Here is a 115343-nt window from a genome sequence, read left to right as displayed (position 1 = left end):
CGGGACGTGCGCTTCATGCCGTCAGGCTAGGAGCGCCGTACGGACTTCGACAAGGGGTTGGAGAAAGGGCTTTCAAAAGCCCGGTCACGCGCTCCGGGGCAGCATCCCCCGCACGAACGCGTTGCTGAACTTCCCCGCCGGATCCAGCCGTTCGGCCAGCGCCACGAAGTCCGCCGCCCGCGGATACCGCTCGGCGACGCGCGCGGGGTCCGCCGTGAACACCTTCCCCCAGTGCGGTCGCGGCCCGAACTCCCGCAGCCGGTCCTCCACCAGCGAGACGACCGGAAGCACCCGGGATGCGTCCGCCACCCACGTGAAGTGGAACGCGACGGTGTCCCGGCCGTACGCGGGGCTCAGCCACTGCGTGTCCGCGGCGACCGTGCGCACCTCGCAGACCTGGACGACCGGGGCGATCCGCTCGCGCACCGCGTCCAGGGCATGCAGCGCGGCCATGGTGTGCTCGCGCGGCAGCAGATACTCCGACTGCAGCTCGTCGCCGCTGCTGGGCGTGAACCCGGCGCGGAAGTGCGGCAGCCGCTCGTGCCAGGGCCCCGGCACACCGAACTGCTCGGTGCAGTGCACGGCGGGCATCCCCGGTACCGGGTGCCGCGCCTCGACGGCGGCCTCGGCCCAAGGGAAGTCCAGCGCGTCCGGCATCCGCCGCTTGACCCACACCTGGTCGAAGCGCGGCCCGCGCCAGCCGGTGAACAGGCTCACGCTGTACGCGGCCGCCGACACGGCGTCGAAGTCGATCCCCAGGAAGGGAAGTTCACGGAACACGTACTGCGCGACATCGAAGGCCGGCTCCACGTCCAGCGTCAGCGACAGCACCACCCCGAGCGCGCCCAGTGAGACGACCGCCCCTCGAAACCGGCGTCCCCGCGCGCGAGCGTGACCACCTCCCCGTCCCCGGTCAGGATCTCCACGGCCCGTACCGCCTCGGCCAGTGACCGGTTGCCGTTGCCCGAGCCGTGCGTGCCGGTGGCCACCGAACCGGCGACGGAGATGTGCGGCAACGACGCCATGTTCGGCAGCGCGAGCCCGTGCGCGTGCAGGGCGGCGGCCAGGTCGGCGTAGCGCACACCACCGCCGACCCGCACGCTGCGCTCCGAGATGTCGACGTCGATCCGGCCCGGCAGCCCGGCGAGCGACACGAGCGCACCACCGCGCTCCGCGTCGACGTCGGCGATCCGATTGAACGAGTGCCCACTGCCGAGCACCCGCAGGTGCCCCCTCTTCGCGACGACCGCACGCAACTCGTCGACGGTGGCCGGACGGTGTATCCGGTCGGCGGAAAAGGTGATGTTGCGGGCCCAGTTGGTGATGACTGGCACGACACGCCTCTCTTCGGGAACGGATCGCCGAGAATTGGACCACGATCCGGGACCGAGCCCCATTTCAAGCCCCGCCGGCGTTTGAGGCGCAGGGCCCGGGGCGGAGCCCCGCGACCGCAACGTGACGCCCACCTGGTGAACTGCCGGTGACCCCACGGGAGTACCGTGCCTGCGCATGACGTACACCGACGACCACCGCACCACCCACCGGCCATTGCGGCAGCACCCCCGCGCCGACCTGGAGGCGATCCTCGACGCGGACTTCGTGTGCCATCTCGGTGTCATGGTCGACGGCGCGCCCGTCGTCGTTCCGACCGTCTACGGACGTCACGAGCGGCTGCTGTACGTGCACGGGTCGGTGGCCGGCCGCGGCCTCGCGGCCGATCCGGGCGCCGCGGTGTGCGTGACGGTGACCCACGTCGACGGCCTCGTCCTCGCCCGCTCCGTCTTCGAGCACGCGCTGAACTACCGCAGTGCCACGGTGCACGGTGTGCCGCGCACGATCACCGACGAGGCCGAGAAGCTGGAGGGCCTGCGCCGCCTCACCGAGCACGCGACCCCCGGCCAGTGGACGTACGCGCGGCAGCCGAACCGCGAGGAGCTCGCCGCCACCACGCTCCTCGCGCTCTCCCTCGAAGACGCCTCCGTGAAGATCAGGTCCGGCGCGCCCGACGACGGCGCGTCGGCCGACGCGGAGCTCGGCCTGTGGGCCGGGACCCTGCCGTTGAACGCCCGCTGGGGCGCCCCCACGGCCGATCCGCTGCTGCCCACCGGCATCACCGCGCCCGCCCACATCGTGGCCCGAGCGGGGACCCGGCACGGCTGACCGGCGACCGGGGCGTACCGTGAGGAGTCGAGAAACCGTAGAAAACGCTGCACAGCAGAGGGTCGAGGAGTAACGGGATGCAGAGCCGTACGGCGCTGGTAGAGGACCTGATGGAGCGCTTCCCGCACGTTCCGAAGGAAGCGGTCTTCAAGGAGGACCTGCTGCGCGGCGGCGTCGCCTTCGACGCGTCGGCACTGAGCGACAACGAGGACGGCGAGGTCAAGCCGAAGTCGTACTTCATCTTCTCGTTCGACCACGGCACGCTGCCCGAGCTGGGCGAGGCCGCGCTGCGCCGCCCGCCCGAGGAGATCGTCCTCACCGGCGGCCCCTACGACCTGCGCCGCACGGTCGTCTCGGTGCGCGTGAACCCGAAGTCGCCGTACCGCGTGGCGGCGAACGAGGACGGCATGCTCGGCCTGTACCTCGACGGCAAGCGGATCTCCGACGTCGGCGTGCCGCCCATGCCGGAGTACTACCGGCACAAGCTCTCCAACGGGAAGTCGGTCATGGAGGTGGCCCCCACGATCCAGTGGGGCTACCTGATCTACCTGACCGCGTTCCGGGTCTGCCAGTACTTCGGCGCCAAGGAGGAGTGCCAGTACTGCGACATCAACCACAACTGGCGCCAGCACAAGGCGGCCGGCCGTCCGTACACCGGTGTGAAGGATGTCGACGAGGTCCTCGAGGCCCTGGAGATCATCAACAAGTACGACACCGGGAAGACGTCGACCGCGTACACCCTCACCGGCGGCGCGATCACGTCGAAGGTCCAGGGCCTGGACGAGGCGGACTTCTACGGGCGGTACGCCAAGGCCATCGAGGAGTACTTCCCGGACCGCTGGATCGGCAAGGTCGTCGCCCAGGCGCTGCCCAAGGACGATGTGCAGCGCTTCAAGGACTACGGCGTGCAGATCTACCACCCCAACTTCGAGGTGTGGGACGAGTACCTGTTCAAGATGTACTGCCCCGGCAAGGAGCGCTACGTCGGCCGCGACGAGTGGCACCGCCGGATCCTCGACTCGCGTGACGTGTTCGGCGCGCGCAACGTCATCCCGAACTTCGTGGCGGGCGTCGAGATGGCCGAGCCCTTCGGCTTCAAGACGGTCGACGAGGCCATCGCCTCCACCACCGAGGGCCTGAACTTCTTCATGTCGAACGGCATCACGCCGCGCTTCACCACGTGGTGCCCCGAGCCGACGACGCCGCTCGGCAAGGAGAACCCGAACGGCGCGCCGCTGGAGTACCACATCCGGCTGCTCGACGCGTACCGCAACGCCATGGACGAGCACGGGCTCTCCTCGCCCCCCGGATACGGTCCGGCGGGCGCGGGTCGCGCCGTGTTCTCCGTCAGCTCGTTCATGGACAGCCTCGCGCCCAACGAAGAGGCCGTGGAGTTCTGATCCCGGTTACGCGGCGGCCTGCTCGCCGGTCGGCTCCTCGCCGGCCGGCAGCGGGCCCGGCGCGTCGATCAGACGGCTGAGCAGCTCCGGCCGCGCGGCGGGGGAGACGTCCGCGAGGAGCGCCGCCAGGACCGCGATCCGGGTCTGGCCCGCGCGCAGCGTGCCGCTGAGCACGGCGCCCGCGGCGACCAGGTCCACGGCGCCGCCGCCCGTGTAGATCTCGGCCAGCGGGCCCGCGGATACGCGCGTAGAAACGGCGACGAGGACTCCGCGGCGTACGGCTGCCGCCACCGCGTCGGCCAGCTCCGGCGTCGCGTTCCCCGCGCCCGTGGCGACGAGCACGATGCCGCGCGCGCCCGCGGCGACGGCCGCCTCGAAGAGCGTGGCGTCGGCGTCGCTGTGGTGCATGACGATGTCGACGCGCGGTATCGCCGTTCCGGCCTCCGGCGCCGGCGCCGGCAGCGGGGCCGGGCGGCTCGGCTTGTGGCGCAGGTCGACGCGGCCGAAGCCGAGGCGGCCGAGCGGTCCCGCGGACGGGTCGGCGAAGGCGTCGGCCGCAAGGGTCTGCGTCTTCACGGTGCCGCGGGCCGCGTGCACCTTCCCGTCGAAGGCGACGAGCACGCCCAGGTCCCGGACGTTCGCGGCGAGCTGGAGCGCGTCGTACATGTTCCCCGGGCCGTCGCCCTCGGCCTGGCCGAGCGGCTTCTGGGCGCCGGTGAAGACGACCGGGCGCGGGTCGTCGTGGTGCAGGTCGAGCAGGAACGCGGACTCCTCCAGGGTGTCCGTGCCGTGCGTGACGACGATGCCGTCGACGGCCGGGTCGGCGAACACCTCGCGCACCGTGCGCAGCAGCGTCAGCTGGAGCTCCGTCGTCATCCGCGAGCTGTTCACGTTGAACAGGTCGACGACGTCCACCTCGACACCCTCCGGCAGCGCGGCCGTCGCCAGCACCGTGTCCCCGCCTGCGTCGGCGGCGTAACCGGTGCCCTGCCAGCGGCTGGCGATGGTGCCTCCGGTGCTGATGAGGGTGATGCGTGCCATGTGACCTGCCTCGCCAGTGTCGGCGCTCCCGCGCGCGTGGGGGAGCGTATGTTCGATCTACAGCAAGGATAAATCGTGATCTGCGCAATCGGATTGCGAATCCTGGCCGATGATCGCGCGGGGCGTGGTGCATGATTGCGCCATGGACCGGATCGACCTGCACATCTTGCGCGAGCTCCAGGAGGACGGCCGCTTGAGCAACCAGGACCTCGCCGCCCGCGTCGGCCTCAGCCCCTCCCCATGCATGCGCCGCGTGCGCCAGCTGGAGAAGGACGGCGTCATCCAGGGTTATCGCGCGATCGTCGACCCGGAGGCCGTCGGCCGCGGCTTCGAGGTCCTCGTCTCCATCGAGGTGCGCCGCGACCGCGCCTCCGTCGAGGCCTTCGAGCGCGCGCTCCAGGACATCCCCGACGTCATCGAGGCGTACCGCCTCTTCGGCAGCCCCGGCTGCATGCTGCGCATCGCGGTCGCCGACCTCGCCGCGTACGAACGGCTGTGGATCGAGCGGCTCACCGCGCTCGACGGGGTCACCGAGGTGAACTCGCAGATCATCATGAAGCGCATCAAGGAGCCGAAGGGGCTGCCGGTCTGAGCGGCGGCAGCCCCTTCGGCCGGGGCCTACCGCTCCCGCAGGCTCAGCACCAGTTCGCGCGGCAGCCCGTGCGTGTCGTGCAGATAGTGCAGGTCCTCCTCGGTCAGCGAGCCCCGGAACCGCCGCCGTGACAGCAGCTTCCTGCCGCGCTCCAGGAGCCGGTCGAAGCTCTGCTCCTCGTCGAGCAGCACCCGGCGCACGGACGACGGGTCGACGTCCTGGCGGAAGTGGTCGAGGGTGTGCCGGATCAGCTCGACCGGCAGGTCCCCGAGCGTGCGGGTCGGATCCTCGCGGCGCAGCACGGTGAGCACCCGGCGGATCAGCCGGCGCAACACGTACCCGCGCCCGGTGTTCGACGGCCGCACACCGTCGCCGACAACCACGACGGACGAGCGCAGATGGTCGACGACCACCCGCAGCGACGGCTCGTCCAGCGGCCACAGTTCCGGAAGGAGCCGCCGCCACGGGTCGAAGACGTCGCACTCGAAGACCGACGTCCGGCCCTGGAGCAGCGTGGACAGCCGCTCCACGCCGAGCCCGGTGTCGACGTTGCGCTGGGGGAGCGGCACCAACGAGCCGTCGTCCAGGCGCCGGTAACGCATCGTCACGTGGTTCCACACCTCCACCCAGCGCTCGTCCTTGGTGGGGCTCGACTCCGGCGGGGTGTCACCGGTCCACAGGAAGATCTCCGAGTCGGGGCCGCACGGTCCGGTCGGCCCGTTGTCCCACCAGTTGTCCTCGACGGTCTCCTCGACCGGCACCCCGCGCCGCTCCCACACGTCCCGCGAACCGGTGTCGGGACCGACCTGCCCGTCGCCGCCGAACACGGTCACGTACAGCATCCGCGGATCGATGCCGAAGCCCTCGGTGAGCAGCTCGTACCCCCACTCCAGGCTCCGCGGTCCCTCGTAGTCGCCGAGCGACCAGGTGCCGAGCATCTCGAAGACCGTCAGATGCGTGGGGTCGCCGACCTCCTCCAGGTCCGTGGTCCGCAGACACCGCTGTACGTTGACGAGCCGTCGGCCCAGCGGATGGGGGCGGCCCTCCAGGTACCCGGTGAGCGGATGCATCCCGGAGGTGGTGAACAGCACCGGGTCGCCGGGCGGCGGCAGCAGGGTCGAGCCGGTGATTGGGCGGTGGCCCCGGTCCTCGTAGAACTCGGTGAACGTCCGGATGACGTCGTCGGTACGCATGGGGTGACTCCTTCGCGTGATGCGGGCGAAGGCGCCGGAAGCGGCCGGACGGAGCGTGCTGGGCAACGAAAAAACCGGCGGCCGTTTCCGGTCGCCGGTGGAAAGGGTGAAGACGTCAGGCGGCGGCAACCGGCGAGCTGGTCGCTCGCGCGGTCGCGGTGCTGAAACTGCGGCCCATGACGTTCATACGTCGACGATAACGCGGGCCGTCCGAACCGGGCCAGGGAATTTCAGTAGCGGCGCACCGCTCCCCTCGCCACCGAGGACAGCAGGGAACCGATGGCGATGCCGATCACGAGGTACACGCCCGCGGTGCCGAGCTTCGCCTGCCACGTCAGACCCGTCGTGAACGGCAGCAGCACCATGACCGCCGTCGCGAGACCGATGATCCAGGTGAAGAAGCGCTCGGGCCGCGGGGTCGCCACGATCAGCAGGTGGAGGAGGACGGTCGCGGCGAGCGCCGCCACCGCCGCGCCGCCCGCGAGCGCCCCGGTGGTCGCGTTGCCCATCAGCCCGTCGCCCTCCGGCGCGAACACCGGGACGTCGAGCACACCCCGCACGAGGAGGAGTGCGACCACCGCCGTGAGCGCGGCGATCACGGCGGTCATCAGCCCGCCCGCCCACAGCTTTCCGGCGTCGAGGCGGGGCTGCGGCTGTGGCTGCGGTTCGGGTGCGTGGCCGGGGTCGGCCTGGCCGTACGACTGGCCGTAGGACTGGCCGTAGGACTGGTGCCCGTAGGGCGAGTTCTGTGGATCCACGATGAGGCTTTCCGGTCGAGTTCCGGCAACGGCGCATGTCCGGTGCAGTATTACCCGCCCCATTCGCCCCCGCATTTCGGTCGGATCATCCGGGGCATCCGGTGGCCGCGCCGTTCACCCGCCTGGCGCCGTCCGCTCGCCCGGCGGCGGCGCAGCGGTTCCCCTTGCATTCAAAACAGCGCGCTCACCCGCGCCGACAAGGAGGCAACCGTGGCGGACGACACGACGCCCTTGGGCCCCGAAGGGCAGGCCGAACTCGCGCGGCTGCGGGGTCGGGTGGCCGAGCTGGAGGCCGAGCGCGGGGGCGGCCGGCGGCGCCACCGGGGGCGGTCGTTCCTCGCCGTCGTCCTCATCGTGATCGGCTGCGTCCTCGCGCCGCTCGGCATCGTCGCGTCCTGGGCGGCGGACCAGGTCGGCGACACCGACCGCTATGTCGACACCGTCGGCCCGCTCGCCTCCGACCCCGACATCCAGAAGGCCGTCGCCAACCGCGCCACGGACGCGATCATGCAGCGCATCGACCTTCAGGCGCTCCTCACCGAAGTGGACACGAGCGACCGGCCGCTCGTGGAGAAGTCCCTCGGCAAGCTGGGCGACTCCCTCGAAGGCGCCGTCCGCAGCTTCGTCCAGGACAAGGCGCAGGGAGTCGTCGCCTCCGACGCCTTCGAGAACATCTGGAAGCAGACCAACCGCAAGGCCCACAGCGCCCTCGACAAGGCGCTGACCGGCAGCGGCGGCGGGGCGGTCAAGCTGGAGGGCGGCGACACCGTCACCCTCGACCTCGGCCCGGTCGTCGAGCAGGTCAAGCAGCGCCTCGTCGACTCCGGCCTCACCGTCGCCGGGAAGATCCCCGAGGTCCACACCGACTTCACGCTCGTCACCAACGACAACATCGGCAAGACCAAGACGTACCTGCGGCTGCTGCAGGTGATGGGCAACTGGCTGCCCGTGCTCGCGCTCGTCCTCGTCGCCGCCGGTGTGCTGGTCTCCGTGCGCCGCCGCAGGTCGGTCGTGGCCGCCGCCCTCGCGGTCGCCGTGAGCTGCGGGCTGCTCGCGATCGGGCTGCGCGTCTTCCGCGTGATCTACCTCGACCGGCTGCCCGCGACCGTCTCGCAGGACGCGGCGGCAGCGGTCTACGACACCATGACGCACTTCCTGTTCACCATGGTCCGGATGGTGGTCGCACTGGGCGTCGTCGTCGCGCTCGGCGCGTGGCTCACCGGGCGCGGCAAGCGGGCGGGCCTGGTGCGCGGGCTGTGGATCTCCGGCATCGACGGCGCGCGGCTCACCGCGGACCGGGCCGGCTTCCGCACCGGGCCCGTCGGCCCGTTCGTGCGCCGCTACCGAACCTGGATCGTCTGGATCCTGATCGCGGGCGCGCTCCTCGTCTACCTGCTGTGGTCGTACCCGACCGGGTGGGTGGTCGTCGGCATCGCCCTGTGCCTGCTGTTCCTGCTGGCGGTGGTGGAGTTCCTCGCGGCGGAGGGCGGCGGGGGCGCGGCGGACGCGCCGAACGGGACCCCGCCCACGCCGACCGCGGTCTGAGACGGCGGCCGGGGACGGGTGACGGCGAGGTGAAGATGACGGCGATGGGAAAGGTCGACGCGGCCACGGTCGGCCGTATGACGGACACTCTCTTCATCGAGCGCTCGTGGAAGAGTCCGAGCTCGACCCGGTTCTGGGGTCTGCTCGTACTGGCGGCGGTGATCGCGAGCGCGGGCGTGGTGGGCGACTCCACGGCGACGGTCATCGGCGCGATGATCGTCGCCCCGCTGATGACGCCGATCCTCGGCAGCGCGCTCGCCCTGGTCCTCGCGGACCGCTCCCAGGTCGTCCGGTGCGTACTGCTCGTGCTCGGCGGGGCGCTCGCGGTGGTGGCGATCGGGATGCTGCTGGGGTGGATCGCGGCGCCGCCCGACGACTTCGCGTCGAACTCGCAGGTGTCCTCGCGGATCAGCCCGCGCCTCATCGACCTGCTGGCGGCGCTGGCCACGGGCACGGTGGGGGCGTTCGCGCTGGTCCGTGCGGACATCTCCGACACACTGCCGGGTGTGGCGATCGCCATCTCGCTCGTGCCGCCGCTGGCGGTCACTGGGCTGCTGATCACGGTCGGCCGCTTCCACGACGCGGGCGAGTCCGCGCTCCTCTTCGCGACGAACGTCGCCGCGATCGTGGCGACCGGGACCGTGGTCTTCCTCGTGTACGGGATCCGGGGCGCGGCCCAGGAGTCCGCGCAGTACGTGGGGGAGTTCCACGGGCGCACGCTGGTGGCGGTGGTCGGGGTCCTGGTGCTGATCGCGGTGCCGCTGACCACGGGCACGGTGTCGGTGTGGCGGGACCGGCTCCTCGTGGCGGACGCGCGGCCGGTCGCGGAGGAGTGGGCGGCGAGCGGGAAGTGGCAGATCGCGTCCGTGGAGGCACGGCAGGGTGTGGTGGTCATCGGCGTCCTGGGCCTGCCACCGCAGCCGGCCCCCACGGCGCTGCGCACCGCCCTGGACCGCAACGGCATGTCCGACGCGGACCTCGAACTCCACCTGGTGGGCGGCCGCACGCATTGGTGTGCGGCGGGCGGCGTGACCTGCGAGGTCCGGGGCACGGGCTCCGGTTGACCTCGGCCGGTGCCGGTATTTCAAGCCTCTGCGGCGATTGAGCAGCGGGGTCCGGGGCAGAGCCCCGTGGGCGGGACCACGGGGCCGCGGGTCAGGCGGGGAGCCGGGCCAGGATCGACCCGAAGTCCGCCGCAGGCGGCAACGTGCCGAAGGCCAGGCCCCGGTCCCCGGCCAGACGGGTCGCGCAGAACGCGTCGGCGACCGCGGCCGGCGCATGCCGTACCAGAAGCGACCCCTGAAGCACCAACGCCGCCCGCTCGATGAGGCGGCGAGCCCGAAGCTGCGCGTCCTCGGGCGAGGCCAACTCGCCCTGGAGCTCACGCCACGCGGCATCCAACCTCGCATCCGCCCCGGCCGCCGCCTCGACCTCCCCCCGGAACGCCTCCAAGGACTCCGGCTCGCGGCCCAACGCCCGCAACATGTCGAGGGCGTTGACGTTCCCCGACCCCTCCCAGATCCCGTTGAGCGGCGCCTCCCGATAGAGTCGCGGCATCCCTGACGCCTCGTCATAACCGTTGCCGCCCAGGCATTCCAGCGCCTCCGCGACCGCCACCGGCTGCCGCTTGCACACCCAGTACTTGCCGACCGCCGTGGCGAGCCGCAGGAACGCCCGCTCGCCCGTGTCCCCGCGCTGGGCGCGATCCGCCGCCCCCGCGAGCCGCAGCCCGAGCGTCGTCGCCGCCTCCGACTCCAGGGCCAGGTCCGCGAGGACGTTCCGCATCAACGGCTGGTCGATCAGCTTCGCGCCGAACACCGAACGGTGCCGCGCGTGGTGCGCCGCCTGCGCGAGCGACTCGCGCACGTGCGCTGCCGAACCCAGGACGCAGTCGAGCCGCGTCATCGTCACCATGTCGATGATCGTGCGCACGCCCTTGCCCTCGTCCCCGACGAGCCAGGCCACCGTGTCGTCGAACTCCGGCTCGCTGGACGCGTTCGACCGGTTGCCGAGCTTGTCCTTGAGGCGCTGGATCCGGAAGGTGTTGCGGCTGCCGTCAGGAAGCACACGCGGGACCAGGAAGCAGCTCAGGCCCCCCGGCGCCTGCGCAAGCACCAGGAACACATCGTTCATCGGCGCCGACGTGAACCACTTGTGGCCCCGCAGCCGCCACGTGCCGTCCGGCTGCTCGACCGCGGCCGTCGTGTTCGCGCGCACGTCCGTGCCGCCCTGCTTCTCCGTCATGCCCATCCCGGCGAGCAGCCCGCGCTTGTCGGCGGGGGCGCGGAGCCCGGGGGCGTAGACGGTGCTGGTGAGCAACGGCTCGTAGACCTTGGCGAGTTCGGGCGTGCGGCGCAGCGCGGGCACCACCGCGTACGTCATGGAGACCGGGCACATGTGGCCCTGCTCCAGCATCGTGGCGAGCATGAAGGTGCCGGCGCGGGCCACGTGTGCGCCGGGGCGTTCGTCGGCCCAGGCGGAACCCGCCGCGCCCGCGGCCACCGTCGCGCTCATCAGCGAGTGGTACGAGGGGTGGAAGTCGACCTCGTCGACGCGGTTGCCGTAGCGGTCGTGGGTGCGCAGCTCGGGCTCGTGCCGGTTGGCCTGGTCGGCCCAGACGCGGGCCTCCTCGCTGCCGACGTAGCGGCCGAAGCGGTGCAGTTCGTCGATGTGCCACTCGGCGCCCTCGCGGCGTACGCCGTCGAGGAGCACCGGGTCGTACGCGGCGTCGTGACCGGTCAACGGCGGTGCCTGGTTGGTCACTTCGTGCGTCACCGAGGGGTTCGAGGGCATGCGGGTCTCCTCCAGGGGGAGCGGGTCAGTCGGTCGGTGCGCCCGCGCAGCGCAGGGCCAGGGCGGTGAGTTCGGCGACCAGTTCGTCGGTCGCGGCCTCGGCGCGCGCGCCGAGCGGGTCGACGAGCACCTCGCCGATCGCGCCGGTGAGCGCGGCGGCGGTGATCTCGCCGTTCTGCTTCGGGAGCAGTCCCGCCGCCATGCCCTCGCGGAGCACCTCGGTGTAGAGGGCGTAGTAGCGGCGCCGGTAGTCGAGGCGCTCCGCCGCCACCTTGGGGTCGGCGGGGGCGGCCAGCAGGGCGTAGGCGAGGCCGCGGTTCTCCAGGGCGCGCCGGGTGAAGATCTCGACGCCGCGCCGCAGCCGGAGCACCGGGTCGCCGTCCGCCTGAAGCACCTCGCCGAGGACGGTCACCTCCCGCTCCGCCGCCCGCCGGAACACCTCGACCGCGAGCGCGGCCTTCGACGGAAAGTGCTGGTAGACCGAGCCTGCCGCGATCCCGGCGGCGTCCGCGACCGCGGTCACGGACGCCTGCGCCCAGCCCACCTCGGCGACGACGGAGGTGGCGCAGGCGACCAGATGCTCGCGCGCCGCTTCGAGGCGACGAATTTCGGCGGGGGTCTTGCGGTAGGCCATGCAAGCAGTGAACCATCATTCAGAGTTTCCCGCCATGGTCGGTTGCGCACCGCTTCCATGCGGGTTCCGTCGGCAAGGCTCGTCAGGAGAACGTGATGCACCTCAGTGCCCTGCTGGACAGCGCTGTTCGCTCGGGCAGTACCAAGGAAGCCGTCGTCTACCGCGAACAGCGGTGGAACTACCGGGAGTTCGGCGACGTCGCGCGACGGGCCGCCACCGTGCTGAGCGCGGCGGGCCTGGGCCCCGGCGACCGGCTGGCCGTGATGACGTGCAATACCCCGGCCTTCCTCTTCGCCGCCTTCGGCGCCTGGTCCCTGGGCGCCACGCTCGTGCCCGTCAACCACAAGCTCCAGACGGACGAGGTGGCGCGCCAGCTCAAGCACTGCGGCGCGCGCGTGGCCCTCGTCGACGCGGAGATCGGCGAGCGCGCCACCGCCGCGGACGCGGACGTGCGCTGGCTGGTCAGCCACCCCGACGCCCCGGCGGACGCGCTCCCGGCCGATGCCTTCGAGGCGCTGCTCGTCGCCGCCGCGCCATGGGCAGGCGAGGAGCGTCCGGACAGCGACGTGGCGGAGATCCTCTACACGTCCGGCACCTCGGGCACGCCCAAGGGCTGCGTCCACTCGCACCGCACCGCCGCCCTGACTGCCGCGTACTCCGCGGCGACGATGTCGATGCGCGGCGACGAGCGCTTCCTGATCTGCATGCCGATCTGGCACGCGGCGCCGCTCAACAACATGACGCTGGGCACCCTGTTCGCCGGTGGCACGGTCGTGCTCCAGCGCGAGTACGAGCCGCGCGGCATGCTGGAGACCATCCAGCGCGAGCGTGTCACGGCCCTCTTCGGCGCGCCCATCGCGCTCATCGCCCCGACCCAGGCGGTGCCCGACTTCGCCGACTACGACGTGTCGTCCGTCCGCGCCTGGCTCTACGGCGCGGGCCCGCTCGACGCGGACACCGTGCGCCGCCTGATGAAGGCGTACGGCACCGAGAACTTCCAGCAGGTGTACGGGATGAGCGAGACGGGCCCCGCGGGCGCCTCGCTCACCGCGGCCGAGCACGCGGACAAGGCGGGCGCGATCGGCCGCGGCGGCATGCCCGGCGTGGACCTGCGCGTCGTCCGCCCCGACGGGAGCGACGCGGAGGCCGGCGAGAGCGGCGAGATCTGGCTGCGCACCGACACCCGGATGCTCGGCTACCTGGACGACGAGGCGGCCACCGCCGAGGTGTTCGTGGGTGACTGGTACCGCAGCGGTGACCTGGGCCGGATCGACGAGGACGGCTATGTCACGCTCGTCGACCGGATGAAGGACGTGATCATCACCGGCGGCGAGAACGTCGCGTCGCAGGAGGTCGAGGGCGCGCTGCGGGGCCACCCCGACGTGCTCGACGTCGCCGTCGTCGGCCGTCCGCACCCGCAGTGGGGCGAGACGGTGGTGGCCTTCGTCGTGCCGCGCGAGGGCGCGGGGCTCGACCTGGCCGGGATGCGCGAGTGGCTGGAGGCCCGGATCGCCCGCTACAAGGTGCCGCGCGAGCTGATCCTGCGTCCCGCCCTGCCGCGGACACCCTCCGGGAAGATCACCAAGCACGTGCTGCGGGCCGAACTGGCCTGAGCTGCGCGGCTGTAGGGTCTCGGCATGGCCGATGAGCAGGTACAGCAAGCGCGCAGAGGGCCGGGCCGGCCGCGTCAGGAGCACGTCACCAGGGCCGTGCTCGAAGCCGTCGTGGAACTGGTGGCGGAGGAGGGCATGGGCGCCCTGACCATGGACGCCGTCGCGACCCGTGCGGGCGTGAGCAAACCGGCCATGTACCGGCGCTGGCCCACCAAGCAGGATCTGATCATCGCCGCTGCCGAGTCCCGCGTCGGGGCGCTGACGGTGCCCGACATGGGCGACTTCCGGGCCGAACTGCGCGCGGTCCTCATGGAGCGGGTGCGCGCCTACCGGCAGCCCGGCGTGGGCCGGCTGCTCGCCGGTGTCATCGCCGCGGCGGCGGAGGCCGGCGCGGGTCGCGAGGCGTTCCAGGCGTACGTGACGCGGGTGACGAGCGAGACGCGGCACCTGCTGGAGCGCGGCATCGAGCGCGGCGACGTGCGCCCCGACGTCCCGATCGTCGACGTCACGACCCTCATCGCGTCCTCGCTGGTCTTCCGGCTCGTCGCCGAGCAGCGGGCGCCTGAGAAGGAGCTGGTCGACTCGGTGGTGGACCTGATCGGCAGGGCGGTCGACGTCCGGCCGTGACGGGCGTGACGTGACCGGCCGCTGACTCTCGGCCATCTCTCGTACGCATCGGGCAAGTTGGGGCCGGGTGCGGCTTTTGTGCTGCCCGCGCGGCGACCCTCGACCCCCGCGAAACTTTCCTGAAATCCATCACCCCCGACCCCTTGCCCCGCCACGAATCAATATCGATACTGTCGGTTACGTAATAGCGTTCGCTGTTGGGAGGAACCCCCATGCACGACGTCGCGACGGCCCCCGTCGAGGACCCCAAGCCGATCCTGGACAAGCCCCTGATGCGCTACGGGCGCCGCGTCCTGGACCGGCTCGCGCCGGGCGCGGAGCAGGTGGCCTACAAGCTGTTCGAGGTCGACCCGCTCACCCCGCACTTCGGGGCCGTGCTCGGCGGCGTCGACCTGACGAAGCCGATCACCGAGGAGCTCGCCGACGAGCTGCGCGCGGCGCTCCTGGAGTGGAAGGTGATCTTCTTCCGGGGGCAGACCGGCTTCAGCCCCGAGAACCACCTGGCCCTCTCCGCCGTCTGGGGCGAGCCCGAGCCCAACCCGTTCTTCCCGAAGACCGAGACCGTGGGCCTGTCCCGGCTCGCCAAGGACGCCAAGGCGGCCGGCAACAAGAACATCTGGCACAGCGACCACTCGTTCATGGTCAACCCCTCGCTCGGCGCCGTGCTGCGCGCGATCGACGTGCCCGCCGCGGGCGGCGACACCATGTGGTGCGACATGGGCGCCGCGTACGACAACCTCCCCGACGACCTCAAGGAGCGCATCGAGAACCTCACCGCGGTCCACGACTGGGAGGCCAGCTGGGGCGCGCTCATGAACGACGAGCAGAAGGCCGCCTTCCGCGCCAACTGGCCGCAGGTCGAGCACCCCGTCGTGGTGCGCCACCCGCGCAGCGGACGCAAGACCCTGTACGTGAACGAGCCGTTCACCCGGCACATCAAGGGCCTGTCCGAGGAGGAGAACCGCGAACTCCTCGACATCCTCGTGCTCCAGGCGCGCATCCCCGAGTTCCAGATCCGCTTCAACTGGGCGCCGGACTCGATCGCGATCTGGGACAACATCGCCGTCCAGCACTACGCGGTCAACGACTACTTCCCCGCCAAGCGCGTCATGGAGCGCATCGCCATCGCCGGGGTACCGCTGTCGTGACCACCGCATCCGCCGTGCGCGACACGGGAGTCGACCCGGTCGCGCGCGGGAGCCGCCGCGCATGGACGGTGACCGCGCTCCTCGTCGTCTTCATGATGGTCAACTTCGCGGACAAGTCCGTGCTCGGCCTCGCCGCCGACGAGATCCGGGCCGATCTGCACCTGAGCGCCACCCAGTTCGGCGTCGCCAACAGTGCGTTCTTCCTGCTCTTCTCCGTCGCCGCGATCGTCGTCGGGATGGCGGCCGACCGGGTCTCGCCCAAGCTGCTGCTCCTGGTGATGGCCGTGCTCTGGTCCGTGGCGCAGGTGCCCGCGGCCGTCGGCGGGGGCCTCGCCGTGCTCATCGGCTCCCGGGTGTTCCTGGGCGCCGCGGAGGGGCCGGCCTTCCCCGTCGCCCAGCAGGCCACGCTCTCCTGGTTCCCCAACGACAAGCGGAACCTGCCCGGCGCGCTGATCACCATCGGCATCACGCTCGGCGTGATCATCTCCTCGCCGGGCCTGTCCTGGGTGATCCAGCACCACGGCTGGCGCTCGGCCCTGTGGGTGCTCGCCGGGATCGGCGTGGTGTGGGCCGTGCTGTGGACACTGTTCGGCGCGGACAGCCCGCGGGCCCGCGCGAGCACGACCACGAAGGCCGCCGACGACGGCGCGCCCACGGTTCCGTACCGGAGGATCTTCGCCAGCCGTACGTGGATCGGCACCACCCTCGCGTACTTCACGAGCTACTGGTCCGTGGCCCTGATGCTGGTGTGGATGCCCTCCTACCTGCGCAACGCGCTGGACTACTCGGCGGCCACCGCGGGCAAGCTGGTCGTCCTGCCCTGGGCCGTCGGCGCCGTCGTGCTGCTCGGGCAGGCCGCGCTCACCGGGCGGCTCATGCGGCGCGGCGTCGTCAGCAGGAAGGCCCGCGGCTGGGTCGGTGGCTGCATGCTCGCGATCGGCGCCGTCTGCTGCCTGCTGACGCCGTTCGTCGACTCGGTGCCCGCGCAGACCGTGCTCGTCGCCCTCGGCTTCGGCTTCAGCGGCTCGTACGCCACCGTGGCCGCGACCACCGTCGCCGAACTCGCCCCCGCGACCCGCAGCGGCGGCGCGCTCGGCCTCATGAACGCGCTCGTCACGGTGTCCGGACTGCTCGCGCCCGCCGTCGTCGGCGCCCTCGTCGACGCGCAGGGCGACGCGGGCTACCAGCACGCCGTGCTCGTCACCGGAATCCTCGTCGCGATCGGCGCCGTCCTCGCCTTCGCCCTGATCGACCCGGAGCGCGACCGCGCCCGGTTGACGGGCTGACCGGACGTCACGCAGCCTGCCCTTACCGGGGGTTACCCCCAGATGGCATGATCGTCCGACGAACACCCCCACCTCTCAGCCCACTTCACCCCCACCCGCGTTCCCCAAGGAGTTGACCGTGAGCGCCGCAGCAGCACTCGACACCTCACCGCTGGACCAGGCCGTCCGCGACCTGCGCGAGCACGCACCGTCCTGGACCGCGACCCCGCTGGACGAGCGGATCGCGCTCCTGGAGCGGACGCTCCCGCGGATCGCCGAGGGCGGCGCCGTGATGGTCGCCGACGCGTCCGCCGCCAAGGGCTACGCGGAGAACTCCGAGTGGGCCGCCGAGGACTGGATCACCGCGCCGTGGGCCCTCGCCCAGACGATCACGGCGTATCTGCACGTGCTGCGCCGCCTCGCCGCCGGCAAGGAGCCGCTCGACCCCAAGTCGGTGCGCGGCCACGAGGGCCGCACCGTCGTCGACGTCTTCCCGACCCTGACCTCCGACCGCCTGCTGCTCAACGGCTTCACCGCGCAGGTGTGGACGCTGCCCGGCACCACCCGCGAGCAGGTCCTGGCCCGCGCGGCGGGGGAGTACCGGGGCCGCCAGGCCGAGCCGGCCGTCTCCCTGGTGCTCGGCGCCGGCAACGTCGCGTCGATCACCCCGCTCGACATCCTCCAGAAGCTGTACGCGGAGGGCGAGGTCGTCATCGCCAAGATGAACCCCGTCAACGCCTATCTGCGCCCGCACTTCGAGAAGGTCTTCGCCGAGTACGTGGACCGCGGCTGGGTCCGCTTCGTCGACGGCGGCGCCGCCGAGGGCGCCTACCTCACCGGGCACGAGGACATCGACACCATCCACGTCACCGGCAGCGAGCGCACCCACGACGCGATCGTGTGGGGCACCGACGAGCAGGCCGAGCAGCGCCGCGAGCAGGACACCCCGCTCAACGAGAAGCCGTTCACCAGCGAGCTCGGCGGCGTCAGCCCCTGCATCGTGACGCCGGGACCGTGGAGCGACGCCGACTTCCGCTTCCAGGCCGAGCACATCGTCACCAGCAAGCTGAACAACTCGGGCCACAACTGCATCGCCACGCAGGTCCTGGTGGTTCCCCGCGAATGGGACGGCACGGAGAAGCTCCTGGCCGAGATCCGCAAGGTCCTGCGCGAGCTGCCGCCCCGCCCCGACTACTACCCGGGCGCCGCCGACCGCGTCGCCAAGGTCACCGACGCCCACCCGGCGGCCGAGAAGCTCGGCATCGACGACTCCTGCCGCGTCCTCGTCCCCGAGATCGAGGGCATGGACGACGTCCTGATCACGGACGAGGTGTTCGCGAGCGCGCTCGGCGTGATCCGCCTGCCCGGCGCCGACGCGGCGCACTTCCTCGCCGCCGCCACGGAGTTCGCCAACGACAAGCTCCCCGGCACCCTCGGCGCCACGCTGCTCGTCCACCCGAAGACGGAGCGCGCCCACTCCGGCGCGGTCGCCGACGCGATCGCCGCGCTGCGCTACGGCACGCTGGGCGTCAACGTCTGGTCGGCCTTCGGCTTCCTGCTCGGTTACACGCCGTGGGGCGCCTTCCCCGGCAACACTCGGAAGGACATCGGCAGCGGCATCGGCTTCGTGCACAACGCGTTCATGCTGGAGGACATCGAGAAGACGGTGGTGCGCGCCCCGTTCGCCCCGTCCCCGCGCGGCCTGTTCACCGGCTCGCCGTCCCTGTCCCCGCGCCCCCCGTTCTACGTCACGAACCGCACGGGCCTGACGACGATGAAGCGCCTCACGAACTACGCGACGGCACCTTCGGCCGCAAAACTCCCGGCCATCTTCGCGTCGGCACTGCGCGGCTGACCAAATCAAGCCCCTGCGGCGATTGAGCAGCGGGGCCCGGGGCAGAGCCCCGCGACGCAGGACCGGCCCGCCGCAACGAAACTCCGGCCGGCTCACCGTGTGGGGCGGTGGGCCGGCCGGTACCACTCACCCGTTGAGCACACGCGCCTTCTCGCGGGCGAATTCCTCATCCGTGAGCAACCCCTGCGCCTTCAACTCCGCAAGCGCCTGAAGCTGCGCCACCCGGTCCGTCCCACCGGCTACCGGCGCCGCCTGCGGCGTAGGCGGCATCGGCGGAGCCATCTGCGCCTGCATGTCCATGTCGCGACGCATGTCGCGCTCGGCCATCCTGCGGTTCACCCGCCCCGAGACCGCGGACGCGGTGCCGGAGATGACCGCCGTGCGGGCCATGGTGCCAAGGAGTCCGGGCCGTCCGAATCGTTGCGGCATGCTGACCGTCCTCTTCGTTGTCGTGCGTAGGTGTGTCGTCAGGCCGTGGCAAGGGCTTCGATGGCCTCGTCGACGGTCTCTCTCGGGATCCGCTCCAGCATCAGGACCTGCCCGTTCGAGTCGCGCACGGCCGTGCCGAGGCGGGCGGCCCAGGTGTTCTCCCAGGCCAGGACGAGCGCGGAGGACTCGGCCGGAAGGTTGTCGGAGACCGTCTTCAGGTCCTCGTCGCTGAGCAGGTCGAAGCGCACGTCGGCCACCTGCTGGAACAGCTCGGTGACCTCGGGGTCGCCGAGCTCCACGACATCGACGGAACCGTCGGCCGCCTTACGGATGAAGCACAGGTCGAGGATCCGTACGGTCCCGTCCTTCTGGAGGTCGCGCAACGCGGGCGCGACATCGCCGCTGAACCGGTTGCCGGCGAAGGCGAGCACGGCGACATCCACCGGGCCGACGGTGTCGGCGTTGAGGCCACTGGCCACGGGCGAGCACCTTCCCTAGGTTGCTTATCCGAACAAAACGGATGAAACAGATGAAACGGATACTAGGGCGAGCGTACAGCCGGGGCGAGCCCGGCGGCCCGGGCCGAAGGGCCCGGGCCGGCTCATCGACGGGACGCGTACGCGGGCTGCGGGGACTGCGTGTCCAGGAGTTCGGCGAGGCCCTGGCGGGTGGCGGCGAGGACGACCCGGTCGGTCGGCCGCAGCACATAGCCGGGGTCCGTCCGCCAGACGGGGCCGGGCTCCGGGGCCGCCGGCTCGTCCTCCTCCGGGACCGTCGCCGGGTCGGTACGCCGCGCGCCGGGCGCGGTGGTGTCGACGGCGAGCACCCGCCACGCACCGGCCCGGAACGACGCGGCGACCGTACGCCCCGCCAGATGCGGGTGGTCCGCCACGTCCAGCGCGGCGAACAGCAGCACACGGCGCTCGACCGGGATCGCGCCGAGTACCTGGCGGCCCATCATCGCCCCCGCGAAGGCGGGCGCCGCGAGGGTCGTGACGCTGCGGCTGCGGGTGAGGGCCAGCGGATGGGCGGCGCGCAGCGTTCGGTAGACGGCGGTGGCGAAGGCGTCGTCGTACAGGCGCAGGCTCACCTGGAGGTCGGGCTTGACCGAGCGGGCGTACAGGGCGGCCTCGAGGTTGGTGGTGTCGAGGCTGGTGAGGGCGAGGAAGGCACGCGAGCGGCTCACCTTGGCGGCCTCCAGGACGCCCTCGTCGCGTACGTCGCCGATGACCGTCGGCACGCGCAGCCGGCGGGCCAGGGGGATGCCGCGGGCCTCCGGGTTCTCCTCCACGCACACGACGGGGACGCCGAGTTCGTGCAGCCGCGCCAGGACGCGGGTGCCGATCTTGCCGAGGCCGAGCAGCACGATGTGCCCGGACAGGCCGCGCGGCGGGCGGCGCAGCGCGGAAGCCGTGCGGAAGGTGCCCATCGCCTCCAGGACGGCGGCCATGAGCACCGGCAGCAGCAGCAACCCGGCGAAGCCGGTGAGGAGTTGGATGATCTGCCGGGCGGTGGGCTCGCCGATCGCCGGGTCGTCGATGGCGAACAGATCGAGCATGGTGAGATAGCCGGCCCGCCATGGATTCGACTCGGTCGTCGCCCAGGTGGCGAGCGCGAGGCCGAGCACGCACACCACGAGCACCGCGAGCGACCAGCGCACCCGGCGTGAGAACAGCGAGCCGAGCGGCAGCGCCCGCGCGGCGAGGCGCCGCGGCGGCAGCGCGGGCTCCGACGGTGTGACCGTGTCGAGGACGACGCTGCCGCGGCCGACCGCCGCGGCGATCTCCCGGTCGTCCGGCAGCAGCACCGGCTCCTCCTGGCCCGAGGTGTCCGAACCCTCCGTGTCCGACGGGTCGTTGTTCGACGAGGACAGGATCGCGAGCGTGCACAGGCCGGGGGCCGCGGGTGCCCGGCCCCGGCCGCGCGGAGCGCGCTCCACCGCGCGCAGCAGGAGCCCGTCGGCCTGCACCACCTTGCCGCTGCCCGCCACGGCGGTCGCGGCGAGCGCGGGCGCGGCCGTGTCGGCGTCGGACAGGATGGTGGTGGACGTGTCGAGGCCCTCCCCGACGAGCTCCGGCTGGGCCAACGCGGCGGCCTGGTCCAGGAGTTGGGCCAGGTGCTGGCCGAGCTTGCGGTCGAAGAGCCGGATCACGAGGCGCAGGCGGGGATTGAGGCGGCGGGCCGCGAGCGCGGCGCGGATATTGGTCTCGTCGTCGTGCACCAGGGCCAGCGCGTCGGCCCGCGCCACGCCCGCCTCCGTCAGCGCGTCCTCGCTGAGCACCGCGGCCTCCATGACGCGCGGCGCCTGCCCGGCGAGCGAGTCGTCCTCGGACGGCGCGAGCCGGCCCATCGCGGCCTGCACCCGGCTCAGCAGCGCGGCGGCCCGGATCCGGCCGCCGCCCTGCGCGGGTTCGCCCGCGGTGCGCGTCGACGGTACGACGATGGTGACCTGGGCGCGGTACAGCTCGCGCAGTTCGGTGCCGAGCCGTTCGGCCAACGCGTCGTCGCCGCACACCACCATGTGGCGGGGCAGGGGCGTCTGTTGGGACTGCTCGGAGTCTTCGGGCTGCTGGGGCTGGTGGGGGAGTGACACCGTGTCATGGTGCGTGTTCGATGGGTGTGTCGTCCACCGACACCGGGGACGACCACGTGAAAAACCGGTGGCGGGGGGATGGGGGCCGTGGTTATCGTCACCGGAGTTGGGGCGGCCACGGCCGCCGTGGAGCGTGCGCCGAGTGCGTGATCGAGGAGGTGTCGACCGATGGCTGTCGTCGAGACGGGCGTTGCCCGCATCCGGAAGTTCATCGAGTCCACCTCCGTGGCCACCGGCTGACCTCAACCTTTCCGCGAGTTCTTCGCGTTTCGTGTGCCGGGGCCACCCTTTGAAGGGTCACCCCTTGTCCTCCTCCTCTCCTCGTTCTCTCGACGCGTACGGCTGGGACGCCGACTGGGCGGACGCGTTCGAGTCCTTTGCCGAGCGCGGCCTCGTGCCCGGCCGGGTGCTGCGCGTCGACCGCGGGCGGTGCGACCTCGTCACGCCGGGCGGGGTCGTGCAGGCCGACACCGAGTACGTCGTGCCCCGCGATCCTTCCCCAAGCTCTCAACTGCGTTCGAGCAGGGGAGACCCCATGTCGCTCATCTGCACCGGCGACTGGGCCGCCGTCGACCCGGTCGGCGCCGACCCCCGCTACGTGCAGGCGTATCTGCCGCGCCGGACCGCCTTCGTGCGCTCCACGTCCTCCAAGCGGTCCGAGGGGCAGATCCTCGCCGCGAACGTCGACCACGCGATCATCGCGGTGTCGCTCGCCGCCGAGCTCGACCTCGGGCGGATCGAACGGTTCCTCGCCCTGGCCTGGGAGTCGGGTGCGCAGCCCCTGGTCGTCCTCACCAAGGCCGACCTGGTGCCGGACCCGGTCGGCCTGTCGTATCTCGTCTCCGACGTCGAGACGACCGCGCCCGGCGTGCGGGTGCTGCCCGTCAGCGCGCTCGGCGGGGACGGTACGGAGGTGCTGCGGGCGGTCGTCGCCGACGGTACGTCCGTGCTGCTCGGTCAGTCGGGGGCCGGGAAGTCGACGCTGGCCAACGCGCTCATGGGCGCGGATGTGATGGATGTGCAGACCGTCCGTGACATGGACGGCAAGGGCCGCCACACCACGACCACCCGCAATCTGTTCGCCCTGCCGGGCGGCGGCGTGCTCATCGACACGCCGGGGCTGCGCGGGGTCGGTCTGTACGACGCCGAGAGCGGCGTCGGGCAGGTCTTCGCGGAGATCGCGGGGCTGGCGGAGGACTGCCGGTTCCACGACTGCGCGCACACCGTCGAGCCGGGGTGCGCGGTGCTGGCGGCGCTGGAGGACGGTTCGCTGCACGAGCGCCGTCTCGACAGCTACCGCAAGCTCCTGCGCGAGAACGAGCGGCTCGCCGCCCGGACGGATGCGAGGCTGCGGGCCGACATGCGGAAGGTGTGGAAGCAGCGGGGGGCGGAGGGCCGCGCCGCGATGGAGGCGAAACGGGGCCGTCTGCGGTAGCCGTTGGGCTGGGCAAATCAAGCCCCCGCGCCTCAATCGCCGGCGGGGCTTGATGACAGCGCCGCGTCCGATTCCCGCCAGCCCCGCGGCGAGCGGCACGGCACACTGAAAGCGTGATGACCGACGAAGACACGCGCTACGAAGCCGTCCGCAGCCGCGACGCGCGGTTCGACGGGGAGTTCTTCTTCGCCGTCGAGACGACCGGGATCTACTGCCGGCCGAGCTGCCCCGCGGTCACCCCCAAGCGGCACAACGTCCGCTACTACGCCACGGCCGCCGCGGCCCAGGGCTCGGGCTTCCGGGCCTGCCGCCGCTGCCGCCCCGACGCGGTGCCGGGCTCGGCCGACTGGAACGTGCGCGCCGACGTCGTGGGCCGCGCGATGCGGCTCATCGGCGACGGGATCGTCGACCGCGAGGGCGTCGGCGGGCTCGCCACCCGGCTCGGCTACAGCGCCCGCCAGGTGCAGCGCCAGCTCACCGCCGAGCTGGGCGCGGGCCCGGTCGCACTCGCCCGCGCCCAGCGCGCCCACACCGCGCGCGTCCTGCTCCAGACGACCCCGCTGCCGGTCACCGAGATCGCGTTCGCGGCCGGGTTCGCGAGCGTCCGCCAGTTCAACGACACGATCCGCGAGGTGTACGCCCGCACCCCCACGCAGCTGCGCGCCGACGCGCCGGAGGGCCGCCGCACCGCGGCTCCCGCCGCCGGCGTCCCGCTGCGCCTCGCCCACCGCGGCGGGTACCGGGCGGGCCCCGTCTTCGACCTGCTGGGCTCCGAACTCCTCGACGGGGTCGAGGAGTTGACCGGACGGCCCGGCGCGCGCACCTTCCGGCGCGCGCTGCGCCTCCCGTACGGCACTGGTGTCGTACGCGTCGACGAGACCACGCACGACCAGCCCGGCGCGCAGGCCGAGCACCGGGGCGGCTGGCTCGACGCCCGCCTGCAGCTGACCGATCTGCGCGATCTGACCACCGCCGTCGGCCGCCTGCGCCGCCTCTTCGACCTCGACGCCGATCCGTACGCGATCGACGAACGGCTCGCCCTCGACCCGCGGCTCGCCCCGCTGGTCGCCGCCCGCCCCGGAATGCGCTCGCCCGGCGCCGCCGACCCCGACGAACTGGCGCTGCGCCTGGTCGCCGGGCGCGCGGAGGCCGCGCGGCTCGTCGAGCGGTACGGCAAGCGGCTCGACGCGCCCAGCGGCACCGTCGACCGGCTGTTCCCCACCCCGGACGACCTGTCCGAAGAGCCCGGCCCACTCGGCGCGCTCGCCCGCGCCCTGCACACCGGCGCGCTCCGCCTCGACCCGGGCGCCGACCGCGACGACGCCGAAGCGGTGCTGCGCACGCTGCCCGGCATGAGCCCGCGCACCGCCGCCCTGATCCGGCTGCGTGCGCTGGGCGACCCGGACGTGGGCGTGCCCGACGACGACTTCCCGACCGACGACGCGTGGCGCCCCTGGCGCTCGTACGCGCGTCAACACCTCACCGTAGAAGGACAGTTGTGAACACCGAACGACACACCACGTACTGCACGACCGTGCCCAGCCCGCTCGGTGAGCTGCTGCTCACCGCCGATGCCTCCGGCGCCCTCACCTCCCTCTCCGTCCCCGGGCAGAAGGGCGGCCGGGTCGTCGGCGAGGACTGGGTGCGCGACCCCGCGCGCTTCACCGCGGCCGAGCGCCAGCTCGCCGCCTACTTCGCCGGTGAACTCAAGGAGTTCGAGCTGGAGATGAGGCCCGAGGGCACCGAGTTCCGGCGGCGGGTCTGGGACGCGCTCGACGACGTGCCCTATGGCGCCACCACCACGTACGGCGAAGTGGCCGCCCGCATCGGCGCCTCGCGCGCCGCCGTCCGGGCCGTCGGCGGCGCGATCGGCGCCAACCCGCTGCTGATCGTGCGGCCCTGCCACCGGGTGATCGGCGCGACCGGCGCGCTGACCGGATACGCGGGCGGCCTGGAGAAGAAGGTCGAGCTGCTGACCCTGGAGGGCTCCCTCTGAACGACAGGCCCTAGGTCCCCGGACCGAGCGCCACCGCCGCCGTGTATCCCTCCGGCACCGGCACGTCCCGCAGCGTCCAGCCCTCCGGCGCGCCGGGGGAGTCGGCCAGTGCGCCCACGTAGTCGCGGTCGGTGCCGCGGGAGAGGCCCGTGCCGAGGCCCTTCAGGTAGGCCTCCTTGCGGACCCAGGCGCGGGCCACCGCGAGCCGGCGTTCCTCAAGGTCCGCGAGGGCGGCCAGCTCCACGCGCTCGCGCGGGTGCAGCACCGCCGTGAGCTCTTCCGCGACCTTGGCCGACAGCAACTCCTCCACATCGGCGCCGACCGGCGCGGGCGCCAGCGCCACCAGGGCCAGGTCGCCGCTGTGGGAGAGGGAGAAGTGCAGATCGGGGGCGTCCGCGAGGGCCGGGCGGCCGTGCGGGCCGCCGCATCCGGGGCAGGGCAGACGCGTGAACCGTACGTCGCCGGGGGCGCGGCCCAGCCGCTCGCCCAGGACGGCGCGGAGCGCGAGGTGCGCGGCGACGTAGCGCACCCGGTGCCGGTCGAAGTGGAAGGCCTCGGCGCGCCGCCTCTCGTCGGCGTCGAGCACGTCGGCGACGGCGAGCGCGTCCGCCACGCCCCCGGCCGTCTCCACCAGCCACAGCCCGACCGCCCCCGCCGCGGGCAGTTCCCGCACACCGCCGTCCATGCCGTCCCCCTCACCCGTTCCTACGCGTCGCGCTTCGCGCGGCCTCGCACCCGCACGATCACATACGTCACGAGCGCGATCACCGCCGCCCCGAGCACCACCTTCGAGAGCACCCCGACGTACCGCTCCACGAGATCCCACTGATCGCCCAGCCAGTATCCGGCCAGGATCAGCGCCGCGTTCCAGACCAGCGAGCCGACCGCGGTCAGGGCGAGGAACACCGGCAGCCGCATCCGCTCCACGCCCGCCGGGATCGAGATGAGGCTGCGGAAGATCGGCACCATTCTGCCGAGCAGCACCGCCTTCGTGCCGTGCCGCTGGAACCACGCCTCCGTGCGCTCCAGGTCCGAGACCTTCACCAGCGGAATCCGGCCCCACAGCGCGTACATCCGCGCACGGCCGATGACCCGGCCGACCCAGTACAGGACCGCCGCGCCGACCACCGAGCCGAGCGTCGTCCACACGATCGCCGAGACGAGCGTGATCGAGCCCATGCTCGCGGCGAAGCCGGTCAGCGGCAGGATCACCTCGCTCGGCAGCGGCGGGAACAGGTTCTCCAGGGCGATCAGGAATCCGGCGCCGGGGCCGCCGAGCGTGCCGATGAGGTCGGCCGCCCATCCGGCCAGGCCGGAGGTGGGCTCGGCCGTGGCGGCCTGGGTCAGGGAATGCATACGAGGCGTGTCTCCAGCGTGGACGTTGCCCCGATGGTAATGGTTCGGCAAAGTCCGCCGCTCAGCCCCAGATCACAGCGCCCAGCCAGGCCCCGACGATCAGCAGGCACGCGAACAGCTCCACCAGCACGTTGGAGCCGCCCGCCCGCATCGCCGTGCGCGTCGACGCGAGCGCGTCCCCGTGGCTCCCGAGCCGCAGCCGCTCCGACACGTAGATCCCGCCCATGAACCCCGGCACCGCCCCGACCACCGGCAGCACGCAGAACCCGATGACCGCGCCCGCGCCCGCCCAGAACTCCAGGCTGCGGGTGGCGCCCGCCTGCCGCAGCCGGCGCGGCGGCAGCTGCCAGCGCAGGACCTGGGAGGCCAGCAGGACGACGGTGGCGCCGACGAGGATGGCCCAGGCCAAGCCGTTCGGCTCCCGCAGCGCCCACACGGCGACCGCGGCCCACACGAGCCACGACCCGGGCACCCCCGGCACCAGTACCCCGCACAGGCCCAGCGCCATCACGGCGCCGACCAGGAGGAGTTCCCACGCTCCCATGTGCACAGGGTCCCCCAAGCGCGGCGAATGCGCAGGTCAAAACAGTCCCCACGGGGGTCAGCGGGCCACCCAGCCCCGGTCGTACGCATGCCACCCGAGTTGCAGCCGCGTCGTCACGCCCGCCAGCTCCATCAGCCGTTTCACCCGCCGCTGCACCGTCCTGAGCCCGAGGTCCAGCTGCTTGGCCACACTCGCGTCGGTGAGCCCGGCGAGCAGCAGCGAAAGGATCTCCAGGTCCAGGCCGTCGGGCCCCTCCGCCGCGACCTCCTCCACGTCTCCCGCCGCCCCGAGCCGCAGTGGCAGCGCCTGCCGCCACACCGCCTCGAACAGCCCGTTCAGAGTCTCCAGCAGACCGCTCGCGTGCACCACCAGCGCGGCGGGCTCCGCGGCGTGCCGGGTCAGCGGCACCATCGCGAGCGCGCCGTCGGCGATCACCAGCTTCGTCGGCACCCGGTCCACGACCCGCACCTGTTCGGCCCGGCCCATCGCCGCCGACAACTCGGTCAGCCCGGCCGGCATCGAGAGCACCTCGCGTTCGATGACGACGCGGTAGCGGACGCCACGCTTCACGGCCTGCGGTTCCGCGTCGTTCTCCGTGGCGGGCACCGCGATCGGATTGCCGGTGACGAGGGCGCACACCTCATCGGCCGCGCCGAGCTGGATCTGAAGGAACCGCTGGGCCGCGGCCGCCGCCCCCGTCACCACCTCCACCAGGTCGTGCGCCGCGGGCTCGGTGGCCTGCGCCCGGAACTCCGCGGCGAGCCGGGCCGCCGCGAGCTCCGCCTCGTCCAGCTCGTGCCGCCGCTGGGTGAGCAGCGCGCCGAGCGCGACCCCGGGCGGCGCCGCGACCCAGCGGCCGGGCCGCGCCGAGGACTGGGCGGCGAGCCCGTGCTGCTCCAGGCGGCGCAGTGCGTGCTCGGTCTCGGGCTCGGCGCGGGTGAGCCGGCGCGCCAGATCGGGGACGTCGGCCGCGCCCACCGCGACGAGCGCCCGGTACGCCGCCTCGTGCCCCTCGTCCAGACCTATCGCATGCAGCATGCGGCGATCCCCTCCCCAGTGAACCGTTCCAACACCTCCCCCGTGGCGGGAAACAGCCACGGCACATTCCCGCCGCACCCATCTTCCCTGTACCGGCCATCACTCTGCCAATGTGGCGCCACCGCAGCACCAACACCCGCCGGGAATACGGCCTTTGGCGCGTATTCACCCGCGCTTCTACATGGGGAGAGCGATGCGCCCGATATCGCGTGCGGCTCTGGGCACGGCGACCGCCGTCGTCCTGGGCATGACCGCGGCCGTCCCGTCCGGGGCCGCGGAGGGGAGTGCCCCGGACGGCGGACGGCCGCTCGTCGGCAGCCCCGCCGCCGCTGCCAAGAGCTCCGCGGCGACGGTCACGCTGGTCACAGGCGACCGTGTCGTCGTCACCACCGACGCGAAGGGGCGCCCCACCGCGGCCGCCCTGCCCGCCGCCGACGGCAGCACCCCGCTGCTCCAGACCAGGCAGTCCGGCAAGGACCTGTACGTCTACCCGGACAGCGCCGCGAAGGCGCTCGCCGCCGGCCGCGTCGACGAGGAACTCTTCAACGTCACCGGCCTGATCAGGCAGGGCTACGACGACCAGCACAGCGCGACGCTTCCGCTCATCGCCACCTACGACACGTCCGTCGACGTCGCCCGCGGCGCGCCCGCCGTGCCGCGCGGCGCGAAGCGCGGACTCGTCCTCGACCCGGTCGACGGCGTCGCGCTGAAGGCCGACAAGAAGAAGGCCGCCGAGTTCTGGGACGACATCTCAAGTCCCCGCTCCCGCGCGGCCGGTGACCTGAGGAAGCTGTGGCTCGACGCCAAGGTCAAGTCGTTGCTCGCCGACTCCACCAAGCAGGTGCACGCCGACCAGGCGTGGGCCGCGGGCTACGAAGGCAAGGGCACCAAGGTCGCCGTCCTCGACACCGGCGTCGACACCGAACACCCCGACCTCAAGGGGCGCGTAGCCGAGTCGAAGAACTTCACCGACTCCGAGGACACCGACGACCACCAGGGCCACGGCACGCACACCACGTCCACCGTCGGCGGCTCCGGCGCGGCGAGCGACGGCAAGGAGAAGGGCGTCGCCCCGGGCGCCACCCTGCTCAACGGCAAGGTCCTCAACGACGGCGGCTCCGGCGCCACTTCGTGGATCATCGCCGGCATGCAGTGGGCCGTCGACCAGAAGGCCGACGTGGTGTCCATGTCCCTGGGCAACCCGTCCGAGCTGGACTGCTCCGACCCCATGTCGCAGGCCACGCAGGAACTCGCGCGCTCCTCGAAGGACACCCTCTTCGTCGTCGCGGCCGGCAACTCCGGCCCCGCCCTCAACACGGTCTCCTCACCGGGCTGCGTGCCCGAGGTGCTCACCGTCGGCGCGGTCGACGGCGACGACGGGACGGCGAGCTTTTCCAGCCGCAGCCCCGTCCAGCGCACCCACACCCTCAAGCCCGAGATCGCCGCGCCGGGCGTCGCCATCAAGGCGGCTGCCGCGGGCGGCCGGGGCGTGTACGCGTACCAGTCCATGAGCGGCACGTCGATGGCGACGCCGCACGTCGCGGGCGCCGCGGCCCTCGTCAAGCAGCGCCACCCCGACTGGGACGCGCAGCGGATCAAGCAGGCGCTCGTCGCGTCCGCCGACGCCGACATCCCCGGCGACGTACGGGAGACCGGCGGCGGGCGGCTCGACGTGAAGGCCGCCGTCGACCAGAAGGTCCTCGGCGCGGGCGCGGTGCAGGGCGGCACCTTCAACTGGCCCCAGGACAGCAGCGACCGCACCACCGTCCAGGTGCCGTACACCAACACCACCGACAAACCAGTGAAGTTGAGCCTCTCCGTCGACGGGGTCACCGGCAACGACGGCTCCGCCGTGAAGTCGTCCATCGCCGGGCTCGGCGCCCGTACGGTCACGGTCCCCGCGGGCGGCACCGCCCAGGTCCCGCTGGCCGTCGACCCGACCGCACACCTCAAGAAGGCCCAGTACGGCGACGTCACGGGCCGCGTCCTCGCCACCGGGCCGGGCGGCACGCACCTGAGCACCCCGTTCTCGCTGTACGTCGAGCCGGAGACGGTGACCCTGCGCGTCAAGGTCGTCGACCGGCAGGGCGATCCGGCCGGCGCCGGTTCCTCGCTCGACCTCGTCGGTACCGACGTGGCGTCCGGGGAGCGGCGCGTCAACGACGGCGCCAAGGAACAGACGTACCAGGTCAGACCCGGTGCGTACGCCCTGTCCGCGTTCGTCGCGACACCGGAGACCGAGGGCACGCTGATCGGGTCGGCGACGTTCCTCGGGCGCCCGGAGCTGAACCTCACCAAGGACACCACCGTCGTCCTCGACGCCCGCAATGCGCACAAGCTGAGCGTGCGGACGGAGCGGGAGAGCGAGATCCGCGGCGCCACCCTCGGGTTCGCCCGCACCTTCGGCGAGGACAACTGGCTGCACGCGGCGAGCATTCAGGGTTCGCGCACCGTGCGCGGCTACTACGCCGACGTGCTGGGCGAAGTCCGCGACGGCGACTTCGAGTTCGACAGCTTCTGGCGGGCCGCCGCCCCGCAGATCAGCGAGTTCGGCGTGGTCGGCGGGCCCGCGCTGCACCCGGTGACCGGCTCCACGAACTCCTCGAACCTGGATGGCACCGGGAAGTCCGAGGTCGTCTCCGCGGGATCGGGCACGGCCGACGAACTAGCCGCATCCAAGGGCAAGTTGGCGCTGGTGAAGCTGCCCGCGGACGGCTCCGCGGGCACGGTCGCGCAGGCCGCTGTCCAGGCGGGTGTGAAGGGCCTCGTCCTGTACCGGGAGGCCGCGGGCCGCTGGTACCCGTCCGTCGGCTTCGTCGGCGCGCCGATCCCGGTGCTCGCCCTGGAGGCGGCGGAGGGCGCGGCGCTCGCCGGGCGGATCGGGGCGGGCGCCACGACACTCCACTGGAAGGCGACGGCGAAGAGCCCGTACGTCTACACGCTGGCGTTCCCCGAGGGCGGGCAGATCCGCGGCGACCGGGCCTACCGGGTGTCGGACCGGAATCTCGCCGCGAACAAGGCCACCTACACGGCGATGGGCGCCGCCACGGACTACATCGACCTGCCGTCGGTGTCCCGCCCGAACGGCCTGGCCGCCGCGTTCGGCGACCTCGCGCTGGTCGCCGCGCCGTCCACCCGCACCGAGCTGTACTCGCCCGGCACGACCGGGTACGGGCACCAGGTGTCCAGCAGTTTCCCCTGGGGCGAGTTCATGATCGACCCGGTGCGGACGTACGAGAAGGGCGAGCGGCGGACCGAGCGGTGGTACGGCGGCGCGATGGCTCCCACCGCGCCGCTCGACGACTCCGGCAAGCAGGCGCTCGCCGCGGAACGCCAGGGCAATCTGATCGGTGTCGCGCCCGGGTTCTGGGGTGATGGCGAACACCTGGGCGTGCAGGGCTCGTTCGGGGACATCGGCAGCGTGGAGCTGAAGCGGAACGGGGAGAGCGTCGGCAGGAACGGCTGGCCGTTCGGCGTCTTCACGGTTCCGGCCGGGGACGCGGCGTACGACCTGACCCTCAGCACGATGAAGATCAACGGCGGCAAGACCTGGCTGCGTTCGCCGCAGACCACGACGACGTGGTCGTTCCGCTCGCACGAGGAGGCGGACACGTACTCGCAGGGCATCCCGCTGCTCTTCCCGCGGACGACGTTCCCGGAGGACGGCATGAAGACGCTCGCGGCGCGGGACGGTCAGCGGATCGGTCTGACGGCGACGGGTCACGCGGGCTACGAGCCGGGCGCCCTGACGAAGGCCGCGCTCTCGTACTCGTACGACGGCGGCGAGACCTGGGCCGAGGCGCCGACCTCGAAGCGGGGCGGTGAGTGGACCGCGACGGTCGACCACGCGGGCGCCTCCGGCAAGCAGGTCACCCTCAAGGTCCAACTGACCGACTCGAAGGGCAACTCGGTCACGCAGACGGTCAATCGGGCGTACGACGTTCGTTAGTTCGGACGCTCACTCGAACCGGTCCGCCGGGCGGTCCTCCCGTGGGGGTGGGGCCGTCCGGCGGGCCCATTTAGGTGGGCTTTTCCCGATGCCCCGTTTTCGTTCGGGCCGTGCCGTGGACAATGAGGGCATGAGCCAGCAGGGGGAGAGGCACACCGGTCACCCGGCCCAAGGGGACGACTGGTGGGGGAAGTTGTACGACAACGAGACCGCCGCCGAGGACACCGGACCCACCCCGTCCCCGGACACCCTGGACGACCGCTTCTCCTCGGCCGGAGCGGTTGCGGCTCCGCGCGGACCGGGAGACCCCGACGCCGCGTCGGGCCGGCCTCGGTCGGGGGACTCCGACGCCGCGTCGGGCCGGCCCCGGTCGGGGGACTCCGACGCCGCGTCGGGCCGGCCCCGGTCGGGAGACCTCGACGGCACCTCGGAGCCGTCGGAGGGGCGCCATGCCGTGTACCCGGAGACGCACCACGTCTGGGACGCGCCGGGCCCGCCTTCCGGCGCCGCCCTCCCTCCGGAGCCCCCGCACCCGCCCGCCGGGGACGCCCCCGGCCCAGCGGAGCCGAGCGCGCCACGGCCGCCGGCCGTCGGGGACGCCCCCGACGCATCGCAACCGGGCGCGCCACCGCCGCCGGCCGCCGCGCGTCCGGCGGGGGATGCACCCCGACGCGAGGCGCCCCCGGCGAATGCCGTACCGCCACCGCCAGGCCCACCGCCCATCGACTTCGGCGTGCCTCCGGCGGAAGCACGCCACCGCGAGGCCGCCCCGCCACCACCGAGGACGCCCCCACCTCCTCGGGAGGCGCCGCGCGCCGAGCCCGTCCCGCCTGCACCCGAAGCGCCTCCCGCCCCGCCGGAAGCGCCCTCCACCGGGCCCGTCCCGCTTCCACCGGAAGCGCCCTACGCCGAGGCCCCTCCCACCCCGCCGGGAGCGCCCCACGCCGACGCCGCACCGTCCCCGCCGGAGTCGGCCCTTTCGGGAGCCGGCCCCGCGCCCTCCCAGGCACCGCCCGTCGTCTACGTGGGCGACGGGCCCCCCACCTATGAGGCGGAGCCCACCGCCTTGCCGCTCGCCGACCCCGAGGATTTGGGGGAGCTCGTCGCGGACACCGTGCTCGACGGGGCGCGGTGCGGGGTGTCGACGCTGCGGGCCGCGTCCGTGCGGGGGGATTCCGCGCGGTACCGGGGGGAGCCGCGGCGCGACAGCCTGCTCACCGCGCGGTTCGGGAGCGGGGCGACGGCGCTGATCCTCGTGGCGATGGCCACCGGCGCCCGCGCCACGCCCGGCGCGCACCGGGCCGCCGCCGAGGTCTGCGACTGGATCGGGCGGGCCGTGGGGCTCAGCCACGCGCGGCTCGCGGAGGACATCAGGGCCGGCCGCCGCGGCGATCTGAAGTCCGGCCTCCACCGGCTCACCGACCGCAGCCTCGGCAAGGTCCGGGCCGGCGCCACCGAACAGGGCCTCGACCCGGAGGAGTACGCGGCGACGCTGCGCTGCCTGCTGCTGCCCGCCGACCCGGCCTGCCGCACCCGTGTGTTCTTCGGCGTCGGCGGGGGCGGCCTGTTCCGCCTGCGGGACGGCGAGTGGCGGGACATAGAGCCGAGCGTCGCCGAGCAGAGCGGCGCCCCCGTCGTCGGCTTCGGCTCGTCGCCGCCCGCCGAGACCCCGGACGGCGACCGCCTCACGATGGACCTCAGCATCACGACACCCCCGAGCCCCTACGAGCCCGCGCCCCCGCCACCCCGCGACGCCTTCCGGTTCCGCGCCTCGGTCGCCCGACCGGGGGACACGCTGCTGCTCTGCTCCCCGGGCCTCGCCGAACCCCTCCGCGGCGAACCCGATCTCGCCCGCCACCTGGCGAACAGGTGGGCGGAGACCGACCCTCCGGGCCTCGCCGCGTTCCTCGCGGACACCCAGGTCCGGGTGAAGGGATACGCGGACGACCGAACGGCCGCGGCCGTCTGGGAGGCGTGAGCACGCCCCGTATGAATTCATGGAACCCGGAAGAGTTGTGAAGCAACGCGGAGACCGGGTTCCGAAAGGGCGCGTGAGTCATGGCCAAGCAGAACGTCGCCGAGCAGTTCGTCGACATCCTCGTCCGCGCGGGCGTCGAGCGCATGTACGGAGTCGTGGGCGACAGCCTCAACCCGGTCGTCGACGCGATCCGGCGCAACGACGCGATCGACTGGGTTCATGTGCGACATGAGGAGACCGCCGCCTTCGCCGCCGGGGCGGAGGCGCAGATCACCGGCAAGCTGACGGCCTGCGCCGGCTCCTGCGGGCCCGGCAACCTGCACCTCATCAACGGCCTCTACGACGCCCACCGCTCGATGGCCCCGGTCCTCGCCCTCGCCTCGCACATCCCGTCCAGCGAGATCGGCCTCGGCTTCTTCCAGGAGACCCACCCCGACCGGCTCTTCTCGGAGTGCTCGCACTACAGCGAGATGATCTCCAGCCCGAAGCAGATGCCGCGCGTCCTGCAGACCGCGATCCAGAACGCCGTCGGCCAGTCGGGCGTCAGCGTCGTGACGCTCCCGGGCGATGTCGCCGACGAGGCCGCGCCCGAGAAGTCCATCGAGACCGCGATCGTCACCTCCCGGCCCAGCATCCGGCCCGGCGACACCGAGATCGACAAGCTCGTCGAGCTGATCGACGACGCCCAGAAGGTCACCCTGTTCTGCGGCAGCGGCACCGCCGGCGCGCACGCGGAGGTCATGGAGTTCGCCGAGAAGATCAAGTCACCGGTCGGGCACGCGCTGCGCGGCAAGGAATGGATTCAGTACGACAACCCCTATGACGTGGGGATGAGTGGACTCCTCGGGTACGGCGCCGCCTACGAGGCCACCCACGAGTGCGATCTTCTCATCCTGCTCGGCACCGACTTCCCGTACAACGCGTTCCTGCCGCAGAAGGACGTCAAGATCGTCCAGGTCGACGTGCGGCCCGAGCACCTCGGCAGGCGCTCGAAGCTGGACCTCGCCGTGTGGGGCGACGTGCGCGAGACGCTGCGCTGCCTCACGCCCCGCGTGAAGCCGAAGTCGAACCGCAAGTTCCTCGACCGGATGCTGAAGAAGCACGCCGACGCGCTCGAAGGCGTCGTGAAGGCGTACACGCGCAAGGTCGAGAAGCACACCCCCATCCACCCCGAGTACGTCGCCTCCGTCGTCGACGAACTCGCCGCCGAGGACGCCGTGTTCACCGTGGACACCGGCATGTGCAACGTCTGGGCGGCCCGCTACATCTCGCCCAACGGGCGCCGCCGCGTCATCGGTTCGTTCTCCCACGGCTCGATGGCGAACGCGCTGCCGATGGCGATCGGCGCCCAGTTCACCGACCGGAACCGGCAGGTGATCTCGATGTCGGGCGACGGCGGATTCTCGATGCTGATGGGCGACTTCCTCACCCTCGTCCAGTACGACCTGCCGGTGAAGGTCGTCCTCTTCAACAACTCCTCTCTGGGCATGGTCGAGTTGGAGATGCTGGTGGCCGGTCTGCCCTCCTACGGGACCACCAACAAGAACCCCGACTTCGCCTCCATCGCCCGCGCCGCGGGTGCCTACGGCGTCCGCGTCGAGAAGCCGAAGCAGCTCGCGGGCGCGCTCAAAGATGCCTTCAAGCACAAGGGCCCCGCGCTCGTCGACGTCGTCACCGACCCCAACGCCCTGTCCATCCCGCCGAAGATCAGCGCCGAGATGGTCACGGGCTTCGCCCTCTCCGCCTCGAAGATCGTCCTCGACGGCGGAGTGGGCCGGATGGTGCAGATGGCCCGCTCCAACCTCCGCAACATGCCGCGTCCGTAGCGGCCCTCAAGTCCGGATCACACCGGCCGCAGCCGCAGCGTCAGGATCTGGAAGGGCCGCAGCGACAGGGCGAGCCCGGCGTCGGACGTGTCGGCCGGGCGCAGCGGGCGCTCCAGGAGGTCCGTCTCCTCGGCGCCCGCCACCGGGAACGCCGCCGTGAGCGTCGCGTCCGCGCGCCCGCCCCGCGACTCGTACAGCCGCACCACGACATCGCCGCTGCGGTCCTCGGCCAGCTTCACCGATTCCACCGTCACCGCCGCGTTGTCGACCGTGACCAGCGGTGCCACGGGGGGCGCGGGTGCGATGCGCAACGGCAGATTCAGCGCGAGACCCTCAGCCACCGCCTCGCCGGTCGTCGCGCCCGGATGCAGCGCATACGTGAAGTGGTGGTTTCCGAGGTCGGTCTCCGGGTCGGGGGAGTGCGGGGCGCGCAGCAGCGTGAGGCGTACCGTGGTGCCGATCCCCTCCTCGTGTGCGGCACGCGTCACGTCGTGCCCGTACGTGGAGTCGTTGAGCAGCGCGACTCCGTAGCCCTCCTCGGCCACCCGCAGCCAGCGGTGCGCGCAGATCTCGTAACGGGCCGCGTCCCAACCGGTGTTGGCGTGTGTCGGCCGGTTGACGTGGCCGAACTGGATTTCGGCCGAGGACCGCTCGGCGTGCACGTCCAGCGGGAACGCCGCCTTGAGGACCTTCTCGGACTCCTGCCAGTCGATGTCCGTGACGACGTCGAGGCGCCGGCTGTCGGCCGCGAGCCGGTACTCCTGAGTGATCCGGGACTTCCCGAAGGTGCGGGTGACACGCACGGAGACCCGCAGCGGCCCGTCCTCGACCAGCTCCACCGAACCGGCCTCCGTGAGGTCGGTGCGGGTGTGCCGGTAGTGGGCGTCCAGGTCCCAGGCGTCGTACTGGGTCGGGTGGTCCGGGTGCAGTTGCAGGAGGTTGCCGCGGCTGCCGGGGGCGAGCGCCTCGCGCCCGCCGTTGCGCAGGTCCCGGACGGACGTGAGGAGTCCGTCGGCGTCGATGGTGACGGTGAGGTGCTCGTTCGCGAGGACGATCGAGCCGGTCTCCCGCGTCGCCGCCGCGTGCGCGCCGGGCCCGGGGGCCAGCCCGGCGGACTCCGTGAGGGAGCGGACGCCGAGGCCGTCGACGTTCACATGCACCAACTGCCCCTCGTGGGAGACGATCTCGCTGCGTGCGTACGGGGAGGTGTTGAGGGCCGACGGTGCGGACCCGCCCAGCCGGCGCACGGCGTCCGACGTGATGTCGTCCAGCTCCGCGAGCACCTGCGCGTAGGTCTCGCGGGCCTCCCGGTGGACCCAGGCGATCGACGAGCCCGGCAGGATGTCGTGGAACTGGTGCAGCAGCACCGTCTTCCAGATCCGGTCGAGGGCGTCGTACGGGTACGCGTACGACGGGTCGTGCAGCGCGGCGGCCGTGCACCACAGCTCGGCCTCGCGCAGGGCGTGTTCGGAGCGCCGGTTGCCCTGCTTCGTCTTGGCCTGCGTGGTGTACGTGGCGCGGTGCATCTCCAGGTACAGCTCGCCGGACCAGACCGGGGCCTTCTCCCCGTACTCCTCGTGCGCGGCCTCGAAGAACGCCGCGGGCCGCTCGATGTCGACGCGCGGCGAGCCCTCCAGGGAGCGCAGCCTGCGCGCCTTCTCCAGCATCTCGCGGGTCGGGCCGCCCCCGCCGTCGCCCCAGCCGAACGGGACGAGGGAGCGGGACGCGCCGCCCTTCTCCGCGAAGTTCCGCTCCGCGCGCGCCAGTTCACTCGCGTGGAACTGCGCGTTGTAGGTGTCCACGGGCGGGAAGTGGGTGAACACGCGTGTGCCGTCGATGCCCTCCCACCAGAACGTGTGGTGCGGCATCTTGTTCGTCTGGTTCCAGCTCAGCTTCTGCGTCAGGAACCACTTGGCGCCCGCCAGTTTCGCCAACTGCGGGAAGGCCGCGGTGTAGCCGAAGGAGTCCGGCAGCCAGATCTCCTCCGTCTCCACGCCCAGCTCGTCCTGGAAGAACCGCTTGCCGTGCACCAGTTGGCGCGCGAGGGCCTCGCCGCCGGGCATGTTGGCGTCCGACTCCACCCACATCGAGCCGACCGGCGACCAGTTGCCGTCCGCGACCGCCTTCTTGATGCGCTCCCAGATGTGCGGCTGGTGCTCCTTCACCCACGCGTACTGCTGCGCCTGCGAGCAGGCGAAGACCAGCTCCGGATAGTCGCGGGCGAGCGCCGTCACGTTCGCGAAGGTGCGCGAGGCCTTGCGGACCGTCTCGCGCAGGGGCCACAGCCACGCCGAGTCGATGTGCGCGTGCCCGGCGGCCGAGACCCGGTGCGCGCTCGCGTGCGCGGGCCGGGAGAGGACCTCGGTCAACTCGGCGCGGGCCGCGGACGCCGTACCCGACACGTCGTGCAGGTCGAGGGCGTCCAGCATCCGCTCCAGGGCGCGGAGGATGTCATGGCGCCTGGCCCGGTCCGCGTCCAGCTCGTGCATCAGCTCCGAGAGCACCTCGACGTCCAGCACGAGATGCCAGACCTCCTCGTCGAGTACGGCCAAGTCGGCAGACCGGAATCGGTAGTTGGGGCGATCTCCTGCGGTCAGTACGTCGCCGAGGAAGGTGGGCTCGTAGTCCCGCAGGACCGTCGGATTGGCCGCCGCCTCGAGCAGTAGGCTCACCGGTTCCCCGCCGGCCGCGCGCGCGGCGACGGTCAGATGCCGGTTGCGCGGATGGATGCCCTTGAGGGGCACGCCCGAGGCGTCGTACAGCAGCCCCTCCGCCTGGAAACCGGGTCCCTGCCCGGAGAAGCCGGGGTCGACGACCGCCTCGACGTGCCGCCCCTCCCACTCCTCGGGCACCCGCCCCTCCAGGCGGAACCAACTGGTGGACCACGGCTTTCCCCAGGCGGTGCCGGTCTCGAAGGGCTCGTACGCGCCCGCGAGGGCCTCGGACACCGGTACCGGTTCCCCCGGCGCGTGCCAGACGCTGATGCTGAGCGGCACCCGCGCCCCGTACTGCGCGGGCCGCACGAACTGGCGCATCGCCCGCTCCAGTCGGCCTTCCACGAGGTGTCGGTCGTCGTGCACGGCGGCTCCTTCGGTGCTCCTGCGGTGCGTGTCGGTGCTCGTACTGTGCCGGTCCCGGCGGCGTTCCCACGCTTCCTTACCCGGCGCGGCGCGGGACACCCCCGCAAGTGGTGGACCAATCAACAAGCGTGCCGATCAGGCAGCGGGGCATTCATCCCCGTGTACGCGTTCGAAGAGCAGGCCGAGCAGGAAAACTCCAGCCGGAAAGGCAGCGGATCGGCGTGTGGGCGGGGGCCATGAAACGGCAGTCACGAGGGGGCGCCCCAATGGGCGACACGGGCTCAATGACGTACGAGAAAGGGGGCGCGGCGGCACGCGCGGATCCGGAGGACGAGCCGCCGCGGCAGCTCAAACGCAAGCTGGGAAAGGCGGACCTGCGAGCCGTTCCGGAGACGAGGCGCGCGCTGCGCGAACTCCTGAGTCACTGGGGCAGGCCCGGAAGATCTGAGGTCGCGGAGCTGCTCACCAGTGAGATCGTGACGAACGCCCTGGTGCACACGGACTGCGAGGCGGAACTCACGGCCACGGTGGGCCCCCGGTCCCTGCGGGTCGAGGTCCGTGACTTCGTGTCGCGCCAGCCCAAGCCACGCGTACCGCACGCCGACGACGGTACGCACGGCACCAGCGGGCGCGGTCTCGTCCTGGTGCAGGCCCTCGCGGACGCCTGGGGCGTCGCGGCGCTCGGCCCGGGGGCCACGGGCAAGGTGGTCTGGTTCGAACTGGACGGCGGCGTCATGTGATTCCACGACGCCGCCGTACCACGGACGGGCTCAACCGAGCTGCTGCTCAAGGTCCTTGAGTTTCTGCTCCAGAGAGTCGAGCCGGGGCAGCGCCTGCGTGTCGTCCTCCGCCGTCAGGTCGACGGTGACGGGCGCCTTCTGGTCACGGGACTTGCGGATGCCCTTGACGGCCTGGAGCGAGGGCCGGGTGCGCACCGGAAGCTGTTCCGGTGCCGGCGAGGTCCCAGGCAGTTCGGACGGCGAGGAGGTAGCCGATATGGCGGACTCCGGGCCGCTCTGCCCGGAGGCGCCGGCCTCCACCTGCCGGGGATCGCGAGGGGCGAACCCCCGGCTCAGCGCCTTGAGTTGTGCACGCTCCAGCTTCTGGTGCTCGCGCTGGCGCATCCGGTTCTCGGTCTTCTCCCGCTTGTCCTCGCGCACCTCGTCCACGGCCTCGTCGAGGGTGCGCACGTTCTCCAGGAGCATCAACGACCAGGCGCTGTACGTCTCCAGGGGTGCGCGCAGCCAGCGCACGATCCGGATCTGCGGCAACGGCCGTGGCACCAGGCCCTGTTCGCGCAGCGCGGCGCGGCGCGTCTGCTTCAGGGCGCGGTCGAAGAGGACGGCGGCCGAGAGGGACATCCCCGCGAAGAAGTGCGGGGCGCCCGCGTGGCCCAGGCCCCTCGGCGCGTGCACCCAGTTGAACCAGGCCGCGGCGCCCGCGAAGGTCCACACGAGTATCCGGGAGCCGAGTGCGGCGTCGCCGTGGCTGGCCTCGCGCACCGCGAGCACCGAGCAGAACATCGCGGCGCCGTCGAGCCCGAAGGGGACGAGGTACTCCCAGCCCCCCGACAGGTTCAGGTTCTGCTTGCCGAAGCCCACAAGGCCGTGGAAGGAGAGGGCGGCGGCGACGGCCGCGCAGCAGAACAGCAGCACGTACGAGGCGGTGCCGTAGACGGCCTCCTTGCGCCTGCGGCGCTCCTCGCTGCGTTCCCACGAATCGTCGGAGAACATGCCCGTGTCCTTCTTGGCGCCCCCGGCGCGCCTGCCGCGCGCGAGCACTGCGACCGCCGCCAGCATGCCCAGGAGCAGTACGGCGCCCGGCAGCAGCCAGTCCAGCGATATGTCGGTCAGTCTCATCTGGGGTCCCTTGCATCGCGAAAAACAGAGGTACAGCGCGGAGTGCTTCGTTGGAAGGGTGGTGGTGGGAGACGGGTGGGAGGAACGGCGCCATATTGGCCCAGCCGTCCGAGCCCGCAGGGGGGTTTCGGGGCAAGAGAACGCCATTGGTGTGCAAGGGGGCGCGTAAAGCGGCCGTACGCTCGAACTCCCGCCGGAGTAAGGGAAGTCGAGTTCGAATTACGTCACTCGTGCGGGTGGTTCAGGCCGCGGCGGTTGCGGTGAGCCTGCTGACTCGGTCCGCATCGCACGTGCGCGGGCAGGTCACGCAGGCCTCCTCCGGGCGCAGCGTGTAGAACATGCAGCAGCTCGCGCGGTCCCGCGTGGGCAGCAACTCCCCGTCCGGACCCGTCAGTTCGCGGAACGCGGCCTTCCCGACGTACGGCTTGGTGGCGCCGGGCAGCAGCGCCTCCAGGTCGGTCATGGCGCGCCGCTCCTCGCCGAGGAGGTGACCCACGTACCAGAGGGACTCGACGATCTCGTCCGTCGCCATGCCCCACAGGGCGCGTGGGCCGCGTCGCATCCGCGGCCCGAAGCCGGCGAGGACGGGCTGGAGGTGTTCGGCGACGGTCGCGCGGACCTCGGCGTGCAGGGCGTCCTCGTTCGGGACGACGCGGGCGCCGGGCAGGGTCGCCGCCGGGTCGCCGGGGAGGCAGGTGAACTCGGTGACGTGCACGGCGAGCCGGCCGAGCGTGCGCTGGTAGGAGACCTCGGAGGCCGGAAAGCGGGGCACGCGGCGGTGCAGGAACCAGGGGATCGTGATGAGCAGACAGGCGGGCCAGGCGTAGCGGTGCAGGCCGAAGCTGGCGATCACGTCGGGACGGGCGGGGGTGCCGTAGTCCTTGAGTACCTGTGCGTTGTCCCACGCGAGGAAGGCGTCGAGCGCGGCGCCGCCCTCGGCGAGCCGCTCCGCGCGCACCCAGCCGGCACCCTCGGGCAGCGCCTCACCGGCGGGCACCTCGGTGACGCGCAGGCCCGGGAACACCTCGGTGAGGCGGGCGTACGCGGCCGAGACCGCGCTGGGAGGCGCGCCGAGCGCCGACGTGGTGAGGGGCATGCGGGGGCCACCGATTCACGATCGTTTACAGGTAAGCCTTACCTTACCCGAGCGGGGTGGGGTTTGAACTGTCGGCCCGGCCCTCTATCGTTCGTCGTTGAGCTTCGGACAAACGGCAAGGAACGGCGGCGAAGGGGATGACCGGGGTGGAGCGGACGAGGCCACGCGAGGCACGCGACTCCGCCATTGGGGTGCCGGAGCAGCGGTCCACGTCGGCATGGGCGCCGCGGCCCGCCGTTCCCGAGCAGAGCCGTGGTGAGCACACCCACAGCGAGCCGCCCGCGCCGGGAGTCGTCGCGCGCGGGGTGGTCGAGCGGACGTCCGTGCGCGGCCAGGTGCTCGACGCGCTGCGGGCCGCGCTGGTCTCCGGCGACCTCAGGCCCGGCGAGGTGTACTCCGGGCCGGCCCTGGGGGAGCGCTTCGGGGTCTCCGCGACGCCCGTGCGCGAGGCGATGCAGCAGTTGGCCCGGGAAGGTGCGGTCGAGGTCGTGCCCAACCGGGGGTTCCGGGTGACCCGGCGCTCCGACCGGGAGCTGGCCGAGCTCGCTGAGGTGCGGGCGCTCGTCGAGGTGCCGGTGGTGGCGCGGCTCGCCCGTACGGTGGCGCCCGCGCGGTGGGCGGAGTTGCGGCCGCTGGTCCGGGCGACGGTGGCCGCCGCCGCGGTGGGGGATCGGGCGGGTTACGCCGAGGCGGACCGGGCGTTCCATCGGGCGGTGCTCGCGTTCGCGGGGAACGGTCAGGTGGTGCGGGTCGCCGACGAGTTGCATCGGCAGGTGGGGTGGTCGACGTGTGACCTCGTGGTCGATGCGGGGCAGCATGGTGCGTTGCTGGATGCGTTGGAGGCGCAGGACGGTGCGGCGGTGCGTGTGCTGGTGGAGCGGCACATCGCCGGTTGACCGTTCCTCCGCCCCGTTCCTCCGCCCCGGGGCTCCGCCCCGGACCCCGCTCCTCAATCGCCGGAGGGGCTTGATTTGCTCACCCTGCGCCGCCGGCTTCAGGCCGCCGCGGGCAGCACCCCCGCCAACCACGTAGGCACCCCGTCCAGCAAACGGAACAGCCGCGCCGCCTCCGCGCGCAAGCGCGCCTTCGTGTCCGGTTCGGGTTCGGCCTCCGCCAGGGAGGCAAGCGCCGGGGCCGTGCCCACCAGGTAGCCGAGTTCCTCGCGGATGCGCAGGGACTCGGTGAAGCCGTGCCGCGCCTCCTTCAACTCGCCCTCCCGCAGGGCGAGTCCGGCGAGGTGGCGCCAGGTGAAGGAGAGCAGCAGCGCGTCACCGTGCGCCGTGGCGCCCGCGTGGGCCCTGCGGTAGGCGGCGCGGGCGGCCTGCGGGGAGTCCGCCAGGTTCTCCGACATCAAGCCGCGCCGGAAGTCGAGCAGTGCGCGCCGGGGCGTACCCGGAGCGATCAGCGCCGCCGCCCTGCCGAACGCCGAGCGCGCCTCGTCGGACCGGTCCCGCGTCTTCAACAGTGTGGCCTCGTACGCGAGTTGGCCTCGCTCGCACGCCGCGGCACCCCGCTCCTCGTCCGTGTGGGCCAGCGCCTCCGCCGCGCGCAACGCGTCCTCCGCGTCCGCCCACCCCTGCTCCGTATAGAGGCACCGCTCCACCAGGAGTCCCGCCCGCTGCAGGGCCGCACCCGCGTCCGCCTCCGCGTGATGGTCGAGGAGTGCCGCCGCGTCGGCCCAGCAGCCGCGCGAACGCAACCGCCATACCGCGGTCTGGAGTGGATCGTCCGCTGTGTTCGTTCCGGTACCAGACATGGCGGTATGCGCCACATTGCCCTCCCGAGCACGCCATCGAGCCGAGTTGCCGTGGGGCATCTCAGCACGGATCAAGGCGCCCGGCCAAGGGGGTGGGTGAAAGATTTCACAAAGGGATGGGCTTCCCAAGCGCCCCCAAGATCGCTAAGGGGGTGCCCAGGGGGTTGATGTGGCGTCAGCTCATCCGCAGGGCCAGGAAGAAGTCCAACTTGTCCTCCAGGCGCGACAGATCACGACCCGTCAGCTGCTCGATGCGGCCCACGCGGTACCGCAACGTGTTCACGTGCAGGTGCAGCCGGGACGCGCAGCGGGTCCACGAGCCGTCGCAGTCGAGGAACGCCTCAAGCGTCGCGATCAGCTCGGCGCGGTGCTTGTGGTCGTAGTCACGAAGCGGGTCGAGGAGGCGGGCGGTGAACGCCCGGCGCACGTCGTCGGGGACGAAGGGCAGCAGCAGGACGTGGGACGCCAGCTCCTGGTGGCCCGCCGCGCAGACCACGCCCGTGCGGGCGGCCGCCACGCGCCGTGCGTGCCGCGCCTCCTCCAGGGCGCCGCGCAGCCCCTCCGCGGAGTGCACCGCGGCGCTCACGCCGATCGCCAGGCGCCCGTCGTCGGCGAGCCCGGCCGCGAGGGGTTCGCGCACGGCGGTCAGCAGGGTGTCCGCGAGCAGGCCCTGCTCCGAGCCGTCGTGCTCCGCCGCCACGGCGGGCAGCGGCACCAGGGCGATCGCCTCGTCCCCGCTGTGCGCCACGGCGATCCGGTCGGCCGGCTCGGCGGCGTCGGGTCCCGCCGCCGCGTCCGGGGCCAGCAGGATCTCCTCCAGGAGCGACTGGGCCACGGCCCCGCTCTCGGCCTTCTCGCCCTGCGGGTCCGTCCACTCCACGCGGGCCACGACGACCTGCCAGTGCGGGGCCGCGCCGAGCCCCGGCAGCAGCACGGGCGCCGCGACGCGCAGGCGTGCCGCGATCTCCGCGGGGGCCGCGCCCGCCTGCACCAGCTCCAGGACCTCCTGCGCGAGCCTGCGCCGCACCGTGCGCGCCGCGTCCCGCCGCTCGCGCTCCACCGAGATCAGCTGCGTGACGCCCTGGAGCAGGTCGAGCCGCTCCTCCGGCCAGTCGCCCGCGTCCGCCTCGACGGCGAGCAGCCAGTCCGCGAGAACGCTCGCGCGCTGGTCGACGGGGGCGGCGGCCGGTGTGTCCTTCGGCGCCGAGCGGATCGGGAACAGCGAGTACGTGACCCCTTCGACCGTCACCCGGTGCGGGCTGCGCCGCCCCGTGCGCAGGGCCGACAGGTGCTCGGCCGCGAGCCGGGTGCGGATCTGCGGGGGCAGCTCGGGCCCCGCCGCGGCCGAACCGGCGATCGCGCGGCCGGTCGGGGACAGCACCCAGGCCCGCAGGTCCAGGTCGCTGCCGAGCAGGTCGAGGACCACGTCGGGGCCGCCGCCCGCGGGCCCCGAGGTCATCAGGCGCCGGTGCCGGTCGACGACCGCCGCGAGGTCCCCTGCGCGCTCGCCGGAGACCTGCCGTACGACGTGCTCGGTGATCGTCCCGAACGCCACTTGTTGGGCCACCGAGAACAGCGGCACGCGGTGCCGGGCGCAGGCCTCGACGAAGTCCTCGGGGACGTAGCCGAACTCGGCGGTGCCCGCGGCGACGGCGGCGACGCCCGCCGCGGCCATCAGCCGGGCGAAGGGCTCCGAGTCGGCCGGCTCCCGGTGCCAGGCCAGACCCGTGAGGACCAGCTCGCCGCCGGACAGATAGCGGCTGGGGTCCCGCAGGTCCGTCGTCATCACGCCGCGGACGGTGCGGTCGAGCTCCTCCTCGCCGCCGAGGAGCCTGAGGCCCAGCGCGTCCGTGTCCAGCAATGCGCGCAGCCGCATGTCGTCGTCGCCGCCGATCTGTCTCGAAGTCGTACGTGAAGGGAGCCCCGCGGACCTGTGGCCGGGGTTTCCTGGGGAAAACGGTGAGGTTACTGATGTCGCCCGTTCATACGAATCTACAAGACACCCCGGCGGGCCAGCCAACGCGTTCATGTTTTCCGTGACTGACACTGCCGGAGCACAGGCGATGTACTGGGCTCACTCCGCGTGAACAGCACATGAACGAGCCCTCGTGATCCGCACATCCCGTGGCTCGAACGCATCGCATCGACCCGCACGACACGACGCACGAACCACGCACGATCCCTGCCCGATCCACGAACCTCACGGAGAAGAGAGCCGTTATGGACTTCCTTCGCCCCGGCAGCTGGGAGGAGGCGCTCGCCGCGAAGGCCGAGCACCCCACAGCCGTGCCGATCGCAGGCGGCACCGATGTCATGGTCGAGGTCAACTTCGACCACCGCCGCCCCGAGTACCTGCTCGACCTCAACCGCATCGGTGAGCTGAGCGAGTGGGAGGTGGGCGAGGGGGAGAACGACACCGTCCGGCTCGGCGCCTCCGTCCCGTACACCAAGATCATGGAGCACCTGCGCACGGAGCTGCCGGGTCTCGCCCTCGCCTCGCACACCGTGGCCTCGCCGCAGATCCGCAACCGCGGCGGCGTCGGCGGCAACCTCGGCACCGCATCGCCGGCCGGCGACGCCCACCCGGCGCTGCTCGCCTCCGGCGCCGAGGTCGAGGTGGAGTCGGTGCGCGGTTCGCGGCGCATTCCGATCGACGAGTTCTACACGGGGGTCAAGCGCAACGCCCTCGCCGAGGACGAGCTGATCCGCGCCGTGCACATCAAGAAGGCCGGGGGACCGCAGCAGTTCTCCAAGGTCGGCACGCGCAACGCGATGGTGATCGCGGTGTGCGCCTTCGGCCTCGCCCTGCACCCCGAGACCCGGACCGTGCGCACCGGCATCGGCTCGGCGGCGCCCACCCCGGTCCGCGCCAAGGAGGCCGAGGAATTCCTCGCCGCCGCGCTCGAAGAGGGCGGCTTCTGGGACAACGGCAAGATCATCACCCCGTCGGTCGCCAAGCAGTTCGCCGCGCTGTGTTCCGGCGCCTGCAACCCGATCGACGACGTGCGGGGCACCGCCTCGTACCGCCGTCACGCGGTCGGCGTCATGGCGCGCCGCACGCTGACCTGGGCCTGGGAGTCGTACCGCGGCTCGGGCGTTCGCACGGAGGGAGCCGCGTAATGCGCGTCAATTTCACGGTCAACGGCCGCAAGCAGGAAGCCGACGACGTCTGGGAGGGCGAGTCCCTTCTCTACGTCCTGCGCGAGCGGATGGGGCTTCCGGGCTCGAAGAACGCGTGCGAGCAGGGCGAGTGCGGATCGTGCACCGTCCGGCTCGACGGGGTGCCGGTGTGTTCGTGTCTGGTGGCCGCCGGACAGGTCGAGGGCCGCGAGGTCGTCACCGTCGAGGGGCTCGCCGACCACGCCAAGGCCCGCTCCTGCGGCTCCCACGGGGGCGGTACGACGCTCCAGGACGCGCAGGGCTGGTCCGCCAAGGGCACCGACTCGCAGACCGGTGAGGGCGGCGAACTCGCCCCGATCCAGCAGGCGTTCATCGACGCGGGCGCCGTCCAGTGCGGCTTCTGCACGCCGGGTCTGCTCGTCGCCGCCGACGAGATGCTGGAGCAGAACCCGAACCCGTCCGACGCGGACATCCGCGAGGCGCTGTCGGGGAACCTCTGCCGCTGCACCGGCTACGAGAAGATCATGGACGCGGTCCGGCTCGCCGCGGCGCGCCAGACCCAGCCCGAGGGAGTCTGAGCAGCATGGGTACGACAGGAATCCCCGGCAAGGTCACGCAGGGATCGCAGACCAAGGGCGGCATCGGCGAGTCCACGCTCCGCCCTGACGGCACCCTCAAGGTCACCGGCGAGTTCGCGTACTCGTCCGACATGTGGCACGAGGACATGTTGTGGGGCCACATCCTGCGCTCCACCGTCGCGCACGCCGAGATCGTCTCCATCGACACGGCCGAGGCGCTGGCGACTCCCGGCGTCTACGCGGTCCTCACGTACGACGACCTCCCGACCGAGGTGAAGAACTACGGTCTGGAGATCAAGGACACCCCGGTCCTCGCGCACGGCAAGGTCCGCCACCACGGTGAGCCGGTCGCCTGCATCGCGGCCGACCACCCGGAGACCGCGCGGCGCGCCGCCGCCAAGATCAAGGTGGAGTACCGCGAGCTGCCCGTCATCACCGACGAGGCCTCCGCGACCGCCCCGGACGCGGTGCTCGTGCACGAGAACCGCGACGACCACCACATCGGCCACGTCCCGCACCCCAACATCGTGCACCGCCAGCCGATCGTCCGCGGCAACGCCGAAGAGGCCGCCAAGAAGGCCGACTTCACGGTCTCCGGCGAATACACCTTCGGCATGCAGGACCAGGCCTTCCTCGGCCCCGAGTCCGGCCTCGCCGTGCCGGCCGAGGACGGCGGCGTCGACCTCTACGTCGCCACCCAGTGGCTGCACTCCGACCTCGGGCAGATCGCCCCCGTCCTCGGCCTGCCCGAGGACAAGGTGCGGATGACGCTCTCCGGCGTCGGCGGCGCGTTCGGCGGCCGCGAGGACCTGTCGATGCAGATCCACGCGTGCCTGCTCGCGCTGCGCACCGGCAAGCCCGTCAAGATCGTCTACAACCGCTTCGAGTCCTTCTTCGGGCACGTTCACCGCCACCCCGCGAAGCTCTACTACGAGCACGGGGCGACGAAGGACGGCAAGCTCACGCACATGAAGTGCCGCATCGTCCTGGACGGCGGCGCCTACGCCTCGGCCTCCCCGGCCGTCGTCGGCAACGCCTCGTCCCTGGCCGTCGGCCCGTACGTGCTCGACGACGTCGACATCGAGGCCATCGCGCTGTACTCCAACAACCCGCCCTGCGGCGCCATGCGCGGCTTCGGCGCGGTCCAGGCGTGCTTCGCGTACGAGGCGCAGATGGACAAGCTCGCCGACAAGGTGGGCATCGACCGGGTCGAGTTCCGGCAGCTCAACGCCATGGAGCAGGGCACGATCATGCCGACGGGCCAGCCCGTCGACTCGCCCGCCCCGGTCGCCGAACTGCTGCGCCGCGTCAAGGCGATGCCGCTGCCGATGGAGCGCCAGTGGGAGTCCAGCGAGGGCGCCGACGTGCGCCAGCTGCCCGGCGGCCTGTCCAACACCTCGCACGGCGAGGGCGTCGTACGCGGCATCGGCTACGCCGTCGGCATCAAGAACGTCGGCTTCAGCGAAGGCTTTGACGACTACTCGACCGCCCGTGTGCGTATGGAGGTTGTGGGCGGCGAGCCCGTGGCCACCGTGCACACCGCGATGGCCGAGGTCGGCCAGGGCGGCGTCACAGTCCACGCGCAGATCGCGCGCACCGAGCTGGGCGTCGCGCAGGTGACCATTCACCCCGCCAACACCCAGGTGGGCTCGGCCGGTTCGACCTCCGCGTCCCGCCAGACCTACGTCACCGGCGGCGCCGTCAAGAACGCCTGCGAGCTGGTGCGCGAGAAGGTCCTGGACCTCGGCCGCCGCAAGCTGGGCACCTACCACCCGGCGTGGGCCACCGCCGAACTCCTCCTGGAGGGCGGCAAGGTCGTCACCGACGGCGGCGAGGTCCTCGCCGACCTCGTCGAGGTCCTGGAGGGCGAGTCCGTCGAGGTCGAGGAGGAGTGGCGGCACCGCCCCACCGAGGCCTTCGACCTGCGCACCGGGCAGGGCAACGGGCACGTGCAGTACTCCTTCGCCGCCCACCGCGCCGTCGTCGAGGTCGACACCGAGCTCGGCCTCGTCAAGGTCGTCGAGCTGGCCTGCGCCCAGGACGTCGGCAAGGCGCTCAACCCGCTGTCCGTGATCGGCCAGATCCAGGGCGGCACCACGCAGGGCCTCGGCGTCGCGGTGATGGAGGAGATCGTCGTCGACCCGAAGACCGCCAAGGTCAGGAACCCGTCCTTCACGGACTACCTGATCCCCACGATTCTCGACACGCCGACCATCCCGGTCGACGTGCTCGAACTCGCCGACGACCACGCCCCGTACGGGCTGCGCGGCATCGGCGAGGCACCGACCCTGTCGTCGACCCCGGCCGTCCTCGCGGCGATCCGGAACGCGACGGGCCTGGAGCTCGACCGGACCCCGGTCCGGCCCGAGCACCTGACGGGAACGGGCCCCCAGGCCTAGCCCCGCCTCCCCGCGCGGGGTGACGGCCGCTTCGTCGAGGCACCGTCACCCCGCCGCACTCCTCTGCGTCTCGGGCCGTCCCCCGGGTCGTGCAGCCATCCCAAAACCCGTGCTCCGTGAGGCAGTTCACGGGTGCCCCTATGAACCTTGGGAAACGAGGCACCATGACCCAGCAGTCCGTGGAGCCGAAGACCACCGCAGACGACGCGGGCGCGGGCTCGCGTCAGCCCGCCGGCAGGTCTTGGCTCGACCGTTACTTCCACATATCCGACAGAGGGTCGACGTTCGCGCGCGAGGTGCGCGGCGGCATCACCACCTTCATGGCGATGTGTTACATCCTCCTGCTCAACCCGCTGCTGCTCGGCGGCCCCGACGCGGCGGGCAACAAGCTCAGCCACGCCGGACTCATCACCGCGACCGCGCTCGCCGCGGCGGTCTGCACCCTCCTGATGGGCTTCCTCGGCAAGGTGCCGCTGGCGCTCGCCGCAGGCCTGTCCGTCTCCGGCGTGCTCGCCACCCAGGTGGCGCCCAACATGACGTGGCCGCAGGCCATGGGCATGTGCGTGATGTACGGCGTCGTGATCGTGCTGCTCGTCGTCACCGGGCTTCGCGAGATCATCATGAACGCGATCCCGCTCGCCCTGAAGCACGGCATCACCATCGGCATCGGCATGTTCATCGCCCTGATCGGCCTGGTCAACGCCGGGTTCGTGGGCAAGGGCGCCCCGGTGACCCTGGGGACCGGCGGACAGCTCAAGGGCTGGCCGGTGCTGCTCTTCGCGGTGACCCTGCTCCTGATCTTCATGCTCCAGGCCCGCAACATCCCCGGCGCGATCCTCATCGGCATCGTCGTCGGCACGATCCTCGCCGTCATCGTCAACGCGGTCTTCGACCTCAGCCCGAAGGTCTGGGGCGGCAGCCCGCCCGAGCTGACCGGCAGCGCCGTCTCCATGCCCGACTTCTCGCTCTTCGGACACGTCGAGTTCGGCGGCTGGGACTCCATCGGCGGCATGACCGTCGGCATGATCGTGTTCACGCTCGTGCTCGCCGGCTTCTTCGACGCGATGGCCACCATCATCGGCGTCGGCACCGAGGCCAAGCTCGCCGACGACAAGGGCCGGATGCCCGGCCTGTCCAAGGCGCTGTTCATCGACGGCGCGGGCGGCGCGATCGGCGGTGTGGCGGGCGCCTCCGGGCAGACCGTCTTCATCGAGTCCGCCACGGGCGTCGGCGAGGGCGCGCGCACCGGCCTGTCGTCCGTCGTCACCGGCTTCCTCTTCGCGCTCGGCCTGTTCTTCACGCCGCTCGCGCAGATCGTGCCCGGCCAGGTCGCCGCCGCCGCGCTCGTCGTCATCGGCGCGATGATGATGCAGAACGCGCGGCACGTGGACTGGTCCGACCGGGCCGTGGCCGTGCCGGTGTTCCTGACCGTGGCGCTGATGCCGTTCACGTACTCCATCACCGCGGGGGTCGGCGCCGGAGTGATCGCCTACACGGCGATCAAGGCGGCGCAGGGGAAGTTCCGCGAGATCGGCGCCTTCATGTGGGTGCTGACGCTCGTCTTCCTCGTGTACTTCGGCCTGCACCCGATCGAGAGCTGGATGGGCGTCAAGTAGCCCTTCCGGCCGGACCGTTCCCTGAACCGTTAAGGAGACCGAGACATGCTGGACATCGCCGATGAGCTGTACCGGTGGGTCGAGCAGGGACGCGACTTCGCCGTGGCCACCGTGGTGGCCGTCGGCGGCAGCGCGCCCCGGCAACCGGGCGCGGCCCTCGCCGTCGACGGCGAGGGCACCGCGATCGGATCGGTCTCCGGCGGGTGCGTGGAGGGCGCGGTGTACGAGCTGTGCGCCCAGGCCCTGGAGGACGGGGAAACGGTCCTCGAACGGTTCGGCTACAGCGACGACGACGCCTTCGCCGTGGGGCTCACCTGCGGTGGCGTCATCGACATCCTCGTCACCCCGGTACGGGCGTCCGACACGGCCGTACGAGAGGTGCTCGCGCGGGCGCTCGGCGCCGCCGCCACGGGGGAGGCGGCGGCGCTCGCGCGCATCGTGTCGGGCCCCGCGGAGCTGCGGGGGCGGGCGCTGCTGGTCCGCCCCGACGGCTCGCACGAGGGCGGGTTCGGGGCCCATCCCGAGCTCGACCGCACCGTGGCGGGGGAGGCGGCGGCCTTCCTCGACGCGGGGCGCACGGGCACCCTTGAGATCGGTGAGCAGGGCTCGCGGTGCGGGTCCCCGCTCACCGTCCTGGTCGAGTCGTCGGTGCCGGCCCCGCGGATGATCGTGTTCGGCGCGATCGACTTCGCGTCCGCGCTGGTGCGGATGGGCAAGTTCCTCGGCTACCGCGTCACCGTGTGCGACGCGCGTCCGGTGTTCGCGACGGCCGCGCGGTTCCCCGACGCCGACGAGATCGTCGTCGAGTGGCCGCACGAGTACCTGGAGCGGACCGAGGTCGACGGCCGGACCGTGCTGTGCGTCCTCACCCACGACGCCAAGTTCGACGTGCCGCTGCTGCGGCTCGCGCTGCGGCTCCCGGTGGCGTACGTGGGCGCGATGGGCTCGCGCCGCACGCACCTCGACCGCAACGAGCGGCTGCGTGAAGTCGGGGTCACCGAGCTTGAGTTGGCGCGCCTGCGGTCCCCGATCGGGCTCGACCTGGGGGCCCGTACGCCGGAGGAGGTGGCGGTGTCCATCGCCTCCCAGATCGTGGCGGACCGCCGGGGCGGCACGGGCGTGTCCCTGACGGGCGCCCACACCCCGATCCACCACGAGCCGGGGTCCACACGACGGATCGACTCGGTGGCCTGAGCCACGAGAGTCTTTCTCCCCCCACCCGCCCCTTCCCGAATGTCCTGCCGGACGGGCCTGCTCAATCGCCGCAGGGGCTCATCAGAGCCCCTGCGGCGATTGAGCAGCGGGGTCCTGGGCGGAGCTCCGTGGCGTAGGGACGGGTGACGTCAACGTGCCGAGGGCGCGGCGTGCTTGACGTACCGGAGGGCTCGGTCGACTCTCTGTGGGAGCGCTCCCGCAAGGCCGACCGTCACCCGCTCGACCGGACCCCAGGAGTCACCGTGCGAAGACCTCTCAGCCGCGCCGCAGCCGCGGCCGCCGCCACGCTCACCCTCCTCCTCGCCGCACCCCAGGCCCTCGCCGCCGAACCGGCGGCGGAGACCGGGCACGGCACCGGGCTCTACACGCCCGACCCCAACCCGGACGCCGTCCGGCAGATCGCGGGCCTCGTCAAGGCGGGCCAGTACCGCGACGCCGCCCGGATCACCGCGATGATCGCCACCCCGCAGGCCGTCTGGTTCGGCGACCAGAGCCCGGCCGAGGTCGAGAAGCTCGCCCGCGACGTCGTCAGGGACGCCGACCGGCGCGCCGACCTCCCGGTGTTCGCGCTCTACAACATCCCGGGCCGCGACTGCTCCAACTACTCCGCGGGCGGCGCCGCCACCACCGCCGAGTACGAGGCCTGGATCGACGCCGTCGCCCGCGGCATCGGCTCCCGCGACGCCATGGTCGTCCTCGAACCCGACGCGCTGGCCCTGCTGCCCGCCGACTGCGGCCAGGACGACGCCCAGGGCACCAGGACCGCCGCGCGCTACACCGAGGTCAACTACGCGGTCGACCACCTGGAACCGCTGCGCGGCACCCGTGTCTACCTCGACACCGGCCACCCCGGCTGGCACAGCGTCAACTCCATCGTGCCGCGCCTGATCAAGGGCGGCGTCGGGGACGCGGCCGGCTTCTACACCAACGCCTCCAACTACTTCACCGACGACGCCAACTCCTGGTACGGGAAGCTGATCTCGTCCTGCGTCGCGTACGTCGAGAAGTCGTCCGGGGACGCGGCCGACTGCCCGAACCAGTGGACGCCGCGCGCCGAGGCGCAGACCTGGATCGACGCCCACGTACGGGTCCCGGCCTCCCGGATGCCGCACTTCGTGACGGACTCCAGCCGCAACGGCCAGGGCACCTGGACCCCGCCCGCGGGCAAGTACACCGACGCCCAGGACTGGTGCAACCCGCCGGACCGCGGCCTCGGCGCCCGCCCGACCCTGCGCACCGGCGATGCCTTGCAGGACGCCCGCCTGTGGATCAAGACGCCGGGGGAGTCGGACGGCCTGTGCCTGCGCGGCACCGCGGGCCCCGAGGACCCGGAGCGCGGCATGGTCGACCCGAGGGCGGGCGACTGGTTCCCGCAGCAGGCGCTCGAACTGGTGCGGTACGCCAACCCGCCGCTGCGGCCCGGGAAGTGACGCCGGGCCGGTCACGGCCGGTGCGGTGACGTTTCTCCGGGGGCGTCGTCCGCGGCGACATCGGCCTCGGTGACCTCGGAGACGGTGGCCTTGTCCTCGGCGTCGTACAGCAGCCCGTCCACCGCCCGGCCGAACACCCATCGCCCCGCCGCCGCGACCACCCGGTCCGCGGCGCGGGGCACCCCGCGCACCCGCAGCTCCTCGCGCCACTCGACGCGCGAGCCGCCGTCGCCGAGGGCCCGCACCTCGAACTCGGCCCAGCCGGTGACGACCCGGCCGCGCTTCTCCATCCGGCAGCGGCGCGGCGGTTGCCAGGCGACGACCTCCATCGGGTCGTCGAAGCCCCACTTCCCGACACCGGTGCGCGCCACGAACACCGTGCCCGCCGCGTCCGGCGGCGGGGTCCGCACCGTGACACGGGTGAGCGGCACGGAGTCGCCGTGCCGCTCCCAGTCGGTCAGCCTCGCCCACGCCTCGGCGGCGCGCAGCGACGTGTCACGGACGATGCTGATATGGGCGCTCATGTCGCGATGGTAGGCACACGTCCGGGTGCGGGGTCCGTGCCGGGGCTCGGGCGGCGTGTCGCGCGGGGCCCAACTGGAGGCCCCGCGCGCTCAGTTGCCGCCTCCCAGGCCGGTCAGGCCGCCTTGTAGGCCGCGGCCAGCTTCTTCAGCGCCCCCTTGTAGTCGCCGGTGAGGGCGAGGTGCTCGGCCTCGGCGAACGGCTTGGCCCACGCCGCCGTCACTGTGCCGCCCGCCTTCTGCTGGACCCTGAGCCGCTCCTTGGCCACCAGGGCCTGCCCGCCGCTCTCCTTGCCGGCGGCCTTGGTCGTGAGCCCGTAGCCGTACGGGAACTGCGGATCGTACGAGGCGTCGCCGACGTTGATGGGCAGCTGGGCCTCGGACTTCGGCCAGGTCACCGGGAGCTGTCCGGTGAAGGGCCGCTTGCCGTAGAGGACGTCGGCCACGCCGTCGCCCTCCGTGCCCGGCAGCCAGGACGCGACGAGCCCGTCGATGTCGCCCAGCCGGTCGCCGATCAGCTGCGGCCGCCCGGAGACCACGAGCACCACGCACTTCATGGCGCCGCAGACCTTGTCCACCGCCGCCTTGTCGGCCGCGGACAGCTCCAGGTCGTGCCCGTTGCCGACATCGCCGACGCCCTCCGCGTACGGGGTCTCGCCGACGACGACCACGCCGACGTCGTAGCCGGAGGTCGGCGCCGAGGCGTCCTTCGAGTAGTCGACCTTCGCGCCGGGTGCGGCCTTCTTCATCGCCTGGAGGACCGTGGTGCCGTCCGTGATCTTTCCGGACGAGCCCTGCCAGGTGACGGTCCAGCCACCGGCCTGATTGCCGATGTCGTCGGCGTTGGACCCGGCGACGTACACCTTCTGGGAGCGCTTCAGGGGCAGCACGTTCCCGTCGTTCTTCAGGAGCACCTGCGACTTGGCCGCCGCCTCGCGGGCCACGGCGCGGTGGGCGGCGCCGCCGATCTCGTCGGCGTTCGAGGTGTCCGCGTAGGGCTTCTCGAAGAGGCCGAGCTTGAACTTCTGCGTGAGGATGCGGGAGACCGCGTCGTCCACGCGCTTCTCGGACACCCGGCCCGAGGTGGCCTCGGCGAGCAGGGTCTTCTCGAAGTCGGCGTAGGCGTTCGGCACCATGATCATGTCGAGGCCCGCGTTGATCGACGTACGGACGTCGGAGGCGTAGTCGCCGGGGATCTGGTCGATGCCCGCGTAGTCGCTGATCACGAAGCCCTCGAAGCCGAGCTTGTCCTTCAGCTCGCCATTGATCATCGCCGCGTTGGCGTGCATCTTCACGGGGCCCTCGGCGTCGCCGATGATGTCGAGCGAGGAGTACGAGGGCATGACCGTGCCCACCCCGCGCTTCACCGCGTCGCCGAAGGGCGCCAGGTGCACGGCCTCCAGTTCCTGCTTCGTCACCTTCGTGACGCCCTGGTCGATGGTGTACGAGCCGGTGGTGGAGGAGCCGTATTCGGTGCCGCCGTCGCCGACGAAGTGCTTGGCGGTGGCGAGGACCTTGTCCTTCCGGTCGAGGTCGGCGCCGTTCGCGCGGCCCTGGAAGCCCTTGATCACGGTCTCCATGGACTCGACGAGGGCCGGGTCCTCACCGAAGGCCTCGTAGGAGCGGCCCCAGCGCTCGTCGCGCGAGACGCACAGGCAGGGTGCGAAGTCCCACGGGACGCCGGTCGCGCGCACCTCGGATGCGGTCACCGCCCCGGTCTTCTCCGCGATATGAGGGTCGCGGGTCGCGCCGATGCCGATGTTGTGCGGCATGATCGTGGCGCCCACGACGTTGTTGTGGCCGTGCACCGCGTCCACGCCGTAGATCAACGGGATCTGGAACCGCGTTGCCTGCGCCTGGAGTTGGTAGCCGTCGATCATCCTGGCCCAGCCCTCGGGCGTGTTCGGCGTCGGCACGGAGCCGCCGCCGGAGAGCAGCGAGCCGAGGTGGTGGCTCGCGATGTCGCCCGGTGACTTCAGCGCCGCGCGCTCGGCCTGCGTCATCTGGCCGACCTTCTCCTCAAGGGACATCCGCGAGACGAGGTCGGCGACCCGCTTCTTGACCGGGGTCTTGGTGTCGAGGTACGGCAGTCCGTGCGCGTCGATGACGACCTGCGGGGACTCGGCGGGCGGCCTGGCTCCCGTGACGGTCAGCTTCAGCGGGATGGTCTCGGCGGTCTCGGCCTTGGTGGAGTCCTTGCTGGTGGCGACCCTGACGGTCTTCGCCGCGCCGGACGCGGTGCCGGCCGGGAAGGTGACCTTGCCGGCGACCGGGGTGTAGTCCTTGCCCGCTTCGGCGGTGCCGCCCCCGGTGGCGTACTCGATGGTGACGGGGTCCTCGATCGGCACGTTCCCGGTGGTGGTGACCGACAGCTTCACCGTCGCCGAGCCGCCCTCCTTCACCGGGTACACGGAGGCGTCCGTCGACACCTGCGCGCGCAGCGACTGATCGGCCCTGCCGTACAACTCCACGCCGTCCATGGCGAATTGGCTCTTGGTGCCGGTGGGCAGCGTGACCGCGTAGCCCCACATCTCGTCGAGCCCGAGGACGTGGTCGATGCCGCCGACGGGCTGGTAGTCCGTGCGGTACTCGAACCGCGTGAACGGCAGCTCGACCTGCTTCCATCCGGTGAAGTCGTCGGTGAACGACGTCGTCCACAGCTCGGAGGCCTCGCCGTGCGCGCCGCCGTCCTTGATCTCGAAGTTCTGCTCGCGGCCCGAGGCGTCGCCGTACCACCAGAAGCGGATGCCCTTGTGGGCCGACCAGTCGTGGGCCGGCTTGTCGGCCGCGTAGTCGTGGCTGAAGCCGCCGTAGCCGCTGATGTCGTAGGCGCCTTCGAGGACCTTGGCGCCCTCGGGGGCGTCCGCGCGCTCCTTGAGTTCGAGCTTCGGGTTGTCGTCGGTGTCGCCACCCCAGGTGAAGATGCCTTCGGCGGGCTGCGTCGCGAAGGGCACCTCACCCTCGAAGCGGTCGACGGGGGTGGGTGCGGGGTCGTCGGCGGCGGAGGCGGCCGTGGTGCCGGTCAGCGGCAGCAGGCCCGCCGCGAGCGCCGACACGGCGAGCAGGGCCGCGCGTCTCCTGCGGCTTCTGCGGCCCGATCTGGTGGTGGATCCGGTGTGACGCAAGGTTCCCTCCCGGTGGTCCCGTTGCGGGTGCTTGTGGTGCGTCGTGCCGTTTCTGAATTCAAGCCTTGAGTTAAAGGGGGCCGGGTGGGGCCGTCAAGAGTTCGGAACGTAAAGGGAGTTGGGGCGCGGCGCCGCCGGGTTGGCCACTTGTGACCGATTGACAGGCGGGGTCCCGCCCCCGATCGTTTGCTTCGGGGTGCGACACCTGACGGTTGGGGGACCGCGATGAGGTGGCAGGGGGGCGCGTCGTCCGGCGACGCGGAACGGCAGGGGAGCGGCGGGTTCGGGCCGCCTCCGCAGATGCCACCGATGCCGCCGGGGCCACCGGCGCCACCGATACCGCCCGGGGCGCCGGCGGCCGGGCCGCCCGCCACCTTCGGGCCCCCGCAGGAAGTCGCGTTCGGGCCGCCCGGCCGACCCGCCGACCGGCCGCCCGCCGGGCCCGCGGATCCGGCGCGCGCTGCCGCGGCGGGGCTGCTCAACCTCAGCGGACTCGGCCTGGGGTACGTCCTCGTACGCCGCCGCCTGCTCGCCCTGCTGTGCGTCGCCGCCACGGCCGCCCTGCTCACCCTCGCGCTGCCCGCCGACCCCGACGGGGTGCCCGGATGGGCGTTGATCGGGTACGCGGCGCTGCTGCTCGTCGCGGTGGCCGACGGCGCGCGGCGCGGGCTGCGTGCGCCCTCAAGTTCCGTACAGATCAAGCCCGTTGTGGCGATCCTGCTCGGTGTCGCGCTGCTCGCCGTGCCCGCCGGGGGAGCCTTCGCGTACGGCGGGCTGCGCGACGACGCCGTCGAGGAGATGCTGCTCGACCGGCTCGACAGCGCCGACGCCCTCGTGAAGAAGGCCTCGGCCCGCGACTTCGCCGAGGCGCGCGCCGACTACCGCACGGCGCTCGGCCGCTACCGCGACCTCGCCGAGGACCACCCGGACTCCCGGGCCGCCCACCGCGTGCCCGACAGCCTCGACGCCTACTACAAGGCGGTCTCCGCGCCGTACGCCGACGGTGCGCACTGCGCCGCCGTCGCACCCCTCGAACACCTGCGGACGGTGCCGGGCTCCATCGACCGCACCGTCCTCGGCCCCCTCGCGACCTGGCCCGACAAGCCCCTTGCGGCCTCGCTCCTGAAGTGCGGCACGGGACGACTCGGCACCGCAGAGTCCGACGGCCGCGGCGGCGAACTGGGCCAACTCCTGCGCACGTTCCCCGAGTCGGCGCAGGCCCGACAGGTGGAGCCCGCCGTGCGCGCGGCCGTCGAACGGCGCGCGGGCGCGCTGAAGGGCGGCGACCCGTGCGCCGCCACCCGGGCACTGCGCCGCATCGGCGACACCGCGAAGCGGCTGCCCGCGCCCGCACCCGCGCATCTGCGCGACCGGGTCGGGACGGCCGTGGAGGACGGGGCGTACGCCTGCGGCATCGACCAGTTCGAGGACAAGCGGTTCGGCGCCGCGCGCACCTCGCTGACCGACTTCGCGCGCACGTACAAGAACGACAAGCGGCGGGCCCGCGCCCAACAGGTCGCCACCGCCGCCGAGATCGCCCAGCTGCGGCCCGCCGCGGGCGACCGGCTGCCGCCCAAGGGCACGCCGGGCGGCTCCCGCATGGATATGGTGATCAGCAACGACGGCCCCGACCCGGTCGAGGTCCTCTACACGGGGCCGGTCACCGGCCGGATCACCATTGCCGCCTGCGCATCGTGCAAGACGTATCCGACGGAGGCGGCGGGCCGCGGCAAGGCGTGCAAGGCGAGCGGCAAGAGCTACCCGAAGAAGACGCTGCGGCTGCCCGCGGGCACGTACCACTTCCTGCACAAGCCGGGCGGCCGCGACGCGACGGCGAGCGGACGCGCGGCGGGCGGCCGGGTCCAGCCCGGATACTCGTACACACAGTGCAGTTACGTGGTCGGAAGCGAACTGGGCCAGGATCTGTGATGCCCGGCGCGGCGCGGGTTGGCGCGGGTCACAGGCCGCGCGTGAACGGATCGGACTCGACCGCCATCAGACCGCCGAACGGGCCGTCGAGCTGGTAGATCAGCAGCACGGTGAACGTGATCAGCGCGGACAGCCCCATCACCATCACGACGTGGGTGACGCTGCGCTGCACCCCGAACATGAACATGAAGGCGACCGTCAGCACGCCCCCGACGATCAGGCCGAACCAGATCACCGGTGAGAGCCGCTCGCCGGCATCCGACTCCCGGCCCCTGCGGGCCTCGTCGAGCACGCTCAGCTGTGCCAACGTCTCCTGCACGGTCGCCTGTTGGGAGGGTGTGGCGTCGTTCGGCACCCGGCTCGCGGCGCGCACGTCGGCCAGAAGGTGCCAGCCCGACGAACCCGGCGGGCGGCCCTCGGTCATGGCCGGCCACTCGGTGTCGGCGACGTGCGCCATGTACCGCTCGATGTCCGTGCGCACCTGCGCTCCCTGAGCCGGCGTCAGACCGTCGGCCAGCATGTGGATCTGGTGGGCGGCGCTCGCCTCGGTGGCGGTGTGGTCCTCGGCGCCCGAGCGGGTGTCCCAGACCGATACGAGGGCGAGGCCGAGCACCAGGGCGTAGAGGACACCGACCATCATCGAGATGTACTCGGCGACGTCCTCACGGGGTTCGGCGTCCGGGCCGAGCGGCCAGAACCGGTGTTTGACGAGGACGATCGCGGCGGCGAGCAGGGCGACGCCGAGGACGATGGCCAGACTTGCGATCATTTCGGGAGTCCGCTCCGATGCGGTCAGTGTCTACGGGCGGAACCGAGCACGGCGGCCGCGAGCGCGGCGGGCAGCAGCACGAGGAACAGCGCCGCCGCGAAGCCGAGACCGGTGGGCCGGCCGTCGTCGCGGAGGAACCGGCCGAGCAGCGGGCGCTGTTGGGGTTCTTGAGCATGATTCCGCTGTTGTTGTCGGTGCTGTTGTTGCTGTCGCTGTTGTGCGTCGGGTCGGGCTTCGGGGCGCTCGGGTTGGCCGGGACGTACGGGGAGCTCCCGCGGCGCGGGCTCCTGACCGGGCGGGGCGATGCCCGGCGGTGGTGGCACCCGCAGCAGCAGGAGAGCCGGCGCGGGCGGCGGCAGCGGCGGCGCGGCGGGCGGCTGGGCCGCACCCGGTGGTTCACCGGGCGGCTTCGGCGACGCCGGGACGGTCGGCCGGGGCGCGGCCGCCGCCGGAAGCACGAGGCGGGCCGAGGCGTGTGCCGACAGCCGGGGCGGCGGCACCTCCTCGCCGCGCGTGCCGATGGTGCGGAGCTGGTCGCTGCCCTGGGCGAGGCCACGGCCCGTGTACGTACCGGGAGCGCGCCGCACCTCCCCGGCGCACTCGGCCGTGGCACCGGGCGCGAGGCGCGGCACGACCGGGCGGCCCCGCGCGCAGTCGATGCGGTCGGGGGCGAACCCCGGGTCGGTGACGCGGATGTCGCGCAGGGGCCGGTTGCCGGGGTTGGTGACGGTGTAGGTGACGCGGGCCCGGCCCGGACCCGTCGGCCGCGCCGACTGAGCGAGCGTCAGGGCCGCGCCGACGCCCGCGTACCCGGAGCGCGCGGTCGCCTGCACGACAGCGCGCAGATACGGCTGGCGCCCGGCGGCCCGCACCTCGCCGACCCACCGGCCGGGGCGGGCGGGCCCGGTCGCCGTGCAGCGTGCCGACCGGGTCCCGATGAGCAGCGGCACCCGGTCGCTGCCGCCGGGGCAGCGGATCCGGGCGCCCGGCATCGACGGGTCACGCACCCGCACGTCGTGCAGGTCGGCGCTGCCCCGGTTGATCAGCCGGTACGAGACGACGACCTCGCCGCCGCTGCGGATGCCGGGGCGCAGCGCGTCGGTTCCGGGGCGGGAGTTCACGGTGACGGCGAGCGCCAGCCCGTGCGTCCCCGCGCCGTCGGCGGCCGAGGGGGCCGCCGCGGGCCAGCAACAGAGGGCGAGGCAGAGCGCGGCGAGCAGCCGCGGCGCCGTGCGGCCGCGCGCCCGGCGCGTTTCCATGGGCAGTCGTCGAGTCATCCTTCCGGCAAACCTCCCGATGATCACACCGGCATGCTGGTCGCCGGGCCCGCCCTGCGGCGGCCCGGCGCGCGCACACGCTCGGTGATTCACCCGGGCGGCTCCCGTCCCCGCCGGACCGCTGTGGCCTGCGGTGATGCGTGCGGCTCCGGGTATCGGACGCGCGGCGGGCACGTTCCGTGACTCACCCGATCGGTCGCAGCGGTCCTGCCGGGCGGGGGCGGTCCGGGTCTACTGCTGATGAGTGGCGGGCCGGCCCCGCCGAGGCGTTCCAGGGACGAGGTGGCCGGAATGGCAGTCGAGACAGTCCACACGCGTGACACTGCGAAGACCGCTCACACGTCGCCGTCGCCATCGCCACGGGCGGCGGACCGGACCGACGCCGAACTGCTCGTCGCGGCGTCCGTGCTGCTCGCCGACGCGGCGCTCGCCGCGCGCCGGACCGGCGCGGGGCTGACCGCCGCGGGCTCGAGCTGGCGGGTGGGACTCCAAGCGCTGCGCCGGCCGACCTGGGCGTTCGGCGCAGCCCTGACGGCGGCCCGCGCGGTCACGAACCCGGCCGGGCTCGGCTTCGCCGCCAACGGCGGCGTCGTCGGCGAGGCCGTCCGCTCACTGGGGGCCGTCGCCCGCCGCAGGCCCGCCGCCGTGGCGATGGCCGTCGACGCGTTCGCGCTGCGCATCGAGGCAGCGGCCCGCGAGCACCCGAACCTGGCCGCGCCGCTCGCCAAGCGCCTCACCGACGCGGTGATCGCGGGCCGCAGGTTCGAAGCGCTGCGCGCCGCAAGGGAGTTGGTCGACCTGTTCGGCGTCACCCGCACCCTCACCACGTTCAGCCCGGTGATCATGGAGTTGCTCGCCCTCCAGGGACTCCTCGACGAGAACCCGGCCAACGACTCCTTCTCCTGGGTCACCCTGGCCGGCGGAGTGCCCGGCACCGACCCGTTCCTCGGCCTGCCTGCCGGGCTGATCCGGCACCTGAACCCGGGCCCGGGCCGGGCCGAGCGCGTCGAGCCCGACGCGATGCTCGCCCGCGTCCTGTCCCGCTCCGGCAACGACATCGTCCGCTACATCGACGACATCTCCGCGCTCGGCAACCACGGCCTCGCCCTGCTGCGCCGCATCGACTGCGCCGACGGCGCCCAGCGGCACGTTCTGCTGCTGCCCGGCACCAGCTTCGGGCGCCTGCGCAACGGCACCCCGCAGGACCTGGTCGGCGCGTTCGACGCCGCGCTGTGCACCGACACCACGTACACCCGCGCGGTCAAGGAACTGCTGGTGCGCGCGGGTGTGCCCAGCGGCTCCGAGCTGATGATCGTGGGCCACAGCCTCGGCGGGATCACCGCCATGAACCTCGCCTGCGACCTCGACGTCGTGTCGACGTACCAGCTCACGCATGTGATCACCGTCGGCTCGCCCATCGACAACAAGCGCCCGCTCGATCCCGCGGTCCAGATCGTCAGCCTCGTCAACAAGCACGACGTGATCCCGGGGCTCGACGGGCGCGGGCCCGCCTCCGCCTACGAGGTCCCCGCCAGTTGGCTCGAACTCGCCTGGCTCGACGAGACGTACGACTACCCGCTCTCGCACGCCCCGCAGGCCTACGCCGCCACCCTCAGTGGCGACGACCTTCCGCACCGCGCCCGCGTCAACGCGCTGATCACCGCGTACGACGGCGAGATCGTCGGCAATCAGCCGTACCAACTCCTCGACAAGTGAAGCCGAGCGACGACCACCGAAGGGCAGGAGACCGGCGATGACCGCCATGAACGCCATGAACGCCACGGGTACCGATACAGACACCGGCACCGCCCCTGATCGGCCCGCGACGGCCTGGCCGCTGGAGAACGTCCTGGTCAGTGCCGCGCTCGCCGCCCAGCGTGTCTCCTGGATCGACGCGCCGGCCCGGGCCTTCGGCCTCAAGCCGTTCACCCGGCGGGAGTTGACCCGGCAGGTGCTCGCCCAGGTGCGGAGGGCCAGGTCGGGGCGGCCGACGCGGATGGCCACGGCGTTCGGCGCCTTCCTGATGCCGTTCTCCGGCGCGGACGCCGACGGCCTGGTGCGGCGGGGCGAGGAGGCGGGAGCGCTCGGCACCGTCCACGTCCTCGATGCCGAGGGCCGCCGCACGATCCTGATACCGCACGTGGCGCCGCCGCCGACCCTCGACCCGGTGGCCGTGCGCTCCGCCGCCACCGCGGCGGCCGCCGAACTGCTCGCCGCGCGACAGCCGGACGGCTCCTTCGACCGGGACGGGTGGAAGGACGCCGCCCGACGGCTCGCGCGAGTCCTCGTCCTCGGCGCAGAGGCCGCGCAGGACACCCTCGTCAGCGAGATCCTCCAGGCCGTGACCCGCTCCGCGAACCCGGCCGAGCACGAGGCCCGCGGCGCCGCGCTGAACCGGCGCATCGACCCGTACGTGCCCGAGCGCGCGGACGCCGGGACGGCACGGGACTACCTGGCACACGCGCTGGACGTGGTCACCCGCGCCCTCACCGAGGTCGCGCCGGAGGCCTTCGCGCTGCTCGCGGAGGCGCCGCCGCTGCCCGCCGGGGAGCGCGCGGAGCGGAGCGTGGCTGAGGCGCTGCGCCGCCGCCCGCCGCTGCCCGCCACCGTGCACGCGGTCGTCGAGCCGTTCCGGTGGCAGGACCTGACGGTCGGGGCGGGCACCGAGATCCTGTGCGCGACCGCGTGGCTGCGCGATCTGGACGAGGGGTCGGCCCCGGACCCCACGGACCCGCTGGATGGCCCTGCGCCGGACCTGTCGGCGGAGCTGTGCGCCGCCCGCGTCCCGTGCGCCGCCGCCGATCTGGGCGCACTCGCCGCCGCCGAACTCGTCCGCGCCCTCGCCGCCGCGGCGGACAGGGACGTGCCCACCGACGTCGGCACGCGCGAGACGCCGCACGCCGCGCGGACGAGCCCCGTCATGGGCGCGGGCCCGGCCCACTACGCCGCGCTCGCCGCCGCCGGCGCCCGGAGCCTGGAGGAGCACGCGCGCCGCCTGGCCGACTGCGCCCAGCAGCCCGGCTGGAACCACGACGCCTTCGGTGAACGCTGCCGGATGACCCTGCTCGCGCACGCGGAGCGCTGCGCCACGGCGGCCTCCGACGCCCGCAGGGCCGCGGAGTGGCTCACCAACTGAGCTGTCCTGTACGGGTGTTGGCCTACCAGAACGGCGTCGTCCGGCGCCCGAGGTCCCGGTCCACCATCGCCTGCACCGTGAACCACGCCTCGTCGCACAGCCGCCGCGCCGCGGCCGAACGCTCGGCGTACGTGTCGGCGGCGGCCGGGGCCGGGATCGGCTCGCCGACCGTGACCAGCCACTTCGCCGGCAGCGGCAGCGGCGTGGTCACGGGGAAGTAGGGCAGCCCGAACCGCCGGGCGAGCGAGCCGATCTCACCGAGCTTCGGGAACGTCTCCTCCGCCCCCACGATGGACACCGGCACCACCGGCGCCCCGGTGAGTACGGCGGTGGCGGCGAACCCGGGGTTGAAGGGGCGCAGCCGGTACCGCAGGGAGAAGTCCTTGCCGACGCCGGCCATGCCTTCGGGGAACACGCCGACCAGTTCGCCCCGCGCCAGCCGGTCGCGGCCGAGCGTGGGGTCGTCGCTGAAGACGCCGTGCCGGCGCGCGTAGGCGGCGAGCGCCGGAAGCCGGAAGACGAGCTTGTCGGCGTAGAGGTGCACGGGCCGGGGCAGCGCGCGGCGCAGGATCTTGTTGAGCACGATGCCGTCGAAGCCCCAGGCGCCGGAGTGGTTGGCGGTCAGGATCGCGGGGCCCGTCGATGGAATGCGGTCGATGCCCGTTGTCTCGACGCGCAGATAGCCGTCGGTCAGCCAATCGAGGACGTCGTCCACATTGCTCTCAAGATTGCTCACAAGGTCCCACTTTGTGCTGAAAACCGCAGTTCGCAAGAGTAAGGGTCCTAATGGGGTGGTCTATTTCAGGCCATGACCACTCCCGCATCCCCAGAGACCACCGCGACCCCCGACCTGATCACCGGCATGCTCGTCGACAAGTTCGAGGTCGACCGTGCCGCCGTCGCCTCGGACGCCTTGATGACCGACCTGCTCGTCGACTCGCTGATGGCCGTGGAGCTGGCCGTCACGCTCAAGGACGAGCTCGGGGTGGCCGTCACCGAGGACGAGCTGCGCGAGCTGTCCTTCGCCGAGTTCAGCTCCCGTGTCGACGCGAGGCGCGGACGGTGAGTGCCGTCCTGGTGACCGGGCTCGGCCTGGTCACCGCGGCGGGCCGGGACGCCGACAGCACCTGGGCCGCCGTGCGCGCGGGGCAGGCCACCGCCCGCCCCGACCCGACGCTCGCGGAGCTTCCGGTGAGCCTGAGCTGCCGGGTCGACGGCGCCGCCGAACTGCCCGCACGCCCGCGCGGCGTCGCGCACGTCGACCCCGCCGCGCGCATGGCGCTGACCGCCGTCGGCGAGGCCCTCGACCGGGCCAAGCTCGACCCCGCCGAATGGGACGGCTCGCGCGTCGCCGTGGTCACCGGCACGTCCGTGGGCGGCGAGCACACCAGGAACACCGCGGCCGAACGGTTGGTGAGCGGCGGGGCGACCAGCGTCTCCGCGTACTTCCTCACCGGCTTCCTGCCCAACATGGTGGGCGCCACCATCGCGCTCCACCTGGGCGTCACCGGGCCCACCCTGCCCGTCACGACGGCGTGCGCCGCGGGGAGCACCGCGCTCGGCGCCGCGCGGCAGCTGCTGATCACCGGGCAGTGCGACATCGCGGTGGTGTGCGGCGTGGACGCGGCGGTCCTGCCGCTGTTCGTCGCCGGATTCGGCCAGCTCGGGGCGCTGTCCGACCGCCGCTCCTGCCCCTTCGACGCCGACCGGGACGGCTTCGTCATCGCGGAGGGGGCCGGCGCCCTCGTCCTGGAGCGGGCCGAGCACGCCGCCGCCCGCTCGGCGCCCCGTCTCGCGTCCTTCGTCGGCTACGGCGCCACCACCGACGCCCACCACCTGGTCGCCCCGCACCCCGAGGGCCGCGAGGCCGAACGTGCCGTGCGGGCCGCGCTCGCCGAGGCCGGCGCCGCGCCCGGTGACGTCGACCACATCAACGCGCACGGCACCTCGACCCCGCGCGGCGACGCCATGGAGGCGGCCCTCTTCGGCCGCGTCTTCCCGCACCGGCCGCCCGTCACCTCCGCGAAGGGCGCGCTCGGGCACACCCTCGGCGCGGCGGGCGCGATCGAGGCGGCGCTCACGGTGCTCGCGCTGCGGGACGACGTGGTGCCGCCTACCGCCGGACTCACCCGGCTCGACCCGGCGTTCGACATCGACGTCGTCGCGGGCACCGCCCGGCAGCAGTCCACGACCCTCGCCCTCAGCACCTCCTTCGGGTTCGGCGGACACAATGCCGCCGTCCTCTTGACCCCCGCTTGACCTGCGTAAAACCCTGCGTAAACCCCTACTTGAACCTTCGCGCGACCCCTGGTGGAGCACCCAAAAAAGGGGGCTACACTCACTTGCTCGATACAAGCAACTGAAGTGACATCGGGAGGCGGTCATGGACAAGGGGACGGTCCATGACCGTGAAGCAGCGGACGGCGGCCCGGCGACGGGAAGCGCGAGTGCCGAGGACGCCGCGGCGGGACTCGGGACCCAGCTGGTGCGGTTCTCGAGACTGCTGACTGCCTACCGGCAGAAGGCCAGGCTCGAGAGCTGGTCCGGCGAGCGGGTGCTGCTGGCCAAGCTGGTGCGCGACGGCGAACACCGCGCCACCGACCTGGCCGCGGCGACCTTCCTCGACCTGTCGACGGTCAGTCGCCAGGTGCGGGCCATGGTCGACAAGGGACTCGTCGAACGGCGTCCGGACCCGGAGGACCGGCGGGGCGCGCTGCTGCGCGCCACCGCCGCCGGGGAGGCCACGTTCGAGGAGTACCGGCGCCAGCGCGACGCGGGTTTCGCCCGCCTCCTGGGGCCCTGGCCCGAGGAGGACCGGTACCAGCTGATCCGGCTGCTCTCCCGCCTCAATGACGATCTGGAAGAGTTTGAATACGCACGTCCCGAGTCCGGGAAAGTCCCCGGGCCCGGTGGCGAGCAGGGAGCAACGCAAGAATGACTGAGGCCGTGTCCGCGTCCCGCGGAGACACCGCTACCCGAGCCATATCCACCCCCCAACAGACCCCCACGTCCGGCGGCCTGAGCCACCGGCAGATCCTGACCATCCTCAGCGGCCTGATGCTGGGGATGTTCCTGGCTGCTCTCGACCAGACCATCGTCTCCACCTCGATCCGCACCATCGCGGACGACCTCGACGGACTCAGCCAGCAGGCCTGGGCGACGACGGCGTACCTGATCACGTCGACGATCGCCACGCCGCTCTACGGCAAGCTGTCCGACCTGCACGGCCGCAAGCCGTACTTCCTCGCGGCGATCACGATCTTCATCGTGGGTTCGGCGCTGTGCACCTTCTCGACGTCGATGCCGGAACTGGCCGCGTTCCGCGCGGTGCAGGGCATCGGCGCCGGCGGTCTGATGTCGCTCGCGCTCGCGATCATCGGCGACATCGTGCCGCCACGCGAACGGGCCCGCTATCAGGGCTACATGCTCGCCACCTTCGCCACGTCCAGCGTTGCGGGACCGCTCATCGGCGGCGCCCTCGCCGGACAGGACAGCATCCTCGGCGTCACCGGCTGGCGCTGGGTGTTCCTGGTGAACGTGCCGATCGCGATCATCGCGCTGTTCGTCGTCGCCAAGGTGCTCAACATCCCGCACGTCCGCCGCGACCGGAAGATCGACTGGTGGGGCGCGTTCACCATCGCGCTCGGCGTCGTCCCGCTGCTGCTCGTCGCCGAACAGGGCCGCGAGTGGGGCTGGGGCTCGACGGGCTCGATCGTCTGTTACGTCCTCGGCGGCGTCGGCATCGTCTCGTGGATCCTCGTGGAGCGTCATGTCGGCGACGACGCGCTGATCCCGATGCGGCTGTTCCGCAACGCCATCTTCAGCAAGACCAGCTTCCTGTCCGTGCTGATCGGCGCGGGCATGTTCGGCGGCATGCTGATGATCCCGCAGTACCTCCAGATCGTGAAGGGCGCGAGCCCCACCAAGTCCGGTCTCGAGATGCTGCCGCTGATGGCCGGCATGATGATCGCGTCCATCATCTCCGGCCAGATCACCGGGAAGACCGGCCGCTACAAGATCTTCCCGACGCTGGGCACGCTCTTCATGGTGGTGGCGCTGCTGCTCTTCCACTTCAAGGTCGAGTGGGACACCCCGCTGTGGGAGACCATGCTCTACATGGGCCTATTCGGTCTGGGCCTCGGCTGCTGCATGCAGACGCTGGTGCTCGCCGTGCAGAACGCGGTGCCGCCGCAGGACATGGGCGTGGCCACGGCGTCGTCCACGTTCTTCCGGCAGATGGGCGCCACCGCCGGTACGGCGGTCTTCCTCTCGGTGCTGTTCTCGAACGTCGGCGACAAGATCGGCGACGCCTTCAAGTCGGCCGCGAAGACTGCGGACTTCCAGGCCGCGCTGCACGACCCGTCGGTCGTCCACGACCCGGCCAACAAGCCGGTCTTCGACATGCTCAAGGGCTCCGGCGGGGGCGGCAGCGGGGTGCTGAGCGACTCCTCGTTCATCCAGCACCTCGACCCGCGCCTGGCCGAGCCCTTCAAGCAGGGCTTCGCGGACGCCATGCACGTGGTGTTCCTGATCGCGGCCGGCGTCATCGTCCTCGCGTTCCTGATGGTCCTGTGGACCAAGGAGGTCCCGCTGCGCGCGATGTCGGGGCTGCAGGCGCGCGAGGCGGCGGAGCGGGGCGAGACGGGACAGTCGGGGGAGACGGCCGTGCCGTCCGCCCCGGCCACCGACTCCGCGCCGGCCGCACCCGCGCCGACCGCGCCGACGGCCGCCGTCGCGGCGGACGCCACCGCGGGCATCAAGGGCTACGCCCGCGAACGCGACGGCTCGCCGCTCGTGGGCGCGGTCGTCACGCTCATCGACCTGCGGGGCGGCCAGCTCGGCCGCACGACGACGGGCGCCGACGGCGCGTATCTGCTTCCGGCGCCCGCCGATGGCACGTACGTCCTGATCGGTTCCGCGGGCTCCCGGCAGCCGCAGGCCAGCACGCTGACGGTCGGCGAGGGCTTCCTCGACTACGACCTGATGCTGGCCGGGGCGGCGGGCCTGACCGGCACCGTCGTCGAGGCGGCGGGCGAACTCCCGGTGCCGGGCGCGCTGGTGATCGCCACCGACGTGCGCGGTGAGGTCATCGCCTCCGCGGCCGCGGACGCCACGGGCGGCTTCGCCTTCGGCGACCTGGCCCCGGGCACCTACACCCTCGCGGTGAGCGCGGAGGGCCACCGGCCCACCGCCCTCGCGGTCGAGGTGGTCAGCGGCGGCCCGAACCGGTGCGAGGTCCGCCTGGTGCCCGGCGCCCGCGTCCACGGCGTGGTCCGCGGCGCCACCGGCGAGCCGCTGAACGACGCCCGCGTCACGCTGCTCGACGCGGCGGGCAACACGGTCGGCACGGCGGTCACGGGCGTCGACGGCGCCTACGCCTTCGACGACCTCGACGCCGGCCAGTACACCGTCGTCGCCAGCGGCTACGCGCCGCAGGCCGTCCCGCTGACGCTCAACGGCAACGGCAGGAACGACGCGGACGTGGAGCTGAGCCACTGACGCGGACGCGCTGAACGCGCATGCGACAAAGGCCGTGGCCCGCCACCTCGGTGGCGGGCCACGGCCTTTCGGCGTACCGGGCGCCGGTCAGACCTCGCTGACCAGCGTCGTGAACGGCGGCCTTCCGGTGGGGACCGCCGACTTGCCGGGCGGGCGCGGGGCGGTGTGGCCGAAGGAGAGCACCGTGCGCACACGCCAGGGAGGCTCGACCCGGCACAGGGCGCTCGCCGCGTCGGCGTTGGCCGCGGGGAAGAACGAGGCCGGACAGCTGCCGACCCCGTGCCGATGCGCGGCCGGCATCATGTTCTGCGCCGCGCGGCCCGCGTCGAACTGCGCGTCCTCGCCGCCCGGGCCCTGGGTGAAAATGCGCGTGGCCCGCAGCGAAGTGAGCCGTGCGAGCTCCTCGGGGGGCCGGCCGGGGGGTGGTCATGCGGGTCCCTCGTCCCGGTGTGTCAGAGCTGTTCGTGGCGTGTCCTCAAGCCGCGTCGTAGCGGGCGAGGGCGGCGCACCGGGGCGGGTCGCCCGTGTCCGAGGAGTTGTTGAAGGTGACGGATCCCACCGCGAGGACCGTACGGGTGCCGGGGATCAGCCGGACCGAGGCGGCCTCGAACGGCTGGCCGAAGTCGTACTTCCGCTTCGGCTTCGGCACCTCGGACGGCTCGGGCAGCCGGTCCGGGGCCTTCACCTTGTGCGCCTTCCCGTCCTGAGTGCGGCGCGTCCAGGAGTCCAGGAGCAGTGCGCCGGTCCCGTCGGGGGAGGTCGTGGACGTCTCGAAGGCTCGGCCGGTGTCGGGGGCGCCCACCTTTCGCCAGGCCGTGCCGTCCCCGGTCAACAGGACGGCCTCGTCGTCGGGTTCCTCGTCCACCTCACCGTGGTTGAAGTCGTGGCGGCCGAGCGCCCACAGACGGTCGCTCGCGGGGTCGTGGACGATGGTGTCCAAGGTGGCGGACGCCTCGGGCGGTACGGGGTCGGGGAAGTGGTACGAGGGGGTTTCCAGCCGTTGCCAGGCGCCGTCCGCCCACCGGGCGGTGGCGGGCTGTGGGTAGCACTCCCCGTGGCCGCACGCGGTGTCGACCGCCCCTGCCGCCCACGCGCGGGGGGAGCCGTTCTCGGCGGGTGCGGCGGCGAGAGCGGCGGCCGGGAAGGGAAGAGCCGGCGCATCCCAGCGTCGTCCGTCCCAGTGCACGACCTTTCCGTTGGCCGTGACCCACAGGTGTTGTCCGGAGGCGACGCACCAGGCGCCTTTCACCTCTGCGCCCGACGGCTGGTCGCCCCGGGGCGCCGGCGGGTCGGGGAGTCGCTGCCAAGCCCCGCCCTCCCGGCGGAACACGGCGAGCCGGTCGCCGTCCACGGTGCGCTGCGCCAGCCAGAGTCGGCCCGCGTCCCCGGTGGCGAGAGCCCAGGAGGACCGTCGGCCCCCGTCGATGAGGTCGCCGGGCATCGTGGGCTCGCTCCACCGCTTTCCGTCCCAGTTCTCCAGGAACGGGACGAGGGACCGCGTGCGAGTACCCAGTAGCCACAGGTCGTCCCGTGTGGTGACGGCGAGGGCCTGGTAGGAATCGCCGCGGCGGGGTGAGACGTGCGTGTAGCGCCAGGCGTCGCTCGGCGACCTGGCCGACGCCGTGTCGGCCGCAGGCGGAAGTTCGCGGAGCCGGGCCGCATCGGCGCCGGACGGGCCGGACGAAGGCTGGTGCTCCGCCTTCTCGCCCGCTTCGTGATGGTTGCCGCAGCCGGCCGACATGGCAGCCCCGGTGGATGCGACAATGCCGATGAAGGTGCGGCGGGTGGTCGGAGAAGCCTTCATGCGCAACGACTGTAGTGCTGAGCGGTGGCCGTCCCGGGCCAGGGGGGTGCCCCTGTCGGAGCCGTGTGGCTGCACCGTCGCCGGCTACCTCGCTGAACTGGGCGGCCGACGCACCGTCTTCTGGACTGCCGCCGCCCTGCTGCTCTTGCGCTCCGTGCTGACCTTTTTCATGTACTCGTTCAAAGGGGGGCGCCGGGATCAGGAGCGAGTGCCGTTCAAGGCCGCGACACGTTCGGTGAGTTCGGCATCCGTACGGGCCAGCAGGAGGGCCAGCTTGCTCCGCGCGGGCACGGCTGAGACGAGTGGTTCGAAGCGGGCGCCGCGGCGGCGCTTGGACTCCACAGTTCCAGGACCGACGAGGAGCCGCGTGATTCCTCGTTCGTACGCGTACTCCATCGGTAGGTAGTAGGCGGCGTTGAAGTATCCCGAGACCTGCCGCGCGCGGTCGGGGTCGAGGCCGACGAAGTAGAGGAGCAGGGCGTCATGGCCTGCCACGAGGCAGGCGGTCGCGACGGGAGCGCCGTCCGAGGACACCATCGTGAGGAGGAAGTCGTCGCCGAACGTGCCGTGGAGCCTGGTGAAGATGGCGGCGACCTTCTGTGCCGCCATGTGCTGACCACGTGCCGTGTAGGCCATGGACACGAGTTGCGCCGCCTCGTCGATGTGCGAGGCCGCATCGTCCCCCCGCAGCACGTGGCACTCGGTGCGGGAACGAGCCCTGAGTTCCTTCCGGACCCCGGAACGCCGCTGCTTGGGGAGGGCGGCGACGTAGTCGTCGATGCCGTTCCCGGGGAGGTGAATGACCGGGTAGAGATCCGTCACGCCGCAGACGAAACCGCGTGCTTGAGCGGCTTCGGTCAGCGAATCGCCCTGAGGGCAGTGCAGGACGGCAGGCAGACGCCCGTCGCACTGTGCCGCCTGCAGGGCTGCCTCGAAGAGCCGGGCGGTCTGCTCGCCCTCCGGGGCGTCACGGCAGACCAGCGGCGAGACGTATCCGTTGGCTGCCAGCACCAGTTGCCGGGCTGCCTCGACCCGTGCGGCATCGACCGTGGCGGTGTCCTGAACCACGTCGCGTCCCGTGCCGGCACAGACGTCGACGGCATTCATACGCACGAATGCCTGATCTCCCGTTGCCAGGCGCAGCCATGCGGCGGGGCCGCCGGGCGAACCCAGGAACCCGATGCCGTCGTCGGCCCAGCGCGCGCCCTCGGCCCAGGCGAGCCGCTGTCGCGGATCGGCGGCCTCCCGAGGCCACCAGTTCAGCTCGGCCTCCGCGCTCGATGTGATGAAGAACGGGGGCGGCACGGATAGTTCGGTCACTGCTACCGGACTGGTGGTCGTCATGTCGGGAGGCTAGCCGAGGCGTTGATCGGTGGGAACCGACGGCTTCGACGGCCGGCCCTGTCGCCAACTGCTCCTGCCGCAGGCCGGGCCGAGGTCCCGACGTCCTCACAACAAGCCGGAACGCGCCGTGTCCTTCCGATGTTCTGCCTGCCGGTCCTGCGGGGCGATGCGGAGGGTCACCTGGTCGGCTGCCTCGGCCAGCCGGGCTTCGCATTCCGCCACTGATTCGGCTGTCACCACGGCGAATCCCACCCGCGAGAACCAGCGTCTGCCCGGCTCGGGGCAGACCTCGGTACCCGGCCCGACCAGCCACTGGACCTTCTCCAGCCACGGCGCACGGGCCACGGTGTCGCCGATGTCGCAGGACTGGATCACGCCGGCCGACTCCGCGTAGAAGAAGCGGATCCCCGCGACGCGGTCCCGGCTCGCCTTGAGGTTCGGAGCCCGGCCGGCTGCCACGTCGGCGGACGCCAACGCGATGTCGACGCCCGTTGCGAGCAGGGAGAGCTCGGCGATCAGGCCCCCTCCGGGACGGCCGTTGAGTTCGACGATCCGCGGCCCTTTCGTGGTGAGCCGCAGCTCCGTATGGGTCACTGTGCCGCTGACGTCCAGGGCTTCGTGGGCAGCCGTGACGACCTTGCGCACGGCCTCGGGGTCCGTCGTGATCCTCTCGGGGGCCGCCACGATGTGGCCGACCTCCTCGAATGTGGGCGGGTAGCCGAGGACCTTCTTCGCGAACACCGGGGACTCGACCCGGCCTCCGACGGCCGTGCTGTCCACGCTGATCTCCGGCCCGTCGAGGAACTCCTCGACCAACACGCCCTGTTGGTGTTCCCACGCTCGCTTCGGACGGCTGCCATGGGCCCGACCGAATGCCTCCGCGAGTCCGTCGGGTCCTGGGACCCGCGTCACCCCGAAGCTGGCGGACATCGCCTGCGGCTTGACCACGACCGGATATCCGATGCGGCCCGCGGCCGACTCCGCCTCCGACACGCTGCGGACCAATTCCGAACGCGCCGACGGCACACCCGCCGTGCGCAGTGCCTCGCGCGTTGCCCACTTGTCGCGGCAGCGGAGTGCGGCTTCTTGGGTGCACTGCGGAACATCCAGCAGTCGACCGATGCGTGCCGCCTTTTCCACGCACCACTCGTCGAAAGTGAACACGCCGGCGACCTGGTGCACCGTCGCAAGTCGCAGTGCCGCGTCGATGTACCCCGCCGAGTCTGCGGGATCGACCGTGACCTGGTCGATGACATAGGGAGTTTCCCAGGTCACCGGCGCGGGAGAGATGAGTGCGATCCGGTAGTGGGCAGCGATTCGAGCGAGTGCGGCCTCTCGGTATTCCCGCTGCCCGGCAGACAGAACAATCAGGACGGCTTTCACTACGACCCCTCCTTGATGTCAGAGATGGAGCTCTACACGATGCTCGGCGGAATTGCCCGATTGTCTCAGCATGCAAGATTGCGTGCCGAGTGTCCTGAAATCGCGCATGGGGCCCCTGGCCTGCGCACGCGTCGGCGGTGGCTCGCTCATATCAAGCCAACCGTACGCAGCGGGCTTGTGGCGCCAAGATCCTGCTGCCTAATGTCACCCCGCGCCACAACGACGTAACGCCTGTGCAGTACAGGCCAGTTCCACCGCAAGCTTCGATGGCAGTGTCACCGAACCGGCTACGGCCTGATCAGGAGATGGCAATGCAGGGGCGTCTGGAACGACTCGAAGGAATGCTCGGAGAGCCACTTTTCGAGAGCATTCTCTGGGGGCACGAGTACGACCTCGGCGGCCTGGACGAAGGTCTGCGAAAGAGGATCGAAGCGGGGCAGTTCAAGCGGATCGTCTTCTACGGCATGGGCTGTTCGTCCGTGGTCTCCGACATCGTCAAGGGATTCTTCTTGACCGAAGGCATTCCGATCAGGGTCGACGTCGTCAACGACTACGACCTCGAGTGGTTCGTCGATCCCGATGTTCTCAAGGCCGAGACCACACTCACGATCATCGTCTGTTACAGCGGATGGTCCGTCGAGCCGTGCCTGTTCTTCGATCGCATGAGGGAAATGACCGGGAACCGAAACCTGATCGTGCTGTCGGGCGGCGGAAAGATCGCCTCGCTGTGCGAGGAGCACGACACCTCGCTGATCCAGTACAAGTTGCGGCACGCGGATCGCGAATACCCGCTGTACCACGTCCAGCAGTTCTTCTCGATCTTCCTGGACCTCTTTCACCAGCTGAAGATCACGAAGAGCTCGTACCGTGCTGAGCTGGAGGAATCGGTCCGGTTCCTCAAAGAGGAGTTCAACGGGGCAACGCTGGCGCGGGCCCAGGAGCTGGCCGGACGGCTGCGCGGCAGCAGGATCGCGCTGCTCGGAACCGCTGACTGGTACGTGACACTGCTCAAGCAGACCACGATGTTCTTCAACGAGATCGCGATGGTGCCCACTCACCGCAACCTGCTTCACGAGTTCAGCCACACCGAGGTGGCGGCCTACTCGGATCCGGGGAACAAGCAGGCCATCATCACCTTCCTGGACTCGTCGGCGGACGACTACACGCGAGACAAGGTCAAGACCCTGGAAGGTCTGTTCGGCGACAAGAGCGTGCCGCAGAACGGGAACATCGAGTTCATCAACATCGACCTCGACCAGGAGACCTTCTTCAAGAAGTTCTTCTTCGGTCACTTCTTCACGGTGTACATCGCGTACTACCTGGGCCTCCACGCCGATGTGGCCGGGCGGGACCTGATCTCGATCGCCGCGAAAAACCCCTGGTGGAGCCAGCGTTCGATCGAGCTGTTCCCCAAGTGCGTCGACATCCCCGCCGACCTCGAGGCGCGGGACACGGTCGCGCCGGCTGCCGGGTGACGGGCGGCACGGAATGGACAGGAAGCGCTTGGCCGTGGTCACCGGCGGCAGTCGTGGCATCGGCCATTGTCTGGTGCAGTCGTTCATCCAGGACACGGACGTGCTCAACATCTCGCGCAAGTCCGCCAGGATCGCCGGTGTGCGGACCGAGCACGAACTGCACAACCTGAACCTCGATCTCGCCGATGTCACGCTCGTCGAGCCGTGTGTGCGTGCGTGGCTTGACGAACACCCCGAATATCAGGTGACAACCCTCGTGCACAACGCGGCGACCTCGAATCTGGGCTGGCTGCACGAGGTGCCGGCCGAACAGGTCGAAGAGGTCTTCCGGGTGAACGTGCACGCGCCGCTGGCCATCACGTCGGCCGTGTTCTCGGCCGGTCGCTTTGCCGATGGCGGAGCACGCGTGGCCTATGTCGTCTCTTCTTTGGGGCGTGCACTGCCTGAACTCTCCTTTGCGGGGCTCGGTCTCTACAGCACGACCAAGGCCGCGCTCGGCCGCATGGCGCTGGTGCAGGCCCGCGAATTCGAGATCTCCGCACCTCACATCAAGGTGCTGCGCATCCACCCCGGGATCGTGGACACCGAGATTCAGCAGGAGCTTCGCCGTAACGAACGGCTCGACCAACGGTTTGCGTTGAAAACGGCCGGCCTGCCGCCCTACCAGGAGGGGGAATGGCAGGGAACCGAGCCGAAGGATCGCATGCGGACGGTTTCGGCCGAGTTCGCCGCTGAGTTCATTGCCTGGGCGGTGCGGCGCGAGGAGGTCGAGCCCGGAGAGTACGACTTCTATCACGCCCAGGAATTCCATGAAGCGCGGCGAAGCTGAGCCGCCAAGGGGCCGCCGCGGCCGACAAGGACGGGAATGAGTCATCTAGTTTTCGTGGAGACATCGGGCTCCGGCGTCAATGCGATCGAGTACGCCAAGCAGGCCGGACACACCGTCACCTACCTGTACTCGACGCTGTACGACTTCACCGCGTCCCCGGACCAGAGGAAACTCGCCAGGAAGCTGGCTGACCATGCCCTCGAAGTCCACGACATGAGCAGCACCGAATCTCTCCTCGAAGCGGTACATGCTGCGGGCATCCGGACGAGCGACGTCGATGCCGTGCTCTCGACACTCGCCTTCTGCGCGGCACAGGCGGCGCAACTCGCCGACCGGATCGGCGCCCGCGGCACCCCATTGCCGGCCGTCACCGCCGCACGTGACAAGGGACGTTGCCGCGAAGTCCTCAGGGACGCAGGCATACCGAGCCTGGAATTCCGCGTCGTCCGCTCGCGACAGGAAGCCCTGTCCGCAGCTGCCGAGATCGGCTACCCGGTCATCATCAAGCCAGTTCTGGGCGTCGCCAAGGCAGCCACCACGATCGTCCGGACCCCGGACGAGGTGAACGCGCATTTCGCCGGTCTCACCGACAGCCTTCAGGGCATGGCCACCGGCATGTCGGCACACATCGACGAACGCTTCATCGTTGAGCAGCTCGCGATCGGAGACCTGTGCTCCGTCGAAGTCGCCGCGGTCAACGGGACATTCGTGCCGCTGGCCACGACCCTCCAGAAGACCGGGGCCCACAACCCCGTACTGGAGCTGGGATGCACCACCCCCGCCGACTTCCCTCCCGCACAGCAAAAGGAGTTGGAGGAGTACGCGGTTAAGGTGTGCCGCGCACTCGGCCTCGACCTCGGAATCTTTCACACGGAAGTGATGCACACCGCGGCCGGCTTCCGGCTGACCGAGGTCAACCCACGGATGGCGGGCGGCGCGCTGCCGGAGACCGTGAACGCCGTAGCGGACCGGAACATGTTCGAGATCCTGGTCGACCTGTACGCGGGCGAAGCAGCGCCCCCGGAACCACTGCGGCTGGACGGCGCGGCATCACACTCGGTGCTGGGAGCCGCCACACCGGCTGCCGTGTCCGAGGATCTCCCCCCGGACTGGTTCAGGGCGTTCGAAGACCGGCTGCACTCCGGATGGGCGCACGTCGAACCCGGGGGCATCTTGATTGCCATGCAGGGCAACTTCGATCGCTTCGGAATGATCCGGGCCGTCGCCGAGAATGCAGACGCCGCGAGGGCAGCGTGCGGGGCGGTGAAGACGGACATCGAACGGGAGTTGGGCGTCCCCCTCGTGGCGGAGAACACCAGCAGACTGCCGCATTCCGGCACGGGGTGAGGTGATCGCTGCGGTGAAAAGTGGCACCGTGGTCGGTCCCCTGGCCGGTAACCGCACACTGAAGGTCCGTATCGCCGTCAGTTTCGCCAATCGGCTGCTCGACTCGATGATCACGTCTTTCATGGCGGTCTACCTGGCATTCACCTTCGGCGCGGCAACGGCAGGTGTCCTGCTGTTCACCGTGGTCGGCCTCGGCGTGGCCGCCATGCTCATCGGCGGCCACGCCTCGGAGAAATACGGACGGCGCCGGACGCTGATGCTGGCCGAGATCGGCGTGTTCGCCACGTTCGCGCTGATGGCGGTGGCCCACTCCGGCCTGCTCTCCAGCCCACTGCTCGTCTACCTGGGTTACCTGCTCAACCGGTTCGCGGCCAGCGCGGCGCTGCCGGCCAGCGAGGCGCTCATCGTCGATGTCACCACACCACAGACACGCAAGGAGATCTACACGGTCAACTACTGGGCAGTGAACCTGGGACTCGCCCTCGGTGCGCTGCTCGGTGCCTGGTTGTACGACGGACACTTCGACCTGATGCTGGGTGGGGCAGCCGTCTGTACGTCCGGCATCGTCCTCTCCACCGTCTTCCTCATCCAGGAGACCCGCCCCTCGGAGGGCAACCGCCACAGGACGCCTGCCGGATCGGTGCTGTACGAGTTCGTCTCCGGATACCGTCTGGTGCTGCGCGACGGGCGGTTCATGCGGCTGATGACGGCGGCCGCACTCACCCTCGCCATCGAGTTCCAGCTGATCAACTACGTCGGTGTGCGGTTGGCCAGGGACTTTCCCCCACAGGATCTCTTCTCGCTCAACAGCCTGACGGTGCACGTCAACGGCGTGCAGATGCTGGGCGTCCTGCGGGCGGAGAACACCGCCCTCGTGGTCCTTCTCGCGTTGTTCGCCCGTCGACTCTTCCGGGGCCTTTCCGACCGTACGGGGCTGTACTTGGGCATCACACTGTTCACGGCCGGATACATGACGCTCGCGGTCAGCGACTCCGGCTGGGTCCTGCTCGTGGCCGGACTGGTGTTCACGGTGGGCGAGTTGATGAACGTTCCCATCAAGCAGGCGCTGCTCGCCGACATGGTGCCGGACACCGACCGCTCCCGCTACATGGCGGTCTACAACCTCAATATCAGAGTGGCTCAGATGATCGCGGCACTGTTCGTGGCTCTGGGAACGCTGGTGCCGTCATGGGGCATCGCGTTGCTGTACGGGCTCATCGGTGTGGTGATCATCAGCCAGTACAGGGCGGTGTTGAGCGGTCGGCCGTCGACCGTGTGAGGAGCCGAGACAAAGGCACTGCGCAGCCGAATCCGAAAGGCTCTTCCATGTCGAACCCGTCCCGCTCGACACGTCCCGTGACCGTACGCCGAGTCACCGCGGCCAGTGTGGTCGGTGCCGTCATCGAGTGGTACGACTTCTTTCTCTACGCCACCATGGCGGCGCTGGTCTTCAACCGAGAGTTCTTCCCCACGTTCGATCCGCTCACCGGAACCCTTGTCGCGTTCGGCACGTTCACGGCGGGCTTCGTCACCCGGCCCGTCGGAGGGATCATCTTCGGGCACTACGGGGACCGCCTGGGCCGAAAGAAGATGCTCGTCGTCACCATGATGATCATGGGCGGGGCGACCTTCGCGATGGGGCTGCTGCCCACATACGACAGCATCGGAGTCTGGGCCCCGATCCTGCTCCTGCTCCTGCGCATGCTGCAAGGCATCGGGCTCGGCGGAGAGTGGGGCGGGGCGGCGGTCCTCGCCTTCGAACACGCCCCTGGGCCGCGCCGTGGAATGTTCAGCAGCTGGCCTCAGACCGGAGTGCCCATCGGACTGTTGCTGTCCACCCTCGGGACCAACGCGGCCAGTGCTTACGGCGACGAGGCGCTGCGGGCCTGGGCGTGGCGGCTCCCCTTCCTGTTCAGCATCGTCCTGGTCGCGGTCGGCTTCTTCGTACGGCTGCGGATCAGTGAACCACCCGTGTTCGAGAAGCTGGTGGAGAACGAGAACCTGGCTCGCGTGCCACTCCTCGAGGTGGTCCGAAGCCACCCCCGCCTGACCGTGCTCGCCATCGGCGTCCGGTTCTGCGAGAGCCTGGTGTTCATTCTCTACAACACCTTCATACTCACCTATGTCACCACTGTGCTGGGCCTGCCCAAGAGCGTCGCCCTCAACGGACTGCTCATCGCCGCGGCTGTCGGCTTCCCGGTCATACTCCTCACCGGTCGGCTGTCGGACCGGGTCGGGCGCAGACCCGTCCTCGCGCTGGGTGCGCTCATATCGGCAGTGGCCGCCTTCCCGGTGTTCGCCATGATCGACACCGGTGAGCCCCTGCTGGTGTGGGCCGGCATTCTCCTCGGGTGGGGGATAGGCGCCTGCACCATGTTCGGCCCGGAGGCCGCCTTCTTCGCCGAGTTGTACCCGGCCCGCGTGCGCTACACGGGGATGTCGATCGTCTACCAGTTCGGAGTGCTCCCCGCGGGCGCGATCGCCCCCGCCGTCGCGACATCGCTCGTCGCGCACTTCGACGACAGTTCGTGGCCAGTGGCTCTCTACGTTGTCGTATTCGCCGTGATCGCCCTTCTCGCGCTCGCGTTCAGTCCGGAATCCTCGAAGCTGCGCCACAACGGAGAGTGCGACATGCTCGCAACGCCCGACCCCCCACCCGTACCCGCCGCGCGTACGTGACGCCGCGGAGGAACCCTCGCTCGCCCGGTCGACCGCTCAGAGCCAGCCTCGCCGCTTGAAGATGGCGTACAAGCTGGTGCATACGGCGGCCATGAGGACGATGGCGAAGGGGTACCCCATCCCCCAGCCCAGCTCCGGCATGTTCTCGAAGTTCATGCCGTAGATGGTGCCGACGAGGGTCGGGGCGAAGAGGATCGCCGCCCACGCCGAAATCTTCTTGAAGTCCTCTACCGCAACCCACTGACCAGGTATTTTGTGCCGTCTATGTGGCCTGACCTGCGCTTGAGTGTCTCTCTGGGCCTTTCAGAGTCGTGCAGTTTTACGCAGCCGATTCTCCCCAGGCGCTCCCCGGGCGGCTCAATTCTCCCCAGATCCTCCCCAGCGGGCGCGCTTGGGAGAGGCTCGTTGTCGGAGGTCAGGTGGTGTCCTGGCCGGTCACTGTATGTGCCGGATGGAGTCTCGGGGCGGAGCCTGGCCAACTCTCGGCCCCAATGGGCGGAGAGGCCGTCTCGATGCGTTCTCGATGACGCGTCATTTGGGGTGCGTGGCGATCCTTGAGCCCGCAGAGGGGACGATGGCTTGCGGCTATAACATCTCCGCGTTGGCGGGGAGGACAGCCACGACGCCCGTACCGTGCACTCGCGCATCGGCCCCCCGCGTCCCCCAAGTACAGGAACTCTCAAGTTGCCTACCCCGAACAGGGCTTATCGCACACCCACTAATGCGCCAGGCGTAGGGCACGGTGTGATGTGACGCGACGCGACAGTTGGGGCCTCGGGCTGCCCGCACTCACCCACCAAGCCGTGACGGCCTGACAGTTGAACTGGCGGGCCGTCACGGAAGATCGAGAAGAGGTGGGTCCGGATCAGACGAGCCCAGACTTCATCGCTGTGACGACAGCGGCCGTCCGGTTCGACGCACCGAGTTTCAACAGAATAGTGGCGACTAGCCGCTTGGCGCCGTGCACCGAGATGCCTAGTGCGCGTGCCACCTGCTTGTTGCTCATCCCTTGAACCAGGTAAGAAAGAGTTTCGCGCTCGCGCGGGGTGAGGACGACCATCCGCCCCTCGGAATCGGCAACTAACAGTCGCGGGCTGACCAGCAGGTGGCGGGCCAGTTGTGGCGGCATGGGCATCTGTCCCGCGAGGACGCGCTCAATGGTGTCCTGTATGCGGTCTTGGGAGAGGTCGGCTATGCCGAGAAAGCCGTCAACCGGAAGGGTGCCCATCAGTTTGGTGTCGCGAGTGTGCAAGTCGTCACCGATGACCAAAATCTTGGGGCGCTCATCGTCGGTGCCGATGGACGGGGCCAACTCCTGCCACTGGTCGGCGGAGATGATCAACAGATCGATTTCGTTCGCCTGGGCCAGGAACTCGAGCGATTCACTAGCCGGTGGTGCGATGGTGCTGACGTCGTGCGCTTCTGCCAGAAGGAGTTCCAGGCCGCTTGACAGGGCCTCGCTGTCGATGAGCAGAGCGATGATCAAGCGTTTGTCCGTGGGTATGGCAGTGCTTCCCCGCATTGCATCCTCCGTTTCCGTTGCATGAAGCGCGTTCCTCTGTGCGGCGAGGCCGAGCCGACGGTGCGCTCCACGATCTTTCTCAGCCAAGCATGGGTGTCATGCCGCGTCCATGTCTTGGAGTTCCGTCCTCCTGACTTTGCGATAAGGGCCGGTGACGTGCCCGGCTGCCCTGATCTGGACAGGTTCCGTGCTGGCGTCGGGATGCCGGGACGAGGTCGAACTGGTGGGTAGAGGTGGCGTGCATGACCCTATTAGATGTATGAGTCACATAAGGGGTGGCTCGAAACGTGCGGCTTAAAGAGAGGTGCTGTTTCGAGCCGTTACGGTTGGTTGCATTCTTTTGGCACGGGGGGAGACGTGGCATGGGTGGGTACGTCGAGGTTGGCGTCGGGGTGTTGATGCTGGAGTTTCCGGTCGAGACCGTTACCGAGGTGCTGGAGGACACTGATCGCTGTGAGCGTCGTCGCAGGTCGCTGCCAGCTCACTTGATGGTCTACTTCACGCTCGCCATGTGGCTTTATGTCGGCGTCGGCTACGTCCAGGTGCTTGATCGGGTTCTACTCGGGATGCAATGGGCGCGTGGGGAGCCTGGACGGTGGACCGTGGCGGGGGACGCCGCCATCACCAGGGCCCGGCAGAAACTTGGCTCCGAGCCGCTACGGCAGTTGTTCTACCGGTCGGTCGCTGACGCGGAGCCGGATCGGAGAAGTCCGGGGGAATGGCGCGGGCGGCGCGTGCTGGCATTCGACCGGATGGAACTGGCCGTGGCCAATAACCCCGAGAACCGGGCGCGCTATGGCAACCCGTCCGGCAGCGCGGGTATTCGGGTGCGGTTGGCGGTATTGGCCCGGTGCGGTGACAAGCGCCTGGCTGCCGCGCAGTTGGAGACCGGCGCCGGGCTGGACGCAGGCACCGGTACGGAAAGAACGTCGTTGGTTGCTGAACTGGGCTCGGGGGTGCTGTTGCTGGGCGGCGACCGTCTGTCTTCCGAGGACTCCGCAGACCGGAAGCTCGGTGACCGGGACTGGTTCGCCGTTGCTGCCGCCGCAGGCGCCGCCCTTGTATGGGAGGTGAGGTCGACCGAGGAACTGCCACGCCGGTACACCCTTGCGGACGGCAGTTACCTGTCCGAGTTCGGCGAATCCCGTGTCGTTGTTCGGGTGGTCGAGTCCGCGGGCCGTTCTGGGCGCGGCGACCACGTACCCCCTCGAGTGGTCACCACTCTGCTGGACCCGACGGCTGCTCCGGCCGCCGAGCTGGTCCGGCTGTGCGCGTACCGTTGGACCTCTGACGTGATGCTGCGCACCCTGAATGTGCCTTCGGATAGCTCACCGGTGCTGCGCTCGCGGCACCCAGAAAACATCGAGCAAGAGATCTGGGCGATGCTCTGCGCCTACCAGGCGCTCTCTCGGCTGATCACCCCCACGGCATGGCCGACCGCAGCGGGTACTGAGCAATCCGTGGTACAGCGGAGCGTGTCGGCCCGGCAAGGCCCCCAGGCCTCGAACGTGCCCGCTTCGTGGGGGCTTGGATGGCCCAGCGGCAGGTTCGAACATTCTTTTAAGTCAGGAGCCCACTCGACCAGGAGCGCGCAGCTGAACTGAGGCCCCATCATTACCCGTCGGTCCGCCCCGGGCGCTGGTGACCCGGATATGTGCCCCGACCGAGTGCCCGCTCAGCTCCCCGTCCGGTCAGGCCAGGCAGGGACGGCCGAGCGGCTGCAGCAGTCCGGCCAGGCGACGGGCAACGGCCAGTGTGGTTCGATCCTCCAGATACGGGCCGACCACCGCGACGCCGACGGGCAGTCCTCGCTCATCGCGACGCACTGGCGCGACTGTGGTCGGTAGATAGCAGGCGCCCGTGAGCATCGCCCATACGATTTGGTCCCAGTACGGGCGCTTCTGACCGTTCACCTCGATGCGGCGCTCCGCGAACGGACGGTGGTCGTGCGGGGGAGCCGTGTTGGGGGCCACCGGCAGCAGGATCGCGTCGTAGGTGTCGAAGAACCTGCCCCAGGCCGCCGCGAGTCGATGGCGTCGTGCGTCGGCCTCCAGCCAGTCGCGGTGCAACTGCGCCACGTACTCGGTGCCCAGCTCTCCCTTGGCGGTCAGCTCGCCCCGTGCCATCGCGGCCACCATGTCGCGAGAATAGAAGGACTGACCCAACGCCGAGAGTAGTCGGCGGCCCACCTCGTCGCTGATGTCGAGGCGGACGCCGGGCGGGGCGTCGCGGGTCACGGACACCCCGTCGGCAGCGAGCAGGTCGGCGGCGTGCTCCACCGACTGGGCCACCCCGCGATCCACCGGACAGTACGGGTCGTCCGCCCACACGGCCACTCGACGGATCGGCCGTGCGGGCGGCAACTCCAGCCGCCAGGCCGCCCGGTGCTCGCGACGCGGCCCGGCCACGGCGGTCAGCGCGATCTCCAGGTCGTCCACCGTCCGGGCCAGCGGTCCCACCACACAGAGGTCGGGATCGACTGGTTGGAACGGCGGCAGATGGCCGACAGTCGAGACGATCCCGTACGAGGGTTTGTGGCCGTAGATCCCACAGTGCGAAGCCGGGATCCGGATGGATCCCGCGATGTCGGAGCCGAGTTCGAGCGGGGTCAGTCCGGCGGCGACCGCGCCGGCGGCACCGCCCGAGGAGCCACCGGTCGAGTACTGCGGCTGCCAGGGGTTGCGCGCGGTCCCGGCGACAGCACTGGTGGTCTGCAGGTCGGCACAGTATTCCGGGACGTTGGTCTTGCCGAGGATGATGGCGCCGGCGGCGCGCAACCGGGCAACGGCCTCAGCGTCAGCGGCCGGTCGATAGGCCGCCAGCGAGGCGCTGCCCGCCGTAGTGCGCAGTCCGGCGGTGGCCAGGCTGTCCTTCACCGTCATGGCCACGCCGTGCAGCGGGCCGAGCGGCTCGCCGCTGGCCGTCTTCCGGTCCGCGCGCCGGGCCTCCTCGCGGGCAGCCTCGGACACCGTCACGACCAGGTTGAGCGCTGGGTCGTACCGCTCCACCCGGTCCAGCAGCAGGTCGAGGTACTCGGTGGCGGACAGCCGGCGGGCGGCGATGGCCGCGGCGACCCGCTGGGCCGACCACCAATGGACGTCGTCCGCCGGGGGCCGCCCCTGATCCTCCAGGGTGTCCGGAGCCACGACCACGGGTTGTTCAGTCAAGGTGCTGCTGGATGACGGCCGACACGGACCGTGGGGTGGCCTCGTCGAAGACCGCCACCAGAAGCATGGAGCCCAGTTCGGCGGACTTCTCCGCGTCGCCTGGTGCGAACTGCTCGGTGAGCCGGGAGATCAGCTCCACCGCGCGGAGTGAGTCCCCACCGGTCAGGAAGAAGTCTTCGTCGTGGTCCAGTGGAGAACGGGAGAGCAGGTCTCCCATTGTCTGGGCCACGGACGAGTCGACCCTGTTCGCAGCAACAGTCACGGCAGCCTGCTCCGTCTCATCGATGTTTTTCGGTACGGAAGTACCGGCAGAATCAAGTCCGTTCGCAGATTTTCACGGCTGCACGCACCGCGACATCCACGAGAGGGCGCACTATTAGCCTGCCCATTCGGTCATGCATTCAGTAGGCACTGCCCGGTGGCGCCCGACAGCGCTAGGCTCCGCTGCATGAAGAGAGAAATTTCCGTGTCCACCTCGCGTTTCGACGCGGTGACGCAAACAGCTCGATGGACTGCCGCGGCAAGGGCCAGGGAAAGTCGGCGCACGGACCGTCTTTTCGACGATCCGCTCGCTGAGCTGCTGGCCGGTGAGGAAGGTGCGGCGCTGCTGAAGCACTTTCACACCAGCCGGGCCGCGGACGAGGGGAACCCTTTTCTCTCGATCCGCACCCGCTGGTTCGACGACTTCATCGAAGGCGCGGTGACAGCCGATCGCTGCCAGGTGGTCGGGCTCGGAGCCGGCCTGGACACCCGGGCCTACCGGCTGGAGTGGCCGGAGCACACCGTGCTGTTTGAGGCGGACCAGCCTTCGCTGCTCTCCTACAAGGAGCAGGTCCTCGACGCGCACGGCGCTTCGCCGCGCTGTGACTGCCGCCGGCTCCACCTCGACCTGGCCGGTGACTGGGACAGCCTGCTGACCAACGCCGGGTTCGATCCGGAACTGCCGACGGTCTGGTTCGCCGAAGGGCTGCTCTTCTACCTGCCGGAGGAGCTGGCGCACCAGGTGCTGTCCCGCGCCGCCGCGCTCTCCGCCCCCGGCAGTGTTCTCGCGGCCGACCTCATCGGTACCGGGATCTTCAAGATGCCCTACACCCAGCTGTTCCTCCGCAAGCTCCAGGACGCCGACAGCCCCTGGCGGTTCGGGACCGACGACCCGGCCGGCTTCGTGGAGAACTGTGGCTGGCGGGTGACCATAGCGACCGAACCCGGCCTGCCGGGTGCGCAGTACGGGCGGTGGACACCGCAGGCCGTTCCGCAGGGGCTGACCAACCTGCCCCGCAGCTTCCTGGTCTCCGCGGCGAAGCCCAGCGACTCCTGACTGACGCACGCGTCTGCGCGTGTAGGCGCCCCGTACGTGTACGGGGCGCCTACACGCGCAGATGTGCCGAGCCACCCCGCCGGAGGAGGGGGCGGCGGACCGGGCGCACTTCAGACGACGGGGAGTGCCGTGCGCCCGGCGGACTCCTGCGCCGATGTCTCGGCCCAACGGGCGGAGATGCCGGCCAGCCGGTCGAGGTAGTTCTCGGAGCCCGCGTCCGCGAGGGCCTCGTTGGTGCGGACGGCGCAGTCGCATCCGTCCCAGTCGTCGGCGGCGTGCAGTGACGCGCGGCGGGCCTCGAGCCGGAACGCGGAGAGAGCCTCGACCAGCATCGGACGGCAGCGTTCACAGCCGTCCGGGCGGGACTGCACCACGTCGTCGACCTGTGGGTTGAACCAGGAGATGTCCAGGTCGCCGTAGCCCTGCTCATCCGGTGCGTCGTCCGCGCACTCGGCGAGCAGCCGTACCAGCATCCACAGTGTCGGCGGCTCCCACAGCCCCCGATCGTGCGCCCAGCCGAGCAAGGTGCCCGCCTTCGCGCTCAGCGGGAAGACCATCTGTGTCTCGAATCCGGCCGCACGGGCACCGCGCACACTGGCCAGTGTGTCCTGGTACGCCTCGCGCGGGGAGAGACCGAGCCCGCCGAGCGTGATGTTGGCGATCGGGTCGAACCCCAGCTTGCCCAGCATTGCGGCGGTGTCGACGTAAGCCTCCTGCCGGGTCGGCTTCAGGTGACACATGGTGCGCACCTCGGGGTCCCAGGACTCGACGCCGATCTGGCAGACCATCCGGGTCGTGTCCGGGAAGTACTCGCGGACGTGCGCGAGTTTCTCCTCCGTGCAGACCTCGGGCCGGGTCTCGAAGGCGAAGCTGGATGGCTTGCGCTCAGCGGCCCTCCGCAGCAACCGGTCCCGCAGCTCGACCGGGACCTCCTTCTCGTCCAGGAGGCTGCCGGACGGCGAGAGGTAAATGCAGGAGCCCTCCGGCACGGTCTCCAGCTTGCGTTCGACGGAGCGCGCCACGGCTTCCGGGCGGATCTCCGGGCCGATGCCGTAGTTGCACATGCTGCACTGCCCGGCCCGGTCGTAAGTGCAGCCCCGGGTGCGGAACCAGAACTGATGCATCTGTGATTCGGTGCGTGGATTTCCTACGGACACCGCGTAGTTCCGCACGAAGACATTGGTGTACGTGGGGTAGAGCGGTCGGTCGGCGCGTATGGCGATATTGGCCTTGACGAGTGCGCGACGCAGGGCGCGCTTTTCCGAATCGGCCATGAGCGTTCTCCTCGGAGTGGGGTACGTGTGAGTGAATGCCGGTCGGTAGATTTGCTGCCGGGTGTCCACCGGGTCAGTGGCCAGGAATTCTGTCGGTGGTGCGCGAATTCGCGGTCCTTGCGGTGTTGCGCACCTTGATGCGGGTGTACTCGAGAAGTCCCCAGTAGCCGTATTCGGAGCCCATTCCAGAGGACCGGTAGCCGCCGAAGGGGGCGTCCGGGCGCAGTGCTCCGTGCTGGTTGATCCAGACTGTCCCGCAGTCGAGGGCGGCGGCCACGGAAGCGGCCCGCTGCTCATCGCCCCAGACGGAGCCGCCGAGCCCGAACTCGGTGCCGTTCGCCCGGTCCACGGCTTCTTCGACCGAGCCGTAGGAGAGCACTGGAAGAACCGGCGCGAACTGCTCCTCGGCCTCCAGCCGGGTGCCGGGTGGGAGATCGGTGACCACCGTGGGGGAGAGGAAGTGGCCGGGCAGATCCGGGGTCGCGGCGCCCGGGACGACCCGCGCCCCGGCGTCGCGAGCCGCGTCAACCAGCCCGGTCGCCCGGTCCAGTTGGGCGCGGCTGATGAGCGGGCCGCAGTCCGTACCGGGCAGCAGCCCGTCGCCCGGCCGGACCGCAGAGGCCAGCTCTGCCAGCGCGTCGGTGAGTTGCGCGGCCTGTGGGGCGGAGACATAGACGCGTTTGATCGCGGCACAGAACTGTCCCGCGTTGACCATCGCCCCGGCGAATATCTTCGGTGCGAGCGCGTCGATGTCGGCACCGGGCAGGATCAAACAGGCGTCGTTGCCGCCGAGTTCGAGCACCAGGTGTTTGAGATGGGGTGCGACAGCGCGCGCGATGGCCCGACCCACCGGTACCGAGCCGGTGAAGGAGACCATGGGGACGTCCGGGTGCTCGGTCAGCACCGCCCCGGCGGCCGCTCCGCCGCAGACCGCGTTGAGCGCACCGGCAGGCAGCATCCCGGCCAGAAGTTCGGCCATGCGCAGCCCGGACAGGGGGGTGGCTTCCGAGGGCTTGAACACCACGGTGTTGCCCGCGAGCAGGGCCGGAGCGATCTTGGTGGCGGCCAGGATCAGCGGGAAGTTGGACGGTGCCACGGCCGCCACCGGGCCGTACGGGACACGCTCCATCGTGACCAGCGAACCCGGCTCGTCGGCAACGGTGACGTGCAGCAGAGCGAGCGCGGCGGTGTGCCCGAACCAGTCGGCGGCCAGGGCTGTCTCGGAGCGTGCTTCCGCGAGTGGCTTGCCCTGCTCGCGGGTGAGCAGCTCGGCCAGCTCTTCCTTGTGCTGGTGCACCAGCGCGCCGCAGGCGCGCAGGGTGTCCGCGCGCTCCTGGAAGGGGCGCGCGGACCAGCCAGGGAAGGCCTCGCCAGCCGCCGCGACCGCACTCCGTACGTCCGCTGCCGAGGCATCGGGCGCGTGCGCGAACGTGGCGGCGTGCGCGGGGTTCTCCACGGCGAGTCGGCGGCTGCCGGGGACGGACCGCCCGCCGATGGTCATGCCGAAGTCCACGGCTGTCTCCTTGCCCTGCCTGGCTCTGGTCCGCTGCTACCACTTCCCGGCCGCTGCCGGTTGCGGATCATCCGGGCGGCCGGGGAGGAGAGGGAATCTTGAGTCTTGGCGACTTCGCCCGCGGGGAGTAGCCCCTCTTTGAGCTATGGCCGTTGGTCCAGCCTCCTGGGCAGCCATCCGAGTCTTGGCGCCGAACGCAGCCCCGAGCACCGTTGTCGTGTGACGTCTATAGAAGCCGTATCCAGCTATCTCCCGGCCGCCAGCGTCCCGGTCGCCGATTTTCTGCGAGCGCATGGCATGACCGACGCCCGGATCCGGGTGCACGAGCGCTTCTTCGGCTTCTCCCGGGTGCCGATGGATCCCGCCACGACACAGGCCGATCACCTGGTCGCCGCGATCAATGGACTGGACGACCTGGACACCTTGCGGCCGCGCATCCGGTATGTGCTCCAGGCCCGGACCATGCCTGTCGCGGTCCCTTACCCGGTCAACCCGCTCCAGGAGGCATGCCGACGTACCGGGCTGACGGACGCGACCGCGTTCTGTCTAACCCAGCACGCCTGCGCGTCGGGGCTGCTGGCGATCGACGTCGCGGGTCGGTTGCTCGCCTCGGACGGCGACCCGGAGGCGCTGGCGCTGATCGTTGCCGGCGAGAAGACGTTCACCTCGGCGGCGCAGGTCATCAATGACACCGGGGTGATGGGGGAAGCATCCTCCGCCGCGCTGGTCAGCGCCGGCGGCTCGCGCGACCGGGTCCTGAGCTACGCGACCCGGACGCACGGCAAGTTCCACGGTGGGGCCTGGCTGGAGGCGGAGATGAACGCCGCGTTCCACGACGAGTACGCGGGCTCGCTGGCCGAGGTGATGACCGCCGCCACCGAGAGCGCGGGGCTGACCATGGACGACATGGCGCTGATCCTGCCGCACAACGTCAACCGGATGTCATGGCTGCGCGTGCTGAAGCTGCTGGGTGTCAAGGGCACCGACCGGCTGTACCTGGAGACCCTTGCCGACCACGGGCATTGCTTCGGGGCCGACGCCTTCATCAACTACCGGTCGGCACTGGACGCCGAGCGGCTCCGCCCGGGCGACCGCTATCTGATGACGGCGGTCGGACTCGGAGCCACTTTCTCCGCGATGGTGCTCGAGCACTGAGACGGAGTGCGATGAGAACCCAGACCCGCCCAGCGCGCCGACCGTGCGGCGTGCAGTGCTCGGACGAATCTTGGAACGGAGCATGCCTACAGCCATGTACGTGACCACAGCCCGTACGCCCCACCCCGCGGGTCGTAGCCAGGTCCGGGCAGAATCGGCCACCAAGCCGCTCAGCCTGCGGCTCGCCACGCATACCGTGGCCCGCGAGACCCGTGCGTTCTCCCACCACGACCACGACTTCTTCACCGACCTGTTCCGGGACTTCGGGCTCTGCCTCGACCAAGGCGCGTTCGATGCCGGGCGCACCTCCTTCACCGACCTGGTGGCCGAGCTCCTGCCGCGGCTGGGTGGGTACGAGCACGGCTTCGACCTCGCGCTGCTGGCGAGCGCCACATCGGACGCCGAGCCGGGCTGGCCGATGTGCTTCCTCACCCAGGCGGTGCGGGACCCGGGGCTCGTCCTCGGTATCGCGGACCAGGGTGTGCTCGCGCCCTTCACCGCGCTGCGGCTCGCCACCGACAGGGCCGAGCCGGGCCAGGCCACGCGGGTCCTGTTGTTCGTGCTGGACCAGCACAGCGTGCTGCACGGCGAGCCGGTGCCGGAGCGGCTCCGCGCCCAGGAGAGCGCGGGCGCCGTAGTGGTGCTCGAGGCCAAGGGCGACCCGGGCAGGGTGTCGGCTCCGGTGGTGCGAGCGGTGGAGCCGGCGGAGGTGCCGCAACAGTGGGACGCCATGGTCGCCGCCGCGGAGTCGGTGCCCGGTGCGGCCGGCCCGCTCACCACGGTCGTCGGCCCTGAGCTGGCCGCCCGTACAGCCGGTCACCCGCAAGCCGTCGAACGGCTCGCCGCACCTCTGGGTCTACCGTGCAGCGGGATCTGGGCGTTGCTGGCCGAACGGCTGCCGACGTGGCGGCGTGCGGGCCGCCGCGTACTGCTGGCCGATCACGACCCGGACCTGGGCCGGCTGGCGGGCTGCGTGATCGACATCGAACCCGAGTCAGGAGAGGAGCCCGGCGTATGACGGGCCAGGAGACAGCGCGCGTCGGCGCGGGCCGCTGGCGGCTGCTGCTTGACGTGGCACGGGAGGACGGCTGGCGGCGGGCGCTCGACGAGCTGCACGCCGACGCCGCCACCGACGCGCTAGTCGTCGGCCCCGCGGGCCACGCGCTGCTGCCCGTCACGGCCCACCGCAAGGCCGCCCGGGTACGCCTCGGCGGTGTGGTGCGGGACCGCGCGGCGGGGACGGAGACCGTACGGGACACGCGGGTGCCCCAGGTGGTCATGGTGCGGGTGGACGGCGTGGCACCGGACCGGGGCGTCGATGACGCCGGGCCGACAGGAGACGAGGAGTGGGCAGTCGGCCTGGCCGGACTGCGTCTCGGTCTCTCGTACGCGCTGCTGGACGCTGCGCTGGCCCACCTGGGCGGGCGTCAGTCCGGTGACACCGCCGTACTGCACCAGCAACTGGTCAAGGGCATGGTGGCCGACGTGGTGGTGGAACACCTGGAGATCCGGGCGGTGTTGGACGCCGCCGGGGCCGACGGGCTCGCCTGGCCCGCCGTCGCCGACGTGCACCGGCGGATCACCGGCGCCGACCGGCTGCTGCTGCGGCTCTTCGGCGCGAGCGGCTACGTGGAGGACGGGCCGGGGCGGACCGCCTACGTCTCGGAGCTGCTGGCTGACGCATACGTCGGCCCTGCTGACTGGGGGGTGCCGGCATGATCGAGCTGGACGAGCGACTCACGCGGCTGCAAGGCCAGGCCCGGGAGTGGGCCGCCGAGATGCGCCCGCACGCACTGGCGGTGGACGAGGATCCGGAGCGCGTCTCGGAGATCGTGGACCTGCCGGGGCTGAGCCGGGTGGCAGCCCTCCAGATCCCCCCGGAGTACAACCCCGACCCCCTGCTGGTCGGCGGCGAGAAGTACTACCTCATGAGCGCGCTGGAGCGGGTGGTCTTCTTCGAGGAGGGCGCGTGGGGTGACCTGGGCATCATGCTGGCCTCGCCGGGCGGCCCGATGTCGGGGATCGCGGTGGACGCGCTGGGCAGCGATGCGCAGAAGGAGTGGTTCTTCGGCCGTCTGCTGGAGCGCCCCACCTGGACGTTCTTTGCCCTGACCGAACCTGAACGCGGTTCCGACGCCACCAATATGACGACCCGTCTGGATCGCGCGGAAAACAGTGAGGCGCTGCTGCTGAACGGTGCCAAGAGGTACGTCGGCAACTCGGTGCGTGCCGAACTCGGGGTGGTGTTCGCACGCACCGGACCCGGCCCGCTGGGCCTTGGCGCGGTGTTGGTCGAGCGGAGCGCGCCGGGGTTCTCGGTGGAGCCGGTACCGACACTCGGTGTCCGGGGCGCCCAGCTCGGCGCGATCACCCTCGACGGAGTGAGGGTCGCGCCCGACGAGGTGCTCGGCTCCCATCTGCCGCCCACTCGGCGTGGCATGTGGGCCTGGCTGCGCACCTTCAACTTGCTTCGTCCCGCGGTGGCGACCATGGGGGTCGGTGTGGCCCGTGCGGCGTACGAGTACGTGGGTGAGCACCGCGGCGGGCTCCGGGCAGGTGAGCGGTGGCGGCTCGAGCGGATGGGCGAACGCATCGAGACGGTGCGTCAGCTCGTCCGTAAGGCGGCCATCGCGGTGGACCATAACCCGGCCGACGGGCACCTTGCCTCGGCCGCCAAGCGCAGTGCCGCCCGGTTGGCCGAGGAGGTCACGCTGGAAGCGCTGGACTTCTTCGGTCCGGGCGCACGGCTGGATCATCCGCCATTGGAGAAGCTGGCCCGCGACGCGCGCGCCGTTGAGTACATGGAAGGCACCAGCAATATCCAGAGGCTCGGAATTTTCGGCGGAGTGGTCCGGAACGGATTCGCGCCGGGCGGGGCGGTTTCCGGGGATGGGGGGACGTGACGTATGGAGTCGGATGACCGACAGGAAGGTTCCCGGGAATTCGGCGCCTTTCTGCGCGCCGCGCGTGCCGCGGCGGGATTCACTCAGGAGGAGCTTTCGGACCGCTCCGGAGTGAGTGTCAGAACCATCAGGAATCTTGAGAAGGGCTCTATCGGTAGGCCGCGAAAGCAGTCCTTGTGGTTGCTCACGAAGGTGCTCGGGGTTTCCGAGAAAAGCCTTGATGACGCCCTGGGGGAAATCCGGGGAGATGACTCCGGCCCGCGGTGGGAGGTTCCTGCCGGACACGCCCGGCTGATCGGCAGGGATGAGGTCGTCGAGCGACTCTGTCGACGGCTCGTAGAGTCCGGCCGGGCGGAGATCGCTGGTCCCGTACCGGCGCGGTCGGACGGCACGGCGCCGGACCCCGCGCGTGACGTGACGCGACTGGCCGTGCTCACGGGGCCGCCCGGCTCCGGACGTACCGCGGTGTTGGCGCAGGTTGCCCGCAGAGTGCGCGACGCCTTCCCCGACGGGCAGATCTATGTTGATCTGTCCGGTTCGCCCGAGTCGCGTGCGACGGCACACGACCTGGCTGCCCGTCTGTTGCGCTCGCTCGACGCCTCCGTCCGCGTGGCGGACCCGGCCGAGCGGCTGGCACGGCTGCGTGGGCTACTGGCGGAACGCAGCGTGCTCGTAGTGCTGGACGGCGCCGTCGCGGAGGAACACGTGCGCCCGTTGCTGGCCGGCTCGCCGCGCAGCGCGCTGCTGGTGGGGGCCGATCGTGAACTGCCCGCGCTGGGCCGCGGTCCCGCGCTGCGGCTGGATCCGCTCGATCCCGGGGCCTGCGCCGAGTTGCTCGCGGACCTGATCGGCCGGGACCGCGTCGCAGCTGAGCCTGGTGCGCTGGACCGGCTCGTGGAGGCCTGTGGGCGGCTGCCGCTGGCCCTGCACATCGCGGGACTGTGGCTGGCCGCCCGGCCGAGCCGGCGGCTGAGCGAGCTGGCGGACCGGCTGGCCGAACGGAACGGGCGGTTGGACCAGCTCGCGGTCGGTGACCTCTCTCTGCGCGCCAGCGTCGGTGCGTTCCTGCGTCGACAGCCGCCACAGCGGTGGGCCTCGTTGGACGAACTCGGAGCGCTGCACGGTCCCTTCGTTCCGGCGGACCTGGCACGGCTGTTCGGGATACCGCTCGCTCAGGCCGTCGATCTTGCGGAGGAGTACGAGCACAGCCAGCTCGTCCGGGCCTCGGACGGAGGGCCGGAGGGTGCCTCGCTTTATCGCCTGGAGGAATCCGTCCGGATGTTCCTGGACGCTCCGCAGAATCCGTCGGTGAGCCCGGCGGTATCTGCAATTGCCGCTGATCTGCCGGTCCGATTGCCTGTACCTATGAGCCTCGTCCGGGGTTTCCTGGACGACGAAGTCGGCCGAGCTTCGATCGGCTGACCTGAGAAATCGGAAAGGGGGTACGTCATGGAGAAGATCACCGTGAAGGCTGCCGGTAAGGCCGCGGGCAAGGCTGCCGGTAAGGCTGCCGGTAAGGCCGCGGGTAAGGCTGCCGGTAAGGCCGCGGGCAAGGCCGCCTGAGTCTGAGCAGACGTGGCGTCGCCGAATTCATTCGAGCGGCGCCACGTACGCGGCGAATGTGTTATGGAAATCGGAAATGGCGAGACTGCGGGAATGAGGGGCAGGATGGACTTCGCGGGAAGGCTCAAACGGGACCTGGTCGGCCGGGCCGACGCTCGCTTCGTCTACCTGAACAACTTCGAGGTGGAGCGCAGTTGGTCCGTCGGCGAGCCCAAGCTGCCGGGCTCCGGCATCGCCTTCGCGAACGCCACCGTCAACCGCATGGAGGAGATGGGGGTACTGCTCGCCGAGGCCGCGGACGTCGTGGTCCTCAAGGCCCCCATGGACGAGGAGTACGCCGCATACCTGCACGGGATCGGCGCCGCGGCGGGCCACGTGCTCACCGCCGACGACTGCGACCCGTCCCGGACGGTCACGGAGGACGCCCTGTCCTCCCCCGAGCTGTTGCAAGCGCTGCGCAATCTGGCCGACGGCAACACCTACCTGATGCCGCTGGGCATCTCCCGCGCCGAGGAGCGGCTGGCCCAGGAGACCGGCCTTCCGCTGGCCGGACCGAGTGCCGCGGTCTGTACGGCTGTCAACGGCAAGATCTACAGCCGCGGACTGGTGGAGTCGACCGGTCTGCGGGCGGTTCCCGGCGAGGTCTGCGTGACCGTGGGCGAGCTGCCGGACGCACTGCACCGCCAGCTGGCCCGCGGCACCGGTGCGGTGGTGAAGGAGTCACTCGGTGTCTCGGGGCGCGGGATGATCAAAGTCGCGAACGACAAGGCCGCGGCCAGGCTGCTCCGGCTGATCGGGCGGCGCGGCGCCGACAGCCCGGCCAATCTGGTGGTCGAGTCCTGGGTGGCCGGCGCGGAGGACCTCAACTACCAGTTCGTGGTCGGCCGTTCCGGCGTAGTCCGGTTCGAGACCGTCAAGGCCGCAGTGTTGCGCAATGGTGTGCATCAGGGCCATCGCTTCCCGGCCGTGCTCTCCGAAGCGCACACCGCTGAACTGACCGAGGCCGCCCAGCTGATCGGCAAGCAGTTGTACGCCGACGGCTACACGGGCATGGTCGGCGTGGACGCGATGCTCAGCCCGTACGGGACGCTCTACCCCTGCCTGGAGATCAACGCCAGGTTCAACATGTCCACTTACCAGAGCCGCATCACCGAGCGGCTGCTGGCCCCCGGCATGCATGGCATCGCGGCGACGATCAACCTGCGACCGTCCCGGGCGCACACCTTCGGCGAGGTGGCGGACGCCCTCGGAGACCTGCTCTTCGACGGCACGGGACGCACGGGTGTGCTGGTCAACAACTTCGCCACGCTCAACGCGGCGGCAGCGGAGGGCTCCTTCCACGGCCGGATCTACGCGGTCTGCCTGGACGAAGGGCCGGAGAACGCCCTCGCACTGCGGACCGAGGCCGAGCTTCGTCTACAGAAGATGGTGGAATCCGCATGACGATCCAGGGCATCGCCTACCCGGAGCTGGCCCGCCGCTTCGGAACGCCGCTCTACGTCTACGATGCCGACGTCCTGACCGGGACGCTGGCCGAACTGCGCGGTGTGCTGCACCCCGCGCTCGAGGTCTTCTTCTCGCTGAAGTCCAACCCCAACATCAGTGTCTTCAGCACCCTCCAGGCGGCCGGCGCACGGGCCGAGGTCTCGTCGTTGGTCGAGCTGCGCACCGTGCTGCGCGCCGGGGCACGCCCGGAGAACATCCTCTTCCTCGGGCCGGGCAAGAGCGACGACGAGCTGCGGGCCTGCCTGGACGCCGAAATCTACGCCGTCGTCGCGGAGTCCTTCGACGAGATCGACCGGATCGACCGGTTCGCGGCCGAACGCGGCACCCGCCAGCGGGTGTTGCTGCGGGTCAATCCGTCTGTCGCGATCAGCGGTTCGCGCCTGACCATGGGCGGCAAGCCGCGCCAGTTCGGCATCGACGAGGACCAGGTGCTCGCCGCGGGTGATCTGACGGGCCGCTGGCGCCATGCCGACGTGGCCGGTGTGCAGGTCTACCTGGGCACGCGCATCCTCGATGCCGAAGTGGTCGGCAAGAACACGCGCTACATCCTGGATCTGGCGCGCCGGGTGGCGGCCGCCACGGGCATCCGGCTCGATGCCGTGGACATTGGGGGCGGGCTGGGGGTCGCGTACTTCGACGGCGAGCAGGACCTCGTCGCCGAAGCGGTGGCGAAGGAAGTCAACCCGCTGCTCGACGAGTTCCTCGCGGAGCACCCCGGGACACGCATGATCATGGAGTCGGGGCGGTACCTGACCGGCCCGGCCGGCATCTACGTCGTAGCGGTCCGGTACACGAAGGAGTCCATGGGTGAATCGTTCGCAGTCGCGGACGGCGGCACGCATCACCACATGGCGGCTGTCGGCATCGCTTCCTTCGTCAAGCGCAATTTCCCGGTCGAGGTGCTCGGCAACCTGACGGAGGGCACCGAGGTGACCGCCGGTGCGGGTCAGCCCGGCCGGTGGACCGTCACCGGCCCGCTCTGCACCCCGAACGACACCCTGCTCAAACGTGTGCCACTGCCGCCGCTGAAACCCGGCGACCTCCTCGGGGTCATGAGGTCGGGTGCCTACGGGCCCTCGGCGTCACCCGGCCTCTTCCTCAGCCACGGCTTTCCGGCCGAGGTCCTGGTCCGCGACGGAGAGGCGCACCTGGTGCGCAGCCGGGACGAATTGGAGGACCTGATCGGTAAACAGCACTTGATCGAACCGGCCGACTTGGTCGACACCACGCGAAATGGGGCCTCATGAACCGCACGCAGATTATCGAGCACATCCAGGTGGCGCTCTCCGAGGTGCTGAACAAGGAGGTGACAGAACTCAGCGAGGACACTCGCCTGTTCGAGGACCTGGCGCTGGACTCCACGAGCGTCATCGAACTGCTCATGGCCCTGGAAGACACAGTGGGTCTGGAGATCGACCCGGACGAACTGGACCCCGAGGTCTTCAAGACGGTCCGCAGCCTCGCCGACTACGTGGACGCCGGTCGGCTCGACCCCACGGCTTCCTAGCTTTCCCACCGGACATTTTCGGATGATGGTGACATGACCACTACCAGCGTCGAGCACGACGCCTCCCACACGCGCATCGCGCGGATCTCGCTGCCGATGGCGCTCTCGAACGCCATCGGCACAGCGTCACAGCTCGTCGTCACCGGGCTGATCGGCCGGCTGGGCGAGGACGAGCTGTACATTCGCTCGGTGTACACGCCGATCGCCTTTCTGGTGCTGGCGCTGACCACCGGGCTGGCGGTGACTCTGCAAGTCGTGGTGGCGCAGGCGTTCGGGCGTGGCGACAAGGACCAGGTGCCGCGCTATATGGGGAGCGTCGCACGCAGTGGCATCGTGCTGTTCCTCGCGCTGGGCGCGTTACTAATCGTGCTCAGCGGGGTGCTGGCTGATGCCGTGCAGGTGGTGCCCGGCCAACGCGGCGAGTTCCGGCTCTTCCTGGCCGCGATGGTGGGTGCCTCGGTGCTCGGCATGCTGGGCGAGATCTGTTCCGCCGCGCTGCGCGGCCTCGGCCGCGGTGGCGTGGCGGCGATCACTACCGGGCTCTATGTGGGGCTCAACATCGCCGCGGTCGCTGTCGGTGGCCTCGTGCTCGACGGCGGCCTGATGGCGGTGCCGCTGGCCGCCGCGCTGGCCGGTGCCGTCGAGGTCGTGATCTGTCTCGCCGTGCTGGTACGGGGCGGGCTGGTGCGGCTCCCCGCACTGACTGGCTGGCGCCCGGAGACCCCCGTCATGCTGCGGCAGATCGGCGCGCCGGTGGCGGCGTCGTTCCTGGTGCTGGTCGTGGTCAACTTCGTGCTCCTGCGGATCGTCGCGCCGGCCGGCCAGCTGGCGGTGGCCGGCTTCAGTGTCGGATACATGGTGCAGACGGCGATCGTGGTGCCCGCGGTCGGCTTCGCCTCCGGGGTGGCGGTGCTGATGAACCAGGCGCTCGCCGCTGGGCGGTCGGAGACGGTGCGCCTGATTTTCCGGCGTGGCATGGTGCTCGGCCTCATCGGCTACGCGGTGCTCACCGTCTTGGTGCTGTCCCTCGCGGATCCGCTGACCAACCTGCTGGCAGGCAGCCCGGACGTGGCCGAACAGGCCCGACGTTTCGTGGACATCGTGGGCGTCACCTTCGGCTGCACGGGCATGATGCTCATTGTCCTGACCGTCATGGAGCAGGTGGGACACGCACGACTCGCCATGATTTTCAACGCCGGATACTTCGCGCTCATCGTGACGGTCGGCTGGGCGCTGGTCGGCACGACCGACGACGTGAGTCGCCTGTACTGGACGATGGCGACCGGCGCGCTGCTCAGCCTGCTGGTCGGTGTCCCCTACGCCAGCCGGTTTGCGCTGCGCCCGAAGAGTCTCCACCCCGAGCACGCGGAGCCCGAACCCACTCCGGAGGCCGGCGTATGACGGCCGCGGCGGACGGCGCGCTTGCCGTCACGGAGGACGCGTACGTACCGGACCGCTGGTCCGCTCATCCCTACACAGAGGCCGACCTGCCCACTGTCCTCGCGTTCTTTACGGAGCCCGATTTCTACTTCCGCACTGTCCATCCGGGGCTGGCGGCCGAGGCGGAGATCGTCGCGCTGCTGGACGAGGACACCCGTGTGCTCTGCGCGGACGGCGAGCCCGTGGGGCTGTACGCCATGGCACCGACCGATGGTGTCAGCGCACACTACGAACTGGACTTCCGGCTGCGGCACTGCGCGCCGGACACTTGGTGGACAGCCGCCTACCGCGAGATCGAGGCCGGCCTTCGGGAGCGGACCGAAGCGGTGCGGCTGACGGTCACCGCAGGGGAATTCGACTCGCGGCTGCTCGGCATTCTGCGCGGTCTGCCGCTGACCGAGGAGGGCGTACTCGAGCACGTCGTCCTGCACCGCGGCAGGTACCGCGGCTACCACCACTTCGTACAGCTCTGGGGAGTGGAGTGAGCAGTCTCTACGGATACCGGGAGTCCGACCGCGTGCTACTGACGGGGAACTGGCCGCCCGGCGAGCTGTTGGCCGCGCCGTTGACCGGTCGACCCGCGCTGGCCGAGCCAGTGAGAGTCCAGCCGCCCAGGTCCTGCTCGGACGAGCGGCTGTACCTGACGTCGGCGGGCGGTTTCGTCCGCTTCGTCGAGGTCGACTGGGTGGTCCGCCGCGCCCGGCTGGAGATCGGCCTCCAAGAGGAGGCCCGTGCCGTCGTGGCGGATGTCTTGGCCGAGGCGGTGGCGGTGGCTGCCGACGCGCTGGGGCTGCGCCGGTTGTATGGCTGGCTCACGCCGACGGTGCCGGGCCAGGCCGCAGCGGTGGCGGCGGCGGAGGCGGTCGGCTTCCGGCGGGAGGCGACCGTGCCACAGGCGCTGTGGCACGCCGGGGAAGCCGTGGACCGTGACCTCTGGGGGATCGTGCACGATGACTGAGCTGAATGTGCTCACCGCCGAGGCTGCAGCGACTGCCCTCGGCCGCTGCGGCCAGGCCGCCCGCGGTTTCCTGGGGCTGGATCCGGTGACACAGAACGATGCGCTGCTCGTCCTCAGGCTGCGGGCCGAGGAAGCACTGGTGTTCCGCTACGGCGGCGGCAACGCCCCAGTGGCGAGCGTGCTGGGCGCGGTGTGGAACCCGCACAACCCCCGGCAGGCGGTGGTGTCGAGTACCACCGAAGACCCCGAGGCACTGACCGCACTGCTGGACTTCCTCCGCACGCACCGCCGATGCGTGGGCGCGGTTGGCGTGTGCGCGTCGGCCGATCCGGCGCACGCCGGGTTCGCCGCGACCGGATTCCGGCCGGTCGGGGTGTTGCGCGCGCACTTCTTCCGCTCCGGTGCGTATCTCGACGCGACCGTCCACCATCGCTCTCTGGAACCGGCATGGCGCTGACCATCAGGCACTTCACTGAGGCGGACATCCCGGTCCGCGGCGAGCTGCTGCGAGACCCGGAATTCCAGGCGAACCTCACGGACTTCGCCATGGCGACGGCCGACGATGCGCTCGCGGAGTGGCACCGCAGGACCATTCACGAGGAGCACGACACCAAACGGATCTTCACTGTCTGCCGTGGGGATGAGGTGATCGGCTTCTGGTGGATGACCTCGATCGACTGGCCCAGCCGCCGCTGCGAACTCTCCTTCGCCCTGCTGCCGCGTTTCCGTGGTGCGTTCGGCACGCTGCTCGTTCAAGCCGCGCAACGCTACCTGCACTTGGAGCTGAACATGGAGGTGATCGTCGACCAGGTGCTCGAACACAACGTGATGCTGCACTCCAGCAGCCGGCTGGACGAACTGCACCGGCTGCGCCGCCGGTTCGACCAGTACACCGCGGGCCGCTGGTGCACCGCCTGCTACTGGACCCGTACCGCGGCGGACTTCGAAGCGGATCGGACAGAGATCGACCGCCGCCGTAGCGAGCGTGCGGCGCGCATCCGCTCGGCCCTGCAGGACAGTCGCCAGGGCCATGGAGACGAGCAGAGGACCGGTCAGGGAGATGTGCAGGGGGACGCAGGGGCATGAGGGTGGGCGTCGATCTGCTGTCGGTGCGGCGCTTCGCGAAGGTCGCCACACACCCGAAGTACCGCGCGGTGTTGTTCACCCGCGCCGAACTCGCCCAGGCCGAAGGGCTGGGCGAGGAGCGGTGCGTCGAGCGACTGGCCGGGCGGTTCTGCGTCAAAGAGGCGACCTGCAAAGTGCTCGGTCGTGGCTTCGGCCAGGGGTTGCGCTGGCGTGACATCGAGGTGCTGAACGACGATTGGGGCGCGCCCCGGGTGACGCTCTCGGGCGGCGCCCGAGAGCTGGCCGAGGCGGCCGGGCTGGGCGAGGTGGCGGTCACCCTTACACACCAGGCGGATTTGGCCGTTGCCGTTGCCGTTGCCGTCGCTATCGCTGGGCCGTCGGCCGGATGATTCCCGGGGTGGGTGCGACGCCCGGGTATCTGCGCCAGCCGACGATTTGCGGCGATGAGCTGGTCTTCGTCTGCGAAGACGACCTGTGGTGGGCCCCGGCCGAGGGCGGGCAGGCGGTCCGGCTGACCGCCTCCGTCGGCCCGATGCAGGGCCCGCGGTTCGCCCCGGACGGCCGGTCGGTGGCCTTCACCGGTACCGATGACGGGCCTCAGGAGGTGTATCTCCTGGAGCTGGCCGGTGGCCCGCCGCGCCGACTGACCCACCAGGCGGCCCAGCGCTGCAGCGTGGTCGGCTGGCACCCGGACACCGGTGAGGTCCTCTATGCCTCGGACGCCCACCAGCTGCCCGATTTCGGGCCCCGACTGTTCGCGGTCGACCCGGCGGGCGGCGAGCCCCGCCTGCTGCCGTATGGCTCTGCCACCGTGCTCGCGCACGGTCCCGGCGGTGCGCTGGTACTGGGGCGGAACACGGGCGACCCGGCGCGCTGGAAGCGCTACCGGGGCGGCGCGGCAGGGGAGCTGTGGACCACCGATGACGGGGGTGCCGCCGGCGTCGTGCGCGACCGTGCGGTTGACCGCCCTGCCGCGTCACAGGGCCGCAGGTTTCGGCCGCTGGTGGAGCTGCCGGGAAATCTCGCCGCACCCTGCTGGGCCGCGGGGCGTGTGTGGTTCCTGTCGGACCATGAGGGCGTGGGAAACGTCTACTCCTGCGCGGCGGACGGCACAGACCTCACCCGGCACACCCACCACCGGGACTTCTACGCCCGGGCGTTGCACTCCGACGGCACACGGCTGGTCCATCAGGTCGGAGCGGAGCTGATGCTGCTGGACCCGGCGGGAGGCGGGCCGCGTCGAATCGATCTGGTGACACACCGCACCGGAGCACGGCGCCGCCGGACGGTCGTGTCCGCGGCACAGCATCTAGAGCACGCCCACCCCAGCCCGGATGGCGCCCGAACCGCGCTGGTGGTGCGGGGGCAAGTGTGCACGCTGGGCCACTGGGAGGGCCCGGCGCGCATGCACGGCGTGCGGGACGGCGCCCGATACCGTCTGCCCGCCTGGCTGCCGGACGGCCGCAGGTTGGCTGTCGTGCTGGCCGACGAGTGCCCCGACGAACGCTTGGTCCTGCTCGACACGGCGGTTCACGGTCCGCCCTCGGAGCTCGAACTTCCGGACTTGGGGCGCGCGTTGGAGTTGGAGGCGTCGCCTACCGCCGATACGATCGCGGTCGCGAACCACCGGCACGAGCTGTACGCGGTGGACCTGCCCGCCGACGGTCCGCCGACGGTCCGGCAGCTGGACCACAGCCCGTACGCGCCGATCACCGGCCTTGCCTGGTCCCCCGACGGTCGCTGGCTGGCGTACACGCTGCCGACCGGTCCGCAGACCTCGGCTGTCAAGCTCGCAGATCTGGCGACAGGGGAGTGCCACCAGATCACCGAGCCGGTGCTGCGCGACCACTCGCCCTGCTTCGATCCGGAGGGACGGTTCCTGTACTTCCTCGGGCAGCGCAGACTGTCGCCCGTGCAGGATCCGGTCACTCGAGGCTTCGGCTTCCCGCACGCCTCTCACCCGTACCTGCTCACCCTCCACGCCGATCAGCCCTCGCCGTTCGTGGTCCGGCCCAGCGCTCCGGGTGAGGAGCCGGAGCCGCCGCTGCGCACAGCGCACGAGGAGGACTCCGGCATCGACCTCGCGGGCATCTCGGGTCGGGTCGTGGCGTTTCCGGTGCCGTCGGGCGAGTACCTGGCGGTGCTAGGCACACCGTCAGGGGCACTGTTGCTGACTGCCTCGGAACAGGACTCGGAGGGCGCCGAGCTGGTCTTCTTCGACCTCACCGCGCTGGAGCTCCGCCCGGTCGCAGACGCGGTGTCCGAACCTCGACTCAACGCCGCGGGGGACACCCTGCTGTACCGCTCCGGCGACCGGCTGCGTGCACTGCCGGCCGAATGCGCGGCTCGCGACCGGGAGCTCGACGAAGAGGACGCTCCAGGCCCCGGGGCGGGCTGGGTCGATCTGGGGCGGGTCTGCCCCTCGGTGCTGCCCGAGGCGGAGTGGCGTCAGTTGTTCCGCGAGGTGTGGCGGCTCCAGAGGGACCACTTCTGGGAGCCCGCGACGGGCGGGGTGGACTGGGCCGCCGTTTACCGGCGCTATCTGCCGCTACTCGACCGGGTGGGCACCCGCGCGGAACTCTCCGACCTCCTCTGGGAGATGCAGGCCGAGCTGGGGACCTCGCACGCTTATGAGTTCAGCGGCACAGCCGGCCTCGACCGGCGACCGGGTCAGGGGTTCCTCGGCGTGGACTGGGTACCGGGCCACGGCTCCGCCCGGATCGCGCACGTGCTCACCGGCGACCCGGGTCACCACACCACGGCTGTCCCAGTGCGCCGGCTCGGGGTGGACATCCGCCCCGGCGACGTGGTCACCGCCGTCGACGGCCGCCCGGTGGGCCCGCCGGGCGTCGGCCCTCTGCTGGCCGGGCGTGCAGGGCAGGAGATCGAGCTGACGCTCCGCCGGGACGGCGCCGAACGCCGGGTACGCGTGCGGGCAGGCGCCGACGAGCGCCCGGCCCGCTACCTGGACTGGGTGCGGGCCCGACGCGACGAAGTACGTGAGCGGACAGGCGGGCGGGTCGGCTACGTGCACATCCCCGATCTGTACGCCGACGGGTATGCCGCGTTCGTCCGTGGCTTCCTCGCCGAGCACGACCGGGCGGCGCTCATCGTCGACGCGCGGTTCAACCCGGGAGGGTTCACCTCACCGTTGGTGCTGGACCGGCTGGCCCGGCGGCGGGAGGGATACGAGCACAGTCGGTGGGAAGGGGCTCTGCCCTGCCCTGTGCAGTCACCGCGCGGCCCGTTGATAGCTCTTGTCAATGAACACACCGGCTCCGACGGCGAGGTCTTCGCACACCTCTTCCGCGCACGCGGCCTCGGCCCAATTGTCGGACGACGCACGTGGGGTGGCGTGATCGCCACCCACCCCCGCCATCCGCTGGTCGACGGCACGCTCACCACCCAGCCCGAGTACGCCTACACCTTCACCGACGTGGGGCAGAGTCTGGAGAACCATGGGATCGAGCCGGACATCTCGGTGGACGATGCGCCGTACGGGCGGACGCACGGCATTCCTTCCGGGCACGGGGCGGGTGACGACGTGCAGTTGGCGCGGGCGATCCGGGTGGCGCTGGAGGCTCTGGAGGACCGCAGCCGCTGAGCTGCTGTTCCGTCTGTCACGCTTAAAGGCGCCGCAGACGGGACCGCAGTCCACCGTCAGCCGATCTCCAGCACCGTTTTGAATGCCCGCCGCTGGTCAAAGGCCTCATACGCCTCCGGTGCGGCGACCAGCGGAACCCGGTCGGAGACCACCTGGCACGGGTCGATCGACCCGTCGCGGACGAGGCCGAGTACCTCGTCCCGCAGCGTGATTGGGTCGCCCACGGTGAAACGCAGCGTCCACTCCCGGGCGAACGCCAGGCCGGTCGGGAAGGGCATGGCGGTCGAGTGGTGCGAACCGGCCACCGCGATCGTCGCCCCCGCGCCGGCCGTCTCCAGGGCGAAGCGGAGCGCGGCATCGGTGCCGACCGCCTCCACCACCCGCTGGGCGCCGCCTGGACCGACCGCCAGGGCCGCGGACGGCTCGGCCGGGTCCACCGCGCGGAAACCGAGCGTTTCCGCGCGTGCCCGACGGGAGCCATCCGTGTCCGCGACGACCGTCTCTACTGCTCCCGCCAGCCGGGCGCAGAGTGCGGCCAGCAGGCCCACCGGCCCCGCACCGACGACCGCGGCGCGGTCACCCGCTTGGACGCCCGCGTTCCGCACCGCGGCGTAGGCGGTCGTCAACACGTCTCCGACGAACAGGCCCTGCTCGTCGGAAACGTCCGCCGGGGTGGCGCCGAGCACCACGTCGGCGAACGGGACCCGCACGAACTCGGCTTGCCCGCCGTCCACCGGCTTGCCCACCACGTCGGCGTATCCGAACAGGCTCACCTCGGCGCACTGGTAATGCAGACCACGTGCGCACTGCGCGCAGCGCCCGCAGGCCACTACATCGGAGGCGAACACCCGGTCGCCAGGCCGGAACCGTGCCTCGGGCCCTGCGCTGTGCACCACCCCGGCGAACTCGTGTCCGAGCACGGTGCCCGGCGCGAAGTCAGGCAGCTCGCCCCGGTACGGGTGCAGGTCCGTGCCGCACACGGCGGCCCGGGTGACCCGGACGATCGCGTCCCGCGGCCCTTGAAGCACGGGTAGCGGCAGCTCCTCTACCGCGACCCGGCCGGGCCCGCGGTAGACCACGCCCTTCATTCCGCCCCCGGCGCCGGCCGTTCCGGATTCCATACCGTCCATTCCTTTCCGGCCAGTTCGCTGACCACGCGGGTGTTCCGGCTGCCCGGACCGGGCAGCACCACCTCGGCCTTCACGGGGTCGGGCGCGTGGTTGACCAGCAGCACACCGCTGCCGTCGCCCACCCCGGTGACCACCTCGACGTCGGGCGCGTCGCACGTCACCTGCGGCCCGGTGCCCGCCAGCCGGGCGAGCCGCCGGTAGAACTCCTCCCACGGTTGCTCAGCGAGCCGCCCTGGCCGGTCCAACATGGCCTCCAGCGGCGCGTTGGTGAACAGCACGCTCCCTCGTCCGGTCCGACGCGATGTCAGCGCAGGGCTGCCGTCCGGGTAGCGTGCGAGCACCGTGCAGTCGGGCGTGACCAGCAGGGTGGTCGGGCGGGCCGCGACGGTGGACCAGTCGAGCGGCCATGTGCCCTCACCCCACTCCAGCCTCTCCTTTCCGGCGGGTGGGCAGACGTCCTCGAGCTCGACGCCGGTCAGTTCGGTGCCGGGGAAGCCGTGCAGGTGGTCGCCCATCGACAGATAGACGGTGGCGCCCTCTTCCGCGGCCTGCCGAAGCCGGTCCAGGTCCGTCATCGTGAGGTGGGTCACCGACGGGCAGAGCAGCAAAGTTCGGCCCGTCACCTCGCGGGCCGTCACATCGAAAGCCAGATGGGTTCGCTTCAGCAAGGTGTAGGCGTGGAACGCGGCTACCGCGCTGCCGCCGCCGTCGAGGTAGCTGCTGCCCCCACCGCGCATCCGCTCGGGCAGGTAGAGCGCGATCTCCTGGGGTGGGCGTCCTGGAGCGGGCGCAGGCGGGTCCGCAACCACCCGGCGCAGCGCTGCCATGGTGGCGCGTGGTGTGTAGTCCAGCCGGTGCAGCCCGGTCAGCCGCTCCAACGGGCGTTCCTGGTAAGGCTCGTCCGTCGAGGCGATGTCCCGCCAGCACCACACCAGCGCGCCGGCCGCACCGTTGCCGACTGCCGAGGCGAGCGCGGCGCCCAGGTATCTGGCGCTAGTGCGCTCCGCTACGCCGTAGCTGCCGATCTCGTCCACCAGCGGCACGCCGTACGCCGCGGATGCCCGGACCAGGAACGGCACCAGGGAGGTGGCCCGGTAGGACAGCGTGGACTCGATCGCGCCGGGTGCCCAGGAGGGGAAGCCGTGGGTGCCGATCAGGTCCAGACTCGCGCTGTTGTCACTGCCGTAGGGCACACCGTCGAACACGCCGGACGGGTCGTTCGCCTGGAGGACCAGCACCCCCGGATCCTCCGCGCGCAGCACCCCGGCGATGCGCTCCTGCCAGTCGGCCACGTCGGCGCGGTCGAGAGCTTGCGCTGCCGCCGGGTCGATGTGCCACAGCTCGTCACCCAGGTCGTACGCCAGCAGACCGTCCTGGCCGCGCAGCGCGCGGGCCACCTCCCGGGCCAGCAGCTGCTCCGCGTCCAACAGTCCCGGGTCCCGCCATATGTTTCGCCCGGCCCGCCACGGCACGTCCAGCAGTTGGCCGTTCATCCAGACAGTGAAGAGCGAGACCACACAGGTGAGCCGGGCGTCATGCGCCGTCGCTACCGCCGTGCGCAGCCGGTCCAGGGTCACCTTGTCCACCGAGGCCGGGTCGGGCTGTGCATCCCGCCAGAACAGGAACAGCCGCACGGTTGTCAGCCCCGCCTCGGTCATCTGCTCGAAGTCGGTCCGGAGCGCGTCCCGGTCCCAGTCGGACCAGATCCGGCAACCCGCCTCCGCAGGGTGGTAGTTGACGCCGAGCGCAAGGAAGGGGCGGCCGTCCCGGTTGAGTCGGCCGTCGTGCACCGCGAACATCGCTCAGCCCTCCGTGTCCGTCCGGGCCGGCGTCGCCACGGGCCGCGCCCGGGCCAGTGCCGCAGCCAGTGCGGCCACCACATGGTCCACGTCCGACTCGGTCAGTCGGGCGTGCAGCGGCAGCGAGAGCAGCCGGTCGGCCATCGCCTCACTGACCGGCAGCGGGCCCGCCGGGTAGTGGTCGCGGTAGTACGAGAACAGATGAGTGGGCCGGTAATGCACCGAGGTCTGCACCCCCGCCGCCGACAGCGCGGCGCGGACCTCCTCGCGCGGGACGCCAGGGGGCAGCAGGACGACCAGCAGGTGGTACGCGGAGTCTTCCTCGTGTCTCGCGAACGGAAGGGTCAGCCCTGGCACTTCGGTCAGCAGCCGGTGGTAGCGATGGGTCAGCGCAGCGCGTGTCGCACGGTCGGCAGGGAGCCGCGACAGCTGTACGCGGCCGATCGCCGAGGAGATCTCCGTGGGCCGGTAGTTGAGCCCGAGGCCCGGCACGTCGTAGTCCGCGCCGCCCGTCTGTACCCGGTCCCAGGTCGTGCGGGTGAGGCAATGCGAGCGCAGCGAACGTACGCGGCCGAGCAGCTCCGGGTCGCGGGCGACGACCATGCCGCCCTCCCCAGTGGTGAGGTTCTTGGTGGCGAAGAAGCTGAAGCAGCCGAGGTCTCCGAAGGTGCCCAGCGCTTGGTTACCGTGTCGCACCACGGGCGCGTGCGCGGCGTCCTCGATGACGGTGACACCGTGTCGAGCGGCCAGCGCGACGATCTCCCGTACGCGGGCCGGGTAGCCGGCGTTGTGCATGACCACCACAGCCCGCGTCCGTGGGCCGATCAGCCGCTCGACCTCCGAGGGTGAGACGGTGGGCTCGGTCTCGGAAAGCACATCGGCGAAGACCGGCACTCCGCCGTGCAGGGCGACCACCGCCGCCGATGCCACGAAGCTGAGCGACGGAACGATCACCTCGTCGCCGGGGCGCAGACCCAGGGCCAGTACCGCGAGGTGCAGCGCGGCGGTGCCGCTGCTCACGGCAACCGCGGCGGATGCGCCCAGCGCCGCTGCGAACTCCTCCTCGAACGCCGAGGTCTCCGGGCCGGGCGACAGCCAGCCCGAGCGCAGCACCTTCTCGACGGCAGCGATCTCCTCGTCACCGATGGTGTTGTCGGCCAGGTTCACAGGCCGGGACGGCAGGGGGGCGGGGGATGTCATGGGGCCTCACTGGGTTGTTCGGTACAGAGGGCGTCGGCCGTCGTACCGGAGGGCGCCGCTGTGTGTGGGCGGGGGGAGGGGGCACGAGACGCCACTACGACCGCGGGCTCCGACACAACCATGCTGCAACCGCGTTCCACTGCGGCGGCCGCCTGATCCCAGCTCAACTCGGCGTCGACCCGGGCTTGCCCGGCGGCGCCGAGGGAAGCACGCAGCGCGTCGTCCTGGAGCAGTTTCAGCAAGGCCGACGCGACGCTGAGCGGGGTGTGGTCGACCAGCAGACCGTCCACGCCCTCACGGACCACCTCAAGGCATCCGGTGAACCTTCCGGACACCACCGGTCGGCCGCAGCTCCACGCCTCCACGAAGACGAGCGGGAAGACGTCTGCGCTGGTCGGCAGGCACAGCACGGCGCAGCCGGCCAGCGCGTCGTGCTTCTCGGCGTCTGACAGCAGCCCGAGCCGCCGGATCCGCGCGTCCGCACGGCGGTCGAAGGCGGCGTCGACGTCTTCGCCTTCGTCCGGGCCGGCGAAGGCGAAGACCGCCTCCGGTACCCGCTCCCAGACCGACGGTGCGGCATCGAGCAACAGCTCGTACCCCTTGGCCGGTACATGTCGGCCGACGAACAGCACCAGTGGTCCGCCGATGTCGTGCCGTGCGCGGAAGGCGGCTCCGTCGCCGGGCCCGGCCAGATCGGGGGCCTGCGGGATGTGGCCGATCCGGTCGGTGGGAATGCCGATGGAGCGCAGCGTGGTGGCTTCGGTCTCGGTGAGGACGAACAGGGCCGTCGCCTCCGCGCTGACGCGGCGGCCCAGCGCGGGGTCCGGCCAGGTCTCCGGTGCGGAGGCCGGGGTGAGCACCAGCGTCGCGCCGCTGCGCGCCGCCAGCTCCCGCCCCAGTTCGGCATGGGCGGGCGACGCGAGGTCGTACACGTGCACGTAGTCGGGGTGGGACCACGCTGTACCGGACAGTTGGGCGACGGAGGTGAACACCGGCCAGTCGGCGTCGGCCAGATCCTCCGGGCAGCGGCTGTCGGTGAGCAGCGCAACGCGGTGACCGCGCGCCGCGAGCGCCGCTGTCGTGCGCCACGCCATCAGCGAGGCTCCTGTGACGCGGCTGCCCGGGTAACCACCGAAGACGGCCAGCACGGTGCTCATCGAACGGCCGGACGGTCGGGCCGGTTCGCGCCGTACCAGTCGAGCATCGCGCGCAGGCCGGTGTCGAGCGGCGTGTACTCCAACGAGGGCAGCACGGACCGCAAGGTCGTCAGGTCGGGCAGCCGACGCTCGGGGGAGCCGGGCGGCGCCGCCTGCGCGGCCAGCGCGGGAGCCACTCCAGCCAGCCGGAACAGCCGTCGGGCGAGATTCTCTATCCGGATCTCCTCGGTGTCGTTGCCGATGTTGGCGAGCACCGGCGCGTCCGTCGGCAGCGCCATCAGCCCGACCGAGGCCCGCACCGCGTCGTCCACATAGCAGAACGCTCGGGACTGCTCGGCCCCGTACAGCGGGAAGGGATCCACTCCGTCGGCGATGCGGCCGATCAACTGCGGAATGACGTGCGAGTGGCCCATCCGCGGCCCGTACACGTTGTAGTAGCGCGCGATGCGCACCTTGTAGCTGTCCTGACGCAGCCAGAGCATCGACTCCGAAGCCACTTTGCTCAGTGCGTACGACGAGCGGGGGCGGCGCGGCTCGACCAGTGCGAACGGCGCGTTCTCCGGTGTCGGGAACGGCGCGACGCCGAGCTGCGCGGCGCCGTCGCCCACCTCGCTGGTGGAGCTGAGGAAGACCGCGCCGGGCGGGTTGCGGTCGCACCAGTCCAGCAGGTTGACGGTGGTGAGCAGGTTGGTGCGCAGCACATGCGCCGGCGCCGACTGGGTGCGCTGAACCCCGACGACTGCCGCCAGGTGGTACACCGCGTCGAACGACCCGTCCAGCAGCCCGTCCGGGACCGGTCGGGTCAGGTCGTGCCGCACCAGGCGGAAGTCCTTGGCCAGTGCGGCGAATTCGGGGTCCTCCTTACCGCGGGAGAAGTCGTCCAGCGCGGTGATCTCGCAGCCCTGATCGAGCAGCCTGCGAATGAGGTGCAGGCCGATGAAGCCGGCGCCTCCGGTGATGAGTACGCGGTCAGCCACGGCCCAGCCTCAGATAGGTCAGTTCGTTCCGCGCGGACGGCGCGGCGAGTTCCGGTTCGGTGATGCCCCACATGTCGAAGACGACGGGCTGCTTCGCCGCATAGGTCAGCAGCCGGTCCGCGGTCAGCTCCTGGTAGCCGGGGTGGTCGACGAGGACGATCACGGCGTCGGCGTCGGCCAGGCCGTCGTCCAGCCCGGTCGGTACGAAGCCGAGTGAGGATATGCGCTCAGGGGTGACGACGAAGTCGTGCGCCACCAGCGAGCGGACCCGGCTGCCGAGGGAGGCGGCGACGTCCACGGCGGCCGAGCCGCGTACGTCGTCCGTCTCAGGACGGCCCTTGTAGGCAACGCCGCAGACCAGCACCTTCGCGTCCGCCAGCGGGGTACCGCGCTCCTCCAGCGCGGCGACGACCCGGGCGACAGCGCGGTGCGGCACGCTCTCGTTGACCTGGCGGGCAGCAGCGACCATCGGCGCGGGCCAGCCGGCCGACCGCCCCGCGTCCAGCAGCAGGTACGGGTCCTTGACCAGGCAACTGCCGCCGACGAAGCCGGGGCGGGAGAGGTCGGGGCGCGGGTAGCGGAGGTTCGCGGCGGCGATCACTTCGTTGGCATCGAGCCCCACGCCCTCCGCTAGTGCCGCGATCTCGTTGCCGAAGCCGTAGATCAAGTCGGTGTGCGCGTTGCATATCAGCTTGACCAGTTCTGCGGCCTCGATCGAGGACACCGTCACCTGGTCCGGACAGACCGCGGAGAGCAGCTCGGCGGCGCGCTGTACTGAGCGCTCGTCGATGCCACCGATGATCTGCGGCAGTGAACGGATCTCGTGCAGCGCGACGCCTTGGATGGTGCGCTCCGGGCAGGAGGCCAGCAGCGGCTGCGCGACGCTGCGGGCCAGCAACGGCAGAACGGTCTGTCGGCAGGTGCCGACCGAGACCGTGCTGCGTACGACCACGAGGGTGTCCGGTGACAGGTGTTCCGCGACGTGCGCGGCGGCCGACTCCAGATGGCGCAGGTCGGGGCGGTGGGTTTTGGGGTCGACGGCGGTACCGACACAGAGGATGACGGCCTGGAGCGGCTCGTCGGGCAGCTGGTCGGCCACGCTGAACAGGTCGGCGGGCGTCGTCGCGAGCGCTTCTGTCACCCCCGGCTCGTGGAACAGCGGCGTGCCCCCCGCGATCGCCTGCCGCACGTCCGGGCTGGTGTCGACGCCGATCACACGATGCCCCTCGCCGGCCAGTGAAAGGGCGAGCGGCAGGCCGATGTAGCCGAGTCCGATGACAGCGAGCGGGCGGGGAGACGGTACGGCGGCCGTCAGGTCATTCATCAGAGTGTTGCCTCGTCAGTCTGGTGACCGGGGGACCGGTCGGTGGCGGGAGATGAGGAGAGTGCGGCGAGCAGCGCGGTGCGGTCGATCTTTCCCATGGAAGTACGGGGGAGAGCGGGCAGCACGTGCACGTGGTGCGGCGTTTCGTAGCCGGCGAGCCGGTCGCGGCAGAACGCGACGACGTCACCGGGATGCGGTCCTGCCCGGCCCGGAGCCGGTACCACCACGGCGTGCACAGCCTGCTCGTGCAGGGTGTCGAGGCCCAGCACGTGGGCGTCGGCCACGCCGGGGAACTCCCGGACGATCCGTTCGACCCGGCGCGGGTTGACCTTGCGGCCACCGACGTTGATGAAGGTGTTCTTGCGGCCGACCAGGGACACGTTCCCGGCGGCGGAGACCGTCACCAGGTCGCCCGTGTCGTAGTAGCCAGAGGGGACGCCGCTGGCAAGGTCTTGGCTGTCCGGGCCTTGTGGGGGCCCGGGCGCTGTTTGTGCCCCGTCGGTCCCGGCGTAACCAGTGAACATGGTCGAGGTACGTACCGCCAGCCGTCCGGTGCGCGCCCCGTTGGAGCCTGGCTCCGCATCCAGCAGACGCCACTCGACGCCGGGCGCGAAGCGCCCGACGGAGTCAGCCGCCTCCGCACCAGTCCCGCAGGCGATCAGACCGGTTTCCGTGCTGCCATACACCTGGCGCACAGGCTGACGGCTGAGCCGCTGCACGGCTCTTGCCGTCTCGGCCGCCAGCGGCCCACCGGATGAGAGCAACACGCGCAGTTCGCCGTCGTCGAGCGCCTGAGCCAGGGATTTCTCGACCAGTTGGTAGAGCAACGGCGTACCGAGCAGCACGGTCGCGCCGCGCAGCAGACCTGAACGGACCGCGCTGAGGGAGAACTTGGGGATGCTGAGCAGCTCGGTCCCCGAGACGAGCGCCGCGAACAGACCACCCACCAGGCCGAAGGAGTGGGCGATCGGCAGGGGCAGCAGCACCATGTCGTCCGCGTGGTAGCCGTGCACCTGGCGATACAACTCCGCGCCTCGCAGCACCGAGCCGAGCGGATGCCGCGCGATCCGGGGTTCGCCGGTCGAGCCGGAGGTCAGCTGGAGCACGCTCGGTGCGCCGTCGTCCACGGCGGCTTCCGTGTACGCGGGGGCGACCCCGCCACCGGTGCTGGCGCCATCGGCCCCGCGGAGCAGTTCCCGGTAGTCGAACACCGGCGTACCGGAGGGTAGCGCTCGCGCGGTGGGCAGTACGGCTGCGGTCGCGGCCGTACGCCAGATCGCTGACGAGGCGTCCGTCAGATGCGAGCTGTGCTCCTCGACGCAGATCACGTCGATGCGGGCAGTCAGCAGGCCGAGCAGTACAGCCACGCTGTCGGCGCTGCCGTCGAGTTCCACCACTGCGGGTCCGGGACAGACCTTCAGCGTCTCCGCCGCGCGGGCCGCGGCGGAGAGTGTGGACCTGTACAGCTCGGCCCGCGAGACGGACCGCCACCCGGAGGCGGTGAACTCGCTCAGCGCAGGCCGATCGGGCGCTCGATCGCTGTGGTGGCGCAGGAACTCCAGCATGGTTCGCCCCCTTCTCAGCTGTCGAGGCCGGGCAGCTTCGACGGCACGCCGCCGGACCGCCCGGCGGTGGCCAGTGCCGTGTGCCGGTCGATGGAGACCGGCCAGCTGGCGCCGGGCAGTCGGTAGCGTTCGGGGGAGCGGCTCACCGCGTCCTTAGCGGCATGCAGGCTTGTCGGGGTTCCGATGTCATGCCACGGCTCCGCCATGTGGAAGGACCGCACCTGGTGACCCCGGCCGAGAAGTTCGGCCACGAGCTGCGGCATGTCCATCCGCTCGCCCGGCGGGATGCACTCCCGGGCCCGGGGGTCGATGACCTGGATTCCTGCGGAGACATCCAGACTGATCCGTGGCTTTTCCCGGATTCTGTGGACCAGCCCGTCCACGCTGTCTATGACACCGAAGTCCACCGGTACCTGGTGCCGGTGGGTCGCGACAGTCATGTACGCACCGCTCCTCAGGTGGTCGGCGGTCAGTGCGCCGAGGTCCACGGCGGTCAGGATGTCGCAGTTCATCACCAGCGCCGGGGTGTCCCAGTCCTCGACGAGCAACAGTGGTGCGGCGGTGCCCAGCGGCTCACGGTCCCAGCAGTAGTCGATCTCCAGACGGAAGTGGGAGCCGTCTCCCATCCGTTCCGTGATCAT

The 115343-nt window shown here is 71.2% G+C and carries 92 protein-coding genes and 3 pseudogenes (2 of these 95 running past the window's edge); 53 read left to right on the top strand and 42 right to left on the bottom strand.

Annotation, left to right across the window (positions count from 1 at the left end):
* Both ACIA8D_RS25250 and ACIA8D_RS25245 read right to left on the bottom strand, forming a co-directional pair.
* On the bottom strand, positions 1 to 17 hold the 5' end (the start) of the coding sequence (locus ACIA8D_RS25250) for an ROK family protein (protein WP_399235686.1). It extends 1237 nt beyond the left edge of the window; the window shows 17 of its 1254 coding nt (coding positions 1–17); it begins with the start codon at positions 15 to 17; its stop codon lies beyond the left edge, outside the window.
* Between the two features lie 67 nt (positions 18 to 84).
* Positions 85 to 1325, bottom strand: a pseudogene (locus tag ACIA8D_RS25245) (FAD-binding protein).
* A gap of 184 nt (positions 1326 to 1509) precedes the next feature.
* Between ACIA8D_RS25245 and ACIA8D_RS25240 the strand changes: the two are divergent.
* On the top strand, positions 1510 to 2160 hold the full coding sequence (locus ACIA8D_RS25240) for a pyridoxamine 5'-phosphate oxidase family protein (RefSeq protein WP_399235684.1): 651 nt from the start codon (positions 1510 to 1512) through the stop codon (positions 2158 to 2160).
* Between the two features lie 77 nt (positions 2161 to 2237).
* On the top strand, positions 2238 to 3560 hold the full coding sequence (locus ACIA8D_RS25235) for a radical SAM protein (RefSeq protein ID WP_399235683.1): 1323 nt from the start codon (positions 2238 to 2240) through the stop codon (positions 3558 to 3560).
* Positions 3561 to 3566: 6 nt separating this feature from the next.
* On the opposite strand, the gene ACIA8D_RS25230 is transcribed toward ACIA8D_RS25235, so the two are convergent.
* On the bottom strand, positions 3567 to 4601 hold the full coding sequence (locus ACIA8D_RS25230) for an asparaginase (protein ID WP_399235681.1): 1035 nt from the start codon (positions 4599 to 4601) through the stop codon (positions 3567 to 3569).
* A gap of 142 nt (positions 4602 to 4743) precedes the next feature.
* On the opposite strand from ACIA8D_RS25230, the gene ACIA8D_RS25225 reads away from it, so the two are divergent.
* Positions 4744 to 5193, top strand: a complete 450-nt coding sequence (locus ACIA8D_RS25225) for an Lrp/AsnC family transcriptional regulator (RefSeq protein ID WP_399235679.1) — start codon at positions 4744 to 4746, stop codon at positions 5191 to 5193.
* A 26-nt stretch (positions 5194 to 5219) separates the two neighbouring features.
* Here the strand turns inward: ACIA8D_RS25225 and ACIA8D_RS25220 are convergent, their stop codons facing one another.
* Positions 5220 to 6386, bottom strand: a complete 1167-nt coding sequence (locus ACIA8D_RS25220) for an alanine--tRNA ligase-related protein (RefSeq protein ID WP_399235677.1) — start codon at positions 6384 to 6386, stop codon at positions 5220 to 5222.
* 230 nt (positions 6387 to 6616) lie between these two features.
* Positions 6617 to 7144, bottom strand: coding sequence for a DUF6069 family protein (locus ACIA8D_RS25215; RefSeq protein WP_399235675.1), 528 nt, complete (start codon positions 7142 to 7144; stop codon positions 6617 to 6619).
* A 210-nt stretch (positions 7145 to 7354) separates the two neighbouring features.
* On the opposite strand from ACIA8D_RS25215, the gene ACIA8D_RS25210 reads away from it, so the two are divergent.
* Together ACIA8D_RS25210 and ACIA8D_RS25205 are read left to right on the top strand one after the other, a co-directional pair.
* Positions 7355 to 8689, top strand: coding sequence for a hypothetical protein (locus ACIA8D_RS25210; protein ID WP_399235674.1), 1335 nt, complete (start codon positions 7355 to 7357; stop codon positions 8687 to 8689).
* A 35-nt stretch (positions 8690 to 8724) separates the two neighbouring features.
* The gene (locus ACIA8D_RS25205; RefSeq protein WP_399235672.1) at positions 8725 to 9753 is read left to right on the top strand and encodes a DUF389 domain-containing protein; all 1029 of its coding nucleotides are present in this window, start codon (positions 8725 to 8727) and stop codon (positions 9751 to 9753) included.
* A gap of 91 nt (positions 9754 to 9844) precedes the next feature.
* Here the strand turns inward: ACIA8D_RS25205 and ACIA8D_RS25200 are convergent, their stop codons facing one another.
* Together ACIA8D_RS25200 and ACIA8D_RS25195 are read right to left on the bottom strand one after the other, a co-directional pair.
* Positions 9845 to 11482, bottom strand: a complete 1638-nt coding sequence (locus ACIA8D_RS25200) for an acyl-CoA dehydrogenase family protein (RefSeq protein WP_399235670.1) — start codon at positions 11480 to 11482, stop codon at positions 9845 to 9847.
* Positions 11483 to 11507: 25 nt separating this feature from the next.
* A complete protein-coding gene (locus ACIA8D_RS25195) occupies positions 11508 to 12116 on the bottom strand; it encodes a TetR/AcrR family transcriptional regulator (RefSeq protein WP_399235668.1) in 609 nt (202 codons plus the stop codon).
* A 95-nt stretch (positions 12117 to 12211) separates the two neighbouring features.
* Between ACIA8D_RS25195 and ACIA8D_RS25190 the strand changes: the two genes are divergently transcribed.
* From ACIA8D_RS25190 to ACIA8D_RS25170, 5 genes are all read left to right on the top strand, one after another.
* Positions 12212 to 13729 (top strand): class I adenylate-forming enzyme family protein, encoded by a 1518-nt coding sequence (locus tag ACIA8D_RS25190; protein ID WP_399235666.1) that lies wholly within the window; start codon positions 12212 to 12214, stop codon positions 13727 to 13729.
* Positions 13730 to 13753: 24 nt separating this feature from the next.
* Complete coding sequence (locus tag ACIA8D_RS25185; RefSeq protein WP_399235665.1) at positions 13754 to 14356, top strand: TetR/AcrR family transcriptional regulator; 603 nt, start codon at positions 13754 to 13756, stop codon at positions 14354 to 14356.
* A 212-nt stretch (positions 14357 to 14568) separates the two neighbouring features.
* Positions 14569 to 15504, top strand: a complete 936-nt coding sequence (locus tag ACIA8D_RS25180; RefSeq protein WP_399235663.1) for a TauD/TfdA dioxygenase family protein — start codon at positions 14569 to 14571, stop codon at positions 15502 to 15504.
* Complete coding sequence (locus tag ACIA8D_RS25175) at positions 15501 to 16790, top strand: MFS transporter (protein ID WP_399235661.1); 1290 nt, start codon at positions 15501 to 15503, stop codon at positions 16788 to 16790. The genes ACIA8D_RS25180 and ACIA8D_RS25175 overlap by 4 nt, the downstream gene beginning before the upstream one ends.
* A gap of 118 nt (positions 16791 to 16908) precedes the next feature.
* Positions 16909 to 18624 carry an aldehyde dehydrogenase family protein gene (locus tag ACIA8D_RS25170; RefSeq protein ID WP_399235660.1) on the top strand — a complete coding sequence of 572 codons (1716 nt, stop codon included), beginning with the start codon at positions 16909 to 16911 and terminating at the stop codon, positions 18622 to 18624.
* Between the two features lie 126 nt (positions 18625 to 18750).
* On the opposite strand, the gene ACIA8D_RS25165 is transcribed toward ACIA8D_RS25170, so the two are convergent.
* The 3 genes from ACIA8D_RS25165 to ACIA8D_RS25155 form a co-directional block, all read right to left on the bottom strand.
* Positions 18751 to 19053 (bottom strand): SHOCT domain-containing protein, encoded by a 303-nt coding sequence (locus ACIA8D_RS25165; RefSeq protein WP_399235658.1) that lies wholly within the window; start codon positions 19051 to 19053, stop codon positions 18751 to 18753.
* Positions 19054 to 19091: 38 nt separating this feature from the next.
* Positions 19092 to 19532, bottom strand: a complete 441-nt coding sequence (locus ACIA8D_RS25160) for a DUF6325 family protein (protein WP_399235655.1) — start codon at positions 19530 to 19532, stop codon at positions 19092 to 19094.
* A gap of 122 nt (positions 19533 to 19654) precedes the next feature.
* Positions 19655 to 21574: an NAD-binding protein gene (locus ACIA8D_RS25155; RefSeq protein ID WP_399235697.1), complete on the bottom strand. Its 1920-nt coding sequence runs from the start codon at positions 21572 to 21574 to the stop codon at positions 19655 to 19657.
* Positions 21575 to 21950: 376 nt separating this feature from the next.
* Between ACIA8D_RS25155 and rsgA the strand changes: the two genes are divergently transcribed.
* The 3 genes from rsgA to ACIA8D_RS25140 all read left to right on the top strand — a co-directional run bounded on the left by rsgA (position 21951) and on the right by ACIA8D_RS25140 (position 25077).
* On the top strand, positions 21951 to 23081 hold the full coding sequence (gene rsgA, locus ACIA8D_RS25150) for a ribosome small subunit-dependent GTPase A (protein WP_399235653.1): 1131 nt from the start codon (positions 21951 to 21953) through the stop codon (positions 23079 to 23081).
* A 116-nt stretch (positions 23082 to 23197) separates the two neighbouring features.
* A complete protein-coding gene (locus ACIA8D_RS25145) occupies positions 23198 to 24583 on the top strand; it encodes a DNA-3-methyladenine glycosylase 2 family protein (protein WP_399235651.1) in 1386 nt (461 codons plus the stop codon).
* Complete coding sequence (locus ACIA8D_RS25140; protein ID WP_399235649.1) at positions 24580 to 25077, top strand: methylated-DNA--[protein]-cysteine S-methyltransferase; 498 nt, start codon at positions 24580 to 24582, stop codon at positions 25075 to 25077. The genes ACIA8D_RS25145 and ACIA8D_RS25140 overlap by 4 nt, the downstream gene beginning before the upstream one ends.
* A gap of 10 nt (positions 25078 to 25087) precedes the next feature.
* Here the strand turns inward: ACIA8D_RS25140 and ACIA8D_RS25135 are convergent, their stop codons facing one another.
* The 4 genes from ACIA8D_RS25135 to ACIA8D_RS25120 all read right to left on the bottom strand — a co-directional run bounded on the left by ACIA8D_RS25135 (position 25088) and on the right by ACIA8D_RS25120 (position 28015).
* Entirely contained in the window at positions 25088 to 25762 is a 675-nt protein-coding gene (locus tag ACIA8D_RS25135) for a 4'-phosphopantetheinyl transferase family protein (RefSeq protein WP_399235647.1), read from the bottom strand.
* Between the two features lie 20 nt (positions 25763 to 25782).
* The gene (locus ACIA8D_RS25130) at positions 25783 to 26433 is read right to left on the bottom strand and encodes a DedA family protein (RefSeq protein WP_399235645.1); all 651 of its coding nucleotides are present in this window, start codon (positions 26431 to 26433) and stop codon (positions 25783 to 25785) included.
* A 61-nt stretch (positions 26434 to 26494) separates the two neighbouring features.
* A complete protein-coding gene (locus tag ACIA8D_RS25125) occupies positions 26495 to 26977 on the bottom strand; it encodes a DUF456 domain-containing protein (RefSeq protein WP_399235644.1) in 483 nt (160 codons plus the stop codon).
* A gap of 57 nt (positions 26978 to 27034) precedes the next feature.
* Positions 27035 to 28015 (bottom strand): helix-turn-helix transcriptional regulator, encoded by a 981-nt coding sequence (locus ACIA8D_RS25120; protein WP_399235642.1) that lies wholly within the window; start codon positions 28013 to 28015, stop codon positions 27035 to 27037.
* 193 nt (positions 28016 to 28208) lie between these two features.
* Here ACIA8D_RS25120 and ACIA8D_RS25115 point away from each other — a divergent pair, with 193 nt between their 5' ends.
* The 3 genes from ACIA8D_RS25115 to ACIA8D_RS25105 all read left to right on the top strand — a co-directional run bounded on the left by ACIA8D_RS25115 (position 28209) and on the right by ACIA8D_RS25105 (position 35768).
* Positions 28209 to 31964 carry a S8 family peptidase gene (locus ACIA8D_RS25115; protein WP_399235640.1) on the top strand — a complete coding sequence of 1252 codons (3756 nt, stop codon included), beginning with the start codon at positions 28209 to 28211 and terminating at the stop codon, positions 31962 to 31964.
* Positions 31965 to 32094: 130 nt separating this feature from the next.
* A complete protein-coding gene (locus tag ACIA8D_RS25110; RefSeq protein WP_399235638.1) occupies positions 32095 to 33942 on the top strand; it encodes a protein phosphatase 2C domain-containing protein in 1848 nt (615 codons plus the stop codon).
* 80 nt (positions 33943 to 34022) lie between these two features.
* Positions 34023 to 35768 (top strand): pyruvate dehydrogenase, encoded by a 1746-nt coding sequence (locus ACIA8D_RS25105; protein WP_399235637.1) that lies wholly within the window; start codon positions 34023 to 34025, stop codon positions 35766 to 35768.
* Positions 35769 to 35785: 17 nt separating this feature from the next.
* On the opposite strand, the gene ACIA8D_RS25100 is transcribed toward ACIA8D_RS25105, so the two are convergent.
* On the bottom strand, positions 35786 to 38848 hold the full coding sequence (locus ACIA8D_RS25100; RefSeq protein ID WP_399235635.1) for an alpha-mannosidase: 3063 nt from the start codon (positions 38846 to 38848) through the stop codon (positions 35786 to 35788).
* Positions 38849 to 39132: 284 nt separating this feature from the next.
* Between ACIA8D_RS25100 and ACIA8D_RS25095 the strand changes: the two genes are divergently transcribed.
* Positions 39133 to 39588 carry an ATP-binding protein gene (locus ACIA8D_RS25095; protein ID WP_399235633.1) on the top strand — a complete coding sequence of 152 codons (456 nt, stop codon included), beginning with the start codon at positions 39133 to 39135 and terminating at the stop codon, positions 39586 to 39588.
* Between the two features lie 30 nt (positions 39589 to 39618).
* Here the strand turns inward: ACIA8D_RS25095 and ACIA8D_RS25090 are convergent, their stop codons facing one another.
* Both ACIA8D_RS25090 and ACIA8D_RS25085 read right to left on the bottom strand, forming a co-directional pair.
* Entirely contained in the window at positions 39619 to 40707 is a 1089-nt protein-coding gene (locus ACIA8D_RS25090; RefSeq protein ID WP_399235631.1) for a DUF2637 domain-containing protein, read from the bottom strand.
* Positions 40708 to 40948: 241 nt separating this feature from the next.
* The gene (locus ACIA8D_RS25085) at positions 40949 to 41803 is read right to left on the bottom strand and encodes a (2Fe-2S)-binding protein (RefSeq protein ID WP_399235629.1); all 855 of its coding nucleotides are present in this window, start codon (positions 41801 to 41803) and stop codon (positions 40949 to 40951) included.
* 137 nt (positions 41804 to 41940) lie between these two features.
* Between ACIA8D_RS25085 and ACIA8D_RS25080 the strand changes: the two genes are divergently transcribed.
* Positions 41941 to 42699: a GntR family transcriptional regulator gene (locus ACIA8D_RS25080; RefSeq protein ID WP_399235627.1), complete on the top strand. Its 759-nt coding sequence runs from the start codon at positions 41941 to 41943 to the stop codon at positions 42697 to 42699.
* A 98-nt stretch (positions 42700 to 42797) separates the two neighbouring features.
* Here ACIA8D_RS25080 and ACIA8D_RS25075 read toward each other — a convergent pair whose 3' ends face one another.
* On the bottom strand, positions 42798 to 43574 hold the full coding sequence (locus ACIA8D_RS25075) for a hypothetical protein (protein WP_399235626.1): 777 nt from the start codon (positions 43572 to 43574) through the stop codon (positions 42798 to 42800).
* Between the two features lie 160 nt (positions 43575 to 43734).
* Positions 43735 to 45435 carry a PucR family transcriptional regulator gene (locus ACIA8D_RS25070; RefSeq protein ID WP_399235624.1) on the bottom strand — a complete coding sequence of 567 codons (1701 nt, stop codon included), beginning with the start codon at positions 45433 to 45435 and terminating at the stop codon, positions 43735 to 43737.
* Positions 45436 to 45779: 344 nt separating this feature from the next.
* Here ACIA8D_RS25070 and ACIA8D_RS25065 point away from each other — a divergent pair, with 344 nt between their 5' ends.
* The 6 genes from ACIA8D_RS25065 (at position 45780) to ACIA8D_RS25040 (ending at position 53917) form a co-directional block, all read left to right on the top strand.
* Positions 45780 to 46679, top strand: a complete 900-nt coding sequence (locus ACIA8D_RS25065) for an FAD binding domain-containing protein (RefSeq protein ID WP_399235623.1) — start codon at positions 45780 to 45782, stop codon at positions 46677 to 46679.
* Positions 46679 to 47257, top strand: coding sequence for a (2Fe-2S)-binding protein (locus ACIA8D_RS25060; protein ID WP_385762095.1), 579 nt, complete (start codon positions 46679 to 46681; stop codon positions 47255 to 47257). The genes ACIA8D_RS25065 and ACIA8D_RS25060 overlap by 1 nt, the downstream gene beginning before the upstream one ends.
* A 5-nt stretch (positions 47258 to 47262) precedes the next feature.
* Complete coding sequence (locus ACIA8D_RS25055; protein ID WP_399235621.1) at positions 47263 to 49656, top strand: xanthine dehydrogenase family protein molybdopterin-binding subunit; 2394 nt, start codon at positions 47263 to 47265, stop codon at positions 49654 to 49656.
* A 164-nt stretch (positions 49657 to 49820) separates the two neighbouring features.
* A complete protein-coding gene (locus ACIA8D_RS25050; protein WP_399235618.1) occupies positions 49821 to 51272 on the top strand; it encodes an NCS2 family permease in 1452 nt (483 codons plus the stop codon).
* 45 nt (positions 51273 to 51317) lie between these two features.
* Positions 51318 to 52466, top strand: a complete 1149-nt coding sequence (locus ACIA8D_RS25045; protein WP_399235616.1) for an XdhC family protein — start codon at positions 51318 to 51320, stop codon at positions 52464 to 52466.
* 263 nt (positions 52467 to 52729) lie between these two features.
* A complete protein-coding gene (locus ACIA8D_RS25040) occupies positions 52730 to 53917 on the top strand; it encodes a glycoside hydrolase family 6 protein (RefSeq protein WP_399235614.1) in 1188 nt (395 codons plus the stop codon).
* 107 nt (positions 53918 to 54024) lie between these two features.
* On the opposite strand, the pseudogene ACIA8D_RS25035 reads toward ACIA8D_RS25040, so the two are convergent.
* Both ACIA8D_RS25035 and ACIA8D_RS25030 read right to left on the bottom strand, forming a co-directional pair.
* Positions 54025 to 54441: pseudogene (locus tag ACIA8D_RS25035) on the bottom strand (SRPBCC family protein); the annotation flags it as partial.
* A gap of 113 nt (positions 54442 to 54554) precedes the next feature.
* Positions 54555 to 57563, bottom strand: coding sequence for a glycoside hydrolase family 3 protein (locus ACIA8D_RS25030; protein WP_399235611.1), 3009 nt, complete (start codon positions 57561 to 57563; stop codon positions 54555 to 54557).
* 309 nt (positions 57564 to 57872) lie between these two features.
* Here ACIA8D_RS25030 and ACIA8D_RS25025 point away from each other — a divergent pair, with 309 nt between their 5' ends.
* Entirely contained in the window at positions 57873 to 59492 is a 1620-nt protein-coding gene (locus ACIA8D_RS25025; protein ID WP_399235609.1) for a hypothetical protein, read from the top strand.
* A gap of 28 nt (positions 59493 to 59520) precedes the next feature.
* On the opposite strand, the gene ACIA8D_RS25020 is transcribed toward ACIA8D_RS25025, so the two are convergent.
* A complete protein-coding gene (locus ACIA8D_RS25020) occupies positions 59521 to 60261 on the bottom strand; it encodes a hypothetical protein (protein ID WP_399235607.1) in 741 nt (246 codons plus the stop codon).
* Positions 60262 to 60284: 23 nt separating this feature from the next.
* Positions 60285 to 61538 (bottom strand): hypothetical protein, encoded by a 1254-nt coding sequence (locus ACIA8D_RS25015; protein ID WP_399235604.1) that lies wholly within the window; start codon positions 61536 to 61538, stop codon positions 60285 to 60287.
* A gap of 291 nt (positions 61539 to 61829) precedes the next feature.
* On the opposite strand from ACIA8D_RS25015, the gene ACIA8D_RS25010 reads away from it, so the two are divergent.
* Complete coding sequence (locus ACIA8D_RS25010) at positions 61830 to 63254, top strand: hypothetical protein (protein ID WP_399235602.1); 1425 nt, start codon at positions 61830 to 61832, stop codon at positions 63252 to 63254.
* Between the two features lie 37 nt (positions 63255 to 63291).
* A complete protein-coding gene (locus tag ACIA8D_RS25005; protein ID WP_399235600.1) occupies positions 63292 to 64674 on the top strand; it encodes a hypothetical protein in 1383 nt (460 codons plus the stop codon).
* A gap of 22 nt (positions 64675 to 64696) precedes the next feature.
* Here ACIA8D_RS25005 and ACIA8D_RS25000 read toward each other — a convergent pair whose 3' ends face one another.
* Positions 64697 to 65410, bottom strand: a complete 714-nt coding sequence (locus ACIA8D_RS25000; protein ID WP_399235598.1) for a 1-acyl-sn-glycerol-3-phosphate acyltransferase — start codon at positions 65408 to 65410, stop codon at positions 64697 to 64699.
* 72 nt (positions 65411 to 65482) lie between these two features.
* Between ACIA8D_RS25000 and ACIA8D_RS24995 the strand changes: the two genes are divergently transcribed.
* From ACIA8D_RS24995 to ACIA8D_RS24980, 4 genes are all read left to right on the top strand, one after another.
* The gene (locus ACIA8D_RS24995) at positions 65483 to 65740 is read left to right on the top strand and encodes an acyl carrier protein (protein WP_399235595.1); all 258 of its coding nucleotides are present in this window, start codon (positions 65483 to 65485) and stop codon (positions 65738 to 65740) included.
* A complete protein-coding gene (locus tag ACIA8D_RS24990) occupies positions 65737 to 66933 on the top strand; it encodes a beta-ketoacyl-[acyl-carrier-protein] synthase family protein (protein WP_399235593.1) in 1197 nt (398 codons plus the stop codon). The genes ACIA8D_RS24995 and ACIA8D_RS24990 overlap by 4 nt, the downstream gene beginning before the upstream one ends.
* 124 nt (positions 66934 to 67057) lie before the next feature.
* The gene (locus ACIA8D_RS24985) at positions 67058 to 67612 is read left to right on the top strand and encodes a MarR family winged helix-turn-helix transcriptional regulator (RefSeq protein ID WP_399235592.1); all 555 of its coding nucleotides are present in this window, start codon (positions 67058 to 67060) and stop codon (positions 67610 to 67612) included.
* Complete coding sequence (locus ACIA8D_RS24980) at positions 67609 to 70173, top strand: MFS transporter (protein ID WP_399235590.1); 2565 nt, start codon at positions 67609 to 67611, stop codon at positions 70171 to 70173. Before ACIA8D_RS24985 ends, ACIA8D_RS24980 begins: the two co-directional genes overlap by 4 nt.
* An 87-nt stretch (positions 70174 to 70260) precedes the next feature.
* Here the strand turns inward: ACIA8D_RS24980 and ACIA8D_RS24975 are convergent, their stop codons facing one another.
* From ACIA8D_RS24975 to ACIA8D_RS24960, 4 genes are all read right to left on the bottom strand, one after another.
* A complete protein-coding gene (locus tag ACIA8D_RS24975; protein WP_399235696.1) occupies positions 70261 to 70539 on the bottom strand; it encodes a nitroreductase family protein in 279 nt (92 codons plus the stop codon).
* 109 nt (positions 70540 to 70648) lie between these two features.
* Positions 70649 to 71977 (bottom strand): hypothetical protein, encoded by a 1329-nt coding sequence (locus ACIA8D_RS24970; protein WP_399235589.1) that lies wholly within the window; start codon positions 71975 to 71977, stop codon positions 70649 to 70651.
* Positions 71978 to 72175: 198 nt separating this feature from the next.
* On the bottom strand, positions 72176 to 73321 hold the full coding sequence (locus tag ACIA8D_RS24965; RefSeq protein ID WP_399235587.1) for a GNAT family N-acetyltransferase: 1146 nt from the start codon (positions 73319 to 73321) through the stop codon (positions 72176 to 72178).
* A gap of 105 nt (positions 73322 to 73426) precedes the next feature.
* Positions 73427 to 74704 (bottom strand): ATP-grasp domain-containing protein, encoded by a 1278-nt coding sequence (locus tag ACIA8D_RS24960; protein ID WP_399235585.1) that lies wholly within the window; start codon positions 74702 to 74704, stop codon positions 73427 to 73429.
* 311 nt (positions 74705 to 75015) lie between these two features.
* Here ACIA8D_RS24960 and ACIA8D_RS24955 point away from each other — a divergent pair, with 311 nt between their 5' ends.
* The 5 genes from ACIA8D_RS24955 (at position 75016) to ACIA8D_RS24935 (ending at position 81034) form a co-directional block, all read left to right on the top strand.
* Positions 75016 to 76179, top strand: a complete 1164-nt coding sequence (locus tag ACIA8D_RS24955) for an SIS domain-containing protein (RefSeq protein WP_399235583.1) — start codon at positions 75016 to 75018, stop codon at positions 76177 to 76179.
* Between the two features lie 34 nt (positions 76180 to 76213).
* On the top strand, positions 76214 to 77008 hold the full coding sequence (locus ACIA8D_RS24950) for an SDR family NAD(P)-dependent oxidoreductase (protein WP_399235695.1): 795 nt from the start codon (positions 76214 to 76216) through the stop codon (positions 77006 to 77008).
* A 54-nt stretch (positions 77009 to 77062) separates the two neighbouring features.
* Positions 77063 to 78355: an acetyl-CoA carboxylase biotin carboxylase subunit family protein gene (locus tag ACIA8D_RS24945; protein WP_399235581.1), complete on the top strand. Its 1293-nt coding sequence runs from the start codon at positions 77063 to 77065 to the stop codon at positions 78353 to 78355.
* A 13-nt stretch (positions 78356 to 78368) separates the two neighbouring features.
* The gene (locus ACIA8D_RS24940; RefSeq protein WP_399235579.1) at positions 78369 to 79634 is read left to right on the top strand and encodes an MFS transporter; all 1266 of its coding nucleotides are present in this window, start codon (positions 78369 to 78371) and stop codon (positions 79632 to 79634) included.
* Positions 79635 to 79711: 77 nt separating this feature from the next.
* A complete protein-coding gene (locus ACIA8D_RS24935) occupies positions 79712 to 81034 on the top strand; it encodes an MFS transporter (RefSeq protein ID WP_399235578.1) in 1323 nt (440 codons plus the stop codon).
* A 36-nt stretch (positions 81035 to 81070) separates the two neighbouring features.
* Here the strand turns inward: ACIA8D_RS24935 and ACIA8D_RS24930 are convergent.
* Both ACIA8D_RS24930 and ACIA8D_RS24925 read right to left on the bottom strand, forming a co-directional pair.
* Positions 81071 to 81262, bottom strand: a pseudogene (locus ACIA8D_RS24930) (CorA family divalent cation transporter); the annotation flags it as partial.
* Positions 81263 to 81899: 637 nt separating this feature from the next.
* Complete coding sequence (locus tag ACIA8D_RS24925) at positions 81900 to 82520, bottom strand: LuxR C-terminal-related transcriptional regulator (protein WP_399235576.1); 621 nt, start codon at positions 82518 to 82520, stop codon at positions 81900 to 81902.
* A 398-nt stretch (positions 82521 to 82918) separates the two neighbouring features.
* On the opposite strand from ACIA8D_RS24925, the gene ACIA8D_RS24920 reads away from it, so the two are divergent.
* Complete coding sequence (locus ACIA8D_RS24920; protein ID WP_399235575.1) at positions 82919 to 84160, top strand: transposase domain-containing protein; 1242 nt, start codon at positions 82919 to 82921, stop codon at positions 84158 to 84160.
* A gap of 87 nt (positions 84161 to 84247) precedes the next feature.
* On the opposite strand, the gene ACIA8D_RS24915 is transcribed toward ACIA8D_RS24920, so the two are convergent.
* Together ACIA8D_RS24915 and ACIA8D_RS24910 are read right to left on the bottom strand one after the other, a co-directional pair.
* Entirely contained in the window at positions 84248 to 85723 is a 1476-nt protein-coding gene (locus ACIA8D_RS24915; RefSeq protein WP_351345217.1) for an amidase family protein, read from the bottom strand.
* Complete coding sequence (locus ACIA8D_RS24910) at positions 85716 to 85985, bottom strand: phosphopantetheine-binding protein (protein ID WP_399235573.1); 270 nt, start codon at positions 85983 to 85985, stop codon at positions 85716 to 85718. The genes ACIA8D_RS24915 and ACIA8D_RS24910 overlap by 8 nt, the downstream gene beginning before the upstream one ends.
* A gap of 156 nt (positions 85986 to 86141) precedes the next feature.
* Between ACIA8D_RS24910 and ACIA8D_RS24905 the strand changes: the two genes are divergently transcribed.
* Positions 86142 to 87041, top strand: a complete 900-nt coding sequence (locus tag ACIA8D_RS24905) for a class I SAM-dependent methyltransferase (RefSeq protein ID WP_399235571.1) — start codon at positions 86142 to 86144, stop codon at positions 87039 to 87041.
* A 110-nt stretch (positions 87042 to 87151) separates the two neighbouring features.
* Here ACIA8D_RS24905 and ACIA8D_RS24900 read toward each other — a convergent pair whose 3' ends face one another.
* Both ACIA8D_RS24900 and ACIA8D_RS24895 read right to left on the bottom strand, forming a co-directional pair.
* Positions 87152 to 88315 carry a radical SAM protein gene (locus tag ACIA8D_RS24900; protein WP_399235570.1) on the bottom strand — a complete coding sequence of 388 codons (1164 nt, stop codon included), beginning with the start codon at positions 88313 to 88315 and terminating at the stop codon, positions 87152 to 87154.
* A gap of 73 nt (positions 88316 to 88388) precedes the next feature.
* Positions 88389 to 89828, bottom strand: a complete 1440-nt coding sequence (locus ACIA8D_RS24895) for an aldehyde dehydrogenase family protein (RefSeq protein WP_399235568.1) — start codon at positions 89826 to 89828, stop codon at positions 88389 to 88391.
* Positions 89829 to 90047: 219 nt separating this feature from the next.
* On the opposite strand from ACIA8D_RS24895, the gene ACIA8D_RS24890 reads away from it, so the two are divergent.
* From ACIA8D_RS24890 to ACIA8D_RS24820, 15 genes are all read left to right on the top strand, one after another.
* A complete protein-coding gene (locus tag ACIA8D_RS24890; RefSeq protein WP_399235567.1) occupies positions 90048 to 90983 on the top strand; it encodes a 3-oxoacyl-[acyl-carrier-protein] synthase III C-terminal domain-containing protein in 936 nt (311 codons plus the stop codon).
* Between the two features lie 82 nt (positions 90984 to 91065).
* A complete protein-coding gene (locus tag ACIA8D_RS24885; protein WP_399235565.1) occupies positions 91066 to 92001 on the top strand; it encodes a hypothetical protein in 936 nt (311 codons plus the stop codon).
* Positions 91998 to 92702 carry a hypothetical protein gene (locus tag ACIA8D_RS24880; protein ID WP_351333852.1) on the top strand — a complete coding sequence of 235 codons (705 nt, stop codon included), beginning with the start codon at positions 91998 to 92000 and terminating at the stop codon, positions 92700 to 92702. Before ACIA8D_RS24885 ends, ACIA8D_RS24880 begins: the two co-directional genes overlap by 4 nt.
* Entirely contained in the window at positions 92699 to 93886 is a 1188-nt protein-coding gene (locus ACIA8D_RS24875) for an acyl-CoA dehydrogenase family protein (RefSeq protein ID WP_399235563.1), read from the top strand. The genes ACIA8D_RS24880 and ACIA8D_RS24875 overlap by 4 nt, the downstream gene beginning before the upstream one ends.
* Before the next feature lie 3 nt (positions 93887 to 93889).
* Positions 93890 to 95308 (top strand): helix-turn-helix domain-containing protein, encoded by a 1419-nt coding sequence (locus tag ACIA8D_RS24870; RefSeq protein WP_399235561.1) that lies wholly within the window; start codon positions 93890 to 93892, stop codon positions 95306 to 95308.
* Positions 95309 to 95554: 246 nt separating this feature from the next.
* On the top strand, positions 95555 to 96892 hold the full coding sequence (locus ACIA8D_RS24865; RefSeq protein ID WP_399235559.1) for a carbamoylphosphate synthase large subunit: 1338 nt from the start codon (positions 95555 to 95557) through the stop codon (positions 96890 to 96892).
* Positions 96889 to 98202 (top strand): type III PLP-dependent enzyme, encoded by a 1314-nt coding sequence (locus ACIA8D_RS24860; protein ID WP_399235557.1) that lies wholly within the window; start codon positions 96889 to 96891, stop codon positions 98200 to 98202. Before ACIA8D_RS24865 ends, ACIA8D_RS24860 begins: the two co-directional genes overlap by 4 nt.
* Entirely contained in the window at positions 98199 to 98462 is a 264-nt protein-coding gene (locus ACIA8D_RS24855; protein WP_351333868.1) for a phosphopantetheine-binding protein, read from the top strand. Before ACIA8D_RS24860 ends, ACIA8D_RS24855 begins: the two co-directional genes overlap by 4 nt.
* A 33-nt stretch (positions 98463 to 98495) precedes the next feature.
* Complete coding sequence (locus tag ACIA8D_RS24850) at positions 98496 to 99863, top strand: MATE family efflux transporter (protein ID WP_399235555.1); 1368 nt, start codon at positions 98496 to 98498, stop codon at positions 99861 to 99863.
* The gene (locus ACIA8D_RS24845; protein WP_399235554.1) at positions 99860 to 100387 is read left to right on the top strand and encodes a hypothetical protein; all 528 of its coding nucleotides are present in this window, start codon (positions 99860 to 99862) and stop codon (positions 100385 to 100387) included. Before ACIA8D_RS24850 ends, ACIA8D_RS24845 begins: the two co-directional genes overlap by 4 nt.
* Complete coding sequence (locus ACIA8D_RS24840) at positions 100384 to 100860, top strand: hypothetical protein (RefSeq protein ID WP_399235552.1); 477 nt, start codon at positions 100384 to 100386, stop codon at positions 100858 to 100860. The genes ACIA8D_RS24845 and ACIA8D_RS24840 overlap by 4 nt, the downstream gene beginning before the upstream one ends.
* Complete coding sequence (locus ACIA8D_RS24835) at positions 100853 to 101317, top strand: hypothetical protein (RefSeq protein WP_351333877.1); 465 nt, start codon at positions 100853 to 100855, stop codon at positions 101315 to 101317. The genes ACIA8D_RS24840 and ACIA8D_RS24835 overlap by 8 nt, the downstream gene beginning before the upstream one ends.
* On the top strand, positions 101308 to 101946 hold the full coding sequence (locus ACIA8D_RS24830) for a GNAT family N-acetyltransferase (protein WP_351333879.1): 639 nt from the start codon (positions 101308 to 101310) through the stop codon (positions 101944 to 101946). The genes ACIA8D_RS24835 and ACIA8D_RS24830 overlap by 10 nt, the downstream gene beginning before the upstream one ends.
* Positions 101943 to 102335, top strand: a complete 393-nt coding sequence (gene acpS, locus ACIA8D_RS24825; protein WP_399235550.1) for a holo-ACP synthase — start codon at positions 101943 to 101945, stop codon at positions 102333 to 102335. Before ACIA8D_RS24830 ends, acpS begins: the two co-directional genes overlap by 4 nt.
* 8 nt (positions 102336 to 102343) lie before the next feature.
* Positions 102344 to 105550, top strand: a complete 3207-nt coding sequence (locus ACIA8D_RS24820) for a S41 family peptidase (protein ID WP_399235548.1) — start codon at positions 102344 to 102346, stop codon at positions 105548 to 105550.
* Between the two features lie 56 nt (positions 105551 to 105606).
* On the opposite strand, the gene ACIA8D_RS24815 is transcribed toward ACIA8D_RS24820, so the two are convergent.
* The 8 genes in view from ACIA8D_RS24815 to ACIA8D_RS24780 are tightly spaced (at most 14 nt apart) and all read right to left on the bottom strand, a layout consistent with a single transcriptional unit that may run on beyond the window.
* Complete coding sequence (locus ACIA8D_RS24815) at positions 105607 to 106671, bottom strand: alcohol dehydrogenase catalytic domain-containing protein (protein WP_399235546.1); 1065 nt, start codon at positions 106669 to 106671, stop codon at positions 105607 to 105609.
* Positions 106635 to 108479: a hypothetical protein gene (locus ACIA8D_RS24810; RefSeq protein ID WP_399235544.1), complete on the bottom strand. Its 1845-nt coding sequence runs from the start codon at positions 108477 to 108479 to the stop codon at positions 106635 to 106637. Before ACIA8D_RS24810 ends, ACIA8D_RS24815 begins: the two co-directional genes overlap by 37 nt.
* Before the next feature lie 3 nt (positions 108480 to 108482).
* Positions 108483 to 109679, bottom strand: a complete 1197-nt coding sequence (locus ACIA8D_RS24805) for a DegT/DnrJ/EryC1/StrS family aminotransferase (protein ID WP_399235542.1) — start codon at positions 109677 to 109679, stop codon at positions 108483 to 108485.
* Complete coding sequence (locus tag ACIA8D_RS24800; RefSeq protein WP_399235540.1) at positions 109676 to 110836, bottom strand: glycosyltransferase family 4 protein; 1161 nt, start codon at positions 110834 to 110836, stop codon at positions 109676 to 109678. The genes ACIA8D_RS24805 and ACIA8D_RS24800 overlap by 4 nt, the downstream gene beginning before the upstream one ends.
* The gene (locus ACIA8D_RS24795) at positions 110833 to 111813 is read right to left on the bottom strand and encodes an NAD-dependent epimerase/dehydratase family protein (RefSeq protein ID WP_351333897.1); all 981 of its coding nucleotides are present in this window, start codon (positions 111811 to 111813) and stop codon (positions 110833 to 110835) included. The genes ACIA8D_RS24800 and ACIA8D_RS24795 overlap by 4 nt, the downstream gene beginning before the upstream one ends.
* Positions 111806 to 113137 (bottom strand): nucleotide sugar dehydrogenase, encoded by a 1332-nt coding sequence (locus tag ACIA8D_RS24790; RefSeq protein WP_399235538.1) that lies wholly within the window; start codon positions 113135 to 113137, stop codon positions 111806 to 111808. The genes ACIA8D_RS24795 and ACIA8D_RS24790 overlap by 8 nt, the downstream gene beginning before the upstream one ends.
* Positions 113137 to 114702, bottom strand: a complete 1566-nt coding sequence (locus ACIA8D_RS24785; RefSeq protein WP_399235536.1) for a class I adenylate-forming enzyme family protein — start codon at positions 114700 to 114702, stop codon at positions 113137 to 113139. The genes ACIA8D_RS24790 and ACIA8D_RS24785 overlap by 1 nt, the downstream gene beginning before the upstream one ends.
* A 14-nt stretch (positions 114703 to 114716) precedes the next feature.
* Positions 114717 to 115343: the 3' portion of a sugar phosphate nucleotidyltransferase gene (locus tag ACIA8D_RS24780; RefSeq protein ID WP_399235534.1), read on the bottom strand. Its footprint extends 243 nt past the window's final position; the window shows 627 of its 870 coding nt (coding positions 244–870); its start codon lies off the right edge, out of view — the gene reads right to left on this strand; the stop codon is at positions 114717 to 114719.

Origin of the sequence: Streptomyces sp. NPDC051684, assembly GCF_044453445.1 — a bacterium.
In the GTDB taxonomy this organism is placed as follows: domain Bacteria; phylum Actinomycetota; class Actinomycetes; order Streptomycetales; family Streptomycetaceae; genus Streptomyces.
Note: the sequence above shows the minus strand (reverse complement) of the source record. Positions and strands in the feature narration are given on the sequence as shown.

Bases quoted from the DNA above. Each gene is read 5' to 3' on its own strand.
- ACIA8D_RS25240 (WP_399235684.1), top strand. From the start codon at position 1,510: ATGACGTACACCGACGACCACCGCACCACCCACCGGCCATTGCGGCAG.
- ACIA8D_RS25235 (WP_399235683.1), top strand. From the start codon at position 2,238: ATGCAGAGCCGTACGGCGCTGGTAGAGGACCTGATGGAGCGCTTCCCG.
- ACIA8D_RS25230 (WP_399235681.1), bottom strand. From the start codon at position 4,601: ATGGCACGCATCACCCTCATCAGCACCGGAGGCACCATCGCCAGCCGC.
- ACIA8D_RS25225 (WP_399235679.1), top strand. From the start codon at position 4,744: ATGGACCGGATCGACCTGCACATCTTGCGCGAGCTCCAGGAGGACGGC.
- ACIA8D_RS25220 (WP_399235677.1), bottom strand. From the start codon at position 6,386: ATGCGTACCGACGACGTCATCCGGACGTTCACCGAGTTCTACGAGGAC.
- ACIA8D_RS25205 (WP_399235672.1), top strand. From the start codon at position 8,725: ATGACGGCGATGGGAAAGGTCGACGCGGCCACGGTCGGCCGTATGACG.
- ACIA8D_RS25200 (WP_399235670.1), bottom strand. From the start codon at position 11,482: ATGCCCTCGAACCCCTCGGTGACGCACGAAGTGACCAACCAGGCACCG.
- ACIA8D_RS25195 (WP_399235668.1), bottom strand. From the start codon at position 12,116: ATGGCCTACCGCAAGACCCCCGCCGAAATTCGTCGCCTCGAAGCGGCG.
- ACIA8D_RS25190 (WP_399235666.1), top strand. From the start codon at position 12,212: ATGCACCTCAGTGCCCTGCTGGACAGCGCTGTTCGCTCGGGCAGTACC.
- ACIA8D_RS25185 (WP_399235665.1), top strand. From the start codon at position 13,754: ATGGCCGATGAGCAGGTACAGCAAGCGCGCAGAGGGCCGGGCCGGCCG.
- ACIA8D_RS25180 (WP_399235663.1), top strand. From the start codon at position 14,569: ATGCACGACGTCGCGACGGCCCCCGTCGAGGACCCCAAGCCGATCCTG.
- ACIA8D_RS25165 (WP_399235658.1), bottom strand. From the start codon at position 19,053: ATGCCGCAACGATTCGGACGGCCCGGACTCCTTGGCACCATGGCCCGC.
- ACIA8D_RS25155 (WP_399235697.1), bottom strand. From the start codon at position 21,574: ATGGTGGTGTGCGGCGACGACGCGTTGGCCGAACGGCTCGGCACCGAA.
- ACIA8D_RS25145 (WP_399235651.1), top strand. From the start codon at position 23,198: ATGACCGACGAAGACACGCGCTACGAAGCCGTCCGCAGCCGCGACGCG.
- ACIA8D_RS25135 (WP_399235647.1), bottom strand. From the start codon at position 25,762: ATGGACGGCGGTGTGCGGGAACTGCCCGCGGCGGGGGCGGTCGGGCTG.
- ACIA8D_RS25130 (WP_399235645.1), bottom strand. From the start codon at position 26,433: ATGCATTCCCTGACCCAGGCCGCCACGGCCGAGCCCACCTCCGGCCTG.
- ACIA8D_RS25125 (WP_399235644.1), bottom strand. From the start codon at position 26,977: ATGGGAGCGTGGGAACTCCTCCTGGTCGGCGCCGTGATGGCGCTGGGC.
- ACIA8D_RS25120 (WP_399235642.1), bottom strand. From the start codon at position 28,015: ATGCTGCATGCGATAGGTCTGGACGAGGGGCACGAGGCGGCGTACCGG.
- ACIA8D_RS25115 (WP_399235640.1), top strand. From the start codon at position 28,209: ATGCGCCCGATATCGCGTGCGGCTCTGGGCACGGCGACCGCCGTCGTC.
- ACIA8D_RS25110 (WP_399235638.1), top strand. From the start codon at position 32,095: ATGAGCCAGCAGGGGGAGAGGCACACCGGTCACCCGGCCCAAGGGGAC.
- ACIA8D_RS25105 (WP_399235637.1), top strand. From the start codon at position 34,023: ATGGCCAAGCAGAACGTCGCCGAGCAGTTCGTCGACATCCTCGTCCGC.
- ACIA8D_RS25095 (WP_399235633.1), top strand. From the start codon at position 39,133: ATGACGTACGAGAAAGGGGGCGCGGCGGCACGCGCGGATCCGGAGGAC.
- ACIA8D_RS25090 (WP_399235631.1), bottom strand. From the start codon at position 40,707: ATGAGACTGACCGACATATCGCTGGACTGGCTGCTGCCGGGCGCCGTA.
- ACIA8D_RS25085 (WP_399235629.1), bottom strand. From the start codon at position 41,803: ATGCCCCTCACCACGTCGGCGCTCGGCGCGCCTCCCAGCGCGGTCTCG.
- ACIA8D_RS25080 (WP_399235627.1), top strand. From the start codon at position 41,941: ATGACCGGGGTGGAGCGGACGAGGCCACGCGAGGCACGCGACTCCGCC.
- ACIA8D_RS25070 (WP_399235624.1), bottom strand. From the start codon at position 45,435: ATGCGGCTGCGCGCATTGCTGGACACGGACGCGCTGGGCCTCAGGCTC.
- ACIA8D_RS25065 (WP_399235623.1), top strand. From the start codon at position 45,780: ATGGACTTCCTTCGCCCCGGCAGCTGGGAGGAGGCGCTCGCCGCGAAG.
- ACIA8D_RS25060 (WP_385762095.1), top strand. From the start codon at position 46,679: ATGCGCGTCAATTTCACGGTCAACGGCCGCAAGCAGGAAGCCGACGAC.
- ACIA8D_RS25055 (WP_399235621.1), top strand. From the start codon at position 47,263: ATGGGTACGACAGGAATCCCCGGCAAGGTCACGCAGGGATCGCAGACC.
- ACIA8D_RS25050 (WP_399235618.1), top strand. From the start codon at position 49,821: ATGACCCAGCAGTCCGTGGAGCCGAAGACCACCGCAGACGACGCGGGC.
- ACIA8D_RS25045 (WP_399235616.1), top strand. From the start codon at position 51,318: ATGCTGGACATCGCCGATGAGCTGTACCGGTGGGTCGAGCAGGGACGC.
- ACIA8D_RS25025 (WP_399235609.1), top strand. From the start codon at position 57,873: ATGCCGCCGGGGCCACCGGCGCCACCGATACCGCCCGGGGCGCCGGCG.
- ACIA8D_RS25020 (WP_399235607.1), bottom strand. From the start codon at position 60,261: ATGATCGCAAGTCTGGCCATCGTCCTCGGCGTCGCCCTGCTCGCCGCC.
- ACIA8D_RS25015 (WP_399235604.1), bottom strand. From the start codon at position 61,538: ATGACTCGACGACTGCCCATGGAAACGCGCCGGGCGCGCGGCCGCACG.
- ACIA8D_RS25010 (WP_399235602.1), top strand. From the start codon at position 61,830: ATGGCAGTCGAGACAGTCCACACGCGTGACACTGCGAAGACCGCTCAC.
- ACIA8D_RS25005 (WP_399235600.1), top strand. From the start codon at position 63,292: ATGACCGCCATGAACGCCATGAACGCCACGGGTACCGATACAGACACC.
- ACIA8D_RS24995 (WP_399235595.1), top strand. From the start codon at position 65,483: ATGACCACTCCCGCATCCCCAGAGACCACCGCGACCCCCGACCTGATC.
- ACIA8D_RS24985 (WP_399235592.1), top strand. From the start codon at position 67,058: ATGGACAAGGGGACGGTCCATGACCGTGAAGCAGCGGACGGCGGCCCG.
- ACIA8D_RS24980 (WP_399235590.1), top strand. From the start codon at position 67,609: ATGACTGAGGCCGTGTCCGCGTCCCGCGGAGACACCGCTACCCGAGCC.
- ACIA8D_RS24970 (WP_399235589.1), bottom strand. From the start codon at position 71,977: ATGAAGGCTTCTCCGACCACCCGCCGCACCTTCATCGGCATTGTCGCA.
- ACIA8D_RS24965 (WP_399235587.1), bottom strand. From the start codon at position 73,321: ATGACGACCACCAGTCCGGTAGCAGTGACCGAACTATCCGTGCCGCCC.
- ACIA8D_RS24955 (WP_399235583.1), top strand. From the start codon at position 75,016: ATGCAGGGGCGTCTGGAACGACTCGAAGGAATGCTCGGAGAGCCACTT.
- ACIA8D_RS24920 (WP_399235575.1), top strand. From the start codon at position 82,919: ATGGGTGGGTACGTCGAGGTTGGCGTCGGGGTGTTGATGCTGGAGTTT.
- ACIA8D_RS24900 (WP_399235570.1), bottom strand. From the start codon at position 88,315: ATGGCCGATTCGGAAAAGCGCGCCCTGCGTCGCGCACTCGTCAAGGCC.
- ACIA8D_RS24885 (WP_399235565.1), top strand. From the start codon at position 91,066: ATGCCTACAGCCATGTACGTGACCACAGCCCGTACGCCCCACCCCGCG.
- ACIA8D_RS24880 (WP_351333852.1), top strand. From the start codon at position 91,998: ATGACGGGCCAGGAGACAGCGCGCGTCGGCGCGGGCCGCTGGCGGCTG.
- ACIA8D_RS24875 (WP_399235563.1), top strand. From the start codon at position 92,699: ATGATCGAGCTGGACGAGCGACTCACGCGGCTGCAAGGCCAGGCCCGG.
- ACIA8D_RS24870 (WP_399235561.1), top strand. From the start codon at position 93,890: ATGGAGTCGGATGACCGACAGGAAGGTTCCCGGGAATTCGGCGCCTTT.
- ACIA8D_RS24865 (WP_399235559.1), top strand. From the start codon at position 95,555: ATGGACTTCGCGGGAAGGCTCAAACGGGACCTGGTCGGCCGGGCCGAC.
- ACIA8D_RS24860 (WP_399235557.1), top strand. From the start codon at position 96,889: ATGACGATCCAGGGCATCGCCTACCCGGAGCTGGCCCGCCGCTTCGGA.
- ACIA8D_RS24855 (WP_351333868.1), top strand. From the start codon at position 98,199: ATGAACCGCACGCAGATTATCGAGCACATCCAGGTGGCGCTCTCCGAG.
- ACIA8D_RS24850 (WP_399235555.1), top strand. From the start codon at position 98,496: ATGACCACTACCAGCGTCGAGCACGACGCCTCCCACACGCGCATCGCG.
- ACIA8D_RS24845 (WP_399235554.1), top strand. From the start codon at position 99,860: ATGACGGCCGCGGCGGACGGCGCGCTTGCCGTCACGGAGGACGCGTAC.
- ACIA8D_RS24835 (WP_351333877.1), top strand. From the start codon at position 100,853: ATGACTGAGCTGAATGTGCTCACCGCCGAGGCTGCAGCGACTGCCCTC.
- ACIA8D_RS24830 (WP_351333879.1), top strand. From the start codon at position 101,308: ATGGCGCTGACCATCAGGCACTTCACTGAGGCGGACATCCCGGTCCGC.
- acpS (WP_399235550.1), top strand. From the start codon at position 101,943: ATGAGGGTGGGCGTCGATCTGCTGTCGGTGCGGCGCTTCGCGAAGGTC.
- ACIA8D_RS24815 (WP_399235546.1), bottom strand. From the start codon at position 106,671: ATGGAATCCGGAACGGCCGGCGCCGGGGGCGGAATGAAGGGCGTGGTC.
- ACIA8D_RS24810 (WP_399235544.1), bottom strand. From the start codon at position 108,479: ATGTTCGCGGTGCACGACGGCCGACTCAACCGGGACGGCCGCCCCTTC.
- ACIA8D_RS24805 (WP_399235542.1), bottom strand. From the start codon at position 109,679: ATGACATCCCCCGCCCCCCTGCCGTCCCGGCCTGTGAACCTGGCCGAC.
- ACIA8D_RS24800 (WP_399235540.1), bottom strand. From the start codon at position 110,836: ATGAGCACCGTGCTGGCCGTCTTCGGTGGTTACCCGGGCAGCCGCGTC.
- ACIA8D_RS24790 (WP_399235538.1), bottom strand. From the start codon at position 113,137: ATGAATGACCTGACGGCCGCCGTACCGTCTCCCCGCCCGCTCGCTGTC.
- ACIA8D_RS24785 (WP_399235536.1), bottom strand. From the start codon at position 114,702: ATGCTGGAGTTCCTGCGCCACCACAGCGATCGAGCGCCCGATCGGCCT.